Annotated in this window: 97 protein-coding genes, 1 tRNA gene, 2 pseudogenes and 1 other annotated feature (1 of these 101 running past the window's edge); of the genes and pseudogenes, 48 read left to right on the top strand and 52 right to left on the bottom strand. The window is 53.3% G+C overall.

Annotated elements, in window-relative coordinates; all coding sequences use genetic code 11:
• From ACMHLI_RS06485 to ACMHLI_RS06450, 8 genes are all read left to right on the top strand, one after another.
• Positions 1–1,023 carry the 3' portion of a DHA2 family efflux MFS transporter permease subunit gene (locus ACMHLI_RS06485; RefSeq protein WP_413528732.1) on the top strand. It extends 546 nt beyond the left edge of the window, so 1,023 of the gene's 1,569 nt are visible here — the last part of the coding sequence; the start codon falls outside the window, past its left edge; it ends in the stop codon at positions 1,021–1,023.
• A 190-nt stretch (positions 1,024–1,213) separates the two neighbouring features.
• Positions 1,214–2,782 (top strand): efflux transporter outer membrane subunit, encoded by a 1,569-nt coding sequence (locus ACMHLI_RS06480; RefSeq protein ID WP_413528731.1) that lies wholly within the window; start codon positions 1,214–1,216, stop codon positions 2,780–2,782.
• Positions 2,783–2,789: 7 nt separating this feature from the next.
• Positions 2,790–3,797, top strand: a complete 1,008-nt coding sequence (corA, locus tag ACMHLI_RS06475; RefSeq protein WP_413528730.1) for a magnesium/cobalt transporter CorA — start codon at positions 2,790–2,792, stop codon at positions 3,795–3,797.
• Between the two features lie 166 nt (positions 3,798–3,963).
• Positions 3,964–4,383 carry a hypothetical protein gene (locus tag ACMHLI_RS06470; protein WP_413528729.1) on the top strand — a complete coding sequence of 140 codons (420 nt, stop codon included), beginning with the start codon at positions 3,964–3,966 and terminating at the stop codon, positions 4,381–4,383.
• 98 nt (positions 4,384–4,481) lie between these two features.
• Positions 4,482–4,814, top strand: a complete 333-nt coding sequence (locus tag ACMHLI_RS06465; RefSeq protein ID WP_413528728.1) for a copper-binding protein — start codon at positions 4,482–4,484, stop codon at positions 4,812–4,814.
• A gap of 14 nt (positions 4,815–4,828) precedes the next feature.
• A complete protein-coding gene (locus ACMHLI_RS06460; RefSeq protein ID WP_413528727.1) occupies positions 4,829–6,082 on the top strand; it encodes a TolC family protein in 1,254 nt (417 codons plus the stop codon).
• On the top strand, positions 6,082–7,341 hold the full coding sequence (locus ACMHLI_RS06455; protein ID WP_413528726.1) for an efflux RND transporter periplasmic adaptor subunit: 1,260 nt from the start codon (positions 6,082–6,084) through the stop codon (positions 7,339–7,341). The genes ACMHLI_RS06460 and ACMHLI_RS06455 overlap by 1 nt, the downstream gene beginning before the upstream one ends.
• Positions 7,338–10,478 carry an efflux RND transporter permease subunit gene (locus ACMHLI_RS06450; RefSeq protein ID WP_413528725.1) on the top strand — a complete coding sequence of 1,047 codons (3,141 nt, stop codon included), beginning with the start codon at positions 7,338–7,340 and terminating at the stop codon, positions 10,476–10,478. The genes ACMHLI_RS06455 and ACMHLI_RS06450 overlap by 4 nt, the downstream gene beginning before the upstream one ends.
• A 640-nt stretch (positions 10,479–11,118) precedes the next feature.
• On the opposite strand, the gene ACMHLI_RS06445 is transcribed toward ACMHLI_RS06450, so the two are convergent.
• The 3 genes from ACMHLI_RS06445 to ACMHLI_RS06435 all read right to left on the bottom strand — a co-directional run bounded on the left by ACMHLI_RS06445 (position 11,119) and on the right by ACMHLI_RS06435 (position 16,206).
• Positions 11,119–13,548, bottom strand: a complete 2,430-nt coding sequence (locus ACMHLI_RS06445; protein WP_413528724.1) for a DUF3772 domain-containing protein — start codon at positions 13,546–13,548, stop codon at positions 11,119–11,121.
• Between the two features lie 150 nt (positions 13,549–13,698).
• Positions 13,699–14,517 (bottom strand): hypothetical protein, encoded by an 819-nt coding sequence (locus ACMHLI_RS06440; protein ID WP_413528723.1) that lies wholly within the window; start codon positions 14,515–14,517, stop codon positions 13,699–13,701.
• A gap of 30 nt (positions 14,518–14,547) precedes the next feature.
• The gene (locus ACMHLI_RS06435; protein ID WP_413528722.1) at positions 14,548–16,206 is read right to left on the bottom strand and encodes a multidrug ABC transporter permease/ATP-binding protein; all 1,659 of its coding nucleotides are present in this window, start codon (positions 16,204–16,206) and stop codon (positions 14,548–14,550) included.
• Positions 16,207–16,356: 150 nt separating this feature from the next.
• Here ACMHLI_RS06435 and ACMHLI_RS06430 point away from each other — a divergent pair, with 150 nt between their 5' ends.
• A complete protein-coding gene (locus ACMHLI_RS06430) occupies positions 16,357–17,643 on the top strand; it encodes a DUF445 domain-containing protein (protein ID WP_413528721.1) in 1,287 nt (428 codons plus the stop codon).
• A gap of 142 nt (positions 17,644–17,785) precedes the next feature.
• Here ACMHLI_RS06430 and ACMHLI_RS06425 read toward each other — a convergent pair whose 3' ends face one another.
• The gene (locus ACMHLI_RS06425) at positions 17,786–18,883 is read right to left on the bottom strand and encodes a glycerol dehydrogenase (RefSeq protein WP_413528720.1); all 1,098 of its coding nucleotides are present in this window, start codon (positions 18,881–18,883) and stop codon (positions 17,786–17,788) included.
• Between the two features lie 391 nt (positions 18,884–19,274).
• Between ACMHLI_RS06425 and ACMHLI_RS06420 the strand changes: the two genes are divergently transcribed.
• Positions 19,275–19,457, top strand: a complete 183-nt coding sequence (locus tag ACMHLI_RS06420; RefSeq protein WP_413528719.1) for a hypothetical protein — start codon at positions 19,275–19,277, stop codon at positions 19,455–19,457.
• A 118-nt stretch (positions 19,458–19,575) separates the two neighbouring features.
• On the opposite strand, the gene ACMHLI_RS06415 is transcribed toward ACMHLI_RS06420, so the two are convergent.
• Positions 19,576–21,231 (bottom strand): glucan biosynthesis protein D, encoded by a 1,656-nt coding sequence (locus ACMHLI_RS06415; protein ID WP_413528718.1) that lies wholly within the window; start codon positions 21,229–21,231, stop codon positions 19,576–19,578.
• Positions 21,232–21,647: 416 nt separating this feature from the next.
• On the opposite strand from ACMHLI_RS06415, the gene ACMHLI_RS06410 reads away from it, so the two are divergent.
• Positions 21,648–23,036 (top strand): CoA transferase, encoded by a 1,389-nt coding sequence (locus ACMHLI_RS06410; RefSeq protein ID WP_413528717.1) that lies wholly within the window; start codon positions 21,648–21,650, stop codon positions 23,034–23,036.
• Positions 23,037–23,041: 5 nt separating this feature from the next.
• Here ACMHLI_RS06410 and ACMHLI_RS06405 read toward each other — a convergent pair whose 3' ends face one another.
• Entirely contained in the window at positions 23,042–23,893 is an 852-nt protein-coding gene (locus ACMHLI_RS06405) for a helix-turn-helix domain-containing protein (protein WP_413528716.1), read from the bottom strand.
• A 252-nt stretch (positions 23,894–24,145) separates the two neighbouring features.
• On the opposite strand from ACMHLI_RS06405, the gene ACMHLI_RS06400 reads away from it, so the two are divergent.
• From ACMHLI_RS06400 to ACMHLI_RS06380, 5 genes are all read left to right on the top strand, one after another.
• The gene (locus tag ACMHLI_RS06400) at positions 24,146–25,984 is read left to right on the top strand and encodes a DUF2264 domain-containing protein (protein WP_413528715.1); all 1,839 of its coding nucleotides are present in this window, start codon (positions 24,146–24,148) and stop codon (positions 25,982–25,984) included.
• A 41-nt stretch (positions 25,985–26,025) separates the two neighbouring features.
• Entirely contained in the window at positions 26,026–27,312 is a 1,287-nt protein-coding gene (locus ACMHLI_RS06395) for an oligosaccharide MFS transporter (RefSeq protein ID WP_413528714.1), read from the top strand.
• A 39-nt stretch (positions 27,313–27,351) separates the two neighbouring features.
• Positions 27,352–28,542 carry a glycoside hydrolase family 88 protein gene (locus ACMHLI_RS06390; protein WP_413528713.1) on the top strand — a complete coding sequence of 397 codons (1,191 nt, stop codon included), beginning with the start codon at positions 27,352–27,354 and terminating at the stop codon, positions 28,540–28,542.
• A 389-nt stretch (positions 28,543–28,931) separates the two neighbouring features.
• Positions 28,932–29,546, top strand: a complete 615-nt coding sequence (rcsA, locus tag ACMHLI_RS06385) for a transcriptional regulator RcsA (protein ID WP_413528712.1) — start codon at positions 28,932–28,934, stop codon at positions 29,544–29,546.
• A 239-nt stretch (positions 29,547–29,785) separates the two neighbouring features.
• A complete protein-coding gene (locus ACMHLI_RS06380) occupies positions 29,786–31,483 on the top strand; it encodes a methyl-accepting chemotaxis protein (protein ID WP_413528711.1) in 1,698 nt (565 codons plus the stop codon).
• A gap of 94 nt (positions 31,484–31,577) precedes the next feature.
• Here the strand turns inward: ACMHLI_RS06380 and dsrB are convergent, their stop codons facing one another.
• The 6 genes from dsrB to ACMHLI_RS06350 all read right to left on the bottom strand — a co-directional run bounded on the left by dsrB (position 31,578) and on the right by ACMHLI_RS06350 (position 36,472).
• The gene (gene dsrB / locus ACMHLI_RS06375) at positions 31,578–31,775 is read right to left on the bottom strand and encodes a protein DsrB (protein ID WP_112165037.1); all 198 of its coding nucleotides are present in this window, start codon (positions 31,773–31,775) and stop codon (positions 31,578–31,580) included.
• Between the two features lie 337 nt (positions 31,776–32,112).
• Complete coding sequence (gene cspE / locus ACMHLI_RS06370; protein ID WP_013575246.1) at positions 32,113–32,322, bottom strand: transcription antiterminator/RNA stability regulator CspE; 210 nt, start codon at positions 32,320–32,322, stop codon at positions 32,113–32,115.
• 298 nt (positions 32,323–32,620) lie between these two features.
• Positions 32,621–33,496, bottom strand: coding sequence for an ion transporter (locus tag ACMHLI_RS06365; protein WP_413528710.1), 876 nt, complete (start codon positions 33,494–33,496; stop codon positions 32,621–32,623).
• A 181-nt stretch (positions 33,497–33,677) separates the two neighbouring features.
• Positions 33,678–34,022, bottom strand: a complete 345-nt coding sequence (locus ACMHLI_RS06360) for a hypothetical protein (RefSeq protein ID WP_112165041.1) — start codon at positions 34,020–34,022, stop codon at positions 33,678–33,680.
• Between the two features lie 166 nt (positions 34,023–34,188).
• On the bottom strand, positions 34,189–35,247 hold the full coding sequence (locus ACMHLI_RS06355; protein WP_413528709.1) for an NAD(P)-dependent alcohol dehydrogenase: 1,059 nt from the start codon (positions 35,245–35,247) through the stop codon (positions 34,189–34,191).
• Between the two features lie 214 nt (positions 35,248–35,461).
• Complete coding sequence (locus ACMHLI_RS06350) at positions 35,462–36,472, bottom strand: AI-2E family transporter (RefSeq protein ID WP_413528708.1); 1,011 nt, start codon at positions 36,470–36,472, stop codon at positions 35,462–35,464.
• Between the two features lie 308 nt (positions 36,473–36,780).
• Between ACMHLI_RS06350 and ACMHLI_RS06345 the strand changes: the two genes are divergently transcribed.
• The 3 genes from ACMHLI_RS06345 to ACMHLI_RS06335 are packed head-to-tail and all read left to right on the top strand — an operon-like array spanning position 36,781 to position 39,443.
• A complete protein-coding gene (locus ACMHLI_RS06345; RefSeq protein ID WP_413528707.1) occupies positions 36,781–37,470 on the top strand; it encodes a DUF969 domain-containing protein in 690 nt (229 codons plus the stop codon).
• On the top strand, positions 37,470–38,417 hold the full coding sequence (locus ACMHLI_RS06340) for a DUF979 domain-containing protein (protein ID WP_413529013.1): 948 nt from the start codon (positions 37,470–37,472) through the stop codon (positions 38,415–38,417). Before ACMHLI_RS06345 ends, ACMHLI_RS06340 begins: the two co-directional genes overlap by 1 nt.
• A gap of 12 nt (positions 38,418–38,429) precedes the next feature.
• Positions 38,430–39,443, top strand: coding sequence for a DUF2891 domain-containing protein (locus ACMHLI_RS06335; RefSeq protein ID WP_413528706.1), 1,014 nt, complete (start codon positions 38,430–38,432; stop codon positions 39,441–39,443).
• A gap of 26 nt (positions 39,444–39,469) precedes the next feature.
• Here ACMHLI_RS06335 and lpxA read toward each other — a convergent pair whose 3' ends face one another.
• Positions 39,470–40,261, bottom strand: a complete 792-nt coding sequence (gene lpxA / locus ACMHLI_RS06330; RefSeq protein ID WP_413528705.1) for an acyl-ACP--UDP-N-acetylglucosamine O-acyltransferase — start codon at positions 40,259–40,261, stop codon at positions 39,470–39,472.
• A 383-nt stretch (positions 40,262–40,644) separates the two neighbouring features.
• On the opposite strand from lpxA, the gene ACMHLI_RS06325 reads away from it, so the two are divergent.
• Complete coding sequence (locus ACMHLI_RS06325) at positions 40,645–42,273, top strand: phosphoethanolamine transferase (protein WP_413528704.1); 1,629 nt, start codon at positions 40,645–40,647, stop codon at positions 42,271–42,273.
• Positions 42,274–42,297: 24 nt separating this feature from the next.
• Here ACMHLI_RS06325 and ACMHLI_RS06320 read toward each other — a convergent pair whose 3' ends face one another.
• On the bottom strand, positions 42,298–43,194 hold the full coding sequence (locus ACMHLI_RS06320; protein WP_413528703.1) for a LysR family transcriptional regulator: 897 nt from the start codon (positions 43,192–43,194) through the stop codon (positions 42,298–42,300).
• A gap of 159 nt (positions 43,195–43,353) precedes the next feature.
• Here ACMHLI_RS06320 and ACMHLI_RS06315 point away from each other — a divergent pair, with 159 nt between their 5' ends.
• Positions 43,354–43,860 (top strand): phenolic acid decarboxylase, encoded by a 507-nt coding sequence (locus ACMHLI_RS06315; protein ID WP_413528702.1) that lies wholly within the window; start codon positions 43,354–43,356, stop codon positions 43,858–43,860.
• A gap of 76 nt (positions 43,861–43,936) precedes the next feature.
• Here the strand turns inward: ACMHLI_RS06315 and ACMHLI_RS06310 are convergent, their stop codons facing one another.
• Positions 43,937–44,950: an alpha/beta fold hydrolase gene (locus ACMHLI_RS06310; RefSeq protein WP_413528701.1), complete on the bottom strand. Its 1,014-nt coding sequence runs from the start codon at positions 44,948–44,950 to the stop codon at positions 43,937–43,939.
• Positions 44,951–45,173: 223 nt separating this feature from the next.
• Between ACMHLI_RS06310 and ACMHLI_RS06305 the strand changes: the two genes are divergently transcribed.
• From ACMHLI_RS06305 to nudI, 6 genes are all read left to right on the top strand, one after another.
• Complete coding sequence (locus ACMHLI_RS06305) at positions 45,174–46,709, top strand: EAL domain-containing protein (protein WP_413528700.1); 1,536 nt, start codon at positions 45,174–45,176, stop codon at positions 46,707–46,709.
• A gap of 171 nt (positions 46,710–46,880) precedes the next feature.
• Complete coding sequence (gene mtfA, locus ACMHLI_RS06300) at positions 46,881–47,657, top strand: DgsA anti-repressor MtfA (protein WP_413529012.1); 777 nt, start codon at positions 46,881–46,883, stop codon at positions 47,655–47,657.
• A gap of 143 nt (positions 47,658–47,800) precedes the next feature.
• Positions 47,801–47,876, top strand: a tRNA-Asn gene (locus tag ACMHLI_RS06295).
• 341 nt (positions 47,877–48,217) lie between these two features.
• A complete protein-coding gene (locus tag ACMHLI_RS06290) occupies positions 48,218–49,084 on the top strand; it encodes a radical SAM protein (RefSeq protein ID WP_413528699.1) in 867 nt (288 codons plus the stop codon).
• Positions 49,081–49,788 (top strand): deoxynucleoside kinase, encoded by a 708-nt coding sequence (locus ACMHLI_RS06285; RefSeq protein ID WP_413528698.1) that lies wholly within the window; start codon positions 49,081–49,083, stop codon positions 49,786–49,788. Before ACMHLI_RS06290 ends, ACMHLI_RS06285 begins: the two co-directional genes overlap by 4 nt.
• A gap of 1 nt (position 49,789) precedes the next feature.
• Complete coding sequence (gene nudI, locus ACMHLI_RS06280; RefSeq protein ID WP_413528697.1) at positions 49,790–50,215, top strand: nucleoside triphosphatase NudI; 426 nt, start codon at positions 49,790–49,792, stop codon at positions 50,213–50,215.
• Positions 50,216–50,736: 521 nt separating this feature from the next.
• Here nudI and ACMHLI_RS06275 read toward each other — a convergent pair.
• From ACMHLI_RS06275 to ACMHLI_RS06260, 4 genes are all read right to left on the bottom strand, one after another.
• Positions 50,737–54,105: a hypothetical protein gene (locus ACMHLI_RS06275; protein WP_413528696.1), complete on the bottom strand. Its 3,369-nt coding sequence runs from the start codon at positions 54,103–54,105 to the stop codon at positions 50,737–50,739.
• 3 nt (positions 54,106–54,108) lie between these two features.
• Positions 54,109–54,438, bottom strand: coding sequence for a hypothetical protein (locus ACMHLI_RS06270; RefSeq protein ID WP_413528695.1), 330 nt, complete (start codon positions 54,436–54,438; stop codon positions 54,109–54,111).
• Between the two features lie 494 nt (positions 54,439–54,932).
• Positions 54,933–55,571: a glutathione S-transferase family protein gene (locus ACMHLI_RS06265; RefSeq protein WP_413528694.1), complete on the bottom strand. Its 639-nt coding sequence runs from the start codon at positions 55,569–55,571 to the stop codon at positions 54,933–54,935.
• A gap of 240 nt (positions 55,572–55,811) precedes the next feature.
• Complete coding sequence (locus ACMHLI_RS06260) at positions 55,812–56,102, bottom strand: DUF1330 domain-containing protein (RefSeq protein ID WP_413528693.1); 291 nt, start codon at positions 56,100–56,102, stop codon at positions 55,812–55,814.
• Between the two features lie 212 nt (positions 56,103–56,314).
• Between ACMHLI_RS06260 and ACMHLI_RS06255 the strand changes: the two genes are divergently transcribed.
• Positions 56,315–57,220 carry a LysR family transcriptional regulator gene (locus tag ACMHLI_RS06255; protein ID WP_413528692.1) on the top strand — a complete coding sequence of 302 codons (906 nt, stop codon included), beginning with the start codon at positions 56,315–56,317 and terminating at the stop codon, positions 57,218–57,220.
• A 9-nt stretch (positions 57,221–57,229) separates the two neighbouring features.
• Here ACMHLI_RS06255 and ACMHLI_RS06250 read toward each other — a convergent pair whose 3' ends face one another.
• The 10 genes from ACMHLI_RS06250 to ACMHLI_RS06205 all read right to left on the bottom strand — a co-directional run bounded on the left by ACMHLI_RS06250 (position 57,230) and on the right by ACMHLI_RS06205 (position 68,675).
• On the bottom strand, positions 57,230–57,448 hold the full coding sequence (locus tag ACMHLI_RS06250; protein ID WP_413528691.1) for a hypothetical protein: 219 nt from the start codon (positions 57,446–57,448) through the stop codon (positions 57,230–57,232).
• 28 nt (positions 57,449–57,476) lie between these two features.
• Positions 57,477–57,959 (bottom strand): glutathione peroxidase, encoded by a 483-nt coding sequence (locus ACMHLI_RS06245; protein ID WP_413528690.1) that lies wholly within the window; start codon positions 57,957–57,959, stop codon positions 57,477–57,479.
• Between the two features lie 58 nt (positions 57,960–58,017).
• Positions 58,018–58,632 (bottom strand): dTMP kinase, encoded by a 615-nt coding sequence (locus tag ACMHLI_RS06240; RefSeq protein ID WP_413528689.1) that lies wholly within the window; start codon positions 58,630–58,632, stop codon positions 58,018–58,020.
• Between the two features lie 343 nt (positions 58,633–58,975).
• A complete protein-coding gene (katG, locus tag ACMHLI_RS06235; RefSeq protein ID WP_413528688.1) occupies positions 58,976–61,186 on the bottom strand; it encodes a catalase/peroxidase HPI in 2,211 nt (736 codons plus the stop codon).
• A gap of 261 nt (positions 61,187–61,447) precedes the next feature.
• On the bottom strand, positions 61,448–62,473 hold the full coding sequence (locus tag ACMHLI_RS06230; RefSeq protein ID WP_413528687.1) for an LLM class flavin-dependent oxidoreductase: 1,026 nt from the start codon (positions 62,471–62,473) through the stop codon (positions 61,448–61,450).
• 206 nt (positions 62,474–62,679) lie between these two features.
• Positions 62,680–63,729, bottom strand: a complete 1,050-nt coding sequence (locus ACMHLI_RS06225; RefSeq protein ID WP_413528686.1) for a GGDEF domain-containing protein — start codon at positions 63,727–63,729, stop codon at positions 62,680–62,682.
• Positions 63,730–64,051: 322 nt separating this feature from the next.
• Positions 64,052–65,026 carry a chemotaxis protein gene (locus tag ACMHLI_RS06220; RefSeq protein WP_413528685.1) on the bottom strand — a complete coding sequence of 325 codons (975 nt, stop codon included), beginning with the start codon at positions 65,024–65,026 and terminating at the stop codon, positions 64,052–64,054.
• Between the two features lie 189 nt (positions 65,027–65,215).
• A complete protein-coding gene (locus ACMHLI_RS06215) occupies positions 65,216–66,193 on the bottom strand; it encodes an MDR family oxidoreductase (protein ID WP_413528684.1) in 978 nt (325 codons plus the stop codon).
• 149 nt (positions 66,194–66,342) lie between these two features.
• Entirely contained in the window at positions 66,343–67,680 is a 1,338-nt protein-coding gene (locus ACMHLI_RS06210; protein WP_413528683.1) for an LLM class flavin-dependent oxidoreductase, read from the bottom strand.
• Entirely contained in the window at positions 67,677–68,675 is a 999-nt protein-coding gene (locus tag ACMHLI_RS06205) for an MsnO8 family LLM class oxidoreductase (RefSeq protein ID WP_413528682.1), read from the bottom strand. The genes ACMHLI_RS06210 and ACMHLI_RS06205 overlap by 4 nt, the downstream gene beginning before the upstream one ends.
• A gap of 238 nt (positions 68,676–68,913) precedes the next feature.
• Here ACMHLI_RS06205 and ACMHLI_RS06200 point away from each other — a divergent pair, with 238 nt between their 5' ends.
• From ACMHLI_RS06200 to ACMHLI_RS06180, 5 genes are all read left to right on the top strand, one after another.
• A complete protein-coding gene (locus tag ACMHLI_RS06200) occupies positions 68,914–70,098 on the top strand; it encodes a M20 peptidase aminoacylase family protein (protein WP_413528681.1) in 1,185 nt (394 codons plus the stop codon).
• Between the two features lie 200 nt (positions 70,099–70,298).
• Complete coding sequence (locus tag ACMHLI_RS06195) at positions 70,299–71,222, top strand: ABC transporter substrate-binding protein (RefSeq protein ID WP_413529011.1); 924 nt, start codon at positions 70,299–70,301, stop codon at positions 71,220–71,222.
• Positions 71,223–71,237: 15 nt separating this feature from the next.
• On the top strand, positions 71,238–71,741 hold the full coding sequence (locus tag ACMHLI_RS06190; protein ID WP_413529010.1) for a GNAT family N-acetyltransferase: 504 nt from the start codon (positions 71,238–71,240) through the stop codon (positions 71,739–71,741).
• Positions 71,742–71,772: 31 nt separating this feature from the next.
• Complete coding sequence (locus ACMHLI_RS06185; RefSeq protein WP_413528680.1) at positions 71,773–72,687, top strand: amino acid ABC transporter permease; 915 nt, start codon at positions 71,773–71,775, stop codon at positions 72,685–72,687.
• A 24-nt stretch (positions 72,688–72,711) separates the two neighbouring features.
• A complete protein-coding gene (locus ACMHLI_RS06180) occupies positions 72,712–73,557 on the top strand; it encodes an amino acid ABC transporter ATP-binding protein (RefSeq protein WP_413528679.1) in 846 nt (281 codons plus the stop codon).
• Positions 73,558–73,560: 3 nt separating this feature from the next.
• Here ACMHLI_RS06180 and ACMHLI_RS06175 read toward each other — a convergent pair whose 3' ends face one another.
• From ACMHLI_RS06175 to lsrA, 8 genes are all read right to left on the bottom strand, one after another.
• Entirely contained in the window at positions 73,561–74,154 is a 594-nt protein-coding gene (locus ACMHLI_RS06175) for a hypothetical protein (protein WP_413528678.1), read from the bottom strand.
• Between the two features lie 9 nt (positions 74,155–74,163).
• The gene (locus ACMHLI_RS06170; RefSeq protein WP_413528677.1) at positions 74,164–74,460 is read right to left on the bottom strand and encodes a hypothetical protein; all 297 of its coding nucleotides are present in this window, start codon (positions 74,458–74,460) and stop codon (positions 74,164–74,166) included.
• Positions 74,461–74,753: 293 nt separating this feature from the next.
• Entirely contained in the window at positions 74,754–75,044 is a 291-nt protein-coding gene (lsrG, locus tag ACMHLI_RS06165) for a (4S)-4-hydroxy-5-phosphonooxypentane-2,3-dione isomerase (RefSeq protein WP_413528676.1), read from the bottom strand.
• Positions 75,045–75,047: 3 nt separating this feature from the next.
• Positions 75,048–75,923, bottom strand: coding sequence for a 3-hydroxy-5-phosphonooxypentane-2,4-dione thiolase (gene lsrF, locus ACMHLI_RS06160; protein WP_413528675.1), 876 nt, complete (start codon positions 75,921–75,923; stop codon positions 75,048–75,050).
• Between the two features lie 31 nt (positions 75,924–75,954).
• Entirely contained in the window at positions 75,955–76,971 is a 1,017-nt protein-coding gene (lsrB, locus tag ACMHLI_RS06155) for an autoinducer 2 ABC transporter substrate-binding protein LsrB (protein WP_413528674.1), read from the bottom strand.
• A 13-nt stretch (positions 76,972–76,984) separates the two neighbouring features.
• Entirely contained in the window at positions 76,985–78,007 is a 1,023-nt protein-coding gene (gene lsrD, locus ACMHLI_RS06150) for an autoinducer 2 ABC transporter permease LsrD (RefSeq protein WP_413528673.1), read from the bottom strand.
• Positions 78,007–79,083 (bottom strand): autoinducer 2 ABC transporter permease LsrC, encoded by a 1,077-nt coding sequence (gene lsrC / locus ACMHLI_RS06145; RefSeq protein ID WP_413528672.1) that lies wholly within the window; start codon positions 79,081–79,083, stop codon positions 78,007–78,009. The genes lsrD and lsrC overlap by 1 nt, the downstream gene beginning before the upstream one ends.
• On the bottom strand, positions 79,077–80,630 hold the full coding sequence (lsrA, locus tag ACMHLI_RS06140) for an autoinducer 2 ABC transporter ATP-binding protein LsrA (RefSeq protein WP_413528671.1): 1,554 nt from the start codon (positions 80,628–80,630) through the stop codon (positions 79,077–79,079). The genes lsrC and lsrA overlap by 7 nt, the downstream gene beginning before the upstream one ends.
• A gap of 231 nt (positions 80,631–80,861) precedes the next feature.
• Between lsrA and lsrR the strand changes: the two genes are divergently transcribed.
• Positions 80,862–81,848, top strand: coding sequence for a transcriptional regulator LsrR (gene lsrR / locus ACMHLI_RS06135; RefSeq protein ID WP_413528670.1), 987 nt, complete (start codon positions 80,862–80,864; stop codon positions 81,846–81,848).
• Between the two features lie 70 nt (positions 81,849–81,918).
• A complete protein-coding gene (lsrK, locus tag ACMHLI_RS06130; RefSeq protein WP_413529009.1) occupies positions 81,919–83,511 on the top strand; it encodes an autoinducer-2 kinase in 1,593 nt (530 codons plus the stop codon).
• A gap of 45 nt (positions 83,512–83,556) precedes the next feature.
• Here lsrK and kdgT read toward each other — a convergent pair whose 3' ends face one another.
• On the bottom strand, positions 83,557–84,555 hold the full coding sequence (gene kdgT, locus ACMHLI_RS06125; RefSeq protein ID WP_413528669.1) for a 2-keto-3-deoxygluconate transporter: 999 nt from the start codon (positions 84,553–84,555) through the stop codon (positions 83,557–83,559).
• A 267-nt stretch (positions 84,556–84,822) separates the two neighbouring features.
• Positions 84,823–85,488: a fructose-6-phosphate aldolase gene (fsa, locus tag ACMHLI_RS06120; protein WP_413528668.1), complete on the bottom strand. Its 666-nt coding sequence runs from the start codon at positions 85,486–85,488 to the stop codon at positions 84,823–84,825.
• Positions 85,489–85,632: 144 nt separating this feature from the next.
• Between fsa and ACMHLI_RS06115 the strand changes: the two genes are divergently transcribed.
• The 3 genes from ACMHLI_RS06115 (at position 85,633) to ACMHLI_RS06105 (ending at position 89,775) form a co-directional block, all read left to right on the top strand.
• On the top strand, positions 85,633–86,532 hold the full coding sequence (locus ACMHLI_RS06115; protein ID WP_413528667.1) for a glycyl-radical enzyme activating protein: 900 nt from the start codon (positions 85,633–85,635) through the stop codon (positions 86,530–86,532).
• Between the two features lie 5 nt (positions 86,533–86,537).
• A complete protein-coding gene (locus ACMHLI_RS06110; protein WP_413528666.1) occupies positions 86,538–88,970 on the top strand; it encodes a formate C-acetyltransferase/glycerol dehydratase family glycyl radical enzyme in 2,433 nt (810 codons plus the stop codon).
• 61 nt (positions 88,971–89,031) lie between these two features.
• On the top strand, positions 89,032–89,775 hold the full coding sequence (locus ACMHLI_RS06105; RefSeq protein WP_413528665.1) for a DNA-binding transcriptional regulator YciT: 744 nt from the start codon (positions 89,032–89,034) through the stop codon (positions 89,773–89,775).
• Positions 89,776–89,799: 24 nt separating this feature from the next.
• Here the strand turns inward: ACMHLI_RS06105 and araD are convergent, their stop codons facing one another.
• Positions 89,800–90,495: an L-ribulose-5-phosphate 4-epimerase gene (araD, locus tag ACMHLI_RS06100; RefSeq protein ID WP_413528664.1), complete on the bottom strand. Its 696-nt coding sequence runs from the start codon at positions 90,493–90,495 to the stop codon at positions 89,800–89,802.
• A 403-nt stretch (positions 90,496–90,898) separates the two neighbouring features.
• Between araD and osmB the strand changes: the two genes are divergently transcribed.
• Complete coding sequence (osmB, locus tag ACMHLI_RS06095) at positions 90,899–91,117, top strand: osmotically-inducible lipoprotein OsmB (RefSeq protein WP_056780657.1); 219 nt, start codon at positions 90,899–90,901, stop codon at positions 91,115–91,117.
• 62 nt (positions 91,118–91,179) lie between these two features.
• Here osmB and yciH read toward each other — a convergent pair whose 3' ends face one another.
• Positions 91,180–91,509 (bottom strand): stress response translation initiation inhibitor YciH, encoded by a 330-nt coding sequence (gene yciH / locus ACMHLI_RS06090; protein ID WP_413528663.1) that lies wholly within the window; start codon positions 91,507–91,509, stop codon positions 91,180–91,182.
• A gap of 12 nt (positions 91,510–91,521) precedes the next feature.
• The gene (pyrF, locus tag ACMHLI_RS06085; RefSeq protein WP_413528662.1) at positions 91,522–92,250 is read right to left on the bottom strand and encodes an orotidine-5'-phosphate decarboxylase; all 729 of its coding nucleotides are present in this window, start codon (positions 92,248–92,250) and stop codon (positions 91,522–91,524) included.
• Between the two features lie 191 nt (positions 92,251–92,441).
• Between pyrF and ACMHLI_RS06080 the strand changes: the two genes are divergently transcribed.
• Complete coding sequence (locus ACMHLI_RS06080) at positions 92,442–92,729, top strand: hypothetical protein (protein WP_413528661.1); 288 nt, start codon at positions 92,442–92,444, stop codon at positions 92,727–92,729.
• A 43-nt stretch (positions 92,730–92,772) separates the two neighbouring features.
• Here ACMHLI_RS06080 and lapB read toward each other — a convergent pair whose 3' ends face one another.
• The 3 genes from lapB to pgpB all read right to left on the bottom strand — a co-directional run bounded on the left by lapB (position 92,773) and on the right by pgpB (position 95,283).
• Positions 92,773–93,942, bottom strand: a complete 1,170-nt coding sequence (gene lapB / locus ACMHLI_RS06075) for a lipopolysaccharide assembly protein LapB (RefSeq protein WP_413528660.1) — start codon at positions 93,940–93,942, stop codon at positions 92,773–92,775.
• A 6-nt stretch (positions 93,943–93,948) separates the two neighbouring features.
• Entirely contained in the window at positions 93,949–94,260 is a 312-nt protein-coding gene (locus ACMHLI_RS06070) for a LapA family protein (protein ID WP_056781019.1), read from the bottom strand.
• A 267-nt stretch (positions 94,261–94,527) separates the two neighbouring features.
• A complete protein-coding gene (gene pgpB, locus ACMHLI_RS06065; protein ID WP_413528659.1) occupies positions 94,528–95,283 on the bottom strand; it encodes a phosphatidylglycerophosphatase B in 756 nt (251 codons plus the stop codon).
• A gap of 299 nt (positions 95,284–95,582) precedes the next feature.
• Here pgpB and ribA point away from each other — a divergent pair, with 299 nt between their 5' ends.
• On the top strand, positions 95,583–96,188 hold the full coding sequence (gene ribA, locus ACMHLI_RS06060) for a GTP cyclohydrolase II (protein ID WP_056780679.1): 606 nt from the start codon (positions 95,583–95,585) through the stop codon (positions 96,186–96,188).
• 88 nt (positions 96,189–96,276) lie between these two features.
• On the opposite strand, the gene acnA is transcribed toward ribA, so the two are convergent.
• The 3 genes from acnA to topA all read right to left on the bottom strand — a co-directional run bounded on the left by acnA (position 96,277) and on the right by topA (position 103,072).
• Entirely contained in the window at positions 96,277–98,952 is a 2,676-nt protein-coding gene (gene acnA, locus ACMHLI_RS06055) for an aconitate hydratase AcnA (RefSeq protein ID WP_413528658.1), read from the bottom strand.
• Positions 98,953–99,147: 195 nt separating this feature from the next.
• Positions 99,148–100,122 (bottom strand): HTH-type transcriptional regulator CysB, encoded by a 975-nt coding sequence (cysB, locus tag ACMHLI_RS06050; RefSeq protein WP_056780687.1) that lies wholly within the window; start codon positions 100,120–100,122, stop codon positions 99,148–99,150.
• Positions 100,123–100,474: 352 nt separating this feature from the next.
• Entirely contained in the window at positions 100,475–103,072 is a 2,598-nt protein-coding gene (gene topA, locus ACMHLI_RS06045; protein WP_413528657.1) for a type I DNA topoisomerase, read from the bottom strand.
• Between the two features lie 461 nt (positions 103,073–103,533).
• On the opposite strand from topA, the gene ACMHLI_RS06040 reads away from it, so the two are divergent.
• Entirely contained in the window at positions 103,534–103,785 is a 252-nt protein-coding gene (locus tag ACMHLI_RS06040; protein WP_056780695.1) for a YciN family protein, read from the top strand.
• Between the two features lie 93 nt (positions 103,786–103,878).
• Here ACMHLI_RS06040 and sohB read toward each other — a convergent pair whose 3' ends face one another.
• Positions 103,879–104,922 (bottom strand): protease SohB, encoded by a 1,044-nt coding sequence (sohB, locus tag ACMHLI_RS06035; RefSeq protein WP_413528656.1) that lies wholly within the window; start codon positions 104,920–104,922, stop codon positions 103,879–103,881.
• Between the two features lie 345 nt (positions 104,923–105,267).
• On the opposite strand from sohB, the gene ACMHLI_RS06030 reads away from it, so the two are divergent.
• Both ACMHLI_RS06030 and cobO read left to right on the top strand, forming a co-directional pair.
• Positions 105,268–106,029, top strand: coding sequence for a YciK family oxidoreductase (locus tag ACMHLI_RS06030; RefSeq protein WP_413528655.1), 762 nt, complete (start codon positions 105,268–105,270; stop codon positions 106,027–106,029).
• Positions 106,030–106,067: 38 nt separating this feature from the next.
• A complete protein-coding gene (gene cobO / locus ACMHLI_RS06025) occupies positions 106,068–106,658 on the top strand; it encodes a cob(I)yrinic acid a,c-diamide adenosyltransferase (RefSeq protein WP_413528654.1) in 591 nt (196 codons plus the stop codon).
• A 113-nt stretch (positions 106,659–106,771) separates the two neighbouring features.
• Here the strand turns inward: cobO and rluB are convergent, their stop codons facing one another.
• The 3 genes from rluB to rnm all read right to left on the bottom strand — a co-directional run bounded on the left by rluB (position 106,772) and on the right by rnm (position 109,976).
• The gene (rluB, locus tag ACMHLI_RS06020) at positions 106,772–107,689 is read right to left on the bottom strand and encodes a 23S rRNA pseudouridine(2605) synthase RluB (RefSeq protein WP_413529008.1); all 918 of its coding nucleotides are present in this window, start codon (positions 107,687–107,689) and stop codon (positions 106,772–106,774) included.
• 694 nt (positions 107,690–108,383) lie between these two features.
• A complete protein-coding gene (locus tag ACMHLI_RS06015; RefSeq protein ID WP_112165675.1) occupies positions 108,384–109,004 on the bottom strand; it encodes an L-threonylcarbamoyladenylate synthase in 621 nt (206 codons plus the stop codon).
• A gap of 36 nt (positions 109,005–109,040) precedes the next feature.
• Positions 109,041–109,976 carry an RNase RNM gene (gene rnm / locus ACMHLI_RS06010; protein ID WP_413529007.1) on the bottom strand — a complete coding sequence of 312 codons (936 nt, stop codon included), beginning with the start codon at positions 109,974–109,976 and terminating at the stop codon, positions 109,041–109,043.
• 329 nt (positions 109,977–110,305) lie between these two features.
• Positions 110,306–110,408: a sequence feature (Trp leader region), on the top strand.
• Between the two features lie 52 nt (positions 110,409–110,460).
• On the opposite strand from rnm, the gene ACMHLI_RS06005 reads away from it, so the two are divergent.
• The 4 genes and pseudogenes from ACMHLI_RS06005 to ACMHLI_RS05990 form a co-directional block, all read left to right on the top strand.
• Complete coding sequence (locus ACMHLI_RS06005; RefSeq protein WP_413528653.1) at positions 110,461–112,023, top strand: anthranilate synthase component 1; 1,563 nt, start codon at positions 110,461–110,463, stop codon at positions 112,021–112,023.
• Position 112,024: 1 nt separating this feature from the next.
• Positions 112,025–113,628 (top strand): annotated as a pseudogene (gene trpD / locus ACMHLI_RS06000) (bifunctional anthranilate synthase glutamate amidotransferase component TrpG/anthranilate phosphoribosyltransferase TrpD).
• A 3-nt stretch (positions 113,629–113,631) separates the two neighbouring features.
• A complete protein-coding gene (trpCF, locus tag ACMHLI_RS05995) occupies positions 113,632–114,996 on the top strand; it encodes a bifunctional indole-3-glycerol-phosphate synthase TrpC/phosphoribosylanthranilate isomerase TrpF (protein ID WP_413528652.1) in 1,365 nt (454 codons plus the stop codon).
• A 44-nt stretch (positions 114,997–115,040) separates the two neighbouring features.
• Positions 115,041–115,343, top strand: a pseudogene (locus tag ACMHLI_RS05990) (tryptophan synthase subunit beta); the annotation flags it as partial.

Genomic DNA, 115,343 nt, shown 5'->3' with positions numbered 1-115,343 from the left:
GCCCTGCTGGCGATTTATCAACTGCTGGAAGACCCGCCGTGGGAGCGTAAAGCCAAAGGTAAACTGAGTATTGATTACATCGGTATCGGGCTGATTGCGCTGGGGCTGGGCTGTTTGCAGGTGATGATGGACCGCGGCGAGGACGATGACTGGTTTAAATCCGGCTTTATCGTCACTTTCGCGGTACTGGCGGCGACCGGGATCATCGGGGCAATTTACTGGCTGCTGTACGCCAAAAAGCCCGTGGTCGACCTGCGCTGTCTGAAGGATAAGAACTTTGCAGTAGCCGGATTGCTGATGGCCGGTATGGCGATGATTCTCTATGGCAGCTCGGTGGTGATCCCGCAGCTGGCGCAGCAACAGCTGGGTTATACCGCAACACTTTCGGGGCTGGTGATGTCGCCCGGCGCGATACTGATCGTGCTGTCGATCCCGCTGGTGCTGAAACTGATGCCGATTATTCAGACGCGTTATATCATCGCCTTCGGGTTCTTCCTGCTGGCTGCGTCGTTCATCTTTTCGGCGCGGCTGACGCCAAACGTTGATTTCGAAACGCTGGTGCTGTTTCGCAGCGCGCAGTCAATCGGCCTCGGGTTCCTGTTTGTGCCGCTGACCACCATCGCGTTTATCACTATTCCGCAGCGCATGAACGCCGATGCCGCCGCGCTGTTCACCATGTTCCGTAACGTCGCCGGATCGATTGGCATTTCGCTGGCGACCGCCGGAGTGACCGAGCGAACGCAGGCGCACAGCGCGCACATGGTGCACAACATGTCGCCGCTCAACGAACAGTTTAATCAGGCCGTGACCAAAAGCGCCGCCGCTATCCGCGATTTCGCCCATGTGCTGGGCGACCCGATGCAGCTTGCCACCGCGCGGATGTATCAGGAGATGGTGTCGCAGTCGCGCATTCTGGCCTACATCGATGTGTTCGGCTATTGCGCAATCGTCGCCGTTATTTTGATCCCATTTTGTTTCCTGCTTTCGCCAGTTAAGAGCGAAGGTAATGCCGGAGCACACTAAGTTGAATACGACCCGGAAGTTAGAGAAAAACACCTCATTGTTGCAAATTATAGTTTGGGGGAAATCGGCTATACCCCACCCCAACCCTCCCCTTCGCAGGGGAGGGAGCGCTCCGTCATTCTGCATTTCCCGCGAGAGCAGTTCGGCATTTCGCGCCTCCCCCTGTGAAGTTGGAGGCTGGGAGGGGGTATTGCATACCGGCTCCCGTTTACTGGCTTTTTCAGCCCTGACTCTTGCCCTCACCGCCTGCTCCGTTGGCCCGGACTATCAGAAACCTCAGACCGCGACGCCGGGAGCATTTAACGATCTTAGCAAGCCAAAAGACGCCGACGGCGCCTCAGTGGCACTGCCTTCCGAGCCAAATCCGCTGTGGTGGAAAGCCTTTAACGATCCGCAACTCGACAGTCTGGTGACCCGCGCTATTGCCGGGAATATCTCCCTGCAACAGGCGGTGTTACGCATCGCCGGCGCGCGCGAACAGGTGACACAGGCCAAAGGCGCGTGGCTGCCGTCGGTACAGGGCAACGCCAAAGTCACCCGGCAGCAGCTCGGCCTGAAAGGTATTCTGGATTCCAGCGGTGCTTCTTCGCAGCTTAACGATCTCAGCCCGGAAGCCTCGGGAGCTATCGACACCGCCACGCGGCCGGTGGATTTGTATCAGGGAAGTTTCGACGCCAGCTGGGAGCTGGATCTGTTCGGCGGCACCCGTCGTCAGGTGGAAGCCGCCAATGCGCAGACCCAGTCCTCTGTCGAGCAGCGTAACGATGCGCTGGTCTCGCTGGAGGCCGAAGTAGCCCGCGCTTATCTGCAACTGCGCGGTGCGCAAAGTATTACCGCGTCGATTCAAACACAGATCGACGTCGCGCAGCAGACGCTGGATCTGACGCAAAACCGTCAGCAAAACGGTCTTTCGCCACAGCTCGACGTAGAAAACGCCCGTGCCCAGTTAGGGTCACTGCGCGCCCAGTTGCCGCAGTATCAGGCGCAGGAGCGTCAGGCGATGAACGGGCTGGCAGTATTGCTTGGCCAGACGCCGGGTTCGCTCGATGGCGAACTTGCCGCGCCGAAACCGATGCCTACGCTGCCCGCCGCCGTGCCGGTTGGCGTGCCTTCGCAGCTGGCGCGCCGTCGTCCGGACGTACGCAAAGCCGAAGCAGATCTGCATGCCGCGACGGCCAATATCGGCGTCTCGGTTGCGCAATTGTTCCCGAGCATCTCGCTCACCGGCCAGTTTGGTATGCGTAACACCGACGCCAGCTACCTCGATAACTGGAGCAGCCATTTTTACTCCGTCGGCCCTTCCGTCACCGTACCGATCTTCCAGGGCGGACGGCTGGTGTCCAGCGTGCATCTCTCCCGCGCCCAGCAGGCCAACGCCGCACTGAACTATCGCCAGACGGTGCTGACCGCCTTGCAGGATGTGGATAATGCGCTGGTCAGCTACCGTACCGATCAGGATCAGGTCAGCGGACTGGATCAAACCACCGAAGCCTTGCAGACGGCATTTGATCTGGCGAGCGACAGCTATCGTCAGGGGCTCTCGACCTTTATCAACGTGCTTGATGCCCAGCGCCAGCTGGCGCAGGCGCATCAGCAATCCGCCGAAGCGAAAGTGAAAACCAGCACCGATCTGGTCTCGCTGTACAAAGCATTGGGCGGCGGCTGGGAACCGTATCAGAACGTGGATTTACCGACCTACACCGTGTTTGGCCCGGCGGCGACGCCGGGCGTAAAAATAAAAACCACAGCCGGGGAATAACCGCAGCATGAACGATATTGCAACAGAAGAGAAAAAGCCCAGCTGCGATTCAGTGATCAACAGCGTTGCCTATCGCGACGGCAAGCGGTTGCAGGATGTGACCGTTGAGGACATCAGCGAAGTGTTGAAAGAGCCGGACACTTTTGTCTGGCTTGGGCTGTGGCAGCCGGAAGACAGCTACATGCGCAGCGTTCAGGAGGAATTTGGCCTGCATGACCTGGCAATTGAAGATGCACTGACCGCCCACCAGCGGCCCAAAATCGAGCAGTACGGCGAGTCGTTGTTTATCGTCGCGCACACCGCGCAGAAGGTGAAGGAAACCATCGAGTACGGCGAAACGCACATGTTTCTCGGTAAAAACTTCCTGATAACCATCCGCCACGGCGCATCGTCGAGCTATTTGCAGGTGCGCAATCACGCCGAAGAACGCCCGGACATGCTGGTAAAAGGCCCGGCCTACGCGCTGTACTGCATTCTGGACTCCATCGTCGATAACTATCTGGAAATTCTGCACCAGTACACCGAAGAGTTTGATGCCATTGAAAAGCTGATGTTCCAGAACACCTTCAACCAGCAGGCGGTGCAGCAGGTGTACAAGCTGCGTCGCGATTTGCTGTCACTGCGTAACTCCGCTGTGCCAATGGAAGATATTTGTAACCAGCTCAGCCATCATTACGAAGAACTGGTGCCAAAAGGCCTGCGCGCCTATATCCGCGACGTGCAGGACCACGCTAATCAGGTGATCAAAACCACTGACGACATGCGCGAAATGCTCTCCAACGCCATGCATGTGAATCTGGCGCTGGTGTCGGTACATCAGAACGAAGTGGTGCAGCGGCTGGCGGGCTGGGGGGCAATTCTGGCGATCCCGACCGTGGTCTTCAGCCTGTACGGCATGAACTTTAAAAACATGCCGGAGCTGGATGACTGGTGGGGGTATCCGGTGACGCTCGGCGTGACCTTTGTCGGCTGCGTGTGGTTGTACTGGAAGTTGAAAAAGTCCGGCTGGTTATAAATAATCATCGAATAACGTTCACAAGCGAATAACATATTCATCTGTTATTCGCTGCCTTTAATTTTCCTGACAATGTAAACCCGTCTTTATTATATTTTCGCTTCCCTGCTCCCCTCCATTCCTTATATACTCATCCGCATCTTTCCCGACGGAAAATATTTCAGCCATGTCAGTCCGCTTCGCGATTTCACAGTTTATGCATTCACTGCGCTTGCCCGGCAAGCGGGTCAGTGCGTTGCTGTTCGCATTATGCTGGCTCATGCTGAATGCCCAACTGGCGCTCGCCAGCCATCAGTGTGACATGCGTCCGCCGGTGGAAAATACGCAGATGCAGCACAACGAATTCATGCAAATGCCTGATTCAACGGAGCATATGCAGAGTCAGTCGGTGCTGTGCGAGAAGCATTGCGTACCGGAAAGAACCCAGTCCGACGGCAGTTCCTTACCGCTGCTGGCGTTGCCCGTCGTGCAAGCACTCGCCCTGACCACCGTGGATGCGCGTACCGCCGTCACCACCGCCGACTGGATCGCCCCGCCTGTCACCGCCCCCCCTGCCGAAGTCCGGTTCTGTCGATTTAGAGAATAAGTCCCGCTGTCACGGATGTTTTTCTGCATCCGCATTAAATGAAATTTATTTATCAAAATAATGTCATTTTTCATCTAACGACAGTTGGAGTATTTCCCATGCGTATTTTATTTACATCATTATTGTTTAGTCTTTTCTTTATATCTTCTTATTCTCTTGCCGATGCCATGCCAATGGCACACGACCACATGGCGATGCAAAACCTGCAAACGTATGGTTCCGAAGGGGTGATTACCCAATGGCAGTCCGACCGCGTCGGTATTTCTCATCACGCCATCCCGGCACTGAAATGGCCGGCGATGACCATGAATTTCCGTCTGCCGCCCGAAATCAGCCCCAACGCCCTCCCCGCTGGCACGCCGGTGGCGTTCACCTTTGTCAAAACTGAGTCCGCTTATCAGTTACAGACGCTGACGCCGCTGACACGCTGACCGGGAGATTCACCATGTTTATTTTACCGCGTCACCCCCTGGTGACGTGGCAATGGCTGCTGGCTTTTATGCCCGTCAGCGCCATTGCCACACCGGTTTCTCTGCCGCAGGCGCTGGTCGCCGCGCAGGATTATTCCGCCGAGCTTTCCGCCAGCCGCCATCAGATTAATGCGCTGGATAACCGCGCCGATTCGGCCATGCAGTTGCCGGATCCGAAGCTGAAATTTGGTATCGAAAACCTGCCGGTCGGCGGCAACAACGACCGCCGTTTTACCCGCGAAGGCATGACCATGCAACGCATCGGCATCATGCAGGATTACGTCAGTAGCAGTAAGCGCGAGCGGAAAGCCGATACCTTGCGCGCTGAATCGCGGCAGGTGGCGGCTTCCACGCAAAGTATCCGTGCCCGTCTGCAAAGGGACGCCGCGCTGGCCTGGATGGCGCTGGCGATTGGCGAGCAGAACATTCTGCAAATCCGCAGGCTGGTGGATGAAAGCCAGCGGCAAATTGGCGTGCAGCGCGGCGGGGTCAGCAGCGGCAGCGCCCTGCCTGCCTCGGTGCTCGACGCGCGCCTGACGCTCATCGGCATGCAGGACAAACTCACCGAAGCGCAGCGCGACGTCCAGCTGGCGCGCACCCGCCTGAGCCAGCTGACAGGCATCGACAAGCCGGAAATCAACGGCGCTGTTCCGCCGGTCGGCGCGCTACCGGCGGAAGTTCAGCGGGCAGACAGCGTTGATCAGCATCCGGAAATCCTGCAGGCGCGGCGCGAGGCGGAAGTCGCACAATCGAAATCGTCGGAATCAGCGATTGCCGCACTGCCCGACGTCGGCGTTGAGGTGTATTACGCGCACCGTGCCGATGACTATGACGATATGGCGGGCGTGATGTTTACCGTCGATTTGCCGCTGTTTACCGCCTCCCGGCAGGACAAAGACCACGCCGCCGATCAATCGATGGCTATGGAAAGTAACGACCGGCTGGCGCAGCTGGTACGGGATCATCAGGCGCAGCTGACCACGCTTATCGCGCAGTATCAGGCGGCCAGCACCCTGTGGCAGCGGCAAAAAAATGACGTCGTGCCGTTGCAGCAACAGCGCATCAGCGTGATTCAGGCGCAGTACAGCGCCGGAAAAAGCAGCCTGAATGATGTTCTTGATGCCCGCCGTAGCCTGCTCGACAGCCAGCTGGCAGAGCGCAATGCCGAACTTGAGGTTGCCCGCTACTGGGTGGCCCTGCGCTATCTTGCGCCACAGGAGAATCACTGATGACCTCTGCTAAAACTTACAGCCTGCTGGCCGTGGCCATCGCGGCTGCCCTCGCCGCCGGTTATCTTCTCGGGCGTCACAGCCAGCCCGCTGCGGCACATAGCGCCGACGCGCCCGCCGGACGCAAAGTGCTGTACTGGTATGACCCGATGACGCCGGATCAGCGCTTTGACAAGCCCGGTAAATCCCCGTTTATGGACATGGATCTGATGCCGCGTTACGCCGATGAAGTAACCGACGACGCCGGCGTGACGGTCAGCGCGCGCCAGCAGCAAAACCTGGGAATGCGCAGCGAAGCCGTGCAACGCCGCGTAATCTCTGCGCCGCTGAACGTGTATGGCACGGTTACCGCCGACGAACGCAGCTTGCGCACCGTCGCCGCCCGCGCCAGCGGTCTGGTGGAAAAACTCTACGTCGCGGCCAGCCAGCAGCAGGTGAAGAAAGGTCAGAAACTGGCAACGCTGTGGATCCCCGACTGGACTGCCGCGCAGCAGGAATATCTGGCCGTACATCAGCTCGGCGATCACGCCCTGAGCGCCGCCGCCCGTCAGCGGCTGGCGTTACAGTTTATGCCGGAAGACGTACTTAAACGCCTGGACAGCACCGGCCAACCGCAAACCCGTATCGACATTACCGCGCCGGAAGACGGTTACCTGAGCCTGCTGAGCGTGCGTGAAGGCGCGCAGGTCAGCGCCACCCAGCCGCTGTTCGAACTGACCAGCCTGAAACAGGTGTGGATCGTAATGGATTATCCGCCGTCGGCCGCCAGTCAGGTTCATGCGGGAAGTACCGTTACCGCCGGAACAGAAAGCCAGCCGGGGGATCTCTTTCATGGCACGGTCAGTGAACTGCTGCCGGATGTCGATCCGGTCAGCCGCACGCTGAAAGCCCGCGTGGTGATGGATAATCCGCAGCAAAAACTGCGCCCTGGCATGTATCTCACTCTCACGCTGGCCGCCGGGCAACAAGCACCGGTGCTGGCTATTGCGCAGGAAGCGCTGATCCAAACCGGCAGCCGGAACACCGTGCTGCTCGACGACGGCAACGGGCATTTCACGCCGCAGGAGGTAAATATCGGCGCGACGCGCGATGGCTGGACGCAGATCCTTTCCGGCCTTGAAGAGGGCCAGAAAGTGGTGACCTCCGGACAGTTCCTGATCGACTCCGAAGCCAGCCTGCGCAGCGCGCTGCCTGCGGCTTCCGCTTCTGAGCCAGCCGCCTCCGGGCAAAACGTCCCTGCGCACGGAGGTCATTTATGATTGCTTTCGTGATCCGCTGGTCGCTGCGCAACCGGCTGCTGGTCTTACTGGCCGCGCTGATGATGGCCGTCTGGGGCATCTGGTCTTTGCAGAAAGCACCGCTCGATGCCCTGCCGGATTTGTCCGACGTGCAGGTGATCGTGCGCGTCAGTTATCCCGGTAAAGCACCGCAAATCATTGAAGATCAGGTGACTTATCCGCTCACCACCACGCTGCTCTCCGTTCCGGGCGCCAAAACCGTGCGCGGCTTTTCGATGTTTGGCGACGCTTATGTTTACGTGCTGTTCGACGACGGTACCGATCCTTACTGGGCGCGGTCGCGGGTGCTGGAATACCTCAGTCAGGTGCAATCCACGCTACCGGCCGGTGCCAAAGCGTCGCTCGGGCCGGATGCCACCGGCGTCGGCTGGATTTACGAATACGTGTTAGTCGATAAAACCGGTAAACACAGTCTGGAACAGCTGCGCGCGTTGCAGGACTGGACGCTGCGCTATGATCTGAAAACCGTACCCAATGTGTCGGAAGTCGCCAGCATTGGCGGTATGGTACGCCAGTATCAGGTGGTCGCCGATCCGCAGCGGATGCGCGCCCGTGGCGTCACCCATCAGCAGCTGGTGTCAGCCTTGCAAAGCGCCAATCAGGAAAGCAGCGGCTCGCTGCTGGAGATGGGTGAAGCCGAATACATGGTGCGCACCTCCGGTTATCTGAAAAATCTTGAGGATTTTAACAACGTGGTGGTGACGGCCAGCGGCGGCATTCCGGTGCTGCTGTCTGACGTCGCCACCGTTCGCACCGGCCCCGAACTGCGGCGCGGCGTGGCGGAGCTGAACGGTGAAGGCGAAGTTGCCGGCGGCGTGATTGTGATGCGCTCGGGTAAGAACGCGCTGGAAACGCTGAAAGCGGTGAAACGGCGGCTGAATGCCCTGGCGCGCACGCTTCCCGCCGGAGTGGAAATTGTGCCGGTCTACGACCGTCAGCCGCTGATCGAAAGCGCCATCGTGACGTTGTCACATAAACTGCTTGAAGAATTTGCGGTGGTAGCCGTGGTCTGCGCGCTGTTCCTGTTCCACTTCCGCTCGGCGCTGGTGGCGATCATCACCCTGCCGCTCGGCATTCTGGGCGCGTTCATCGTTATGCATTATCAGGGCGTCAGCGCCAACATTATGTCGCTGGGTGGTATTGCCATTGCCATCGGTGCGATGGTCGATGCGGCGATTGTGATGATCGAGAATATGCACAAAGTGCTCGAACAATGGCGGCACGACCATCCGGGGCAAAAGCCGACATCTGCCGATTACTGGCAGGTGTCGGAGCGCGCCGCTACGGAAGTCGGTCCGGCGCTGTTTTGCAGTTTGCTTATCATCACGCTGTCGTTTATTCCGGTGTTTTCACTGGAAGCGCAGGAAGGCCGGATGTTCTCACCGCTGGCGTTCACCAAGACCTACGCGATGGCGGTTTCCGCCGGGCTTGGGATCACGCTGGTGCCGGTGCTGATGGGCTATTTCATTCGCGGGAAAATTCCTGATGAAAACGCCAGCCCAATCAACCGCTGGCTCATTGCAGCCTATCAGCCGGTGCTTTCAGCGGTGCTGAAATACCCGAAAACTACGCTGCTCTTCAGCGGTCTGTTCCTGCTGGTCTCGCTGTATCCGCTGGCAAAGCTCGGCAGCGAATTTATGCCCGCGCTCGACGAAGGGGATTTGCTGTATATGCCGTCCACGCTGCCGGGTATTTCCGCCCGCGAAGCCGCGCGCCTGTTACAGCAAACCGATCGTCTGATCAAAACCGTGCCTGAAGTCGCCAGCGTATTTGGTAAAGCCGGCCGCGCTGACAGCGCCACCGATCCCGCGCCGCTCACCATGATTGAAACCACCATCCGCTTTAAACCGCGTGACCAGTGGCGGCCAGGTATGACACCGGACAAAATCATCACCGAGCTGGATAACGCGGTGAAGTTACCGGGTATTGCCAACGTCTGGGTGCCGCCGATCCGTAACCGGCTGGATATGCTGGCGACCGGTATCAAAAGCCCGGTCGGCATCAAGGTGAATGGCAATAACATTGCACAAATCCAGGCCGTGGCGCAGCAGATTGAGCACATCGTCAAAACCGTGCCGGGCGTCACCTCCGCGCTGGCGGAGCGACTTCAGGGCGGGCGCTATGTCGATATTGATATCAACCGGCGTGAGGCGGCACGTTACGGTGTCACGGTTGCCGAGTTGCAATCGTTAGTTTCCACTCTGGTGGGGGGTGAAAATATCGGAGAAACGCTGGAAGGCCGCGAGCGGTATCCCATTAATCTTCGATATCCGCGTGAGTTGCGCGACAACGTGCAGGCGCTGCGGGATTTACCGGTGCTGACCGCCTCTGGCGCACAGGTGCCGCTCTCGGTGCTGGCGACGGTAAACGTCACCGACGGCCCGCCGATGCTCAAAAGCGAAAACGCCCGTTTGTCAGACTGGATTTATGTCGATCTGCGCGGCCGGGATTTGAAATCCGCCGTCGAAGAGATGCAGCTGGCGGTAAATCAGCAGGTGAAACTGCCGGAGGGCGTGACGGTGAGCTGGTCTGGGCAATTCGAATATCTGGAGCGCGCGACGGCTAAGCTTAAAATCGTTCTGCCATTTACGCTGGCGATCATTTTCGTGCTGCTGTACGTCACTTTCGGTCGCGTGAGGGACGCGTTGCTGATCATGGCGACGCTGCCCTTCGCACTCACCGGTGGTGTCTGGCTGCTGTATCTGCTCAGTTACAATCTGTCGGTCGCTGCCGCCGTAGGTTTTATCGCGCTGGCTGGCGTAGCGGCAGAATTCGGGGTGATTATGGTGCTGTATCTGAATCAGGCGGTGCAGCGCCAGCTGAAAGGCAAAACCGAACTGACGGAAGCTGAATTGTGCGACGCCATTCACCACGGCGCGGTGCTGCGCGTCAGGCCAAAAGCCATGACGGTGGCAACCATTATGGCCGGTTTATTGCCGATCATGTGGGGCGGAGGTACCGGTTCGGAAGTGATGCAGCGTATCGCCGCGCCGATGATCGGCGGGATGCTGAGTGCACCGCTGCTGTCGATGCTGGTAGTACCGGCGGTGTATTTGTTGATGCATCGGCATCGGGGGGGTGCCGGCGGGCGGGGTTGAATCAACATCAAGACCTTGGGGTTGCCACCCAAACTGGCCTTAAGGTCAACACCGTGGGCGTCGGCCCACACCGACTTGGGGGGCGGCCTATCGCCGCCACCCCCCAAGACCCCCCAGGCTCTTTAAAACACGCGCTATCGCTGGGTCGATGGACATGTTCTGTAGCGCCCGCATGTGGCGCAAAACCCTGCCGCTGCGCGGTGCCTTCACTCGGTCTTCGAGCCATAGGTCTCGAAGCCGCTCCGTTCAGCAGGATTTTTTGATCGCGTCATCTCACCATTTTTGAAAACAAATATAGATTGAGCAAAGTGTTTGGTTTTTTGAAATGATCCGAGCGGGTGAAGTTGTGACCTACAAAGCCTGTGGCTGCTTTCAAAAATCACGCCGGAGGAAGAGGTGGAAAACCGCGCGGCTTTCTGCGCGGGTTGTAACCCGACCGGAGAGTACCGCGCAGCGGCGGGATTTTGCGGCAATAGGAGGAATTTCTGAAACAGAGCCGGGATGCATGGCACGTGTTTTAAAGAGCCGGAGATTCTTAAGAGGCGCGGCGATAGGCGCCTCTTAAGGCCGGTTTGGGCGGCAGCCCAAGGTGTTGACCTTAAGGCCGGTTTGGGCGGCAGCCCAAGGTTTTGAATTTAAACTACGATTCCTCCGCCGCCGCGGTAACCCGCGCTAGCGGCTGCTCCAGCACCATCGTCTGCGTCTGACTTAAACTGATCTCCGCAGCCCGCAACATTTTCAGAATTTCATACAACAAGTCACTGCGCGTTCCACCTACCATACGCGGGCTGTTTACGTAGCCGGTGACACTCAACACAATGCCGGTCGGGCCCAGCTCTTTAAAACTCACAGACGGTGGCGGATTTTCCAGAATAGATTCGTGCAGGTTGTAGGCTTCAAGTAACAGCGTGCGTACCTGTTCAGGATCGATGTCTAGCGGGAAGGTCAGCACGATGGTCGCCACGCCCTGCGCGTTACCCATGGTGGCGTTACGCACGTTCTGCGAAATCAGCTGCGAGTTCGGGACGATAACCGTGGATTTATCACTGAGCTGAATTTCCGTGGCGCGAACGTTGATCCGACGAATATCCCCTTCCACACCGCTGATGCTGATCAAATCCCCCACTTTCACCGGACGCTCGGTCAGCAGGATCAGGCCGGAGATGAAGTTCTTCACAATTTCCTGCAAGCCAAAACCGATACCGACCGATAAGGCGCTGACGATCCACGCCAGTTTATTCCACTCGATACCCAACGACGACAGCGTCAGCATGATGATCAGCACGTAACCCACGTTGGTGAACAGCGTCACCAGCGAGGCTCGCATGCCGCGATCCATCATGGTTTTTGGCAGGAAATCATTGTCCAGCCAGCGTTTGGCCGAACGCAGCACGTACCACCCAACCACCAGACAGAGCACGGCATTCACGGCGTGGGCCGGAATGATGTTCAGGCTTTCCAGGCCTTTACCGCCCCAAATGTCGACGATTTTACTCAACAATTCCAGCGGCGTGGTCGTCCCGAAAGTCCCGTTGAGCAGCGCGACCGCGGCCATCAGCAACAGTGCGGTTTTACCTATCGCCGAGAACAGCGTGGCAGCCAGCGACAGATGACGGTCGTTAACGCTCAGCGTGCCTTTAAGGATTTTGCCGCTGTGCGTGGTGTCGGAAAATACGCTTTCACACAAATCCACCCAGAAGTGGATCAGCAGATACAGGCTGCTGACCACCAGACCGATCCACAGCAGTTCGAAGGTCACGAAACGCGCCAGAGGAATGTAACCAATCAGCAGCGCGATAAGAATGACGAACGCCGTCAGGCTGATCAGCAGATGGATAAGCCCGGCGATCGTTGAACGTGCTTCCGTCTGCTCTCCTTCAGCACGCATTTTGCGGCGCATCCGGTTCACACGAACCGGCGCAATCAGACAGTTCAGTGCCACCAGCAACGCCGCTAAGCCATTGCCAAACAAAGTGGCAGCAATGCTCGCCCCGACCAGATTATTCAGCTGTTCAATAATGCCGAACAGGAAAATAAAGGACGCCAGCAGGACGGGGAATAACCCCAGCGTTTTCGCCAGCGGATCGGCAATGCCTGGCAAACGCCATGAAGGATGGCTGTTCGACAGCAGCGCGATCCCCAGACCGGCGATCACTGCGGAGAAATAGGTCAGCTCCACCAGTTGTTCGGCAAACTCATTCACCCATTGTGAGGTCTCTGGCAGACGCGTGAAGATGTAACAAAGCAGCTGCACGCTGATGCCCAGCGTAAAAGTGGTGCTCAGCGTGGTAAAACACGCGAGGAAACTGCGGCGAAAACGCCCGTGCGGCAACCAGCGCGGCAGGATCCAGTTCATCGGACGATCCAGCGTCTTGCGTCCGAACAGGCCAATCACCAGTGCCAGCAGCAGATAAATACCGGTGCCCACCCGCCAGTCTTCGCTCCATGCCTGCGTCCAGGCGTCATGCACCTGTGAACCGAAATCATCGAAACGCGCGGCATCGTCATCATTAGGCGTAATCAGCGGTGACCAGAAATTACCGCCAAGAATGCTGCCGGTATTAAGTGCGATTTGGGTTTTCAGCGCATCACGGCGCATGCCGGAAATCTGGGAAGACAGGTTCCGCGCACCGGTCGCGATGCCTTTGGTTTGTTCGATCTGCGTGGTCAGGAGCGTCTTGCTGTTATTGAGCTTGTTTCGCTGGCTGACCACCTGAGGCGTTTCAGTCAGTGTGCCTGCCGCCGGGGCCGGACCGAGAACGTCCAGCTGCGCCTGCACTTCTTCGAGCTGCGGGGTCAGCGCCACGGCCAGTTTGTCAGCATCTTCGGCGAGCTTTTGCGCGGCGTCGTTCAGGCCGGTGAATTTCTTGTCGGTTTTGGCTGCCGAGACCTGTTGTTTCAGCTGATCCAGGCGTTTTTGCAGCGCAGGCAACGCCGTACTGGCGTTCACTTTGACCGGTTGAGCCGCCGCCGGTTGCCCGGTCGCTTCATCAGCCTGACTCAGCGCGGGGGTCATCATCAGACATGACAACAATGCCAGTAACAGCGGCATTCTTAACAATTTTTGCATAGAAAAAGGGTTCCGGAAGTTCGGGGGATTATTGTTTTTGACTCTGCGGCTAAGAATACCTGTTCTTAGTGGGAAAAGTAGTAGGGATTGTCTGTTTGTCAGCGTTGATAATTAAGCGGACAGCACGCAGGCGCGCACTGTCCGTGCGGATCAGTTCGGTTTACCCAACATTTGTCTTAAGATCGCGGCAGAATCGGCAGGCTGTAACGCCAGAATACCGGAATAGAGGCTGATGGAAATCTCGCACACTTTCTCACGATCAACATCCGGCTTAGTCAGGTCGCTGAACATCTGCAACTGGTCGCCGTACATGTTTCCGAGCGCCTGACGCACCGGCGCCATCATCAGGATGACTTTTTCGGTACTGACGGCGGCAGGGAACTCTTTCTGATCCGGGCCGGTCGCCAGCAGTAAATCATTCATGGTGCTGAGATCTTTACGGAATAACGCCGGCGGCAGCACTTCTGCCGTGTTCACCCCGCCGCTGACCTGCGGATAAAGAAACTTGAAGCAGGTGCCGTCTTTGCGCGCCAGCAGGGTTTGCATCTCTTCAAGATTGACCTGCATGGCCGCATTCACAGCGGCATCCGGCGCATGAGCAATGCGTTTCGACAGCAGTTCGGACACCATCGGTTTCACCGTATCAATGGCTTCCTGCTGCGGTTTGCCGTCTTTTTTCATGGTCAGAATGTGGCTGCGGATCTGCGTATACAGCGCGGGTTCCTGCGCTTTGATGGTGCCGTACAGCGGCAGTTCAGCGAGCGCCTGATCGATTTTCTGCTCTTCGCTTTCCCCCATAACGCGCGGCTTGATCACTGCACCCCACAGAATATTGCCGCCGATGATGAGCACTAAAAACAGGATAATACCGGGCAGGCGACCTATTTTTCCTTTTTTGTGTAAAAGGCTGATCAACGAGCCCAATACCACACCGCTGATGCCCCACACCATCACTTCATTCCAGTTCATGACTTTTCCTTTATGTCGAAAAAACGGCGCTTAAAGGCCGATTTGTGCGACTGCATCAAGGCTGGCGTCAGCGCGATCCTGCCCGTGCAGCTCTTTAAGTTTGCCCTGTCGCATTTCCAGAAGACGATCGGCGTGTTCAAAATAGTGATCATCGTGGCTGATTGCCAGTACGGTTTTGCCCATATCGCGCAACTGAGGTAACAGTTCGCGGTAGAACGTACGGCGGAACTGCGGATCCTGATCGGCGGCCCATTCATCGAGCAACAGGAAATCACGCCCTTCTGCCGCTGCCAGCAACAGCGCGACACGTTTACGCTGCCCGGCGGAAAGTTGCAGATTGGTCACTTCGCTGCCGCTGAACTGGAGTTTTTCTTTCATTTTCAGGCGTTGCAACCAGTCTTCGACCAGCAGCGGATCCGGCGTCTGCCCCTGCGGGCCCATCAGCTGGCCGAACAGGTGGAAATCGGTGAACACTGCTGAGAAAATCTGGCGATATTGTTCGACGTTCTGCGCCGTGACCGGCACGCCGTCGAGCAGAATTTGCCCGGAACGCGGCTGATAGAGGCCAGTCAGCAGCATCGCCATGGTCGATTTGCCACTGCCGTTGCCGCCTATCAGGAATACCAATTCACCACGAGTAATGGTCAGATTGAGCGGGCCGACGCCAAAACCGGCGCTTTCTTCTTTGCCCTCATAGCTGAAGACCAGATCGCGCAGCTCCAGCGACTGCCAGCGCGCAGGCGCTAACGGCGGCGTAAACGCTTCGTCGTATTCCGCCAGCTTCAGGGCTTTCAGTTTACCGAATGCCACCTGAGCGCTGAGCAGCGTCGGCAGTGCGCCCACCGCCTGCAACATCGGCGTACGCAGGAACAGCAGCGTCAGGGAATAGGTTGCAGCGACGTCGGTATTCGACCAGCCGAGCGTATTGGCCATAAAGAATACCAGGCCTATCGCGCCCAACATCATGATATTCGACCAGTTTACGGCACTCAGGTGGAAGGTATCGGCGCGGATAATGTGATGGCGATACTCTTCGGCGTCTTTACGATAGACATCATCAAACAGGTGGCGGGCGCGCTCGCGGTTCAGCGCCAGCTCTTTGCGCCCTTCGATCACCTTCTGGTAATCGGTTTGCAGTTTGTCTTCCGCGTCGCGCACTTTCGCCAGATGGCTGTAAACGTGCGAGACCAGTTTGAAGCCGCCGACAATGGTGATGATCAGCCAGACGACTGTCACCAGCAGCATTTCCGGCGACAGCCACGCGAGATACGCCGCACAGCCGATGGTCAGGATAATCCCCTGCACCAGCTCCGGCAGACGCACAAATGCCAGTGTGATGTTACGGATATCGCTGCCGAGGCTGGCAAGCAGTTGCGCATTGCCGATCTGCTCAATGCGCTCAATATCGGTATCTAAAATACGTTTGATGAACTGCCCGCGCAGGCGGTAGATGAAGTGATGTCCGAGAATGGTCAGGGCAAGCTGGGAGCCGAGCGTCACCGCCATCAGCAACAAAAGTAATCCAAGAAACTCCGGTAAGACCATCAGTGAAGCGTTCGTGGTTTCAATCAGTTTAAGATTGATAAAAGCGATCAGGCCAATGCCCAGTACGGCGCTGAGCAGGCTCAGCAACATGACGCCTAAAAAAGGCCAGCGATACTGCTTAAAAACGACGCGTAACAACTCCATGAAATGCTCTCATTATAAATGCCGGAAAACGGATTGCAGGCAGTTTAATGAGACCTTGTGTCATATCAAGAATAATTCTCATTTTATCAACTTACTGCCACATCCGGAAAAAAAGCTGACAGCCCGCTTTTCGCTTCCTACACTGGGGCAATGGATAAAGAACAAGAACTTCGCCGAAGTAAACGTAACGCACTGGGGCTGCTGCTGATTGCTGCGGCCCTGTTTGTCATCACCCTCTTTTTGCCGCCGAACTTCTGGGTTTCCGGGCTGAAAGCCATTTCCGAAGCCGCAATGGTCGGCGCCATGGCCGACTGGTTCGCCGTTGTGGCGCTGTTTCGCCGTGTGCCGGTACCGTTTGTCTCAGCACATACGGCGATCATCCCCAGAAATAAAGACAAAATCGCCGACAATCTGGCGGTCTTCGTGCAGGATAAATTCCTCGCGCCCGCGACCCTGATTAACCTGATACGCCAGCATGACCCGGCACAGATGCTCACCGAGTGGCTGAATGCGCCAGACAACGCGCAGCGTTTCGCCAAATATGCGGTGAAGATGATCCGTGGCTTTCTGGATGTTACCGATGACCAGCGCATCGCACAGCTTATTCGCCGCGCGATATATCGTGTGATCGACAAAATCGACCTCTCGGCCTCCATTGCCACGCTGCTGGAAAGCCTGACCAAAAATGGCCGCCATCAGGAATTGCTGGATCAGGCAATGGATCAGCTGGAGATTCTGCTGGCCAAAGACAGTACACGGGCGTTTATTTCTGCGCAGATCGTAGGCTGGATGAAACGCGAACATCCGCTGACGGCCAAACTTCTGCCGACCGGCTGGCTGGGGCGCAACGGCGCGGATATGGTCTCTAATGCGGTGAATTCGGTGCTCGACGATATGGGTAACGATAAAACCCACGCCTTCCGCAAAGGGTTTGATCGCTCGGTTGAGAGCTTTATCTGGAAACTGCAAAACGATCCGGCGACCGCGCAGAAAGCCGAAGAAATTAAACAATATCTGAAAGATGACGAGAAGCTGAACGCCTACGTACTGCAACTGTGGGGCGATATGCGCAACTGGCTGAAAGAGGATTTAGAAAGTGAGGATTCGCGGGTATTGGCCAAAGTCACCGAGTCCGGCCAGTGGCTGGGTAACGCGCTGGCGCAGGATGAAAAACTGCGATCATCGCTGAATCTGCAAATGGAAACCATCGCCGGGAAAGTCGCGCCGGACTTCGCCGCATTCCTCACCCGCCACATCAGTGATACGGTCAAAGGCTGGGATCCGCGCGATATGTCACGCCAGATTGAGCTGAACATCGGCAAGGATTTACAGTTTATCCGCATTAACGGCACGCTGGTCGGTGCATTTATCGGGCTGGTGCTGTATCTGCTCTCGCAACTGCCGGTGGTATTGCCATGGGTGATGGCAAGATTTTAGACATTGAAGTCACACATAGCGTGTCCGTTGCGGTGAAAACAGGCAGACCGTAAAGACGCCGTGAAATCATCCCTGATGGCGCGGACGCTTTACTCTTCTGCCTGTCTTCACTTTCGGAGTGAGTTTTTAAAAGCCCGTAAATCTACTTCACAGACTTACTGAACGCATCCACGGCCAGAATCGCATTGGCGACGTCTTCCGGTGACAGGTTGTGATTGAGGTTGCCAAGCGTGTCGCCATCCCCGCCAGCCAGCGCCCCCACTTTCACCAGATTGGCGAAAGATTCGTTTTCCAGATGCATTTCTTTCAGCGTGGTCGGCATTTTGATCGCGCGGTAGAAACGCACGTACTTCGCGATTTCGTCATCCGGACGCTGTTCGAGCACCATCTGCGTCAGCGTGCCATAAGCGACTTTTTCGCCGTGCGTCAGGTGATGAATATCACCGGAAATCGCCGTAAATCCGTTGTGGATCGCATGCGCGCCAGCCAGACCGGCGTTTTCAAAGCCCAGACCCGACAGCAGCGTGTTGGCCTCGACGACCGCTTCCACCGCAGGCGTGACCAGCTTTTGCTCGACGGCGGTATAGGCGCTGTAGCCATAAGTCAGCAGCGTTTTTTCACAGGCTTCGGCAATCGCCATGCCGGCAATGGTCGGGTCACCGCCCACCATTGAGTGTGAATGGGAACGTAATACCGCCTGCGCCTCGACAAAGGTCGCCAGGCCGTCAGCGATACCGGAAGCGAACAGACGTACCGGAGCCTGCGCGCAGACGTGGGTATCGACCAGTACCAGATCCGGGTTTTTATTGTAGAAACGGTAGGAGTCGAATACACCTTCATCAGTGTAAATGACCGAGAGCGCACTGCATGGCGCATCGGTGGAGGCGACGGTCGGGACGATCACCACGTTTTGTTTGAGCTCATCGGCGATGGCTTTTACGGTATCAAGGGTTTTACCGCCCCCGAGACCGACCACCACCTGCGTACCGGCATCACGCGCAATGCCTGCAAGGCGGGTAATTTCGCTGGCAGAGGCTTCACCGTTAAAACGCTCGTAATGGAATTCGACCTGCTCTTTTTTCAGTGACGCCTTGACGCGCTCGCCGATAATGCCCCAGACCACGTCATCAGCAATCAGGAAAGATTTGCCGCCAAGCGCTGGCAGATATTCTCCCAACTCATCCAGCACACCACTTCCCTGAACGTATTTTCCTGGCGAAGAAAAGATAAATTTACTCATGATAAAAACCTCTTTTCGTAGACAATGTTGATGTGAATGACTTTTCCGAGAGTACCGCAGCCCGCGCGCCGCGCCCACCCTTTTAATTCACATTAACAGCATGACTCGCAAAGAAAATTTATCTGTTATCAGGATGATTTATGCCGCTGCGCAGAATAGCCAACTGATGAATTAATCACCAAAAAGGACTATTCGAATTTGCAACCAATATGACATGCTTTGTTAGGTTTTAACTATCAAATGCATAAACACCACCCACTTTCACTTATCAATCTTTCCCGTAGAATGCACTTCATTGGCAGCACGTCGTAAGCAAGGGTAAGTCGTTTCAAGTCAGCCAGCTTGCTGTTAGCCACACCTTTATTAACTTCTGAAATGAATGAGGAACAGCATGTATAACTTTCAGCGTTACAACGCCAAAGAACTGGCCCTGGCCTATATGAGCAGCAAACCACACGATTTCTCGCCACACGAATTCTTGCAACAACTGAAAGAAGTCGAAAAGTCTTTCGACGCGGCGCTGAGAAATCCTCAGCAACAACCGCAAACAGGCATGCTGGTTAAGGCGTTCTGATTGCCGTCTTCGCCTTAGTCAGTGCAGTGCTCTTGTTTTACCCAAAGACAAGAAGGTAGAAAGCAAAAAAGCCCCGAGCGAATCGGGGCTTTTTTGTTTTTGTCGAACTCAATACGCCTTAGCGCATTTGTCGGTCATCAATATACTTTCTGTTTTCCGGCGCTGGCGGGAAGTACTGATATAGCCAGGTTTCAGACAGCGCGGTCTGGCCGGAGCGCAGGAACATGCGCAGCTCAACGGGCGCGACAGAATCGCTGTCCGGATACCAGTCGAACAGGATCCGATAACCGTCAAACGGCTGCACGTATAAGATTTCGATATTCTGAATTTTACCGTGCGAAACGTTGATCACCGGCTCAATACCTTTGTCGGCAAAGGCTTTCAGCTCACCGCCCACAAAATCTATGGCAAAACGACGCGCCCAGACCGCCGGATAGTTTTCACCCGGTGCCCAGCCTTCGGGGAATCCGCCCATCCCGGTTCGGGTTGCCAGTACGTTCGCCAGCGGGCTGCGGTGCGGCGGCGTACCACTCCAGAACAGTTTATAGCTGAAACTGAACTCGGCTCCGGCTTTGACCGGTGTTTCCGGTTGCCAGAAGCACACGACGTTATCGAGCGTTTCGCCAGTGGTCGGGATTTCCATCAGGTTAACAGCGCCCTTCCCCCAGTCCCCCACAGGCTCAACCCACAGGCTTGGCCGCTTGTTGTACCAGCCAATCACGTCCTGATAATTGTTGAACTCGTGATCGAGTTGCAGCAGACCGAACCCTTTCGGGCTGTTATCGGCGAAGGCGTTAAATTGCAGACGCTTCGGGTTATTTAGCGGACGACAGATCCATTCACCGTTGCCGGTCCACATTTGCAGGCGGTCAGAGTCATGGATTTGCGGATGAATGGTGTCACAGCGACCGCGCTCGCTGGTGCCGCAGCTGAACATGCTGGTCATCGGCGAGATACCCAACTGTTTGATGTCTTCACGAGCATGAAGATGGTTTTCAATTTCCATCACCACGCGGGTCGGTTCACAGTGGATCACGAATTTATAGGCACCGGTGATACTCGGGCCATCCAGCAGTGCATACACGGTGAAGGTGGTGTCGCCCGGTTTCGGCGTATCGAACCAGAATGCAGTGAAATCCGGGAACTCTTCTGGCTGATCGGTAAAGGTATCCACCGCCACGCCGCGCGCCGAAAGACCGTACTGATAAGTATCGTCCACCGCACGGAAATAACTGGCCCCCAGGAAAGACACTACGTCGCGACGCGTCAGTTCAGGCGCTTTGTTCACCTTAAAACCGGCAAAGCCGAGGTTGGAAAAACCTTCAAGCTGTTGGGTATCTACGCCCGCATCGTGATAGTTGAAAAGTTCAGGGCGAAAGTGGATTTCGCGCGACAGATGCTTCACCGGATCGACAGAATACATGCGCACACGGCGTTTGAAACCCATACCCACGTGGAACAGCTCGACGTCCAGCTGCCGGTCCTGAAGACCGTTCCACAGCGAATGGGCGTGATCGTACTGAATGGCGTTGTACGCCTGCGGCGTCAGCTCGGCCAGCGTTTTAGGTAAAGGAAGCGGCGCACCGCCGTAAGGTTTGTCTGCTAAGTCCTTCGCCATTTTTTGCAGGGCGTTGAAATCAAACGGCAGTTCGCCACCGTCAGCCACATTCGCCTCTGCCGCCTCAGCGGAACGGGTGAACAGTGTGGACATAGCCGGCACACCGCACCAGGCGGCAAATGCCATTGATGCTTGAATAAATGCTCTTCGTTTCATGCCAGAATCGTTTCCTGTACTGGGCAAAAAATCTGGGGACATCGCCTCAGGGCGCCGCCCCCGCGGTGTTCAAAAATTTCGACCCTAAGGCTAACGTAAAATTCACACGCCGAGTATAAGAAATTGAATGCATTCAGCTAATATTTTGCTTGTAAAAGTAAGCACATCACACAGCGCTCAACCCCCGTGCGTCAGGGGCTGAGCGTATTTTCAGAAACGCTGGTTTAAAGCATCTCATGTGCGCTGTTTTGGTGCGGAGAGAGCGGGTGTTTTAGGAGCATTCTGTGGTGGGCACCGGGATATACCGCTTAATTCTTAACTACTCACTCCCTTATTTGGCGCACACTGCTCAAAATGTTATAAATTTGTAAATGCAAATCTCTCAAAACAGTTGCCCCGCACTCAGGAGTTCCAGCATGTCCAGTGAGATCATCCGGGAAAAGACCCGCGAACTTTACGCACAGCTGACCGGTGTGCAGTCCCTGCCCGCCGCACTGGCTGTCACCGGCGATGGAAGTCTGCCGTCTTACTATCCGGTGACGCCACTGGTCTCTGCTTCGGTCGCGGTGGCGGCACAGGCGTTATCGCATTTACTGTCCCTTCGCGACGGCAGCACAGATGCCGTAACCGTTGACCGGCGGCTGGCGTCGTTGTGGTGTAAGAGCAGCCTGAAACCTGATGGCTGGGCGCTTCCTCCTGCGTGGGACAGTCTGGCGGGGGACTACGCCACCGCCGACGGATGGATCCGTTTGCACACCAACGCGCCAGCGCATCGCAAAGTGGTGAAAACGGTGCTGGGTAAAGCGAACAACCGCGAGGAGCTGGAGCCGCGGGTGGCGAAGTGGAAGAAAGCGGAGCTGGAACAGGCTGTGGTACAGGCCGGAGGTTGTGCGGCGCAGATGTTTAGCACAGAGGAATGGCAACAGCATGTACAAGGAAAATCTGTGGGAATTGAGCCGTTGTTTCAGCGTTCACTTTCCCTGCCCGCCGCTTCGCCAAAGTGGGCATTAGATCGCGAGCGGCCGCTGGCGGGCGTTCGCATTCTGGATCTCACACGAATTATCGCCGGTCCGGTCGCCACACGTTTTCTGGCCGGGCTGGGCGCGGATGTGCTGCGCATCGATCCCTTTGGTTGGGACGAACCGGGTCAGGAGGCGGACGTCACGCTGGGTAAACACTGCGCACGGCTGAATCTGCATAATCCGCAGGACAGACATCGCTTTGAAGCGTTGCTGGGTGAGGCCGACGTGATTGTTCACGGTTACCGCGCCGGGGCGCTGCACAAACTCGGCTACGGCAGCGAGCAGCGGCGTACGCTGTCGCCTGGTCTGGTGGATGTTTGTCTGAATGCGTACGGCTGGAACGGCCCGTGGCGCGAACGTCGCGGGTTCGACAGTCTGGTGCAAATGAGCTGCGGAATTGCGGCTCACGGTATGCGGGAATCGGGCAGAGATAAACCGGTGCCACTGCCGGTTCAGGCACTGGACCACATTACAGGATACCTGATGGCGGCGGCGGTGATTCAGGGTCTGGCGCAGCGCGTTGAAACGCATCAGGGCAGTGAAACGCGGTTATCGCTGGCGCGGACAGCACGTGAACTGACGGCGTTCGATGTGGATGATGCTGCGCAGCAACCGCTGATTGACGCAGCACGTGCAGATGACTTTTCGCCGCAACCTGAGCACACCGTCTGGGGCGCAGGCTGGCGGTTGCTTTCCCCTGTTTCGCTCACCGGAACCTTATGGCGCTGGAGTCTGCCAGCGTCTCCGCTCGGCTCTTCCCCGGCCAGCTGGCAGAAAGTGTAGTTATCTCACTGCAACAACGAAAACGCCGCTTTGCGATATTGCAGCGGCGTTTTTCCTATCATCTTTTTGAAACGGGTGATGAAGTACGGCGCGTCGGCGAATCCGCATTGCAGGCCGATGCTTTCGACCGACTGGTCGGTTGTTCGCAGCAGTTCGCAGGCACGTTTCACCCGACGGGTGGCGAGATAATCCTGAATCGATCCTCCGGTTTCCTGGCTGAACACCCGCGAAATGTAACTTTCTGACAGCCCCACCGCCGCCGAAAGATTGACCATCGCAAACTTCTGCTGGTAATTTTCTTCGATCCACTGCATCACTTTTGACGCCGTGGTACGGCTGATGGTTTTCGGCGTGTCCTCCTGCGCAGGCATAAACGCCATCAGCTGTAATACCAGCATGGCGATCTCTTCCCACTGATGCGTCTGCTGCTCGGAAAGCTGATTGAACTGCTCGAGGATGATTTCAATGTGCGGAGCGAATTCACAGAGGTCAAAAATATGCGCGGTACGATCCGCATCCCATAACCGCGCGAAACGGGCGCGGCGCTGCGGGAAAGATTGCAGGCAGCCGTCGAGTAACTGATGGTCGAGATGAATAGTGGTACGCTCGTAGGCATTGTTGCCGCCCGCTTCGACAAATACTTTATGCAACTTAAACGGCGGAAAGACAAACAGCCTGCCCGGCCTCAGCGTGTATTGCTGATTATCGACGATCACGATGCCATAGCCCCGGCTGACAAACAGCAATTCCAGACACTGATGCCAGTGGAAATAATTCGCGCTGCCACGGCTCATGCGGTTAAAAGAAACCTGACGTTCATTAAGGGCAATACGTTCCAGATAATCTGATACCGGCATTCGTTCATTCCTTTCATCGATATTGCGGATGACAACAAAACACAATTTTCGGTCTGCTTTTTATAATTTAAGCCGTTTTGCCGCCAAATCCGTCATGGCAATTTAAAAATTCGCATGATTCTGTGAGCCCCGTAACAATCAGCATTTTCCATTTCTCTATATTTCAATCGCGACACAGAGAATTGAAATAATATTTCAAATAATAAAAAACCTTAATCACCGGTCCCTTACCTACTCACCGGGAGAGTTTTTATGACGCAAAATAAAGTGAATACCGATAATCCGCTGCGTACCCGCGATGACGTACAACATCTGTTGAATGACCTGCTCTCGGCGGTGTCGCCTTATACCAAAAAAGGTGAAAGCGGCATCGATCTTGGTAATTCCACCACTCACTACGGCAAAGAGATTGCCAAAATGGAAGCGCTGTCGCGCATGTTGTGGGGAATTTTCCCGCTGCTGGCCGGCGGCGGTGAATGCGCCGACCTGCCGTTCTATCTCGATGCTATCCGTTACGGTACTGATCCCAAACATCCGCAGTATTGGGGAAAGATCCGCGATTATGATCAGCGCTGCGTCGAAATGGCCGCATTTGGCGTCGGGCTGGCGCTACTGGATAAGCGTTTGTTGCAGCATTTTACGCCGCAGGAACAGCAAAATCTGGCGCAATGGCTGAATCAGGGGCGCGATGCAGTGATCCCTAATAACAACTGGAACTTCTTCCCGATTATGGTGCAGATGGGCTTTAAAAAGTCTGGTTTGCCGTGGGACAGCGAGGCTGTCGCCGCCCGTTTCGAGCTGATGGAAACCTATTATCTGGGCGATGGCTGGTACTCTGACGGTCCGGGTCGTCCGCGCGATTACTACATTTCGATGGCCTTCCACTATTACGGCTTGCTGTACGCACAAAATATGGCGGATGTGGATGCGCCACGCGCAGAACTGCTGCGCGGGCGTGCTCAGTTGTTTGCCCATGACTTCATCACCCTGTTCTCTGCAGGCGGTGCGGCAGTGCCGTTTGGCCGCAGCCTGACCTATCGCTTTGCCGAAGCGGCTTTCTGGAGTGCGGCGGCTTACAACCAGCTCGAGGTATTTACGCCGGGCGTCATCAAAGGGCTCATCCTGCGTCATCTGCGCCACTGGCTGAAACAGCCGATTTTCGACCGTGACGGTGTGCTCAGCATTGGCTATCACACGCCGAATCTGGTGATGGCTGAAGACTATAACGCGCCTGGCTCACCTTACTGGGCGTGCAAACTGTTCCTGATCCTCGCGCTGCCTCAGGAGAATGCTTTCTGGCAGGCGGAGGAATCGCCGCTGCCAGAACTTCCGCGTACGCACTGCATTCCTCACGCGAATCAGATCCTGATGCGCGACGACGAAAGTCAGCACGTGGTGATGCTTACCTCCGGGCAGCTGGAGCTGAATAACTTCGTCAACACCGAAGCCAAATACACCAAATTTGCCTATTCCAGCCAGTTCGGTTTCACGATCGATCGCGGCCGTTACGGACTGAATCACGCCGGGTGCGACTCGATGCTGATGCTGTCCGAAGGTGACGGGTATTTCCGCGGGCGTCGTGGTTGTGAGGAAACACGCATTGATGCATCAATGATTTATTCCCGCTGGCTGCCGTGGCATGACGTTTCAGTGCGCACCTGGCTGGTTCCGTGCGGCGACTGGCATCTGCGTATTCACCATCTGGAAAACCAGCGTCCTCTCGATACCGCCGAAGGTGGCTTTGCGGTGATCCAGGATCACACAACGAAAACTGAAATTTCTGCGGATCAGCAGGCGATTACAGTGACCGCGCACAACGGCATCAGCCGGATAGTCAGCGCAGATGACAGGACTACGCGCGAGGCCGCCACGGTCGTGACGCCACCAAACAGCAGCATGATGTTTGCTGAAACGGCCGTCATTCCGCTGCTCAAAGCGTCTTACCCTGCGGGTTCGCACTGGCTGGTCAGCGCGGTATGCGCCTCGGCAAGTCAGGACATCAGCACGCTTGCCGTGCCGGAAATCACCCGCGAGGGCGATCGGTTGCACTGGCAATATCAGGGGCAGAGCGGGCTGGTTTCTCTGGTCTGACATTCTTCAGTAAATAACGGCAGGTCGTTTCAGGAGTCACTATGAAAGCCATAAAAACAGCCAGTAAATCGGCTTACTATAAAATGAGTAGTTTTATATTCCTGTATTTCTTCACATGGTCCTCCAGCTTCGGGCTCTACGCCCTGTGGCTCGGGCAAAAGGCCGGGCTGGACAGCATCAGCATCGGTACCGTCTTTGCCATCAACGGCGTTTTCGCGGTGATCATGAAGCCGGTCTACGGCTACATTATGGACAAGATCGGTATGAGCAAATCCCTGCTCTATTTTGTCGTGCTTGTATCCGCGCTGATGGCGCCGTTCTTTATCTTTGTTTATCAGCCGCTGCTTGAAAGCCATCTGACGGTCGGCATTATCGTCGGCGCATTGTATCTCAGCCTCGGCTGGTACGCGGGTGTCGCCGCGTCGGAGTCCTACGCCGATCGCTTCAGCCGTCTGTATCACATGGAATTCGGGCAGGTCCGTATGTGGGGATCGCTCGGCTGGGCGCTGGCCGCGTCATTCTCCGGCGTGCTGTTTAACCTCTCTCCCGCGTGGAACTTCGGCCTGAGCAGCGCAACGTCGCTGGTCATGCTGGGCGTGCTTGTCTCGCTGAAAATAGGCAGTGAAGAGCTGAAAAATAACGATGTGATCGCACAACAGAAAATCGTGTTCAGTGATGTGATCCTGCTGCTAAAAAACCGCAAATTCTGGATGTTCTCGCTGTACGTTGCCGGCGTTGCCTGGATGATGTTTGTGGCCGAACAGCAATTCTCGCGCTACTTCGTCACCTTCTTTGAGACCAAAGAACAAGGCAATGCGTGGTACGGCTATCTGAGCACCGTGCAGTCTGGTTTTGAATTCCTGATGATGATGGCGATCCCGTTCCTGGTGAACTATTTTGGCGCCAAAAAAGGCCTGCTGATGGTCGGCGCGTTGGTGGGCATTCGCCTGATTGCTTCAGGGCTGACTAACGACCCGCTGCTTATCTCCATCATCAAACCTTTTTACGGGCTGGAGATCTCACTGCTGCTGATTTCGGTCTTCAAATATATCGCCGAGCATTTCAGCAAACGCGTCAATGCCACCATGTATCTGCTGGGCTATCAGGCGATGATTTATGTCGGTTCGATTGTAATAGCTCCGCCTGCCGGTTACCTGTATCAGCGCATCGGGTTTGAACACACCTATCTGATTATGGGCGGCATCGCGTTGTTCTTCACGCTGGTATCAGCCTTTACGTTATCCGCATGCCAGAGCCGCCGCGACGGTACCCCGGCCCCGGTAAAATCACCGGATGATCTGACCGAACTGACGCCAGCCAAACACTGAAGCATCGAATTTCTGAATGAAAAGAAAAAGGGAGAAAGTATGACGATGAACATCGCGAAAGAAAATTTATTACCGGTCGAACTGAATCAGTTAGACAGGATCGCCTTTGCAGAAAAAATGCAGCGGGCGCGCCAGACAGTACTGAGCAAAATTTCACGCAATCTGGAAAAATTTGGTGACAAGTTCCCGGCAGAAACCTGCGAAAACGGCCACTATAAATTGACCGACAACGTCGAGTGGACCACCAGCTTCTGGACCGGTCAGCTTTGGCTGGCGTGGGAGATGACTGGCGACGATCGCTATCGTCAGGCAGCGGAAAAACAGGTGACGTCATTTGGTAATCGGATCGCTAACCGCATTGATACCGCAACGCACGATCTGGGCTTCCTTTACAGTTTATCCTGCGTCAGTGCGTATAAACTGACCGGTAACCGTCAGGCACGCGGCTTCGCGCTGCTGGCCGCTGAAGCCCTGATGGAACGCTTCAACAGCAAAGCTAAAATCATTCAGGCATGGGGCGATTTGCAGGATCCGGAACAGGCCGGGCGAATGATCATTGACTGCAATATGAACCTCCCGCTGCTGTACTGGGCGAGTGAGCAGACCGGCGAACCACGCTTCGCCGAGGCCGCACGCGCACATGCTGAACAGGCAGCGAAATATATCGTTCGCCCGGACGCCTCGACGTACCACACGTATTACATGGATACAGTGACCGGCGAACCGCGTTTCGGCAATACGCATCAGGGTTACGCAGATGACTCCTGCTGGTCGCGCGGACAGGCGTGGGGAATTTACGGATTCCTGCTCAGCTATCGCTACACTGGCGATGACAGTCAGGTCGAGCTCTCGCGGCGGCTGGCACATTACTTCCTCAATCGTTTACCCGAAGACGACGTGTGCCACTGGGATTTAGCCCTGCTCGGCACCGATGCCGTGCGCGACAGTTCGGCCGCGGCGATTGCTGTCTGCGGACTGCTGGATCTGGCCACTACCCTGCCCGCCACCGATGATAAGCGTGCCTGTTATGAAGAAATGGCGCTGCGCATCATGGATTCACTGACCGACAATTATCTCGCCCGTGATGAAGAAGATTGTGACGGATTGCTTAAGCATTCGGTCTATCACATGGCGAGTGGTAAAGGCGTGGACGAATGCTGCAGCTGGGGCGACTATTTTTACGTCGAAGCCCTGGTACGCCTGACGCAGTGCTGGCAGTCGTACTGGTAAGTTTTGTGGACGCGGTGCCCAGCATCGCGTCCTGTTAACTTGCCGTTTACAATGCGTGAATTGTTTTGAAGCATTTTGCGGCTCTTCATATGATTGCTAAGTATTCCCAGACGTTATAATTACACCGCTGCTCATAAGTATTCCTGCTATGTCCTTACATCCTTTAGGATTAGTCTTAATTACCCCGCATCTTTGTTCAGTCACAAAGTAAATCCTGACATAAACCAAATTAATCTAATTCGCTAACTGTCTTTAAACGCTAAAAAAAACTTTGAAACGGCGGTTTTTTCATGAGAAAAAGAGTGCCAGCACATACTGTGTGCTTTTAAGATTTTTTACGTTCGAATCCAATCATTATGCCGAACAAGGACGTCCTGTGAGGACTCACTATGCAAACGATAATCTTGGATCCCTGCCGTTTTACCCGCATTGGATTGCAGCAATTTCTCGCCCACGACCAGGACATCAGTTACGTCAGCCACTTTGATCAGTTACATCAAAGTTGCAGTAAGCTGAATCCGTCAGTGGTGTTCATTAATGAAGATTGCATGCAACCCCATGCGGACAGTAAATCTCGCCTGCGAGCGCTGATTACTGAATATTCCGACACGCTTTTTTTTATATTTATGTCCAGCACACGTATTCATTTTGAAGAATACGTTTTCGTTCGCAAGAACGTGATTATCACCTCGAAATCCATTAAGGCTGAAACCCTCAAACAACTGCTGAATCATCCGCGACTACCGCAGGCGCAGAACCCCGCCAGCAGCGGCGTACTGGATATTCGCCCCGTGATGCTTAGCCGGTCTGAATCGGCGATGCTGAGAATGTGGATGTCGGGCGATGGCACCATTGAAATCTCGGATAAGTTGCAGATAAAAACCAAAACGGTGTCGTCATATAAAGGAAATATAAAGCGGAAAATCAAATCACCGAATAAACATATTATTTATCATGTCGTTCGTTTATGTGATCAACTTACCGACGGAATTTATGTCAGATAGTCTTCGCCCTTTTGCTGCTATTCCCACAGGCTGTGCATTTGCATAGCCTGTAGAAGGCTACACAAAGTTACGAAATGAGATCCGCGTCGCAAATATAAACTCAATCTCCGCGCTGATTTGCCGATGTCCTTATATGGCGTGTTTTCGTCACGACAGGACTTGCCCGCAGGCAGACCCTATATCGCTGTCACTCACCGACTCTCTACCGCCGGTGAACAGGATTAACAGAGCGGAAAAAAATGGATACTCCTTTAAATTTAAATACCAGAACCTCTTTTATCAGCAATATTCGCCTCATCACTCTGATCAGCCAGATTTTGGTGGGGATCCTGTTTCTGTTTGCCGTTTCCATCGGCACCTCCAGCTTCTTCCTCAAACAAAGTAATGCGGCATTATCCAATGCCACGCAGGAGCTGCAAATCCGTCTGGCGCTGTCGAACAGTTCCAACCACCTGCGCACGGCACGTTTGCTATTGATTCAGGCGGCTGCGGCTGCGCGCGTCGGCGACCAGGACGTCTTCAAAAAGAACCTGACCGACGCCGCCAGCCGTCTTAAACAATCGCAGGCGGCATTTGATACTTACATCAATCGTCCGGGCAAAAATGCCACCGATTTGGCGCTCGATGAACCGCTGAAAAAATCCTACCAGGCCTATATGACCTCAGGCATGGTGCCGATGATGGAATCTGCGCAGCAGGCACATTTTGAGGAAGTGATTTCTCAGGAAGCAGAAACCGTACGCGAACTGGATCTGGCCAACAATATTCCGCTGTTAGCAGCGATTGCTTACCGCACTGAAACTGCCAATAAAATCAATGATAAAGCACAGCGTAATGCCACGTTGGGTTATGCCCTGATGGGTGGGGCTTTCCTTATGGCACTGGTGCTGACTTTCATCACCTATCTGGTGATGCGTAAAGTGATCATCAATCCGCTGAACCGTCTGGTGGTACGTATCCAGAAGATAGCCGAAGGCGATTTGACACAACCCGCGCAGAACAACGGACGCAATGAAATAGGCGTGCTGAGCAGCAACGTCGATCACATGCAGCATTCGCTGGCCAGCACCGTGCTGACCGTGCGCGAAGGCGCGGTGTCTATTTATCAGGGGTCGACCGAAATAGCCTCCGGCAACACCGACCTTTCCTCCCGCACCGAGCAACAGGCTGCCGCGCTGGAAGAAACCGCCGCCAGCATGGAGCAACTCACCGCTACCGTGAAACAGAACTCAGAGAACGCACATCACGCCAGTAAACTGGCCGCAGCGGCATCGAATAAAGCACAGAAAGGCGGAGAAATTGTCGCCAACGTGGTCAGCACCATGGAAAATATTTCCCGCAGCTCAACCAAAATTGCCGAAATCACCAACGTGATCAACAGCATTGCCTTCCAGACCAACATTCTGGCGCTGAATGCTGCGGTAGAAGCGGCGCGCGCCGGTGAGCAAGGTCGCGGTTTTGCGGTGGTCGCCAGCGAAGTACGTAATCTGGCACAACGCAGCGCCCAGGCTGCGAAAGAGATCGAATCACTGATCGAAGAATCGGTGGATTTTGTTGGCGAAGGCAGCATTCTGGTTGGCGATGCGGGCATTACAATGTCTGAAATTGTGACGGCAGTCAGCCACGTCACCGACATCATGGGCGAAATCGCCTCGGCATCCGATGAGCAAAGCCGGGGGATCAGTCAGGTTAGCCTGGCGGTGTCAGAAATGGATGGCGTCACGCAGCAGAACGCCTCGCTGGTGCAGGAAGCCTCTGCCGCTGCGGCATCACTGGAAGAACAGGCTGCGCGCCTGACGCAGGCGGTGGCGGTGTTTAAGATTGATGCTGCACAGCGTCCGTCAGTGCATCACACTTCCACCGCACGTGCCCTGCAGGGAACGACACTGCGTTCAGGCAAAGGGGTCAGCGCAGAGGCGAACTGGGAAACCTTCTGATTTTTAACGGCGCTGTGCTTTACTGAACGTCAAAAAAAACACCGGCAGCAATGGCTCCGGTGTTTTTTTATGGAAGTGACGCAAACGGTGTGGTTCAGGCTTCGCTGTCTCGCGGTACGACGAAGGTACCGTCTTTGGTATCGCCCTCATTGAAGAACCAGATACCTGCCGGATAATCTTCCAGCGCGACCAGATACATCACACCTTCGTAAAACTCTTCTACGGCGAGTACTTTACCTTCGCGACGCGGCCCGCCGTCTGTTTTTACTGTGACAAGATCATTAACTTTCATCAGGTTATCCCATGGTTTTCAATTGTCTTTATTGTAGTACAGACTGCCGGAGAAAGGCACGGTGGGAGGTGAAAGCGGGTAAAAAACCCGAAGATAACGCAGGGAAACTCATTTTCAATTTCTTAACCATTTAGCGCCAGAATCCTGACGGTTATTTCTTTTATACTTCTAACGTGCTCACCCCCGAGGGAGTACGAAATGAATGTCATAAGAAATATTTTTGCCCGCCACGTTGCGGGCATTTTTTTGCCCGTTGCCCAAACGACAGACGTAAAAAAACCCGCATGAGCGGGTTTTTGTCATCTTGCTTTGTCACTGAAACAGTGAGGAAGCAAAATTAGATAGCGGTAACGTTAGCCGCAGACGGACCTTTAGCACCGTTCTCGATAGTGAACTGTACGTTCTGGCCTTCAGCCAGGGTCTTGAAACCTTGATCCTGGATAGCGGAGAAGTGTACGAACACATCTTTGCTGCCGTCAGCAGGAGTGATGAAGCCAAAGCCTTTAGACTCGTTAAACCACTTAACCTGACCTTTCATCATTGACATAAGAATTACCTTTTAAAAATAAATTTCGCCACCATGGGCATGTTATAGCCGGATTTCAGTCGTTACTTATGGAGGCACTAAGAAGGAAATTCGTCAGAGCAGGGTTATCATGGATAACGCTTTAAATTGGAACAACTTTACTCAGGATGTCGTGCATAAATAGGTCTGTACCACAGGCCGAGACGTATTTACTCATGACTGCCATTTAATAGCAACTCTTTTTAACGCAATGTCGAGGGAAAGCCGAAAAATAGTCTTTTTATGAACCAGTCAGTACAATCATTGAGCAATTATAGGTCTATTTATCAACAGGTTGAGATCTTTCTGCTTGAAGAGCTTCACCACAATGCGCGCAAAATTTTGCATCAGATTCGTGCCCGGAATGCAGACAATTCTGACAAGAACGGGCCGCACGCCCCTTTTCCAACTCCTGTGACATATAAGCCGTCAGAATTCCGGTCGGTACAGCAATGATGGAATAACCTAACAGAATGAGGACAGAAGCCAGCATTCTGCCCGTCGCCGTATGCGGGGTGATATCGCCGTAACCCACCGTGGTCAGCGTGACCACCGCCCAGTACACCGACGCGCCCAGCGACGTAAAGCCATCCTTGCCCTCTTCCACCGCAAACATCAGACCGCCGAACAGGCAAAGAATGATCGCCACAAAACCGAAGAAGATGCCCAGCTTGCGCCGCGCGCGCATCATGCTGCGCCAGAGGATGCCGGCATCGTTCATATAGCGCAGGAGTTTCAGGACGCGCAGGACGCGCAGAACCCTCAGCAACCGCACCAGAACCACCAGATCGGTAGCTCCGGCCAATGACGGCATCATCCATATGATGTACATCGGTAAAACAGTACAGAGATCGATAATGCCGAAGAAGCTCACCGGATAGTGGGTTTTGCGCGGCGAACACAGCACGCGCAGCACATACTCCACGCTAAACAGCGCCGTGAAACCAAGCTCGAGCAAACCGAAGCGCCAGAGAATGTCCGGCGTATTGGGAAAGAGATCGCTCGCGCTGGATTCGAAAAACAATACCACCACGCTCAGTAATGACGCGGCGATCCAGAATGCTTCCATCCGGCGGCCGCTGCGGGTGCGGTGTTCAAACAAAAGAGCAAAACATCGGCGGCGGGTTGCCGCGAAAAAGCGATAGTCCTGAGCCATAACAAACGCCAGCAATGAAGAATAAGCGAAGAATAAACGCTTTTCGTCCGCGCGCCTATCGCCTGCCCTCACCCTTTCCACCAAAAAAAACGCCGGTCACTCAAGGTGATCGGCGTTTATTGGCCTGTATTTGCAGAACATTGCAGACATTTTTCGTTCGCTGAGGCGGTGACCCGTGCCGTTAGTCCATTAATTCAGAAACGGCGTTGCGCACATAAGCAGTGATTTGCGCGACGTCTTCAGCATTGGCACTTCCCCCGCCAATAGATCGCACGGTGTTTTCCAGATGACCGATGTCCTGCTCAACTTTCTTCGCAATCTGTACTTTTACGATGGTATCGACGGACGAGATAAAGGCGCGCATCACGGCCTTCAGCGCAAAAATCTCGCCAAAGGAGTCGTATGCAGGTTTCTCAGCCGCCCTCGAACTTGGCTCTGCAGCCCGCGGAGGCAGGCTTTTCAGGCTGTCCACATGTTCAATCATCAGATCCATATCTCTGATGAGTTCATCAAAACTCTTAGCCACTGGTTTTCCTTCGCCATGCGAAAGGCAGCAGGATACCACTGCCGTTACAAGCCGAGAAGCCACAGAAAGAAGTTATGCTCAAATTTCGCCACAATGCGCCTGCCGGTGAGGATTGCTTCGCGGGCTGGCAGGCGCATCAGGTCGCTAATTAACCAAAATCAGGGGGTTAAGCGTTTTTCAGTGAAGCCATGTCAACAACAAAGCGGTATTTCACGTCGCTTTTCAGCATACGTTCGTAAGCGCCGTTGATATCCTGCATGTCGATCATTTCCACGTCACTGGTGATGCCATGTTCAGCACAAAAATCCAGCATTTCCTGAGTTTCAGCGATACCGCCAATCAGGGAGCCGGCAACGGTTTTGCGGCCCATGACCAGTTTGCCACTGTGCAGCGCAGGCTCGATTGGCTCGATCAGACCAACCAGAATGTGGGTACCATCGCGTTTCAGGGTATCCAGATACGGGTTCAGGTCATGTGCGTTTGGCACGGTGTCGAGAATGAAGTCGAAGTGGCTTTTCACGGCCGCCATTTGCTCTTCATCGGTAGACAACACAACGTGGTCAGCGCCAAGACGGTAAGCTTCCTGCTCTTTGCCCTTAGAGCGCGTGAACAATGTCACGTCTGCACCCAGCGCTTTAGCGAATTTCAGACCCATGTGCCCGAGACCGCCCAGACCGACAACTGCCACTTTATGGCCTTTACCGACTTTCCAATGCTTCAGCGGGGAGAAGGTGGTGATACCGGCACACAGCAGCGGTGCGGCGGATTTGATGTCCAGTTTTTCGGAAACGTGCAGAACGAATTTTTCTGCTACCACGATTTGTTCGGAATAACCGCCGTAGGTCATCATGTTGTCATGACGATCGTAGCTGTTATAGGTCATGGTTGCGCCTTCTTCACAGTACTGTTCCAGGCTTTCCGCGCAGGACTCACAGTGCTGACAAGAATCGACCATACAACCGACACCGACAAACTCGCCGACTTTAAAGTTGCTGACTTTTGCACCGACCTGCTTCACGCGGCCGATAATTTCGTGTCCCGGCACCATCGGATAGATACTTTGGTGCCATTCGTTGCGCGCCTGGTGGATATCTGAGTGGCACACGCCGCAGTACAGAATGTCGATCACAACGTCGGTATCACGCGGGTCACGGCGAACAAAATTATGAGGCGCAAGAGGCGCATCCGCTGAAAGTGCAGCGAAACCACGAACGTTAAGAGTCATTTGTTTCTCCTGAAGGGCTGACGGAATACTTGCGCACTGCAAAAGGCAGGCACCGCAGAAGTATGACGCGTTCAGGCGAAGAACAAATATAACGATCCTCGCCATTACTTGCCTGAATCTGTTTTTTTCAGGAGTTTTAAATCAGGACATTCCGATAGCCAGACGGTGGCGCCGCCGACTGGCAGCGCCATTTTGAGAAGAGAGGTGGAAAGGATTAAATCAAACCGGCGTCTTTCAGTTCACTTTTCAGATAAGCGTAATAGATAGGTGCCGCGACCACGCCCGGTATGCCAAACGCCGCCTCGAATACCACCATTGCCAGCAGTACTTCCCAGGATTTTGCCTTGATGCGGTTGCCCACGATGCGCGCATTGAGGAAGTATTCCACTTTATGAATGATTATCAGATAACCCAGCACCAGCGCCCCCACCCACAACGAGAGCGACAGCCCGACGATGAAAATCAGCGTATTGGAAATCAGATTACCCACCACCGGCAGCAGACCGCAAACAAAGGTCAGCGCGACCAGCGTTTTCGCCAGCGGCAGATGGATGCCAAACAGCGGCAGAATGCCAAACAGGAATACGCCCGACAACACCGTATTGATAAGCGAAATCTGGAACTGTGCGAACACCACGTTGCGAAACGCGGCACTCAGCAAGTTCACGCGATCCAGTAGCTCTTTTTTCAGCGGCGCATGGTGTTCGCCCTTAGTGTGGCGCTGAAGCGAAATAATCGCGCCCAGAATCATACCGATCAGCATGGTAACAAACACGTGTGCGGCATTTTTGCCGAACGTCTGAATCATCACGATGTGCTCACGCAGCCATTGCAGGAAAGTGCGCTGCAACTCCTCGATGTTGGCCGGAAGATAATGCAATAACACCGGCGATAACCGGCTCTGCGCATCGGTCAGCAGCCGTGACACCATGGCGTTAAACGCCACCGGGTTTTTCATGTCTTCCATCAGGAAATCCGCGATACCTGCGACAAAGATGATCAGACAGCTGACCACCACGGTGCTGATAAATGCCACAACGACCCAGCGCGCCCGTTCACCACTGATGATTTTCTGAAAGTGTGGCGTCAGCGCATTGACCAGTTCGTACACCACAAAACCGGCGATAAAACACGCCAGTAAATGAAGAGGAAGAATCAACAATAACCCGCCCATCACAATCAACAAACTGAGCCAGCGAATGTGATTCGATCTCATAATTTGCATTGCCTGCATCCTTTAACTGCGTGACCGGGATTCGCCCCGGATATTGTTAATATCATAGCATCGAACATCAGCCGTTTTTTTATTTTGTCCAATAACAAAGTTTCTGATTTGCAGAGCAATTTCCTATGATCTCCGCCGGTTTTGCATCTTGCGCTCCAGTAGAACGCTTGTTACTTTCCGCCTCTCGGTTTTATTTATGCGAAATCGCTATAAGAAATAACCCACCGTTATTTCCGGTGTATTTCGCATTGAACCGCACTTAAAACAAAAAAACACAACATCGTATTCATTCGTTCAGAGGTAGTCATATGTGGGTGTTAATTGGTATTCCGATCGTCGTGCTGGGATTTGCACTGCGGTTTAATCCGTTGCTGGTGGTGACCGTGGCCGGGATTTCGACCGGACTGGCCGGCGGTATGCAGACCATTGAAATCATCAGTGCGTTCGGCAAAGCCTTTACCGAAAACCGCTATATGGGGCTTATCTGGCTGACATTACCGGTTATCGCGTTACTCGAGCGCAACGGCCTGAAAGAACAGGCGAAACACCTCATCTCCAAAATTCACGTCGCGACCACTGGCCGTATTTTGATGCTCTATTTCTTCCTGCGCCAGATGACGGCCGCGCTGGGGTTGAACTCGCTGGGCGGACACGCGCAGATGGTGCGCCCGCTGATCGCCCCTATGGCTGAAGCCGCCGCAACCACCAAGTACGGTGATTTACCCAACGATGTGCGCCAGAAGATCCGCGCCCACTCGGCCGCTGCGGACAACGTGGCGGTGTTCTTCGGCGAAGATATCTTTATCGCCGTGCAGTCCATCCTGCTTATCAAAGGTTTCCTCGCGCAGTACGGTATCGACGTCGAGCCGCTGCACCTGTCGGTATGGGCGATCCCGACCGCCATCGCAGCGTTGATTATTCACTTTATCCGTTTATGGCTGCTTGACCGCTCGCTGGCTAAACGTTTTGACAGCCAACACGGGAGCGCAGCGAAATGATCAACCTTCAGTCAGTGTATATCCTCGCAGGCCTGATGTTCTGCGCCTATGCCTTCTTCAACTTGCGCGATAAAAGCAATTCCCGCCGTTATGTGAACGCGCTGTTCTGGGGCGTTTACGGCGTAACCTTCCTGTTTGGCGGCGAGCTGCCGCACTTTGTCACCGGCTGTCTGGCGATCCTGCTGGCAGTCATTGCCGGTACCGGCAAACTGGGTAAAGGCAAAACCGACAGCGAACAACCGGAAATGATTGAAAAACGCGAAGCGGGCGCCCGACGTTTTCGCAGCAAACTGTTCATCCCCGCCCTGCTGATCCCGATTGTGACGCTTATTGGCACGCTGACCCTGAAATACACGCCTTTCGTGGAAGCCAAAAACGTTACGCTGATTTCTCTGGTGATCGGAACACTGGTCGCCTTTTTTGCCGCGCTGATTATGCTGCGCGATTCGCCGGTGAAAGCCATTAAAGCCGGTGGACAGACAATGGACACCGTTGGCTGGGCGGCAATCCTGCCGCAAATGCTTGCTGCGCTGGGCGCGCTGTTTGCGATGGCCGGCGTCGGCAGCGTGGTGGCGGATCTGGTGAAAAACATTATTCCGCTTGGCTCCCCGCTGGCGATTGTGGTGGCGTACACCTTCGGTATGGCGCTCTTCACCATGATCATGGGTAACGGATTTGCCGCGTTCCCGGTGATGACGGCCGGTATCGGGCTGCCGCTTATCGTAAATCAACTGGGCGGTAACCCGGCAATCATGGGCGCTATCGGAATGTTGTGCGGTTTCTGCGGTACGCTGATGACGCCGATGGCGGCAAACTTCAATATCGTCCCCGCCGCTCTGCTCGAATTGCAGGATAAAAACGGCGTGATTAAGGCGCAGTGGAAAACCGGCGTGCTGCTGTTGCTGGTTAATACCGCGTTCATGTATTTCTTTGTGTTCCGCTTCTGATAAGGAAAGACGATGACGACAACGCAACTGACGCCAGAAATGGCGTCACGTTTTGCCTCGCTGGCGCTCAATCATTTAACGCGCGAGTTTCCAAATAAACTTATGCACGCTATGAGCAGCGCCGCTGACGCTCAAACCCCGCGGCAACTGCATCCGATTTTCTACGGCAGCTATGACTGGCACTCCTGCGTTCACGGCTACTGGCTGTTGCTGCACTTGCTGAATAAATTCCCGAATCTGCCGCAAGCAGAGAAGATCATTGCGGTGGTCGGTGAACATTTCACCGCAGAAAACGTTGCAGGTGAAATGGCGTATCTGCAACAGCCGCAACACGCAGGATTCGAGCGGCCTTACGGCTGGGCATGGTTTTTAGCACTGACGCAGCAACTCAATGAAATGGCGCTGCCGCAGGCCGCCGTTTGGGCAAAAAATCTCGCGCCGATGACCCGATTCTTCGAAGAAAGCTTTACCACTTTTCTGCCGAAGGCGACCTATCCGCTTCGCGTCGGCAGCCACTTCAACACCGCGTTTGCACTGGCGCTGACGCTCGATTACGCCCGCAGCGTGAAGCATGAGTCGTTGAGTGAATTGATTAAAGAAACGGCGCTGCGCTGGCATCTTGATGACAGGCATTGCCAGGCCTGGGAGCCGGGCGGTGATGAGTTTTTATCACCCTCACTGATGGAAGCGGAACTGATGCGTCGCGTGCTGCCGGGGGAAGAGTTTGTTACGTGGTTCGGGTATTTCCTGCCGGATCTGGCACAGAGCCAGCCCGCGACGCTGTTCACGCCTGCCACCGTCACGGACCGCAGCGATGGCAAAATTGGTCATCTGGACGGGCTGAACCTCAGCCGCGCCTGGTGCCAGCGCGCTCTGGCTTCAGCGTTACCAGAAAATGACCTGCGTGTAGCGCTCTTACGTCAGTCCGCTGAAGCTCATTTACACAGCGCGCTGGATCATCTTGACAGCGATTACATGGGTGAACATTGGCTGGCAACCTTCGCCCTGCTGGCGCTGGAAGCCTGACGTTTCGGCGCGGGGCGTGTTTCGAGTCAACCGCGAATAATGCCCCGCACCGAGCGGGTAAAGAAATCATTGAACTGGCGCAGCATCGGATATTCCGCACTGAGCCGTTCAATCTCCAGTTTCACCACTTCTACCGGCTCCTGCTGGTGATAAAGCAAATCATATAAATGGCGGATCACCCGCTGTTCTTCGGCATTTGCCCTGGCAAAGGCTTGCGCACGTTCATTAATCCCCAGCGGAACCGCGCGGTTGCCGTTCGCCAGCACATAAGGCGGAACGTCCTGCACGACGCAGGTGTTGTCCAGCAGGCGTGAACCGGTACCGACGATGCAAAACTGATGCACTGCGCACAGTGCGCCGAGCTGTGAATAATCTCCCAGCGTGACGTGACCTGCCAGCCCGCTGTGATCGCCCATGGTGGTGTGATCCCCTACCTGACAGTCATGCCCGATGTGCACCCCTGCCTGAAAGATATTCTGATGGCCAATACGCGTGACGCTGCCGCCCTGAGCCGTGCCGCGGTGCAGCGTTGAGTGACGGCCTATGTCATTTCCGTCTCCGATTTCGAGGCGTGCCGGTTCCCCGTCGTATTTCAAATCCTGACTGATCTCGCCTACCGACGATCCCATGCCAATTCGGTTCTCACGACCGATCGTGGTATCGCCATTAATGACGACGTGCGAGGCAATGATGGTGCCTTCTCCGATCTGCACGCCCGCAGAGATAAAGCAGAAAGGCCCGACAACAACGTGCGGGCCGATAATGACACCGGGTTCAACGATACTGCTGGCCGCAATTGTGGCCGAAGATGAAATCAACGAAAATCCTTCTGACAACCGCTCTGCGTGCAAAAGCCGAACGCCGTAAACGTCAGTAGTAAATTAAACCGAATCTGGATTAATCAGTGGGAGGATCAGAATGAGTCGAAAGGTGCACTCAGAAAGGTATAAACAGGTTGGCTGTTTTTCTCGCAACTCCCCTGCTATGCCGCCTAGCATAAGTGTTTGCGAAGGTAAACCCAGCTAACTATATTTTATTTATTTTCTGAACCTTTCTTAAAAATGAGAGCTGTGAATCATTTGTGACACTTCAATTAAGGCTTTCTTAAGCTAGCAATATTAAGATTCCCGGAAATTCATTTATGGGCGTGATGGTTTCAGACCGGTCGCGCCAGCAACCTTCAGTTTTTTGGGAGTTCTCATTGCGCTATTTATTTCCAAAGATCAGCTATTTTACGCTGACTTTGTTGCTCAGTTTGTATTTCACCTTTGTCGTCAACCTGCCAATTTTGCTACATTTTTATCGCATTCTGCATGCGCTGCCCGCCTATAACCTGGCGTTTGCGCTGACCATCCCCGTGGTGCTTTTCTTTGCCCTGAACTTTGTGTTCACCCCTTTCAGTTTCCGGCCGTTGCTTAAACCATTCTTCATGATTATTTTGCCGGTCAGCGCGCTCGCCAGCTTCGCGATGATGACCTATCAGGTGGTGTTCGATCGCGGGATGATCGAAAACATTCTGGAGACGCAGTCGGCTGAAGCGACCTCCTATCTCAACGTGCAGGTCGTGCTGTGGTTTGTCTTCACCGGCGTGCTACCGGCAATTTTGCTGTTCCTCACGCCGGTCAGCTATGAAAAAACACCGCTGCGCCGCCTGGGCGTGCGGCTGGTGTCAATGATCGTGTCACTGGCGATCGTCGCTTCCGTCGCGGGTGTGTTCTACAAAGATTACGCCTCAGTCGGGCGCAACAACCGTACCCTGAATCTGGAAATTGTGCCGACCAACTATCTTTACAGCGCGTTCCAGTACATGAACCATCGCTATTTCACCAAAAAGATGCCGTTCCAGAGCATCGGTAACGACGCCAAACTGGTGCAGAAACCGGGTGAGAAACCAAACCTGGTGTTTCTGGTGATCGGCGAAACCGCCCGCGCGCAGAACCAGTCGTCAAACGGTTACGCTAAGCCGACCAACGAATACACGCAGGCCACGCCGGACGTGGTGTTCTTCAATCACATGACCTCCTGCGGCACCGCCACGGCGATTTCGGTGCCCTGCATGTTCTCCAATATGAAGCGCACCAACTATGACGCCAACCGGGCGCGCAACAGCGAGGGCCTGCTGGATATCCTGCATAAAGCAGGCGTGTCGGTGTTCTGGAAAGACAATGACGAAGGTTGCAAAGGCGTCTGCGACCGAGTGCCAAACGTCATCATTGACACTAAAAAAGACGGTAAATATTGCGATGGCGATACCTGCTACGACATGGCGTTGCTGCAAAATATCGACGATGACATTAAGTCCGAAGGCAAAAATACGCTGATCGGCCTGCATTTAATCGGCAGCCACGGCCCGACTTATTCAAAACGCTATCCGCCTGAATTCCGTAAATTCACCCCGGACTGCCCGCGCAGTGATATCGAAAACTGCACGCAGGAACAACTGGTGAATACTTACGACAATACCCTGCGCTACACCGATTATGTGGTATCGCAGGTGATTGAAAAGGCGAAGCAGTATCAGGATAAGTACAATGTGGCGGTGATATATCTTTCCGACCACGGTGAATCGCTGGGCGAGAACGGTCTCTATCTGCACGGTACGCCGTACAGCGTCGCACCCGCGCAACAGACGCACGTACCCATGCTTTTCTGGCTGTCCGATGGTTATGTAAAGGCGCAGGGGATCGATATGCCTTGCCTGAAAGCCAATGCGGCGAAGAATGATGTGTCACAGGATAATCTGTTCCACACAGTGCTGAGCGCAATGAACGTGCAAACCAGCGAGCGCGACGCGCAGCTGGATATCCTTGCCGCCTGCAAAAAGCCGTAAGATGAAAAGTGCCTGCCCTGAAACTCAGGGCAGCACTTCACACTCCGCCAGAATACACTGCGAAAGTGCCCCGATCGTCTGATCAAAGTTTTGCGATTCTTTATCCATCACCATATACAGCGCCGTTTGCCGCACGGTTCTGGCCGCCAGCAGCAGGCGGCTGAGCACGCCACTTTCCAGCACCTTTTCGACACTGCCCAGCGGCAGCCAGCCGTATCCTACGCCAACCGAAATTGCCTCCATCGCCGCGGCCACCGTGGTGAATGTCCAGTTCGCGGCCTGCCCGCTGGCGCGATTCTCCGTGCGCTGCGAACGCCGGTCAGCCACCGAGATTAGCGGGAAGCGCGCCAGATCTTCGGCAGAAAGTGGTGCGGGCAGCTGAAACAGCGGGTGATCGCTTTTCGCCACCGGCACGAAATCGACGTCCAGAAGAAAACGCCCGTGAATGGCGTTTTCAGGGGCCAGCGTAGTGATGTACAAATCCGCTGATCGTTCATTTAATTGCTCAATGCTTTCGCCGCGCAGGATTTCCGTCAGGTGCACCTGCGTGTCAGGAAACTGCTGCTGAAATGCTTTCAGCGCACGGAATAAGCGGTCTTTCGGGAACACACTGTCGACCACCAGACTCAGCTCGGTGCGCACGCCCCCCCGCAGACCGGCGGCGCGATGTTCAAGTTGCAAAAACGCAGAGATCAGCGGCGACGCCTGTGCCAGCAACGCGCGCCCTTGCTCGGTCAGCAAGGCTTTGCGCCCGGTGATTTCCAGCAGCGGCAGCCCGAGGCGTTCCTGCAATCCGCTCAACGCATAGCTTACCGATGACTGACTGCGGTTCAGCGCCGTCGCGGCCTGTGCAAAACTTCCCTGCTCAATCACCGTTTGCAGCACAACCCATTGTTCCAGCGTGGTTCTTGGCAGCGCCATATTGTGTCCTTATCTGAAAGCCGTTAACTCAGCGCATAATACATCTATTTATCCGATTCTTTTTATCGGATATCAGCGTTTTTTTATCAACTTTTTACAGCGTATTATTTTCCCATCGAAACGAAACGTTTCATCCCGAACACATTAAGGAGAATCACCATGAGCAACTTTGATAAACATGACCTGAGCGGTTTCGTTGGCAAACATGTTGTGTATACCTACGACAACGGCTGGAACTATGAAATTTATGTGAAAAACGCTGAAACTCTGGATTACCGCATTCACAGCGGCCTGGTGGGCAACCGTTGGGTCAAAGATCAAAAAGCCTACATCGTTCGTGTGGCGTCGGATGTGTATAAAATTTCATGGACCGAGCCGACCGGCACCGACGTCAGCCTGATAGTGAATCTGGGCGATAACGTTTTCCACGGCACCATCTTCTTCCCGCGCTGGGTGATCAATAATCCGGAAAAAACCGTTTGCTTCCAGAACGACCATATTCCGCTGATGAATGCTTATCGCGACGCTGGCCCTGCGTATCCGACCGAAGTGATCGATGAATTCGCCACCATCACTTTCGTCCGTGACTGCGGCGCAGATAACGATACTGTGATTGCCTGTGCAGCCAGCGAGTTACCGGCTAATTTCCCGGATAACCTGCGTTAATCCCTGATAACGATAAAATGCAGATGAAAAAAAACCGCAGCCTTCAGACGCTGCGGTTTTTCATTGGGTGGCAAAATCAGTTCGCCAATGTTTTCAGCAATGCGGCGTTAAATTTCTGCGGTTCTTCCATCTGCGGCGCATGACCCAGACCTTTAAATTCAATCAGCTTCGCATGCGGAATCAGCTTCGCGGCCTGTTTTCCCAGCACGTTGTAGTGACCGATTTTGGCTTTCACGGCCGCTGACGCAATGTCGCTGCCGATCGCCGTGGTATCGGCCGTGCCGATCATCAACGTGGTTGGCACCTTCAGGTTTTTGAATTCGTAAAAGACCGGCTGGGTGAAGATCATGTCGTAAATTAGCGCCGAGTTCCACGCGACCAGTTTATGCCCCGGCCCGTTGTTCAGCCCCGCCAGCATATCCACCCAGCGGTCATATTCCGGTTTCCATTTGTTCACGTAGTAGGTTTTCAGCTCGTACTGTCTGATACTTTCTGCCGAGGTTTTCAGCTCACGGTCATACCATTGATCGACAGTGCGATACGGCACGCCCTTGGCTTTCCAGTCCTCCAGCCCTATCGGATTCACCATCACCAGCTTCGACACGTCGGCCGGGAACATCAGGCTGTAGCGCGTCGCTAACATTCCGCCGGTCGAATGGCCGACAATGACCGCTTTGGTGATCTTCAGGCTTTTGAGCAGTTCATGAGTGTTGATAGCCAGTTGCTGGAAACTGTACTGATAATGGCTGGGTTTGGTCGATGAGCAAAAACCGACCTGATCGGGAGCAATTACGCGATAGCCTTTCCCGGCCAGCGCCGAAATGGTGTCGCCCCAGGTGGCGGCACAGAAATTTTTACCGTGCATCAGCACCACCGTCTGGCCGTTCTTACGGCCCACCGGCGAGACATCCAGATATCCCATCTGCAGCGGCGCTCCCTGCGAGGTAAAGGAGAACTGTTTTAGCGGAAATGGATAATCAAAACCCTGCAGCTGCGGACCGTACGACGGCGCATCGGCAGCCAGCGCAGAGCCGGTCGCGCAAAGGGATAAAGCAGCGGCACACAAAAGCAGTTTAAGGCGGGGAAGCATGAGATCGTCCTGATGTTGTGGTCTGACAGGCATAAAGGCTTATGCTACAAACTTTAGCCGACCCTGCAAACTGAAACCGCACAAACTGATTTTCGGTTTGGGCTTCAGGCACATAACGAAAAAATTTCCTGCGTCATCCTTTCACCTTTCCAGCAGACTCTCCCCGTTATGCGTTATATTAAAGAAAGTCAGCCTTCACAAATTCTTACTGGTGGATACTCCTTTGGCTCTCTCCGTACCCTGGCAATACCGCCCGCGATTCAGACTTTGTCTGTCGATACTGGCTTTTCTGGTGGTCGCCGCGTTGGGCACGTTGGCCATTTCATGGCAGACTTCACAGGGCCTGCGTAAGGATACCGCCGCCAGCCTGGCGCAATCCGTGCGTCTGGTGGACATGACGCTCAGTAATGCCACTCTCGCAGCTGATGCCGTCCGCTCACTCGTCGGGTCGCCCTGCACCGAGGACACGATTCAGGCATTACGATGGCAGGTCGCCAGAGTGCCAAACGTGCGCACCGTTAATCTGTATCGTGGCGACACCATTTACTGTACCTCCCTGTTTGGCCACAACATTGATTACGTCTCAACAGGCAACTACGCTGGCGGGCAACTTCTGCTGATGAGCGGCAACGCCGTCACGCCGGATCACCCGCTGATCGCCTATCGTCGCGACATTGATGGCAATGGCGTTCTGATTGGCGTCGATGGCTATTACCTGCATAACATCCTCAACCTGCTGAGCACTCATACTTATCTGGTGCTGAAAGTCGGCGATCAGTGGATGGATAATCAGGGCAAAATTCATCGTGATAAAGGCTGGCCGGAAGGCGAGCGGATGATTCTGGCGTCGAAACACTATCCTTATGAGATGCGGCTGGTGATCCGTAAAAGCGATCACTGGCGCTATATCTTCGATTACGCCACCGCCAGTCTGGTGCTGTTCCCGCTGGTCGGACTGTTTGTCGCCTTTATGATCTACCAGTTGCTTGGCCGGTTTGCGACGCCGGTGACGGCGCTGAAAGCGGCGATGGAGAAGCAGCAGTTTGTTCCGTACCTGCAACCGGTGGTGGACGGCACCCACCATCAGATTACCGGCTGCGAAGTGCTGATGCGCTGGCAGCATCCGCAGTCCGGGTTGATCCCACCCTATAAGTTTATCCCCCTGGCTGAGGAAAGCGGCCTGATTGTGCCGATGACCCGCGCAATGATGGAACAGGTGCGTGAACAGTTTGGCCCGCTGGCCGCTGAGTTGCCTAAAGGTTTCCATTTCGGCATCAACATCTGCGCCAGTCATTTTAAAGATCTGACGCTGGTGGAAGATTGCCAAGCCTTTATCGATGCCTTCAAGGCCAATCCGATTAAACTGGTACTCGAGCTCACCGAACGCGAGCTTATCGAACAAACTGAGACCACCCAGAGCCTGTTCAACGGGCTGCGCCGGATGGGCGTACTGATTGCGCTGGATGACTTCGGCACCGGCCATTCCAGCCTGACGTATTTGCAAAAATTCCACATTGATATCTTAAAAATTGACCAAAGTTTCATTCATCGCATCGGCACCGATGCGCTGGCCGGGCACATTGTTGACAACGTAATCGACCTGGCGAAGCGCCTGCAAATGGTGATCGTCGCCGAAGGCGTCGAGACACAGGCGCAGGTCGATTACCTGACGCCCTACCAGATCGAATACCTGCAAGGATACTTTTTCGGCAAGCCGGTCGCGGCAAATGATTTTGTCGAAAAGTGGTTAAAGGAATAACGTGAGCTATGTCTTATTAGATGACTGCACATTTTGCTTAAAATCAGCGGATGTGTAACATCCACTCAGAATCCGTGCAGCACGACGCTAACTTATTGAAGTTACTTGTTTTGGAGTAACATTTTAGCCTCATGCACTGACAGTTTACGTAATCACTTTGCGAGCAAAATGATGATTAAGTGGCCGTGGAAAGCAAATGAGCTGAAAATCGAGAAATCAGATGCGTGGAATGACGCGCTGAATATCCCGCTGTTGTCCTCGCTGAACGAAGAAGAGCAGCAACGTCTGATACAAATCGCCAGCCAGCTGCTGCAACAAAAAAGACTGGTGCCGTTGCAGGGCGTCGTGCTGACTGAAAAAATGCAGGCGCGCATCGCACTGTTGTTCGCCCTGCCGGTAATGGAACTGGGCGCGGCGTGGCTCGACGGTTTCCATGAAATCCTGCTCTATCCTTCCCCTTTCGTGGTTGATACACCGTGGCAGGACGAGAACGGGCTGATCCACGCCGGTATGCAAATCCACGCCGGCCAGAGCTGGGATCAGGGCCCTATCGTGCTGAACTGGCAGGATATCGAAGATTCGTTTGATAACTCCGGCTTTAATCTCATCATTCACGAAGCTGCGCACAAGCTCGATATGCGCAACGGCGGCGAAGTGACCGGTATTCCGCCGATCCCGCTACGGGACGTGGTTGCCTGGGAGCATGACTTGCAGGCCGCGATGCAGAACCTGCAAGATGAGATAGACACCGTCGGTGAAGAAGCCGCCAGCATGGATGCCTACGCCGCTACCGATGCCGCCGAGTGTTTTGCGGTGCTTTCCGAATACTTCTTTAGTGCGCCAGAATTACTGTCCGATCGGTTTCCGCTGGTATACGGCCATTTCACACGTTTTTATCAGCAAGACCCGCTGGCACGGCAACGTCGTGGACAGCGCTGCGATTGTTAATCCTGCCTGAGAAGCCATGTTTTCAGGCTCAGAATGGTGATTTTCAGCCGTATTGATTAGATGCTGAGCAGTCAGAGTATTTTATCGAATTTAGCGTTGACACCCAGGCGCCCTCTGGATATTATGCGCCCCGTTCACACGATTCCTCTGTAGTTCAGTCGGTAGAACGGCGGACTGTTAATCCGTATGTCACTGGTTCGAGTCCAGTCAGAGGAGCCAAATTAGAAAAGCCCGCTTAAGGAAACTTAAGCGGGCTTTTTGCTTTGGTGGAAAAAAACCTTCAACGATCCCTTTATCTCTGAAATTTAACATGTCTGCTTCTGGCACAAGCAGCCCTGTGGAGGGTTCGTTAGGTCCGCTATGAGCGATCAGCAGACGTTCGTAATTGAGTCTCCATGGAATTTGCTAACGATGCCGTGTGTCAATCAACTGGGAACAGGTCAAACCGTTCGAAGAGTATCGCTTTGCTTTAAAATTGTTCAATAGAAGAGTAACCTTTATTGATAACCATTATTTTTGTGTGGTTATGGGATTTCTAATCAACATTTAGAGGGCTCGTAATGGACATCAGCAACCTGCTTCTAGATTTTAGAATAACCTCACACTGCAATCTAGGATGTGACCTGTGTTTCCGTAATCCCGGCATCAAGGACTCTTCTCTCTCCAGTGCCCTTAATGTCATTAAACGCATGTATAAAATGGGTTTCCGTCGTATCGGCTTTACTGGTGGTGAACCTACATCCAGAGACGATTTCATTAACATGATTGAGTATGCCAAGCAGATGGGTTTTATGACCTATCTGTCCACAGTCGGACATCGTTTCACAATGGATCATGAACGGTTAAATTCGATTCTGGACTGGGTGGGAATGCCAATTGACGGGATTGATAGGCACGTCAATTCGGAGATTCGCAGTGACAAAATGAGTAACCAGCACAGAGTTATCAAAAATATATTAACGTGGCTTCCAGATAATAATAACCGCATTAACATCAAACTCACTACAGTGGTCTCACAGTCAAATATAAATATGTTGAGTGATATTGTCAGTTGGGTTGAAGCTCTTCCCTATAAAATCCAAGCATGGCGTTTTTATCAGTTCTGCCCATTAGGCGTAGGGAAAGAGAAAAGAGATAAACTAGAAATTAATACTGATTTATTTACATATAAAATGAAAATCCTGAAAGAACAACATCCACGTATGCCCATCAGTTGGGCCACCTTCGAAGAGAGAGATAAAGCGAATGTTGTTATGGAGCCGAATTTTGATATTATTATTCCCGATGGTGAAAACTATACCATGCTGGGCAACATGCTAACAAACTCACCAGAAGAGATTATCAATGCAATTTTCGGGAATAATGAAATCATGCAGAAATGTGAAAATAATCGTTTCTGGCTGGATGAAAGGGAGTTCATTGTATGAGATATAACTATCTTTATATGGATCCTTGGTCAGCAGATAAAAAAGAGAGCAACGTCCAGAGAAAACCGTTATATGTATGTCTGTCTGGAAATTCAGGAGTAGGGAAAAGCACCCTTCTCAGACGACTGTCAACATCTTTATTTGAGGACGACCCGTATACTATCGCTATAGACGAAAAAAGCGTCCACCATTCTCTCCTTCCTTATCTGTTTGATGACACAAGCAACTATGGATATCTTATCCAGCTCAACTTTATGATACAACGCGCGTTGATCATTAAATCCTGGCTGGACAAGGGGTTTAATCTGGTGATGGAACGGTCTCATCTTGAGGATGTCATATTTATCAATTTTATGTTGAGCTCTGAATATATTAGTAAGGCGCAACATGACTCTTACATAAATCTATGGAATAGTGTTAACGAATTGCTACCGGAGCCTGATATTATTGTTTTTATTGATTATAGTGTAGAGCATTCACTCACCCATATCGATGATGATGAAGAACATGGTGTCCGACCAAAGGAATTTCCAAATGAGGACATGAAGATTAAATGGATAAAAGGATGGTATGCGGAATATCAGCATTTTACAGATAATCTTCCGAAACATCTTCGTCAGCGAGTTATGATTTGTAATCATCCGGGTGAAATTGACACCTTTTCTGATAGGGTAATTCAGAAAGCAATAATGTTAAGGAGATAAAATGCGCCAGAGAGTAATCGTGTGTCCTGTGATACAAAATGACGGTGAGTATCTGCTTTGTAAAATGGCTTCCGATCGTGGGGTTTTTCCAGGGCAGTGGGCTCTGCCTGGCGGGGGAATGGAACCCGGTGAAATGATGGAAACGGCTCTAAGGCGCGAAATCATGGAAGAACTAGGTGAGGAGCTTCGTATCACTGATGTTAAGCCGTGGGCATTTCGTGATGATATCCGGACTAAAATGTATCCAGATGGAAACACCGAAGAAATTTACATGATTTATCTTATATTTGACTGCATTGCCGCTAACCGGAATATTACCTTTAACGAGGAATTTCAGGAAATTATCTGGGTGTCACCTGAAGCAATGAAAAGTATGGATTTGAATGAAGCGACACGGGTTACTTTTTTGCAGAAAGGACTCATTTAGCGAGCACCCCCTGCCTTTATGGCAGGGGTTGAGTCATTGACGATTAAGTCTGTCAAAGTAGCTGGAGTTGCCATTACCTACTCTATCTGCACCTACTTCGTCTCTTCACGTGGTTTTTTAAAAATATGATCTGAGTGGTGAGAAATGTTAGTTAGTTTCATGCTGTTCATGTCAGTTCCTCTGAAGGATTGATTTGTCTGTTATGAGCGATGAGCGGACGTTAAATTGCCGGAATTTTTCTGGAAGAGAATGGTTCGTTTTGACGGGATACTCACAATACGATTCGGATTATATCAGAGGTGGTAAAGCCCTGGACGAGTTTAGGATCAATCTTTACCCGCTCGTCCAGCGGTGGGGTAAACTACTGATTTTAAAAGGAAAAGCTGCGTCGCGGGGTGGGCGAGGGGAAAGTTAGGCACTCTACGCGTAAACCCTAATCTACGTAAGATAACGAAAATGGCCAGGGATGATACAAACCAGCCCATACTATGCGTCGTTTAGTTTCTACTGGGTTTATGACTTTATTTATCATTGTTATTATTGATGGATAATAGAGAGTTTTCAAGATCGGCAGTTATAATAGGCAAGAGTGTATTGATTTTTCTTATATCCATAAAATGTCCAAATGCAAAATTACTGGCCAACTGAGAAATGAATTTATGCATTATGGATGAACGGAGGTTATATGTTAGACATATTATAAAAACAGATAGCTTTTCCTCACTGGAAGCTTTTTCCTTTGTGCGCACAATGGCATTACAGCATGCATTAAAAACCTTATCAATATTATACCCATAAGGATTAACCTCATAAGTGTTACTTTTTGGAAGGACAACATTCCCCATCAAATCCGTTGCTAATGCCTTGTTAAGATAACTATAAAAAACAGAGCGCATAAATGTATTCATTTCAATCTCATCATTATAATTACCTGAATACTTATTTATTAACGAAGAAATATATAAGCCATGTGAGTCCGTTTTTGACGATGAAAGGTTCATAAAATCAAATTGTGGAAGGGAGTAGGGAAATTCAGAAACACAATGAAGTTGAACTCCCTCTTCACGAGAAGAGAACGTTACTTCTCTGGCTGCATCCAAAAATATCGAATTTGTATTAGAAAGATCGATACCAAAACGTGCGTGAACATATGAGGCTAGTTGAGTATCAATTGTAAGAAATTTCAAACTCGTATTTTTTAAAGCATAAAAAAACTTAAGGTAATTAGTAGTGGCTACTTTTGCAAGGATAGAAAACTCTTTCGGCGAGTTTGTTATTTGTAAATCAAGGGGAACAAGTGAAGGCAAAATGGCCTTTATGTTTTTTATAAATCCTTTGAAAGCAATGTTTATTTGCTCTGGAGTGGTTATTAATACTTGACCATCACCACCAATATTCATAGACATATAATTAGCATCGCTGATGTTATTTAGCCATGCATGAATACTTTCAATATCCTCTTTAATGAGGTGTATTTCGACCCCTTGATTTACAAGGTGTTGACTCAATGATGATAGGCAAAGATAAACAACAGTGATGAAATCAGTGCAGATAATTTTTCCAAGCGGTGAGCCATCATTTATAAATTCAATGTATTTAGATTTCTTTTGCGTAAGAAGACGTAAAGAAGACTTTATCGGATCGCTCTTATCCAAAAGACTTGTTTGAAGACCGAGGAATAATCTATCATTAAAATCGATCACTTGTTTATCTGTGTTTTGTGGCAGAAGAGATATTAAGCTCTCTAACATTTTCTCAGGTTCGTCTGGTAGTTTAATTATCTGAAAACCGTCAGAACCATCATTTGACTCATGCCTTATGGTATTTGCTAATCTGTATACGGCAACATACGGGGGAATCTTTTCGTGTAAGGTAATTAACTTATTTCCAACACGTGTTTTTATTCCAGGTGTAGCACTTAAAAGACTCATTGCTATGAGGGATGAGTCACCCAGGAAATACTGACTTTGTTTTTGAATGTTCTTGATTATTAATTTAGTGAGTATAGAACCGGAATCATCGTATTGGAATCCGCATATACAATTTTCCAAATTATAAGAGGGAGTATGTTCACCACGCTGAGCACCAATTATAAGATTATTTCCAACATCTGAAACAAATTTGGAATGATTTTCTGGTTTAATAATAAAAAGGTTTATCGATACAATTTCGATGATATCAAACCGCCTAAGTTTTGATAAAACACTTAAGAATATGTATAGGCTTGGTGATGGTGAATAAACTGTAGAACAGTCAAATGTGTCAACTTCCTTTTCTACCTCAGCCTCTTTACCCAATAAATGAAGTGTTCTCAACTTAAGACCAATGAATTCTAGATCCTTAGAATTGTTAACACGAGGAAAGACGGCTTCCGCTGATTTTGGAAGATAATGGTAAAGATAAGATTCAATTAACTGATAATAAATAAAATCGGGTTTATCAGCATCGGATATGTCTTTTTCAAGGTCGTGAAAATTAAGATAACGAGCGCATGAATATAGATTGATAAGATACTGAATAACAAAAGGTGAACACCAAAGTTTTTTTCTGTCACCCACGTACTTAGCCATAATCTCACATGCATCATAGTGAAACTCTATTTCGCATAGCATATCGGAAATGAGAAGTATGGTTATAGAGGAAACAGTCTCATACAAATCCTCTTCAGACTCTAAGATTTTTGATATAACGTCCGAAATTTTTTCATTTTCTTTGATAACTAATAGAACCAAAAGACGATAAAGATTACTCTCCAGATCGCTATGACTATCTTTAATCTCCAATCCTTTTAGAGCCCAAATGTAGAGTTCATTAGAGGTCATGACCTCTTTGGCTAAGAGAAAATAAGATATATCAACCTCAGACATATTAGAAACATTACGAACGAACTCTACACGATATGCACTATTATTTTTGCACCTTTTAGCTACTGATATTTTATTAGACTCATCAAATGAAGTTTCTAAAAAAATAGATTTAAATTCTTTAGCGAAATCCTTATGTACTTTTTCAATAAAATCTAAGTTATCCAAGCATAGGTTACGCAGCACAACATTACGTTCCTTCGTAAAGATGTATAACGGGACTATGATATTAAATAGTCTGATATCCCTGCCGTGATAGTCACTCATAAACGTAACTATATTATTGGTTAATTCGTCTACTTTATTCTTCATCGTTTGAGAAAGAACCCAGTAATCGCAATTTTTTAAATAAGGATTTAAAGCAACAGCCTGTGCATAGAAATAAATAACTTCTGAGTTATGGCTTACATAATTTATTTTCAAATATTTTGCAAGTTTACTAGCCTCATCGGAAGCCTCTACACGCATCAATCCGGCAATAAGACCAATCAATTCCTCTTCTGTCAAATCGTATTTTTTTTCAACAAGCGCCAATAACTCTTGTTTATTTGAGAAAAGTTCGAGAACAACAGCTTTGCTGTAGTTACCTGAAATGCTATAAGCCATAAGCCTATTTCTGGCTTCCACTTCCCCTTCTTGAATAAGTGATGCTCTCAATGCCAAAGAAATAGCAAAGTCTTTTATCATTAAGTCATTGGATGAGGAGATTATTCTTTGCAAGATACCTAAATCAACTTGGCTATTTGCATCATCAATGAGATCGCACCTTACATCAATTAAATTTAACAACCAGTGTACTTCATCACTCAGGTTAGTTATGCTTGATATGAAGTTCAATTTATCTCGAGCATCATCCGTATTTCTATTTGAAACAAGTTTGAGAATTTCTTGAATAGGTGACTTCAAGTCGCCAGGAATTACAGTGCTCTTTCCAATATAGAAATTTGCGTTTTCTATATTGTAGTCAATTTTACCTCCTAACACATTATCACCGTCACCATAATGTGTTTGAGTAGTATTTTCCATGTCCTACTTACCTGGATTAATGATTTTATTACCACCTACATTATCACCTGAACCAAAATGAGTTTGGTTTATCGTTGATTTGGAAGTTTCAGGTATATTTTTAAGGATTTCGACAATGTCGGGTTGGTTGTTCAACTCTTTCTCAATGGCCTTCTCGCTCATATCTTCATTTAAATGAAGCTTTTCTAGCTTCTGAGCCAATATCTCAGCATGTTCGTCATTGGTGATAAATTCAGTTAACTTATTTTTAATACCATCTTTAGTAAATGACAATCCTTTAACGAAGAGATCATATATTGCTCTGGCAAGAAGTGCTGTGGTAAGTGCGGTCATTTCTATATCCTTTTTCACAAATATCTAAGTAGGTGATTCTAGGAAAATAATTTTAACTTGATTTACAATTTAAGCAATTTTTTACTATCAGAAAAATGACTCATGACAACCTACAGAAGCATTAATTTCACATAGGATGCATAGAGTGGTAGTGAAACTATCAGATAGTAGCAACTGTCTAGACGTCTAGTCTTGTAGATAGGCTTCATGCCTTCGTCCTACCAGGAGATTCATGCTAGGAATTAAGTTGTGATGGGTAATAGTAGGGGGAGTATGGTACCTCCAACCCACGGCAGAGCAAACGAGTTTTCGAGGGGATTACTTCACTAAGTCACCTGAATGGGGTGAAACGTCCGCTCCTGGCACACAGCAGACATGCTGATGTGAATGGTACGCTATGAGCGAAAATCGGACCTGAATCTCAGCGATTAACACATCATGATGCAATGAATTTCTGCCTCTGGCACGCAATTGCCTGCATCAGACCGGGGCGACTAAGCGCGCAGATCGTCATAGGATACGATGACATGCTCTTGGAAAGCAGGTCTCAGGGCTATATTTTTATAATACGAACGTAGTCTGGGCAAAGGTTTTCTGACTACGTCTATGTCGTAATAGCGGTATAACACATGACCAAACTGGATGTCGGCCAGAGAGAAATTATCGCCAGCCAGAAAGCGGTGCTTTTCGAGCTGCGCTTCTGCGATTAACAGGTTTTTCTCTAAATTCACCATCGCTTCTCTGATTGCATTTTCGTCTCGATTTTCCTCCGGTGTCCGGACAACACGCCAGAACACGGGAGCGGTAAAAGCCGTCGCGACATTAATTTTTGACCATTCAGCCCATCTATCAACGTTAGCCTTTTTCATGTCATCAGAAGGCCAGAAGCTTTCTGTACCGTAGCGATTAGCTAAATAACGGAGAATTGCTCCCGTTTCCCACAGAGGCGCAGCAGCACCATCCTGCAGAACCGGAATAGTCCTGTTAGGGTTAAGTGAATAGAAAAAATCAGTCTCAGTTCCTTTATATTTATGCCCTATGTCGTGCCTGAAATACGGCAATTCCATTTCTCCAATGCACCACATCAAAGCCTGAACATTTGAAGACGTTTTTCGACCCCATACAGTTAGCATTGGAATTCCTTTAGTTGCGATATTTAGTGCAAATTACCACAGGCTCCGCCGAATTTATTGCCTATTTATTATCATACCGTGGCAGGGGGGAATATCTGCCTCTGACACGAAGCAGATCTGTATTCTTTAATAAAATTCCTATGATGCCCAATGAACATCATATCTGGTATGAAGATCTGTCATCAGACAGACCTCCGTACCAAAACAGCATTAGCTTTTTATCATGCATTACGCCGAAAATTAAGCGCCTCCTTCAACCAGCACAAAAGTTCCGGTCGCAGCACCGGCACGTATTGCTCTGGCTGCCTGATATTGAGGACTCTCATAAAAACGCTTGGCTTCGGCAAAAGATGCAAACTCAAAAACGACGTGCCGTTCATGAGATTCACCCTCAAGGTTTTCATACTGCCCGGACCAGGCAATAACCTTAGGACTGAACGCCTGCATTGCTTCTCCGGCAGCCTTGGCATATTCGGCGTAGGCAACAGCGTCCGATACGGTGACATGCGCGATCAAATAACCTTTATTCATTTCTTTATCTCTTTTGTCAGACGTGGTTTATTCCAGCGCAATTCAGTTCTACAGGCAAACATGTTTCCTTCGTAGTCGATAGCCACGAACGTGGCGCTGGCACCTTCAGCAAATGTCTGCGCTGGATAACGCGGTGTGAAGACAGTCTATTAAGTATTACAGTAGCCATAAATAACCTAAAATTTAACGCACTGTTATCTTAAAGAGGAACAATGAAAAATCTTGAGGCACTGATCATTTTCGCGCGAGTGGCAGAAATGAAAAGCTTTACCCAGGCAGCAGAAAGCCTTGGCATTCAGAAAGGCCGTGCTTCAATGGTGGTGCGCGAGCTCGAACAAGACGTAGGCGCCACGCTTTTGCACCGCACCACGCGGACAGTGCAGTTGACCGAAGATGGCCGCATTTTTTATTCGCGTGCACGAGACCTGCTGGCGGAAGCAGACGAACTACAGTCAATGTTTTCACCTGGTAGAATGTCACTGCGAGGGCGTTTACGTGTGGATATGCCAGCTATTCTGGCAGAAAGCGTCATTATTCCCGCACTACCACAACTACTGGATGCTCACCCGGAATTCGAACTTGAGCTTTCAAGTACTGACCGACGTGTTGATCTGGTTCTGGAAGGATTTGATTGTGTAATTCGTCTGGGACCCATTGTTGATGAGACCCTGATTGCCCGGCCGCTGGGAAAATTACGGATGATCAATGCGGCGAGTCCAGGCTATCTGAAACGCTTCGGTGTGCCGCAGACGATTGATGATCTTCGTCATCAAGGGCATAGAATGGTTCATTACATGCGCAATTTTGGCGCGAAGCCTGATGGATGGGAATATCCATCAGGTGATGGCTACAATTCACTGATGTTACCCGGCACGATGACGGTCAACAGCGTACCGGCCTACCACGAAGCAGGACTGGCGGGTTTGGGTTTAATTCAGGGAGGTTATTCAGCGCTCGTACCCCATATAAAATCGGGCACATTGGTTGAAGTCCTTCCCAATCTGCGGCCCAGGCCGCTAAATGCATCTTTTGTCGTCGCGCACCGGCGCAATCTGTCGCAACGAGTGAGGGCTTTTATGAATTGGACTGAGGAAGTGTTGAAACCTTATTTTGACTAATCAGATCCCCTAAAAGGTGGCCCACATTGCGACACGTCGGGTCGGATTGAAACCCATCGCCGTCTCTTCAGCGATCAGGCTTACCAGATGTGGCGGACGAGCGTGACCTTCCACAATATTGAAACCTAATGTGGCGTAAAATATGGCATTAAAGGCGGCCATGTTGTCTGTTGTCAGTGTGGCGCCAGCCAGGCCGCGTTGTTGCCCGGCATCGAGAAGGGTCTGCAAATGTGGACGACCAGAATTACACGAACGCTTAAATTTCAAGTGCAGCAAGAATGACGGTTTCCATTTTCTCCGGGGTGGTAAAGGGTGCAAAACGCCTGAGCGGTTTTCCGTCACGTCCGATCAGGAACTTAGTGAAGTTCCACTTGATCCGCCCCCCCAGCACACCGGGCAATTCGTCTTTCAGGTAACGAAATACCGGGTGCGTTGCAGCTCCGTTGACCTCCACTTTCTCGAATATCGGAAAGCTCACACCATAGTTGATGTGGCAGGTCTGCGCGATTTCGTCGGCACAGCCGGGTTCCTGATTACCGAACTGGTTACAGGGGAAACCAAGCACCACCAGCCCCTGGGCGGCGAAGTTCTTGTAGAGCGATTCGAGGCCTGCGTATTGTGGCGTGAAGCCACAATGGCTGGCGGTATTAACCACCAGAACCAGCTTACCCGCGTAGTCGGCCATAGAGATGAGCTGGCCACCCAGACGGGTGGCGGTGAGTTGATGAAACGTGGCCATGTCGGCTCCTCAGAGAAGATGTGTGGTAAACCATACCAGGACCGTTGCCTGCGGGGCATCAAAGCACTTTGTAGATCTCAGAAATAACCTGCATCGTTGCATCTTCGACCGTTCCTTCATTACGGCATAAAAACCAGCCGTGATCTGCAATTTCTCGCTCAAACTCCCTGGTACAAGCGACATGTTCTTCAAGCTTATGAATCACCGTACTGCTTAGCCCACGCGTTCGGGCCGCTGCCCTCGCCCATGAAATATCAGGCGCAGTAACAACCCCGATATGCAGGTCTGGCATTCGCACGTTACGTTCAATGTTAAGCTGTAAAATCTTTGCAAAAGGAACCATCCGACGAAACGCGGCGTCCGACGGGTACCAGCGATCCATCAAGATAATGCTGTCAGCAGGTTGTTTAGTCAGCACATGCCGGGAAATCCAGGCGCGGCTATCGGCAAAGCGCTCACAAACCTCCAGCTCCAGCTCCAGATCCTGGGCGGGATTTCTGGCGAGCCGGTTAACGAGAGCCATTGTTTCTCCCCTGAAGGGATCACTTTTTTTCTCGCATAGGCGGATCACCTTCTTGTTGTCGGCCCTTAGTACTTTCGTAATGGCCTCCAACAGTGTGGTTTTGCCGACGCCCTTGGGACCGTCCAGAGAAATAAACAGGGGGCGACTCATTCTCGAAATGGCGATTGATATACGGTTTTTGTAAAGCTCAAATCTGGCAAAAGCATCTTACTTCCTTCGTGTGAACAGCTGACCACCCTCTTCGCTCGCCTTAACCGCCTGCGCATCAGCGCGAAACGAATGGAAGGCTTATATCTTGCGACCTGCATGCTGTAGTTTAAGGGATCCGCTGAGGAAACGGAAAACATCCCCCGTCACGTCTGTTTTTTAAGCAGGTAGGAATTTACGTAAAGCGATGAGCGGGAAGCGGACATCAGATCAAAAAAGCCCGCTTAAGTCTCCTCAGGCGGGCTTTCACGTTACAGTGTCAACATTTTAGAGTGAGCGACAATTCTCAGAGTTCAAATCTGTCCAGATTCATCACCCTGGTCCATGCCGCAACAAAGTCTTTCACAAACTTCTCTTTGGCGTCTCCGCTGGCGTAGACCTCAGCGCTGGCGCGCAGAACTGCGTTTGAACCGAAGACCAGATCGGCACGCGTGGCGGTGAATTTTACTTCGCCGCTGACACGGTCGCGCCCTTCAAACCGTTCGCCAGACGCGTCGGTGGCTTTCCATTCGGTGCGCATATCCAGCAGATTCACGAAGAAGTCAGTGTTCAGTTCACCCGCTTTATCTGTGAAAACGCCGTGCTTACCGCCGTCGAAGTTTGCCCCCAGTGAGCGCAACCCGCCCACCAGCACCGTTAGTTCCGGTACGGTAAGCGTCAGTTGCTGTGCTTTGTCGATCAGAAGATTTTCGGTCGACGTGCTGCCGGTATCGCCTCGGTAGTTTCGCAAGCCATCCGCGCGCGGTTTTAGCAGTTCGAAGGATTTGATATCGGTCTGATCCTGGCGGGCATCCACGCGCCCTGCCGTGAACGGCACGTCAATCTCAACGTTGACGGCTTTCGCAGCCTTTTCAACACCGACTACGCCAGCCAACACAATCACATCTGCCAGCGAGGCTTTTGCGAATGACTGCTGAATGGCTTCCAGCGTCGGCAGCACACGGGCAGCGACGGCGTTAACCTCCCAGCCTCTTTGTGGTTGCAGCGCCAGACGGGCACCGTTGGCGCCTCCGCGTTTGTCACCACCGCGGAAAGTGGATGCCGAAGCCCATGCCACCGACGTCAGCTCACTGACCGAAAGACCGGACGCGGCAATTTTTTCTTTCAGCTGGGCGATATCAGCAACCGTCGGGTGATAGACCGGAACCGGCAGCGGATCCTGCCAGATTAAGTCTTCTTTTGGTACTTCAGGTCCGATGTAACGCGCTTTCGGCCCCATATCCCTGTGCGTCAGTTTGTACCAGGCGCGGGCGAAGGCTTCGTTAAAGGCCTGCGGATCGCTGTGGAAACGACGGGAAATTTTTTCAAATTCAGGATCGAAACGCAGGGTCAGGTCGGTGACCAGCATGGTCGGTTTGCGTTTTTTATTCGGATCAAAAGGATCAGGAATGATGTCCGGTGCGTTGGTTGCTTCGAACTGAATCGCACCTGCCGGGCTGCGCGTCTGAACCCAATCGTATTTGAACAGGTTTTCGAAGAAGTAATTACTCCACTGTGTTGGCGTCTGCGACCAGATCACTTCCAGACCGGAGGTAATGGCATCAGCCCCGACGCCCGTGCCGTGGCTGCTGGCCCAGCCCAAACCTTGAGATTCAATGGGTGCAGTTTCCGGGTCAACGCCAACATGGCTGGCATCGCCTGCGCCGTGGGTTTTACCCAGCGTATGTCCACCCGCGATGAGCGCGACAATTTCTTCATCGTTCATGCCCATATTGCCGAAGGTCGCACGGATAGCAGGCGCGGCGGAAGCCGGATCGCCACTGTGGTTCGGGCCTTCCGGGTTGACGTAAATCAGCCCCATCTCCGTTGCGCCGAGCGGTGATTTTGCCAGTTCTTCAGGGTGACGGTGTTCCAGCCATTCGGTTTCGTCGCCCCAGTTGATGTCCAGATCCGGTTCCCAGACGTCTTCGCGTCCGGCACCAAATCCAAAAGTACGGAAGCCGGAATTTTCCAGCGCGACGTTACCCGCAAGGATATAAAGATCGGCCCACGAAATTTTTTGACCGTATTTTTGCTTCACCGGCCATAACAGACGGCGTGCTTTATCGAGGCTGACGTTGTCTGGCCAGGCATTGAGAGGCGCGAAACGTTGCTGACCACGCCCCGAGCCACCGCGACCGTCAACCGAACGGTAGGTGCCGGCGCTGTGCCATGCCATGCGGATGAAAAGACCGATGTAGCTGCCCCAGTCGGCGGGCCACCAGGGTTGGGATTCGGTCAGCAGACCTTTGAGGTCAGCTTTGAGTGCGGAGTAATCTAATTTGGCGAATTCTTTACGATAATCGAAAGTGTCGCCCAACGGATTTGAGCGGGATGAGTGCTGGTTTAACAGGTCGACTCTGAGCTGATTAGGCCACCAGTCGCGGTTACTGGTACCGCCACCGGAGGCTTTATTCGAGTTTCCCGTATGAAAAGGACATTTGCTGACATCGGCTTCTCTGTCTGCTTCTACAATCGGCTTGGCGTCTTTCGCTTCTTCATCAATAGAACTGCTCATGCTCACACTCCTTTTTTATAGTTTCATTGCTACTCTATACGCGGATCAACGAGAGTCACATCTGAATCACCCTATGTATTTGATAGACCTTCCCTTCGGATTTTTACGTAATTTTTGCGGGTTTTATCATCAGGAAAAATTTTCTAACTGATTATAGAATAACCACTTCGCCTCAGCAGGTTTTCTGTCAGCGTCGCAAAATAAGAAAAGCCCGCTTACGTTGCCATAAGCGGGCTTCAGGTTCCGATGACGCTCAGCGCACTAATCGCGCCAGCCCATGGCCGGTGCCACGTGCCTGAGAATCGATTCAATGACGTGCACGTTGTAATCAACACCCAGCTGGTTGGGTACAGTCAGCAACAGAGTGTCGGCCTCGGCAATGGCTTCATCCTGTTGGAGTTGTTTGATCAACGTCTGCGGATCGGCGGCATAGCTACGTCCAAAAATGGCGCGTGTTTTCTCATCAATGAAACCGACCTTATCGCTGTCGTTACTGCTGGCGCCAAAATACGCGCGGTCACGGTCATCCATCAACGCAAAAATACTGCGGCTGACAGAAACCCGTGGCGTACGCTCATGGCCAGCCTCAGCCCACGCCGCCCGGTAAGCGCGGATCTGTTGCGCCTGCTGAATATGAAACGGTTCGCCGGTTTCATCATCTTTCAGCGTCGAGCTTTGCAGATTCATTCCGAGTTTAGCTGCCCAGACTGCGGTAGCGTTCGAGCTGGCGCCCCACCAGATACGCTCACGCAAACCTTCTGAATACGGCTCAGGGCGCAGAAGTCCCGGCGGATTTGGAAACATCGGCTGTGGATTGAGTTTAGCAAATCCTTCACCACGGAGTACATCCAGCAGTACTTCGGTATGACGCCGCGCCATATCGGCTTCGGTTTCCCCTTCTGCCGGCTGATATCCAAAATACCGCCAGCCATCAATCACTTGTTCCGGCGATCCGCGACTGATACCAAGCTGTAAGCGACCACCGGAAATCAGATCCGCCGCGCTGGCATTTTCAGCCATGTACAGTGGGTTTTCATAACGCATGTCGATAACGCCGGTACCAATCTCAATATTGCGCGTTTTCGCACCAATGGCCGCGAGCAAGGCAAATGGAGAACTCAGCTGACGGGCAAAGTGATGGACCCTGAAATACGCAGCGTCTGCGCCCAGTTCTTCTGCCGCCACAGCAAGATCAATGGATTGCAGCAGGGCATCGGATGCCGACCGCGTACCCGACTGGGGAGACGGCGTCCAGTGACCAAATGATAAGAATCCAATTTTTTTCATAGCAAAATCATCCTCAAACCTCGTGTGACCATGAGCGGATTAACCAGACAGCTTGTGCAGAAAATCACGCATTTATGCGACCACTCTACGTCGTGCCGGGATGAGAATAAATATCAATTGTTTAACATAAGGATTCAGTTTATTTGATGAACTGTCTCTCTTTTGGCTTCTGACTCTTGTCAGAGTTCATTTCAGCTTACCGCCACCTAATACACTTCAACCCTGTTTTTACCCCCGGTCTTGGCTTTATAAAGTGCGCTATCAGCGTTAGCGACGGCAATATTGACCGGTGAGCCGGGAGAATGTTCAGCGACACCCACGGACACGGTGACGTAAACACTTTCCTGAGGATCAATTTCATTGACGTGTTCCTCAATAATGACCCGCATTTTCTCCGCCACCGGCAGCGCATTATCCAGACTGGAATTTAAGATAATAATAAATTCTTCGCCGCCGTATCTGCCAACAAAATCATTGCTACGGATATTCTTTTTAATTAGCTTTGCCACAGTGCTGATTATCGTGTCACCGAAAGGATGGCCGAAGTTATCATTAATTGATTTGAAATTATCGATATCCAGCATAAATACGCAAAATTGCGTATTCATAGACTCTTCGACCTTTTTTAAATAGAGATCAATACTCCGGCGGTTACTGACCCCGGTCAGGGGATCGGTTTCAGAGGCTTTCTTGAAATAATTCTTACTGGCTGAAAGGTCAATCAGTTTGCCAAAAGCGAAATACAGCAGCAACAGAAAGGCTAAACTCAGGCCGGTTTTGGCGATCGCCAGTTGCCAGTATCCACTGTCGTTGAGGGCCGAAACGTGCGAGATAAGATTGAGGCTTTGCGCGATGGAGTAGGAATAAATGACAAACACCATCCCTCTGCGCTTCGTCAGGTCGAATCCGATCAGGCAGAGAAAAAAGACCATAGAAAACACATCGTAATAACTGGTGTTCCCAAATATAAATAGCGTACTTGTAATAACCCCAAGAATTAATACCGGATAACCAAAGAAGATAAACCCAAAGGTAATGGGTGAGATGATCGCGCTGTACAGGCTGGCGTGGTTGATAATACCTTCATGAAAAATATAGGCACTGGCCAGTCCGACCAACACACCCAGGCCACACTTCACCAGCAGGCTGTTTCTCTCAGTAAATCTGATGAATAAATAGGGAAAAGAAATACACGTGTACGTAATGCACAGGCTGACGAGCGTATTTATTAGCGTTTCTTCCAGGAAAAACATCATCACGATTTCCGATATTGTGCGAGCTTTATTACTGAAATATTAGCATTTATCGAAAAACAAACAAAGTGCCGTCAGGAAAACATTAATTACAATTGGTTTTCTTTATCTCTTGGTAATACGACGCATTTAAATTCACTCCAAAACATTACGCCTGGCATATGATGCCAGAGGAAAAATAATAATATATTGCAGTGGCTTCACCATCATTATTTAACTTATCGCCCTATAATATATAATCTATTGCGATATCTGCCGGGCAACTCTGTTTTCAGCGTTCGCCGGGCAGATGTCGTTTTATCAGCGGGCTTTCCGGAAAGCGTGGTTATGCCACCGCCGCCGTCTTCGCATCCAGCGCTTTATGAATAGCCGCTTCCAGTTCATTAATTTCGAACTTGGCAACGTAACCATCGGCACCGACTTTACGCACGTGGTCTTCGTTAGCACTGCCTGAAAGCGAGGAGTGAATGATCACCGGAATATTCTTCAGGAACTCGTCACGCTTAATATTCAACGTCAGGGTGAAACCGTCCATTTCCGGCATTTCCAGATCGGTAAGCACGAAGGAAATTTTATCGGAAATTGGCCGCCCTTCGGCTTTGCACTCTTCTGCGATTTTGCGAATTTTATTCCAGGCTTCCAGACCGGTGACGTGCATCTGCGCCGGGATTTCCATCATCGCCAACCCTTTCTCCAGCATCTGACGCGCCACTTTCGAATCTTCTGCCACAATCGCTACGGCGCCCGGTTTCAGCTGGAACGCTCGGGTTTTTTGCTTATCGATTGCCACGTTGCCGGTAGAAGGCACGATGTCGTAAAGGATCTGTTCGACGTCCAGCACCAGTGCCAGACGGTTGCTGGATTTATCGTTGTCCAGACGCGCGATACTGGTGATATTTCGGCTCTTGACGCCGGATTCAGCAGCCAGCACCTGGCTCCACTCGAGACGCACAATATCGTCAACCGATTCCACCGCAAACGCCTGTGTACTGCGCGCGTATTCGGTGACCAGCAAAATGTTCAGGCCGGTTTTTGGCACACAACCGACGACCGCCGGAAGGTCAATTACCGGAATGATTTCACCACGAATATTCGCCATGCCCATCATCGGCGATTTCATGCCTGCCGCTTTGGTCAGCGCGGGCATAGGAACGATTTCACGCAGTTTGAACACGTTGATGCCGAACAGCTCGGACTGGTCTTCATCAGGCGCTGAGCCCAGACGGAACAGCAATAACTCAAACCGGTTAGATGACGTGAGATTGGTTCTCTCATCGATGTCTTTCTGAAAATTGTCCATACTTTCCCCATGCGTTTAATTATTTGTTGTGCGACAGCAAAGCGATATGAGCCATTCGGAAAATAAGGGATCAGATTCTCTTTTATCTCGTCCTGTATTTATCGGTCAGTCGCGGGGAATTCTTTAGTGCTGAAGGAAAATTGAACGAAGGAGAAATCCCGGCATCGCAGGGGTGCCGGGAAAAGCAGGTTAACCGGTGATTTTCACCAGCGTTCTGCCCTGAATTTTATTGTTGAGGAAATCTGCCGCTACCGCTGGGGTTTGCTCAAGGCTAATTTCGGTGGCGGCCTGCTGGTAGAAGCTTTCCGGCAAGGTATTCATCAGGCGTTCCCACACCGCCGCACGGCGCTCAGCGGGCACAGAAACGGAATCCACCCCCTGTAAACGCACGTTGCGCAGGATGAACGGCATAACGGTGGTCGGCAGGTTAAAGCCACCGGCCAGACCGCAGGCTGCAACGCAGCCGCCGTAATTGGTTTGCGCCAGCAACTTCGCCAGCACTTTATCGCCAACGGTATCTACCGCACCCGCCCAGACCTGTTTTTCCAGCGGACGCGTTTCGGCAAAATCATCACGCGACAGAATTTCGCTGGCACCAAGTTTACGCAGATAATCATGGGTAGATTCACGCCCGGTCACCGCCGCCACGTTATAACCGAGCGTATGCAGCAGCGCCACCGCTGTGCTGCCCACGCCGCCGCTCGCGCCGGTCACCACGACGGTGCCACTGTCCGGCGTTACGCCCGCCTCTTCCAGCGCCATCACACACAGCATCGCGGTGAAACCAGCCGTACCGATGATCATCGCATTACGCGCCGCCATGCCTTCCGGCAACGGCACCAGCCAGTCGCCTTTCACGCACGCCTGCTCAGCCAGACCGCCCCAGTGCGTTTCGCCCACGCCCCAGCCGGTGAGGATCACCGACTGCCCGACGGAAAAGCGCGGGTCATTACTGCGGCTGACGTGGCCGACAAAATCAATGCCGGGCACCATCGGGAACTGGCGGATGATTTTGCCTTTGCCGGTGATTGCCAGCGCATCTTTATAATTCAGACCCGACCAGCTGATATCCACCAACACATCGCCTTGCGCCATGTCAGGCAGTGCAATCTCTTTCACCTCAGCCAGCGTGGCTTTGTCAAGCTGTTCCAGAACCAGAGCTTTCATGTGTTTTCCTTAAGCGTTCTAAGATTTAAAGGGTTTTGCGAAACCTACGCCCAATCTTTTAACGAGGCAAGCCCGGAAGTTCTTCCCTGCAAAGCAAAAAGCCCGCCAGATGTCACCTGAGCGGGCAATTAAGGTCTAGTATGTTGTAACTATTTCTCGTTCACTGCTTCCCGCTGTTTTTCCTGCACGCTGTAGCGATTCACTTTAAACGGAATATCCAGCCGTTCGCGTAAGGTTTGCGCCTCTGAAGGATGCCAGTAACCGCGCGCCTCCAGCACCGGCAGCACCAGACGTGTAATATCGTCGAGCGCCTCGACCAGCACCGGTCCGCTGATAATAAAGCCGCTTGCGCCGCTCTCTTCCACCCAGCGGATCAGCCTGTCGGCAACCTGCTCCGGCGTGCCGAAGAACTCACCGCGCGGCAGCGTGGCCTGATATGCGACGTCACGCAGCGTGAGATTTTCCTCTCTGGCCTGCTTTTTAATGCTGTCGGTGGTTGAACGGAAAGTGTTCTGGCCTAAATCACCCAGCTCAGGGAACGGGCCATCCGGCGGATACTGGCTGAAATCGTGATGGTCGAAGAAGCGGCCGAGATACGCCAGCGCATCGTCGAGAGACAGCAGCGAGAGCAAATGCTGATATTTGGCTTCGGCTTCCGCTTCGGTTTTGCCAACAATCGGGCTGATGCCGGGGAAAATCCCCACCGGATGACGCCCGTTTTTCGCCACCTGCGCCTGCAATTTTGCCGAGTATTCTTTGGCCTCTTCCAGCGTACGGGCGTTGGTGAACACTGCATCGGCAGATTTACCTGCCAGCGCGATCCCCGCATCCGACGCGCCTGCCTGGAAAATCACCGGCTGTCCCTGCGGCGAGCGCTGAATATTCAGCGGTCCTTCCACCGAGAAGAACTGTCCCTGATGATTGAGTTTATGCAGCCTGGCCGCATCGAAGAACACGCCACTTTCGCGGTCGCGTACAAAAGCGTCGTCTTCCCACGAATCCCACAACCCCTGGACCACGCTGATATATTCCTCAGCAATCTGGTAGCGCAGTGCATGTTCAGGATGATCTTTACCGAAATTTTTCGCCGAACCGGCCAGCGGCGAGGTCACCACATTCCAGCCAGCGCGCCCCTGGCTGATGTTATCGACCGTCGCCAGTTGCCGCGCGACGGTGAACGGATCGCTGTAGGAGGTCGAAATCGTTCCGGCCAGCCCGATGCTGTGCGTCGCCGACGCCAGCGCCGACAGCAAAGCAATCGGTTCGAAACGGTTAAGAAAATGCGGCAGCGATTTTTCGTTGATGTGCAGACCGTCGGCGACAAACAGGAAATCAAAACCGGCAGCTTCTGCGCGCAGCGCTAAATCACGAAAATAGGGAAAATTAACGCTCGCATCGGCCGGCGCTTTTTCATGTCGCCATGAATTCATATGGCCACCTGCACCGTGCAACATCAGACCCAGCTTGATACTTTTCGAATGGCTCATGAGATCTCCTTAAGCTGGCCAGCCAGCAATTCAATGGATTTCAGACGCACGGCGGCCTCTGTCAGTGGGGTGTGAAGGACAAATTCGTTGACGCACAGACGACGCTGAATATCGCGCAGCTGCTCGTGGATGTCGCCGGGCGTACCGTGCAGCACGCTGAGCTGTTGTTGTTCGATGGTGAACTGCCTGGCGCCCGCCTGCTGCACAAAGGCTTCCGCCTGTTCGCGGGTGCCGACCGTAACGTGTTTATCGCCGATCGTGACGCGGAAATTATGCTGTTCGGCCACCCGCTCTGCGGCCTCTTCACGGGTTTGAGCGGCGAGCACCGCCAGGCTGACCAGTGCCTGCCCTTTTCCGGCGGAATATTCATGGAACGCCAGCACTGATTCTGTCATGACTTCCGCTGAAGTATTGATGAAACCGGCGAACACAAAATTCCAGCCGAGCGAGGCTGCCAGACGGGCGCTCTCTTTACTGGCACCGAGCAGAAAACGCTGGGGCGCAACCGGCGGATGCGGCAACGCGCGTGCTTCCACACCGGCCAGATGGTCGTCGAGATGGGTAAGATAATGGGTCAGCTGTTGCAACTGCGCGGGAAAACCGGGCGCATTATCGGCTGACTGATGTCCGCGCAGCGCTTTGGTGGAAAGCGGTAAACCGCCGGGCGCTTTACCTATGCCTATATCGACACGATCCGGCGCCAGTGCTGAAAGCAAATGGAAATTCTCCGCAACTTTGTACGGGCTGTAATGTTGCAGCATCACACCGCCGGAGCCGATACGCAGGCGGGATGTCTGCGCCAGCAACCAGGCGATCAATACTTCCGGCGAACTGCCCGCCAGCTTTTCGGTATCATGATGTTCGGACACCCACAAACGGTGATAGCCCAGTTTCTCGGCTGTCTGCGCAAATGTCAGCGTCGCCGCCAGTGCCTCTGCGGCGCTCTGCCCGTCATTTATCGGGCTTTGATCTAATAAGCTCAGTCGGTAATTCACGGCGGGCATTCCTTTTTATCTGCTTATGTCTGTTAACAATCATTAATCTTGATAAAAAGAGTTCCACGAAGTCAGCGCAAAGCTAAATAATAAAATCACGTTTCTATAGTGATTATTTAGCTATGGAATTTAAGCCTGCACGCCGGATATAAATTATAGCCACAGGGTATTTAGTCAGACAGCAATTCATGACTAGGATGAAATGACTGCAATCTCTACCCATAAAAGGCTATTTATAATGAGCATTTCACTTGCCGATGAAATCCGCACCGGGGCTAACTCCGCTCCCACTGCGCTAGAAAATCAACTCATCGCCCATCGCCGCGAATTACATCAACATCCTGAATTATCTAATCAGGAATTCGTGACCACGCAAAAGATCACTAACTGGCTGAATGCCGCCGGGATCCGCATTTTGGATCTTGGCTTGAAAACCGGCGTAGTGGCTGAAATTGGCCCGGCGCACGGCCCGGTGGTGGCGCTGCGCGGCGACATCGACGCCCTGCCGATCGAAGAAACCTCCGGCGTACCGTTCAGTTCGCAGCAACCGGGCGTGATGCATGCCTGCGGCCATGATTTCCATACCTCTGTTATTCTTGGCGCAGCGTACTTACTCAAAGCGCGCGAGGATCAGTTGCAAGGCCGCGTCCGTCTGTTCTTCCAGCCTGCCGAAGAGCGTTTTGGCGGGGCATCGCAGCTGATCAAGGCCGGTGCGCTGGAAAACGTCGATGCGATTTTTGGCCTGCACAATGCGCCTGAACTGCCGGTCGGCACCTTTTCCACTAAAGGCGGCGCGTTTTACGCCAATGTCGATCGCTTCCAGATAACTATCACCGGCAAAGGCGCGCACGCCGCACATCCGGAAGAAGGCGTCGACAGTATCGTCACCGCCAGCCACATCGTGACGGCGCTCCAAACATTGGTCAGCCGTAACGTCGCCGCGCAGGAGTCCGCAGTGGTCAGCGTGACCCGAATCGAGGGCGGCAATACCTGGAACGTGCTGCCCCAGAGCGTTGAACTGGAAGGCACGGTGCGCACGCACAATGATGATATTCGTGAGCAAATTCCGGGGCGGATCCGCCAGCTGATTTCTGGCGTTGCAGGCGCGCTGGGCGCTAAAGCCGAGCTGCACTGGTTTGGCGGGCCGCCGGCGGTGGTGAATACGCCACGCTGGGCGGAATTCAGCCTGCAGGCCGCTGCCGAATTTGGCTATAAAGCGGAAGTGGCCACCGCGCAGATGGGCGGCGAAGACTTTGCGTTTTACCTGCATCACGTCCCTGGCGCGTTTGTCAGCATCGGCTCGGCCAGCGAATTTGGCCTGCATCATCCGCAATTTAATCCGGACGAATCGGCTATTTTCCCGGCTGCGAATTATTTCCAGCAATTAGCTGAAAAAGCGCTGCATGAATTAATCGCAAAATAATCCACCTTGCTCTTTCAGCTTGTAATTTATGCCCGGAGATACCGGGCATTTTCCGTGGGGAATATTCTTTTTCTCGTATTTGCTTTTTCTCAATTTGATTATTGAATTTTGTTATTTTACATCCCAGTAACACTCGGGAATAGTGAAAACGTCACCTCAATGTCATAAACACATAATAAGAATGCAGGGTAAATATAATGATGAAACGTAGCTTTAGTCTGACTGCCATTGCCACTTTGTTAACTCTTTCTACACTGGCTCATGCTGCACCGGGTATCGACCTTGTTGCCAATGAAACCCCGATCAATACGCCGAAAAGCCCCGAAGCCGTTGCGAAAATTCCGGCCAACTTTAAGTTTGTCGAACCGGGCACGCTGACGGTGGCACTGGCCGTACTCGGCAGCGCCCCGCCATTCGGGTTGTTTGCCCGTGATAACAAAACGGTGATTGGCAGCGAAGCGGACATTGCCCGTCTGGTGGCCGATGGTCTGGGGCTGAAGCTGAAAGTGGTACCCGCCTCATGGGAAGACTGGCCGCTGGGCGTGACCTCAGGGAAATACGACGCAGCTATCTACAACATCACCGTGACTAAAGACCGCAAAACCAAATTTGATTTCGCCACCTATCGCGAAGACACGCTGGGCTTCTACGTGAAAACCGGCAGCAAAATCACCTCGATCAAATCCGCACCGGACATCGCCGGTAAGCGCATTATCGTCGGTTCCGGCACTAATCAGGAAGCCGTGCTGCTGGCATGGGACAAAGAGAACCAGGCTAAGGGCCTGCCCGCGTTTAAACCGCAATACGTCACCGACGATGCCGCCGCCACGTTGGCTATTCAGTCCGGTCGTGCCGACGCCACCTTCGGGCCAAACGTCACCGGTGCCTATAAAGCCCTGCTGACCGGCAAAACACAGCTGGTCGGCACGGTGCCGGGCGGCTGGCCTAAAACCGCCAATATTGCCGTGACGCTGAAAAAAGGCAACGGCTTGGTGGATGCGGTACAGGCATCGCTGAACAGTGCCATTGCCAGCGGCGCGTATTTGCAGGTGCTGGATCGCTGGGGTGAGAGCGTTGAGAAAATCGACCATTCAGAAATTAACCCGCCGGGACTGGGCGACTGATCAGGAGATTCAATGATGAGCGACGACGTTTTTATTCAAACCGTGCCGGAAGACCCGCTGATTGCGCCGGTCATCGAAGGGTTATTTGGTGAATACCGTGAACGCTACGGCGACTTCTTCTCCAGCCTGCCGCCAGAAGACGACAGCGTGTTTTCCGCACCCGACGGCACGTTTATTGTTCTGCTGAGAAACGGAGCGCCCATTGCGATGGGCGCGTACAAACGCTACGACGAAGACACCGCAGAATTCAAACGTATCTGGACAGATCGCCGGCTGCGCCGTCAGGGGCTGGCGCAGAAAATCCTGCACGAACTGGAGCGTCGCGCCGCTGCTTACGGTTACCGTCAGGTGTTTCTGACCACCGGATTCCGCCAGCCGGAAGCGGTCGGCTTGTATTTATCGCACGGTTATCAGCCGCAGTTCGATACCAGGCTCGACCCGGAAGTGTATTCCAGAGAACCGTACGACGGGCGTCTGCCCTTCAAAAAAGCGCTGACCGCTGACGTTCCCGTCAGCTAGCTACGAAGCACAACCGATAACAGGCAAAACTATGAGCGAAAACACCTCTCCGACCGTTAATCATCCCCCGCTGAAAGTGGTGCCGGCACGCTATCCGTGGCGGCTGGCCGGTGCGGTATTTTCGGTGTTCATCCTGCTGGCGATAGTGCAATCCATCGCCACCAATCCCCGCTGGGAATGGGGCGTGTTTCGCCAGTGGTTTTTGGATCCGGTCATTTTGTCGGGGCTTGGCAAAACCCTGCTGCTTACCCTGCTCGGCACCCTGTTTGGTATTATCTTTGGCACCGCGCTGGCGCTCGCCCGCCTGTCGAAATCCTACTTATTGAATTCCCTGGCGTGGGGCTACATCTGGCTATTCCGCTCGCTGCCGTTGCTGCTGGTATTGATCATCCTCTACAACTTTTCTTATCTGTACGACAATCTTTCGATCGGTATTCCGTTTACTTCACTGTCGTTTTTCAGCACGCCAACGGTGGATTTGTTGGATCAATTTTCCGTCGCGGTGCTCGGCCTTTCTCTGGTGCAATCGGCGTATACCGCTGAAATCATTCGCGGCGGGATTTTAGGCGTCGAGCACGGCCAGCATGAAGCTGCCGCCGCACTGGGCTTACCGGCGTATCGCCGCACTTTCCGCATCATTTTGCCGCAGGCGCTGCGCTCGATTCTTCCGACGGGTTTTAATGAAGTGATCAGCCTCGCCAAAGGCACGTCGATTGTTTATGTGCTGTCGATGCCAGAGCTGTTTTACACCGTGCAGGTGATTTACAACCGTACCCAGCAGGTTATTCCGCTGCTGATGGTCGCGACTGTCTGGTATCTGCTGATCACCACCGTGCTGTCAGTACTGCAATATTACGTCGAACGTTATTTCTCACGCGGCACCGTGCGTCAGGTTGCGCCGACGCCGTTGCAACGCCTGCGTCAGTGGCGTCTGGCCCGCTCATAACGGCTTACTTTCTGGAGAATCATCATGTCCGAAGCCTTTGATCTGTTCGTTAACCGCCCGGCGGAAACTCCTGTTAAGCAGCTGTTCCCCCATAAATCTCATACCACCACCGTCGGGCGCATCGAGATCAATAATCTCAGCAAATATTACGGCGCGCACAAAGCGCTGGATAACGTCAGCCTGAACATTGAGCCTGGCACAGTGACGGTGATCCTCGGCCCGTCCGGCTCCGGTAAATCGACCCTGCTGCGCACCATTAATCATCTTGAACGTGTGGATGAAGGGTTTATCCAGATCGACGGCGATTACATCGGTTACCGGCGTAAAGGCGACACGCTGTATGAGCTGAAAGAAAGGGCCATCCTCAAACAGCGCACGCACGTCGGCTACGTGTTCCAGAATTTCAATCTGTTCCCGCACATGACCGTGCTGGACAACATCATCGAAGCGCCGGTGGTTCACGGTTATCTTAGCCGCAAACAGGCCATCGTCCGTGCCTATGAACTGCTCGATACCGTTGGCCTGCGCGAAAAAGCGCATGCCTGGCCGCGCCATCTTTCCGGCGGTCAGCAGCAACGCATCGCTATCGCCCGCGCGCTGGCGCTCAACCCGAAAGTGATGCTGTTTGATGAGCCGACCTCGGCGCTGGATCCTGAACTGGTTGGTGAGGTGCTGGACGTTATCAAAAAACTGGCAGAGTCCGGCGTGACGCTGGTAGTGGTCACGCATGAGATAGGCTTCGCACGGCAGGTGGCGGATCAGGTGGTCTTTATGGTTGACGGGCGCGTCGTTGAAAGCGGCAACGCTGCACAGGTTCTCGACCGGCCAGTACATGCGAGGACGAAGGCGTTTTTAGAGAAAGTGTTGTAAGCCTTACGCCACCGTCGCAACGAGGCTTTTCAGGTGCGCGATACGCTGTTTGTCGGGGTTGATGAGGACATCGTTGTTGATGGCCAGCACCACGCCCTTGAGCAGTTCCGTGGTGCTGGAAATCTGAGAAAGGGATTTCAGCTCGTTAATATCATGGTGGATTTCGCGCCCTTTCAGCGAGAGACGTTTATTCGCCAGACCGGTTGCCAGCTCAGAAGTGAGAAGCTGTACCAGTTGCACTGCGGCCACCGGATGGGTCGCCAGCATATGGATATAATATTTCATCAGCAGCGGGATGAACTCCGGCGTCGCACCCAGTTTGGCGCTTGCCAGATTGAGGATATCGATCATATGCGCAGGCACGCGGCTTTCCACGGCCTTACGCTGTGTTTCCAGCTGCTTCTTCACCGCAGGAACCGACTGGTACGGCAGCAACGCCACGCTGTCGCAGGTCTTACAAACCCCCACTACCACGTTCTTCACCAGCCCGCTGCCGTCGCTGAAAGGCACATCGCGCAGCTGGAAGCTAACCGTCTGAAAAGACTGACACACCTCGCAAGCCGCCCGTTTCTCATCACCCACTTTGTAGATTTTCATAATTTCCCTTTAATGATGAACGCTGATAAATACGCTGGCCGGTTCATCGAAATACCATTTGATATACCAATGTAAGCCTGCGCAGGTCACTGTAATAATGTGTACATCAACACTGCTGTCATAATGATGAGGGCTCATCCGGTGATCGGCCCCACCTGCGCGCATAATCACATTGATGACCTCTGGCACAGACACATCACCGGTACTTAATAAATTCTTAAGGTCCACATCGTGCCGGACAGCAATCTCAATATTCCCCGCCCGTAAACACTCAATGACCCTGCGCTTAATATCTTTAAACCCCACACGCCCTCCAATGTACGCCAGTTGTCGTACGTTATCAACTGATCATTTTGGCCTCACATCTGAAAAGACTGAGGATGAAAATATGCGCACAGAATACGAGCACTCGTGTAGAAATGAATGATAAATAATATATTTATCAATTAACTGGAAGATGGCACGGAAATAAGAATGTAACGGAAGAAGGACGTTGCATGAGGTTGAACAGGCACCCGGTCTGTCAGCCGGGCACCTTGCATTACGATGGCGTTAATGGTGCTTGGGTTATCGCAGAGTACCGAAGGTTTACTCCCTGCTTACGGATATATCCCTTTAAACACCGTTTTCTTCCTCCCCTGAGACATAATCCCTTCTAACGCCGCAACGCATGCCAGATAGTGCGGCGTTTTTTTATGCGCCAGCACCGCGGCTTCATCCACATAGGCCTCGTAGATGAAGAAACGCGTCGCCATCTCTGAGTCCTGCAATACATCGAACCGCAGATTTCCCGGTTCCTTTACCGCGCCCAGATGATTGGCATGAAACACTTGCAGAAAATCGGCGATTTTGTCCGGCTGGACATTAATTTCAACCAGCGTCACTTCCATGGTTTACCCCTTCTCGCTCAGGAACAGTTCATAGGCATGCGCCACGCTGGCGTTTTCATGCACCACGGCTTTAACCGCATGGAGCATCGCCACCGGCGACTCTGACTGGAAGATGTTGCGTCCCATATCGACGCCCGATGCGCCCTGATCGAGCGCTTTAAAGCACATCTCCAGCGCCTCGCGCTCCGGCAGCTTTTTGCCTCCGGCGATCACAATCGGTACCGGACAACCGGCGGCGATACGTTCGAAACCTTCATCCACAAAATACGTTTTGATGATGTTTGCGCCCATTTCGGCGGCGATGCGTGTAGCCAGCGAGAAATATCGCTGATCGCGTGCCATATCTTTGCCGACGCCGGTCACCGCCATGGTCGGCATGCCGTAGCGCATCCCCTGATCGACCAGCTGGATGATATTTTTGATCGACTGATGTTCGTATTCACTGCCGATATACACCTGCGCCGCCATCGCCGCGACGTTCAGGCGCAGCGCGTCTTCAATGGCGACCGCCACGGTTTCATTGGAGAGCTCAGTCAGGATCGAATTTCCCCCCGACGCACGCATCACTACGGGTTTATTCACCGCAGCAGGCACCACGCTGCGCAGCACGCCACGGGTACACATCAGCACGTCGGTGTGTGCAAACAGCGGCGCAATATTGATGTCGATGCGCTCAAGACCGGTGGTCGGTCCCTGAAAATAACCGTGATCGAAGGCCAGCATTACCGTGCGGCCGGAGTCAGGATTGAAAATCCGCGCCAGACGCGATTGCATCCCCCAGTCCAGCTGGCCGCTGCCCTTGAGGAAAAATGCCCGGTTCTCCTGCGGCGTGCCGATGCCGAAGTTTTTGCCATCTCTGATATCGTCCAAATCTGCCATGCTGTGTCTCCTTTATCGAAAACCGTTATCGTCAGAAATCGTATTTACCGATGTTGTCTTTGGTGAAGACCACGCGTTCCGGCAGCAGAACGATGCCGTTGCCTTTGGCCTCATACTGGTAGCCCTGCACGCTGTTGGGCACCACTTCTACCGTCCCGACGTCCGGCACATCCAGTTTGTCCCCCACGTTCAGGTCACCTTTCTTCAGCAGCTTATCGGCGACGTACACCGAAATTTTGCCCTGACTAACCACGTCCCACAGGCCGAACTGTTTGACCGTGCCGCGCTCGACGTAAGGTCGCATGACGTTTGGCGTGCTGAAGCCGACGATGGTCACGTCTTTACGTTTGAGGTTTTCCGCCGCCTGCGCCGCAGCCGGTAAGGCGTTGGCGTCCGGCGCGATAATCGCATCCAGATCGCCATAGGATTTCAGGATCCCTTCGGCGGTTTGCAGGGATTTGGTGGCGTCGTTATAGCCGTACTGCGTGGTGACAACTTCCCAGCCCGGATGCTCTTTGGCGATTTTAGCTTTCGCCTCTTTCACCCACTGGTTCTGATCGGTCACCGTCGGGCTCGAATAGAAGAACGCCACTTTGGCTTTCTCTTTTTTCACCTGACTGGAGGTCATGTCTACCAGCATTGAGCCCAACTGCTGCGGCGTGCCCTGATTGATGTAAATCGAGCGGCACTCGGGCTTGGTGTCGGAATCCCAGGTCAGCACTTTCACGCCGCGCTGCATGGCGCGTTTCAGCGCCGGACACAGCCCGTCAGGTGAAACGGCAGCAACGACAATCGCGTTGTACCCCTGATTGACGAAGTTATTGATCATCTGCACCTGACCGGACACGCTCGGTTCGGTCGGGCCGTCATAGGTGACATCCACGCCCAGCGCTTTCCCCGCCGCCGTCGCCCCGTTGCCGCCGCTGGTGAAGTACCCGACGCCGACCAGTTTTGGAATAAATGCGATGCGTTCAGCTGCCTGCGCACTCAGGCAGGCGAGGCTGACGGCACTGGCGATCAGCATGGTTTTCAGCATTTTGGTTTTCATCTTGCACCCCGGTTCATTTGGATAATAAAGAAGGAGAAGACGCAGACCAGCGCTGGCGGTAACGCTGGAAAACACTGCGGATAAGACCCCGGTTGAGGCTGGCGGAACGGCCAATCACCACCACGATCAGCAACGCACCGGACAGCGCGCTGGAGACCTGACTTGAGACGCCGACCATCTGCAACCCCTGTTGCAAATAGCCGATCAGCAGCGTCGCCAGCGCCGTCCCGAGAATAGAACCCGAACCGCCGTAAATGTTTGCGCCACCGAGCACCACGGCGGTGATGGCCGGCATCAGCAGCGCATTGCCGAGATCGGAACGCGCCGAGCCGAAATAAGATGTCATCAGAATGGCGGCTACCGCCGATGCCAGCCCGGTCATGCCGTACAGCGCAAACACCGTCCGGCTGACCGGCAGCGCACCGTAGCGTGCCACGCGGGCATTCTGGCCGATGAGAAACACGTTGCGCCCGGTGCGACTGCGGTGCATCAGCAGCCAGAAAAACAGCGTGGCGGCGAGGAAAATCAGCAGAGGCATCGGCAGGCCGAGCACCACCTGATTGGCAAAATTGGTGAAGACATCCGGGAAATTACCGATGCCTTCAAAGCCGGTCGCGCCCGCCAGCCCGGAGAGCAACAAGGCGCTGCCGCCGAACAGGTACAGTGTGCCGAGCGTTATCACCAGCGGATTGACGCCGGTATAGAGGATCAGCGCCGCGTTGAGTAAACCGCAGGCTGCGCCGAGCATCAGAGTGAGAACGAGCGCCAGCGCCAACGGCACACCGGCCTGACACAAGACACCGAGCGCGATGGCGCACAGGCCGATGGTTGAGCCGAAGGAAATGTCGATCCCGCCGCTGACAATCACCAGCGTCAGCGGCAGCGCCACAATGCCGATGGTGATGAAGTCACTGGTGCTGAAAAGTAGCGTATTGGCATCAAGCATTCGCGGATTCGCGAAGCCGAACAGCAGAATTTCCAGTATCAGCAGCGCCAGCAGCGCCGCTTCCCAGCCATACTGTTGAAGGATTTTCATCACGCTACCCCGCCTTTTTTGCCGGTGCTTAAACGGCGTGTGAGATGTTTTTGCTGACCAGGTTTACGCTCAGCAGGCTTTTTCTGTTCGGGCTGGCTGGCAGAGAGGAAGCGGGCGTATTTCTGGCGGCGCAGATTTTTTTGTAACGCCTGGCGCAGTCTGCCGTCGAACACCAGCACCGCCAGCAACACCAGTCCGGCAATAAAATCATTCCACCAGGCAGGCAGCCGGAGCAGCACCAGCACGCTGTCGATCTGGGTGAGGAAATACGCACCGAGCACCGCACCGAGAATCGAACCGGTGCCGCCGAGCAGACTGATCCCGCCCAGTACGCAGGCGGCGATGGCTTTCATTTCCAGCCCGCTGCCGGTCTGATTGGGGACAAAACCAATTTGCGAGGCAAAGACGATACCGGCGATCGCCGCCATCATGCCGTTGATACCGAACGCCAGAATACGCACGCGGTTAACCGCCACGCCGAGCTGCCGCGCGCCCTGTAAGTTATCGCCGACCGCGTAAAAACTGCGGCCAAACGCAGTGCGGCTGAGCATCCAGAACATCGCGCCCAGCAGTACGATAATTCCCCAGCCGAGCGCCGATACGCTGAGAAATACCGGTTCGGACAGCGATTTCAGCCCCGCCGGTAAGCCCTCAATCCATTTGCCGCCGGTCATCAGCAGCATCAGCCCGCGATACAGCCCGAGCGTGCCGAGCGTCGCGACTATCGCCGGAATGCGCAGCCATGCGACCAGTACGCCGTTGAACAATCCTGCCAGCAGCCCGGTTCCCAACGTGATGACGCAGGCCAGCGCCAGATTCATACCGTCGTTGAGCAACACGCCCAGCGTGACAGCGCACAAACCCGTGATCGACCCGACCGATACGTCAATATTGCGGGTCAGCATCACCAGCGTCGCGCCCATTGCCAGCAGCATCAGGATCTGCGCGCTGCCAAAAATCATGCTCAGCGTCTGGAAGCTGAACGACTGCCGGTCCATGATGCCGAGCAACGCAAACAGCGCGATAATCGCCATCAGCGCGGTCAGTTCACGGTTGTTTTGTATCCGCTTCAGCATGAGGATCCTCCGGTGGCAGCGGTCTGGGGATGGTTACCAAACGCGATGTGCATGATGTTGTTGACGTTTATTTCGCTGCCTTGCAATTCGCCACTCATTTCGCCCTGATGCATGACGAATACGCGATCGGCCAGCGCCTCGATTTCATCCAGATCCGAAGAAATCAGGATCACCGCGACATTCTGTTCAACAACGTTGCGCAGCAGCTGATAGATGTCGGCGCGGGCGGAGACGTCCACGCCGCGCGTCGGCTCATCGACGATCAGCACCACAGGCTGCGCTTCCAGACATTTCGCGATCAGCAGCTTTTGCTGATTGCCGCCGGACAGCGTGCGGGCGGTTTGTGAACCGTCGCGGTACTTGATCCCCAGTGCGCGGTGATAACGTTCGAGTACCGCCGCTTCGCGTTTGATGTTCAGCCACCAACTCTGACGGTTAAAGGTCAGCGAGGTGGTGTTCCAGCTCAGCGGCGCATCGAGATACAGGCCGGACGCCTGACGGTCCTCCGGCAGATACACCAACCCCTTTTGCAGCCGCTGCAACGTGTTCAGCCCGCTGATGTCGTGCTGCATCAGCCGCACCTGACCGCTTTTTGCTTCGCGCAGGCCGTACAGGGTTTCTGCCAGCTCGGTTCGCCCTGCCCCGACCACGCCTGCCAGCCCGACGATTTCCCCGGCGCCGGCGCTAAATGAAATATCGATAAAGCCTTCGCCGGTAAGATTTTCTACCTGCAAGACCGGTTCCCGGCCTTTGGCATTGCGCCGCGTGCCGGGTAAATCCAGCCACAGCTTTTGTTCAGCGGGCAACGCCACGTCCTGCGTTTGCGGCGTGATAGCGCGGATTAGCGCGTCATTATCAAGTTCAGCCAGCGTGCCGGTGAGGGCAATTTTGCCGTCGCGCATCACGCTGACCCGGTCGGCAATCGCGCGGATTTCAGGTAGTTTGTGGGAGATAAACACCACGCCGACGCCTTTTGCGGTGAGATGGCGAACCTGCGTGAACAGGCGGGCGGATTCGGCGGGCGTGAGCGAGGCGGTCGGTTCATCGAGGATCAGCAAACGTGCGTCGCGCATCAGCCCGCGCAGGATTTCCACCAGCTGCTGATCCGCCACTTCCAGCGTTCCGGCCAGTGCGCCGAGTGGCAGATTGCAGCCCAACCCGCTCAACGTTTCGAGTAATTTTTTCTCGCTGGCCTGACGGGCGGGTAAGCGGAACAAAATGTTTTCTCGCACCGTCAGGCTCGGAAACAGCATCGGTTCCTGCGGCACCAGATAGATGCCTGCCTGATGCGCTTTGGCCGGGGTCAGCGCCAGCAGCGGCGCGCCGCCAAGCTGCATTTCGCCGCAGTCAGCGGTTTCGACTCCGGCAATGATTTTCATCAGCGTCGATTTCCCCGCCCCGTTCCCACCCAGCAGCGCGTGAACTTCACCGGCGCGCAGACTGAAACCGATATCTTTCAGCACCGCCACGCCGGAAAAGCTTTTGCTAACGCCGCTGACCTGCAGCAGCACCGTGGATGAGGCAAGGACGTGTTCTGGCTGCTGCATACATCACCCTCAGAGCGGATACATTAAATGAACAAATGTATTTGTTGTTTAACAATGTTCATAAACCTAGTCTGCGTTGAGCAGGAAAACTTTTGCATCGATCACAGTTTGTTCAACTCATATACTCTGCGATATGATTCATGCGGCAATCATTCAGGATTTGCCATACACATCACAGTTAACAACATTTTGTTAACGAACAATTGATCTACATTTTGATAAGTGTTCACTATGGCTTCTGAAAACGGCAAGAAAACGAACCTGTCCGATTTGACTAACCATCTGGAATTCAGCATGGGTGAAGAGGAACTGCTGGCGCGCACCGCGTGGTTCTATTACCACGACGGCCTGACCCAGAATGAGATTGGTGAACGGCTCGGGCTGACGCGGCTGAAAGTGTCGCGCCTGCTGGAGAAGGGCCGACAGTCGGGCGTGATCCGTGTGCAAATCAACTCGCGCTTCGAGGGTTGTTTGTCGCTGGAAAACACTCTGCTGGAGCGCTTTAGTTTGCAGCAGATCCGCGTGTTGCCGCAGCTGGCCGACGGTTCGCTGAGTGCACGTCTGGGCGTCGGCGCGGCGCATATGCTGATGACGTTGCTCAAACCTGAACAGCTGCTGGCGGTAGGTTTTGGTGAAACGGCGATGAGTACGCTGCAACATCTGAGCGGTTTCATCTCATCGCAGCAGATCCGTATGGTCACGCTATCCGGCGGCGTCGGACCTTACATGACCGGCATCGGCCAGCTCGACGCGGCCTGTGGTGTGAGCATTATTCCGGCACCGTTGCGTGCTTCTTCGGCCAGCGTCGCGGCGATTTTTCGACAAGAGCGTAATGTCCACGACGTGATGCTCGCGGCCTGCGCCGCCGATATCGCCGTGGTCGGCATCGGCTCGCTGAATCAGAAACAGGAAGCGACGATTTTACGTTCCGGTTACATCAGCGAAGGTGAACAACTGTTATTTGGCCGTAAAGGCGCAGTCGGCGACATTCTCGGATTCTTCATGCAGCGCAATGGCGAGCTGGCGGAAAACATGGCGATCCACGATGAGCTGATCGCCGTCGCCCCCGACGAACTGGCCAGTATCCCGACCGTACTTGGCGTCGCGGGCGGCGTCGAAAAAGCCGAGGCGATTGTCGCGGCGCTCAAAGGTAAACGCATTAACGCACTGGTTACTGAAGAGAGCACAGCAAGAGCCATGCTGGCGCTGCTCGGCTGACCCGCAGGGTTTATGGGGTGTGGCGGTCAGGTAACAGGTGCCCGATAAACCGGCACGAGAGAAACTGGCGATGACCTCAACCCTGAACTCTGACGACGATCGTAGCTATTTAATGGCGCTGGACGCCGGCACCGGCAGCGTCCGCGCGGTGATTTTCAATCTCGAAGGTGAGCAAATCGCCGCCGGGCAGGCCGAGTGGATCCATCTGGCCGTGCCGGATGTGCCCGGCTCGATGGAATTCGATCTGCAAAAGAACTGGCAGCTGGCCTGTCAGTGCATTCGCCAGGCGCTGCACGAAGCGCATCTCCCCGCCTCCGCCATCCGCGCCGTAGCCGCCTGTTCCATGCGCGAAGGCATCGTGTTGTATGACAAATCTGGTGAACCGATCTGGGCCTGCGCTAACGTCGATGCGCGCGCCAGCCGCGAAGTCTCGGAGCTGAAAGAAATCCACGATTTTCAGTTTGAGCGCGAAGTGTATGAATGCTCCGGGCAGACGCTGGCGCTGAGCGCTATGCCGCGCCTGCTGTGGCTGGCGCACCATCGCCCGGACATTTACCGCCAGGCGGCGACGGTTACGATGATCAGTGATTGGCTGGCCTATAAGCTCAGCGGCGAGCTGGCGGTGGATCCTTCCAACGCGGGTACCACCGGCATGCTGGATCTCGCCACGCGCAACTGGCGGCCGGAGCTGCTGGACATGGCCGGTCTGCGCGCCGACATGCTTTCTCCGGTAGCAGAAACCGGTACACGCCTGGGATACGTGACCGCCAGCGCGGCGGAAGGCTGCGGGCTGAAAGCCGGAACGCCGGTCGGCATGGGCGGCGGCGACGCTCAGCTTGGCACGCTTGGACTCGGGCTGGTGCGTCCCGGTCAGACGGCAGTGCTTGGCGGTACGTTCTGGCAACAAATCGTCAATCTGCCTGCGCCGATCACTGACCCTGAAATGAATATCCGCGTCAATCCTCACGTCATCCCCGGTATAGCGCAGGCGGAATCCATCAGTTTCTTCACCGGCCTGACCATGCGCTGGTTCCGCGATGCGTTCTGCACCGAAGAGAAAACCCTCGCCCAGCGTCTTGGCGTCGATACTTACAGCCTGCTGGAAGACATGGCCGCGCGCGTACCGGTCGGTTCCTGGGGCGTGACGCCGGTGTTCTCCGACGCAATGCATTTCAAAAACTGGTATCACGCTGCCCCGTCGTTCATCAATCTCTCCATCGACCCTGAAAAATGCAACAAACCGACGCTGTTTCGCGCGCTGGAAGAAAACGCCGCCATCGTCTCGGCTTGCAATCTGGACATGATCGCCAGCTTCTCCGGCGTTCGCGCCAAATCGCTGGTGTTCTCCGGCGGGGGTTCGAAAGGCAAGTTGTGGTGTCAGATTTTAAGTGACGTCACCGGCGTGCCGGTCAACGTACCGGTCGTGAAAGAGGCCACGGCGTTAGGCTGCGCGATTGCGGCGGGAGTGGCGGCGGGCGTGTATTCGTCCCTCGCCGAAACGGGTGAAGCACTGGTGCGCTGGGAACGGGAGTATCAGCCGGTGGCGGCAAACCATGAACTTTATCTTGCGCAGAAGGCGAACTGGCAGGCGGTGTACGCTGACCAGCTGGGATTAGTAGACAGGCATCTGACGACGTCGATGTGGAAAGCACCGGGGTTGTGACAGCTCCTCCCCTGCGGAGGGGAGAAGCCAAAACCCTATCTGGCGTTATTTGACACTCGCCATCGGCGGGTCCATCGCGACCTTCCCTTTAATCGCCTTGTTTTTCACTCTCCGTGACCACATCGCAGTCAGTATCGGGACCAATATCGAGGTGACGATAACCGAGGTGGCGACCAGTGCCGTCGCTGCCGGAGCCACCGCTTTAAACTGTGGCACCATCTCGGCGATCAGTACCGGAGTGGCGACCGCTGCGCCGGCAGAGCTTGAAGCCGCAATACCCGCCGTACCGTCACCGCCGCCGATAAATTTATCGGCCAGAATTAACGGAATACCGGTCAGGATAATCACGGAAACGCCCAGCAGTACACCCAGCAGGCCGGTTTGTGCGATAACCGTCAGATTGATGGTGTTACCGAGTGCAAAAGCGAAGAACGGGATCAGCGTTTGTACCGCTTTGCTGAAGAATTCACGCAGTTCAGGATCCAGATTACCTAAGCCAAAGCCGATCAGAAATGGCAGCACCGCGCCGACGAAAACGTGCGGTTCGAAAGAGGCAATACCGGCGGTGCCGAGGATGATCATGGTCATCAGCGGGCCGGATTCCAGAGACATCAGCACGAAAGCACCCGCCTCTTCTTTGGTGCCGTATTGCTGCATCACCGAGGCGTACAAGCCGCCGTTGGTCATGTCCATCGACGCGACCAGCGCCAGAACGGAGAGCCCGGCGAAGAAGCCGAACTCGACGCCGTTTTCCGGCATGAAGCGCGATGCCACCGCCGCCACAATCCACGCCACGGCAATTTTGGTCACCACCAGCGTGCCGGACTTACGCAGCACCGTCCCGGTGGCGCTCAGTTTTATCGACGCACCCATGCAGAAAAACCATACCGCCAGAATCGGCACGGTGCCGGTGATCAGGCCGTTAGTGAAGGAGCCGAAATATTTACCGGAGTCAGGTGCAAAGGTATGGCACAGCGCACCAATGAAGAGAGGAACTAACATCATTCCGCCGGGGATTTTTTCTATCGCTCGTTTAATGTGCATATTTTCCACCTGATGTAAAAGTAACGTATTACTGAATGCCGTTACGTTATCTATTCTCCAGGCTTATAAAAGTGACGCCAATCATAAAATGAAACGATGTTTCTATTTTTTAGATCGTGGGTTTTATTAATTTATCTCGTCAATAATTAATTTCAGCGCGAAATCACATTTTAGGATTATTAGTACGAAAATCCTTAACCCACAGAAACAAAAAAACCCGCAACAGTCGCCTGTGCGGGGGGTATTTGAAGGAAACACGAAGAAAGATCAGCTGAGCGTGGTCGTGCCGAATGCCTGACGCCAGTCGGCGTCGAACTTTTCTACCGCAGACTGCACGGCGGGCGTATTTAGCAGCTGTTCGGCAACATCCACCGGCAAGGTGATCGACTGACAGCCCGCCAGCAGACAATCCATCGCCTGACGTGGCGTTCTGAAACTCGCTGCCAGCACTTTTGACTGCGGGGCGTGCAGGCTGAGCAGCGTCTGTAATTCTTTCACCATTGCGATGCCGTCGCCGCCCTGCGCATCCAGACGGTTCACATAAGGCGCAACATATTCCGCACCGGCCAGCGCCGACAGCAAGCCCTGACCTGCCCCGTAAACGGCAGTACCGAGCGTCGGAATATTCATGCCTTTCAGCTTTTTAATCGCCGCCAGACCTTCGCTGGTGACCGGAATTTTTACCACCAGACCAGAAACTCGCTGCGACAACAGCAGCGCTTCGGCAACCATCTGTTCGGCGTCTGATGCCATCACCTGAGCAAATAATTTTCCGGTGCCGCCCAGCGCATCACGCAGCGCAGGCAACACATCCCACAGCGATTTCCCCTCTTTCGCCACGATGCTCGGATTGGTGGTCACACCCTGCAACGGCAAAATGCGTGAAAGACGTTTTACCGCAATGACATCGGCAGTATCGAGATACAACTCCATAACTCTCTCCCTGAAACCTGTGAGCGAATGCAAAGTTCGGAGATTGTACGCCAGCAAGCACAGGGTTTGTTGATCGTTGTCAAATGACTTTCGAATGAAAGTGCATAGATTGTGAATGAAGAAATCATCAACGGGAGTGTCGGTATGATTTTCAACGTGCAGCGTTATTCCACCCATGATGGTCCGGGGATCCGCACGGTGGTGTTTCTCAAAGGCTGTTCGCTAAGCTGTTCGTGGTGCCAGAACCCCGAAAGCCGCTCGGCCGCACCCGATGTGCTGTTCGATTCCCGCCTTTGCAGCACCGGTTGCCAGCACTGTGCGCAGGCGTTTCCCCACGCTGTCACGGTGGCAGACGGTGGCATTGATATCCATCGTGAAAACTTTTCAGTCAGTGATTTATGCCAGCTGGAACAGATTTGCCCGGCCGGTGCGCTGAGCGCGTGCGGTGTTGAAACCGATATCGATGCCCTGATGCAGCAAATCCTGCGCGACAAGCCGTTTTATCAGCGCACCGGCGGTGGTGTAACGCTTTCCGGCGGTGAGCCCTTTATGCAACCGCAAACGGCACTGACGCTGCTGCAGCGCTGTCGTCAGGAAGGTTTGCACACGGCGGTGGAAAGCTGCCTGCATGTGCCGTGGAACTACATAGAGCCTTCACTCGGTGCGCTGGATTTGCTGCTGGCGGATTTGAAACACGTCGCCGACGAGCCGTTTAAACGCCTGACCGGGGGGTCGGCAAAACGGGTGCTGGATAACTTCCGCCGCCTGGCTGCTGCCGGGCAGAAGCTGATTGTCCGGGTTCCGCTGATCCCTGATTTCAATGCCGACCGGGCGTCCATCCGCCAGATTGTCGATTTCGCCGCTGACCAAACCGGCTGCGATGCGATTCACTTTTTGCCTTATCACACCTTTGGCATCAACAAATATGTCCTGCTCGGACAACCCTATCTGGCCCCGCGCCAGCCGTTAAATGACCCCGACCTGCTGACGTTCGCCGAAGAATACGCCGCCGGAAAAGGGCTTTGTGTACAGTTAAGAGGATAAAAATAATGACCCAGCTGAATCTGAACACCCTTGCCAACCGCATCCGCGCGCACAAAGAGGCGCTGATCCACATCGTCAAACCGCCGGTGTGTACCGAACGCGCACAGCATTACACGCAGATTTATCAACAACATGCCGATAAACCACTGGCGGTACGCCGCGCCCTGGCGCTGGCTGAACATCTGCGACAACGCACTATCTGGATCAAACACGACGAGCTGATTGTCGGTAATCAGGCCAGCGAAGTGCGCGCTGCGCCGATTTTTCCTGAATACACCGTGGGCTGGATCGAGAGTGAAATCGATGCGCTGGCCGATCGTCCGGGCGCGGGTTTTGCGGTCAGCGAAACCAATAAAAAAATTCTGCATGATATTTGTCCTTGGTGGCGTGGCCAGACCGTTCAGGACCGCTGCTACGGCATGTTTACCGACGAACAGAAAGCGCTCCTCGAGAGCGGCATCATCAAAGCGGAAGGCAATATGACCTCCGGCGATGCCCATTTGGCAGTGAATTTCCCGCTGTTGCTGGATCTGGGGCTGGACGGTTTGCGCCACAAAGTCGATGAACGTCGCAGCCGTATCAACCTGACTGACTGGGAGGATTTGCACAAAGAACAACTGCTGAAAGCCATCGATATCACGCTGGCGGCGGTAAGCGAACACGTTACACGCTTTGCCGCGCTGGCGCGGGAGATGGCGGAGGCAGAAACGCGAGAAAGCCGTCGTTCCGAACTGCTGACTATCGCCGCCAACTGCGACATCATCGCTCACCAGCCGCCGAAGAATTTCTGGCAGGCGTTACAACTGTGCTACTTCATCCAGCTGATGTTGCAGATCGAGTCCAACGGCCACTCCGTTTCCTTCGGGCGTATGGACCAATATTTGTATCCGTTCTACCGCCGCGACGTGGAGCTTGAGCAAACGCTGGAGCGCAGTCAGGCGATCGAACTGCTGCAAAGCTGTTGGCTAAAATTACTGGAGGTGAACAAGATCCGCTCCGGGACGCACTCGAAAGCCTCGGCGGGCAGCCCGCTGTATCAGAACGTTACCCTCGGCGGTCAGATGCTACATCACGGCGTGGCTGCGGATGCGGTGAATCCGCTCTCCTATGCGGTGCTGGAATCCTGCGGGCAGTTGCGTTCTACCCAACCAAATCTGAGCGTGCGTTATCACGCAGGAATGAGCGCCGATTTCCTCGACGCCTGCGTACAGGTGATCCGCTGTGGTTTCGGGATGCCGGCCTTCAACAACGATGAAATCGTCATTCCTGAGTTCATCAAACTGGGCGTCGAAAAAGAAGATGCGTACGATTACGCCGCCATCGGTTGTATCGAAACCGCCGTTGGCGGCAAATGGGGTTACCGCTGCACCGGCATGAGTTTCATCAACTTCGCCCGCGTGATGCTGGCGGCGCTGGAACAGGGTCAGGATGCGAAAAGCCAAACCTGTTTCCTGCCGCAGCAGCGTGGTTTATCGCAGAATAATTTCGAGAATTTCGAACAGGTCTTCGCGCAGTGGGATGAACAAATCCGCTATTACACGCGAAAATCTATCGAAATTGAGTGCGTGGTCGATACGGTGCTTGAGGAAAACGCGCAGGATATTCTGTGTTCAGCGCTGGTGGATGATTGTATCGAGCGCGGCAAAACCATCAAGCAAGGCGGCGCAAAGTACGACTGGGTGTCAGGTTTGCAGGTCGGGATCGCTAATCTGGGCAACAGTCTGGCGGCGGTCAAAAAACTGGTGTTCGACCAGGGTGCAATGGGTCAGAAGGAACTGGCGGATGCGCTGGCGTCTGATTACGCGGGGCTGGACGGAGAACGTCTGCGCCAGCGTCTGATTAACGGCGCGGAGAAATACGGCAACGATCATGACGATGTCGATCAACTGCTGGTGCGTGCCTATCAGTGTTATATCGATGAGCTGGCCAATTATCACAATACCCGTTTCGGACGCGGCCCGATTGGCGGCACCTATTATGCGGGCACGTCGTCGATTTCTGCCAACGTGCCTTTTGGGGCAGGCACAACGGCGACGCCGGATGGCAGAAAGGCCTACACTCCGCTGGCGGAAGGCGCCAGCCCGGCATCCGGTACCGACCATCTGGGGCCGACGGCGGTCTTTAACTCGCTGGGAAAATTGCCGACCGAAGCGATCCTCGGGGGCGTATTGCTGAACCAAAAACTGAACCCGGCGTCGCTGGAAAACGAAACTGACCGTCAGACGCTGATGCTGATGCTGCGGACATTCTTCGAGGAGCATCGCGGATGGCACGTTCAGTACAATATCGTTTCCCGCGAGACGTTGCTCAAAGCGCGGAAAGAGCCGCAAAACTACCGTGATCTGGTGGTGCGCGTAGCCGGTTACTCCGCGTTCTTTACGGCTTTATCGCCTGAGGCTCAGGATGATATTATCGCGCGCACTGAACATACACTTTGATGTTCGCATCAGAATTTAATTTTACCGGGGCGGCTGCGGCCGCCCGTATTTTCGGGCGATTATGAACGACAGACAGCAACTTATCCTCCAATGGGTAAACGATAAACATCGGATCAGCGTCAGTGAGCTGTCGGAAATTTGTCAGGTATCGGAAGTGACGATCCGTCACGATCTCACTCAACTGGAACAGCGTCATTATCTGCGCCGTGCGCACGGTTTTGCCGTTGCCATTCAGACCGACGATGTGGATACGCGCATGATGTCGAACTTCGCGCAGAAACAAAAACTGGCGAAATTCGCAGCCTCGCTTATCCATGACGGCGAAACGGTATTTTTCGAAAGCGGCAGCAGCATTGCCCTGCTGGCACAATATCTTTCTGATAAGAAGAACCTGACGGTGATCACCGTCAGCAGCTACGTGGCGTCATTACTGAAAAGTATGCCCTGCGATGTGGTCTTACTCGGCGGGATGTACCAGAAGACCAGCCAGACGGTGGTCGGGCCACTGACCAAAATGTGTCTGCAACAAATGAACTTCAGCAAAGCCTTTATGGGCATCGACGGGTTTACCGGTTCTACCGGATTCACTGGCCGGGATATGCTGCGGGCAGATATCGTCAATGCGGTGGTCGCGAAAGGTGCAGAGAATATCGTGCTGACGGACTCCTCGAAATTCGGCCAAATCAACCTTAATCCCCTCGGGCCGGTGAGTGCATTCAGTCGTGTGATTACGGATGAGTTGTTAGCAGAAGAGTATCAGCAGGCGCTTTCAGACTCAGGCATTAAAGTCAGCCTGGTCGGCTGACTCTTTCTCTGTTCCTGCGGGGGTTTACTGTCCGTAGTAGGCGTTCTTCCCATGCTTGCGCAGATAGTGTTTATCCAGCAACTGCGGCTGCATATCCGGTAACTGCGGCGTTAACTGACGGGAGAAAATGCCCATATAGGCGATTTCTTCCAGCACCACGGCGTTATGAACCGCGTTATCTGCATCTTTTCCCCACGTAAACGGCCCATGAGAATGCACCAGCACCGCCGGAATATCGGCCGGTGACAGGTGACGTTCAGCAAAAGTGTTAACAATTACTTCGCCGGTTTCCCATTCGTAACGCCCGGCAATTTCTGCTTCAGTCATCAGTCGCGTACAGGGAATATTGCCGTAGAAATAATCCGCATGCGTCGTGCCCCACGCCGGAATATCAATGCCTGCCTGCGCCCAGATGGTCGCGTGGCGAGAATGCGTATGCACGATGCCGCCCGCTTCGGGGAAATTCAGATAAAGCACGCGGTGAGTATCGGTATCGGAAGACGGTTTTTTACTGCCCTCAACGACTTTGCCGGTTTCCAGCTCCACCACCACCATATCTTCCACGCCCATGTGCTCGTATTCCACACCGGATGGCTTGATAACAATCAGCCCCTGCTGGCGGTCTACAGCACTGACGTTTCCCCAGGTAAAGGTCACCAGATTATGGCGAGGCAGTGCCAGATTGGCCTCCAGTACCTGCTCTTTCAGTTGTTTTAGCATGATGGTTCCCTCGTCTGTCGATGACCTATTGTCTGGGCGACAGGAGATCGCAGGTATGGGGGAATTGGCTAAAGAGTGCGTAAAGATCTGCTGCAAACGCAAAAGTGCCCGTGCGCACAGAAGTGTGGTGTGAACGAGGCCGGTTTTTAGTCTTTTGTGCTCCTCAGGCGCAGCCTGCTGGTGAATTAAGATTATTCACCTAGTGAATGAATAGTAAATTCACTATTTTTATTCAACGGATGCAAAAGTGCGTCCGGATGATACAAATTATGAATAAAGGTTCGGAGCAGCTGAGAAATTCGTGAGTCGCGTGAAGGATCACAAGGTGAAATCCGGTGAAAACGCCGCAGGTTACCTATACTTATGAATGATGCTGAACGTTAATCCTTTGAGGAAGATAACTATGATGCTCGTAAATAAACGTGTTGCCAGTATTGCACTGGTTCTGACTTTAGCAATGTCTGTTACCGCTTGTGGTAACTGGTCCAAACGTGACCGTAACACGGCCATTGGCGCCGGTGCCGGTGCACTTGGTGGTGCGGTTCTGACTGACGGCAGTACATTGGGCACGTTAGGTGGCGCAGCAGTTGGTGGTATTGTGGGTCATCAGGTTAGTAAATAAGTATTAAAAAAACTCAACAGAAAAGACGCTGCGCTTTTGAATAGCGCAGCATCTTGTTTTGATCAGCCGCCAGCCAGTTTCACTTTCATGCCTTTCGCTTCCAGAAGTTGTTTGAGCAGGTCGCGCTTGTCGCCCTGGATCTCAATCACACCCTCTTTCACCGCACCGCCACAGCCGCATTTCTTTTTCAGCTCCGCCGCCAGCTTTTCCAGCGCCGCATCATCCAGATCCACACCGGTAATCAGACAGACGCCTTTGCCTTTACGGCCACTGGTCTGACGCTGAATGCGCACAATGCCGTCGCCTTTCGGGCGAACGACGGCGGCCTTTGGCTCATCAATTCTGCCGCTGTCCGTCGAATAGACTAAGCGACTATTGTTATCGTTGCTCATATCAGCCTCTTCTTAACGCAGTGAATCGCGGATTTCACGCAGGGTCTGCGCCGGATCGGCAGACTGCGTGATCGGGCGACCAATCACCATGTAATCCACACCGGCGGCCAGCGCTTCCTGCGGCGTCATCACGCGGCGCTGATCGTCAGCCTTGCTGCCTGCGGGGCGGATGCCCGGCGTCACCAGCTGGAACGCACTGCCGAGCGCGGATTTGAATCGCGTGGCTTCCTGCGCAGAACAGACAACGCCATCCAGACCGCAGTCGCGGGTCAGACGCGCCAGACGCTCGGCGTAATCTGCCGGTGACAATGTAATGCCTAGATCGGCCAGATCGCTGCCTTCCATACTGGTCAGCACGGTGACGGCGATCAGCAGCGGAGCATCTTTACCGAAGGGCATCAGCGCCTCTTTCGCCGCCGTCATCATGCGCGCGCCACCGCTGGCGTGCACGTTCACCATCCACACGCCGAGGTCGGCAGCGGCCGCTACAGCGCGCGCCGTGGTGTTAGGAATATCGTGGAATTTCAGATCCAGAAAGACGTCGAAGCCGCGCGACTGCAAATCTTTGACCATCTGCGGACCGAAGTGGGTAAACATCTCTTTGCCAATTTTCAGACGGCAATCACGCGGATCGATTTTATCGGCGAATGCCAGTGCGGAGGATTTATCAGCGTAATCAAGTGCGACAACAATAGGTGATGAATTTAAGTCGTTGTTGTTAATGTTATTTTCTGACTTCATGTCTTCAGCCTCTTGTTAATTTTCAAATCAGGAAGGAAAAGCATAATTTCTGCCGCCCGCATTTTACATGGCAAGACGCCGAATTCACAGCTACACCTAATGTGACAGTTTTATTAAATTTTTGTTATGCACTAGACGATGTCACAAGGCTGGCTTAGCTTGTTACTTTTACACGAAGGAAAGGCAGAAAAATGAGTGAGATAACGACCCTGACCGTAAAAATTTCGGTGGAACTGAAAGAGCTGATCAAAAATGCTGCCGCCGAAGCCGAGCATTCATTAAGCGCAGAAGTCGCTGAACGCCTGGAAGCGAGTTTTAATCCGGCCGCCCACAAAGGAAAAAAGGCCGCCAGGGCGACCGAACACGATATTGACAATCAACATCTGGCGGAAGAGTCAGAACCCGCTCTGACCGCCAAAGAAATCAAGAAGCTGCGTACGCTGATTAACGCGCGTAAAGCGAGCAGCAAGAAGAAATAATTAAAGCCCTTTCCCCCGGTAGGTAAAAATACAGGGGGAAATATTACTGCCCATCCAATCCTCTGATAGGTTTGATCGTCGCCCAGCCTCGACAGGACGGGCAATGCCAGTACAGCGAATGCGCGGTGAAGCCGCATTTGTGGCACCGGTAACGCGGTTTGGTACGGATCTGTTCGCCGACCATATCCCGCAGCAGCCCCAGACTTTCTTTCGCACGCCCCTCTTCTGCATCAGCCAGATGGTAATCCATCAGGTGATGGAACACGCGCATGGTCGGATGGCGTTGAAGCTGACGGTTAATATAGTTCTGCGCAACTTCACGGCCTTCTTCCTGATGGATAATCTCCGCCAGCATCAGCTCAGCGGTTGCACCGGTATTTTCATCCACGCAGCGTTTGAGAAACTCCGCCCAGGCCAGCGTATCTTTCAGATTGAGATAGCACTCCTGCAACATTGGCAGCGCTTCGCTGACAATCTCTTTATCCTGCTCCAGCACCCGCTGTAACGCATCGGCGGCTTTACGGTATTCGCCCTGCGCCATCAGAATGCGACCCTGCATGATAGAAACACGGGCACAGAGTTTGTCTGCCGCGGCGGCTTTCTTCAGCAATCCTGTCGCTTTATCGAAATCATCCGATACCATCGCCTGCAAAGCCAGTTCGCACCAGAAATGGGCGATTTCTTTGCGACGGTTCTCTTTTCCCAGTTTGACCAGACGTTCGGCCACGTCGATGGCATTCTGCCAGTCGCTGGTTGCCTGATGAATGATCAACAACTGTTCCAGGGCGAAAAGCTGGAAATCCTGCTCTTTCACCAGCTGGTTAAACATGTCTTCGGCGCGGTCATAAAAACCGGCGGTCATATAATCGCGTCCCAACTGCTGTACGGCCAGCAGGCGTTGTTCGAAGGTCAGCGAGGCGCTTTCCATCAATGACTGATGGATACGGATCGCGCGATCGACCTCGCCACGGGAGCGGAACAGGTTACCAAGCGTCAGGTGCGCTTCGACCGTACTGCTGTCCTCTTTCAACATTTCGAGGAACAGGTCGACCGCTTTGTCCTGCTGATTGGAAAGCAGGAAGTTAACCCCCGCCACGTATTCACGCGACAGGCGGTTAGCATTTTCCTGTTTGTCCTGCTGAGAACTTCTGCGCCCCATGTACCAGCCATAGGCGGCCGCAACGGGCAACAACAGAAACAGCAGCTCTAACATAAAGGGTTATTCCTTGCTGACATCATAAGATGCTGCAGGCGGCGTCACGACAGCCACGGGCTCGATTTGCAGTTCCAGACGTTTGATTTTTCGCTGAGCGCGGCCAAGAGACAGGCGTACGCGAAGATAGAACAAACCGCAGATGACCCAGCCCAGAATGAAACCGGTCGCAAACAGCACGGCAAGCAGCGTTGAGACGCGATAGTCACCCTGCGCCAGCAAATAGTTGAAGGTCACAGTCTGATCATTATGGGCGCCTAACGTGATTGAAATCACCACGATGACCAGTAAAAATAAAAAAATCAGCAGATATTTCACATTCATTCCTGTAATGCCGGGTATACCGGATGAATTATGCCAAAAACTCTCGTCCCGACCTAATAAGTTAGCATTTCTGCACAAAGCTGGGAAACATTGCCGAGGGTTAAAAGAGTAACTGTCTGAAGATCGCGCAACTTTTGCGATCGGCGACGTGAACCGGTGAAAACGACATGTAAGAGATATGGGGACGTTGCGCGTAAAATCAAAGGGGAACCGAAAGATTCCCCTTTGATTTGCGGAAGTATCAGAAATCGGATGAGGCGATTATTCGCGTTCAGCGATTTCTTTATTTTCTTCCGGCGGCGGCGTTAACGGCCCGATGTAACGCTCTGTCAGCCAGCAGGCAAGCGTCACCAGGATCCAGCTGATCCAAACTGAGGCTATCAGGTCACGCGGCCAGTGCATGCCCAACATCAGACGGCTGCCCATCACGACTATCGACCAAACCATCAGCGCGGTCACGGTCTTGTAGTGTTTACGACGCCACAGCAGCCCGATGCCCAGCAATGCCCAGCTTGCAGCAAACATCGTATGTCCCGAAGGGAACGCGTATCCGGTATCGTTCTGCCAGCTTTTATTCAGCCAGTGAGGGATCTGAACATTCTCACCGAGAATTTCTTTGACCTGCTTGCCACGCGCCTTGCTCTTCATCGCATAGAATTCCTGGACATTCATCTGATGATCGCTACCGAGCCACGCCACATAGGGCCGTGGCTCACGCACTTCCCCTTTGATGTAATCCTTAGCGAATTGTCCGATGAGCAGCGCCGCAGAGATGATCATTACCAACCCAATCGCGGCTTTGATACGAAAACGCAGACACCATAAAAACCAGGCGCACAGGATAACCGTGGTGATAATCCCCCAGGGCTGGCTGACTGTTTCGGTCACCCAGTAAAGCGGGCGTAAAATCGCCGGATTGCCGCCGGGCGTCCATAACCAGCCACTTACCCACACCGCGGCAGGCATGATAAGCAGAAGAAGTGCCCCGAGGGCGGTGCGTTTGGCGATATCAAACATAGTCGTCCTTTCTGTTTTTTGTAAAATGCATATAAAGCAATGGAGTGTAACAATGTTGTAATTCCTTAACATTCCTTAAATCAGGGTTGTTGAGGTTACTGTTATAGTTCATAACTTATGAAGTAATCGTTCAAATATTCCCGCTAATATGTGAGCCAAACTGTGGCAAAATGGTGCCATGTTGTGATGGAAAGGCACCGATTCCCTATCCAGAGACCGCATCCGCACGTAGGATGCGCATCAATAAGTAAAATACTCACCGTAAATGAAGACTATTTGTGTTTTTTTTGGAGCGTAAAATGCAGCTGAAACGGGTGGCAGAAGCCAATCTGCCAACACCTTGGGGCGATTTCCTGATGGTGGGTTTTGAAGAATTGGCCACCGGGCACGACCACCTGGCGTTAGTTTTTGGCGATATCAGCGGTGAAACGCCCGTTCTGGCACGTGTTCACTCAGAATGCCTGACCGGCGATGCCCTCTTCAGCCTGCGCTGCGACTGCGGTTTCCAGCTCGAAGCAGCACTTAATGACATCGCTGAGGAAGGCCGCGGCATTCTGATGTATCACCGTCAGGAAGGCCGCAACATCGGTTTGCTGAATAAGATCCGCGCGTACGCCTTGCAGGATAAAGGTTATGACACCGTCGAAGCGAATCATCAGCTCGGTTTCGCCGCCGATGAACGCGACTTCACGCTTTGTGCCGACATGTTCAAACTGCTCGGCGTCGATTCCGTTCGCCTGCTGACCAATAATCCCAAAAAAGTCGAAATTCTGACTGAAGCCGGGATCAACATCGTCGAACGCGTCCCGCTGGTGGTTGGCCGTAATCCGGAAAACGAACGTTATCTTTCGACCAAGGCCGCCAAAATGGGTCACCTGCTCGATAACGATCTGCGCCACAAGTAATTCTGCTGCCGGGTATTCTGACCGGCAAATATTAAGGGCACCTTATGAAGGTGCCCTTTTTTATGGCTAAAACGGATTAATTAGACGATCACAACATTTTGCGGATGACGTAATGCAAAATGCCGCCGTTCTGGAAGTAGGTCAGCTCGTTGCCGGTGTCGATACGACAGCGCGCATTAACCGTTTCTGCATGGCCGTCGGCGAACACAATTTGCACCGGTACGTCCTGCCCCGGTTTCAGCGTTTGCAGCCCGCTGACACTAATCAGCTCGTCGCCGGTCAGTTTCAGCGTTTTACGGGTGACGCCCTGCGGGAATTCCAGTGGCAAAATCCCCATACCGATCAGGTTCGAACGGTGGATACGTTCGAACGACTCGGCAATCACCACGCGAACGCCCAGCAGACGTGGGCCCTTCGCCGCCCAGTCACGGCTGGAGCCGGAACCGTACTCTTTCCCGGCGATCACCGCCGTCGGCACGCTTTCATGCTGATAGCGCATCGCAGCGTCGTATATCGCCAGCTGATCCTGCGACGGGATGTGACGCGTATAACCGCCCTCCACGCCCGGCACCATTTCGTTACGAATACGGATGTTGGCGAAGGTTCCGCGCATCATCACTTCATGGTTACCACGTCGCGACCCGTAGGAGTTGAAGGCTTTCGGTTCCACACCGTGATTTTTCAGGTACAGCCCTGCCGGACTTTCAATTTTGATGTTACCGGCCGGTGAGATGTGGTCGGTGGTCACCGAGTCCGCCAGAATCGCCAGAATGCGGGCGTCTTTGATGTCTTCCACCGCATCCGGTTCTGCCTTCATGTCACTGAAGAAAGGCGGATGGCGGATGTAGGTCGAGTCTTCCTGCCAGGTATACGTCGGCGTGCCGTCGACCTGAATCGCCTGCCAGCTGGCATCACCGTTAAACACTTCGGCGTACTCTTTGTGGAACATCTCGGTAGTCACTTGCCCGACCGCATTGGCAATTTCTGCCGCCGTCGGCCAGATATCTTTCAGATATACCGGTTTACCATCAGGATCTTCACCCAGCGGATCGGTGGTCAGATTGACGTTCATATTCCCGGCCAGCGCGTAAGCCACCACCAGCGGCGGCGAGGCCAGCCAGTTGGTTTTGATCAGAGGATGGATGCGCCCTTCAAAGTTACGGTTGCCCGACAGTACCGCACCGACGGTTAAATCACCGGATTTGATCGCCGATTCAATAGGTTCCGGCAACGGTCCTGAGTTTCCGATACAGGTCGTACAACCGTAACCAACCAGATTGAAACGCAGTTTTTCCAGATATGGCATCAGCCCGGCAGCATTCAGATAATCGGTCACCACTTTCGAACCCGGTGCCAGTGACGTTTTCACCCAGGGTTTGCTGGTCAGCCCTTTCTCAGCGGCATTCTTCGCCAGCAGCCCGGCGGCCATCAGCACGCTGGGGTTGGACGTGTTAGTACAAGACGTAATGGCGGCAATGACCACTGCTCCGGTTTCCAGCGCGTAATGCTGACCGTCGAGGGTAAAGCTCTCTTTGTCCGTGTGGCCGGGTTTGTTATTGCCAAGCTCCAGCTCCGTCGCGGCTTTGAACGCTTTCGGCACATCCGGCAGCGCCACCCTGTCCTGCGGGCGTTTCGGCCCGGCAAGGCTTGGCACGACATCGCCCATGTCCAGCGCCAGCGTACTGGTGAAGACCGGTTCGTCACCGGCATTACGCCACAGACCCTGCACTTGCGAATAGGCTTTTACCAGTTCAATCTGGTCGTCGCTGCGGCCACTGAGTTTCAAGTAGCTCAGCGTCACGTCGTCCACCGGGAAGAAGCCGCAGGTCGCGCCAAATTCCGGTGACATATTGGCGATAGTCGCACGGTCTGCCAGCGGAAGATCCGCCAGACCGTCGCCGTAAAATTCGACGAACTTTCCGACCACGCCGTGTTTACGCAGCATCTGGGTGACGGTTAACACCAGATCGGTGGCGGTGATGCCTTCGCGCAGTTTGCCGGTCAGGCGGAACCCGACTACGTCCGGGATCAGCATCGACACTGGCTGACCGAGCATCGCCGCTTCGGCTTCGATACCGCCGCAGCCCCAGCCCAGAATGCCCAGGCCGTTAATCATGGTGGTGTGGGAATCGGTACCGACCAGCGTATCGGGGTACGCCACAGTTTTTCCGTTCTGCTCTTCATGCCAGACGGTCTGACCGAGATATTCAAGATTAACCTGATGACAAATACCGGTGCCCGGCGGCACAACGCGGAAACGGTTAAAGGCTTTCTGACCCCAGCGCAGGAACTGATAGCGCTCGTTGTTACGCTCCATTTCCAGACGGACGTTTTCATCAAACGCATCTTCATCGCCGAACTCATCAACGGTCACCGAGTGGTCGATCACCAGATCGACAGGCGACAGCGGGTTCACCTGCTCGACATTGCCGCCGAGACGTTTGACCGCCTGACGCATCGCTGCGAGATCCACCACGGCGGGTACCCCGGTGAAATCCTGCATCAACACGCGCGCCGGACGATAGGCAATTTCGCGATCGGCATGGCCGGTTTTTTGCCAGTCAACCAGCTCATGCAAATCGCTTTCAGTGACAGTGTCACCGTCTACGTGACGCAGCAGGTTTTCGAGTAAGACTTTAAGGGATTTTGGCAGACGCTGAATATCACCCAGCGTGTTGGCGGCAAGAGGCAGACTGTAGTAGTGAAACTCCTTACCCTGGACTGCCAGCTTATCCAGACTTCTGTTACGAATATCGGACGACATAGCTTCTCCTTATGCTTCACAGCACCAGCTGGGCAAAAAAACCAATAACCCGCTGGCTTATAAGTGCATATATAAAGATAACACATATTTTTATTAACATTTTCATAACAGCTCAAACGGATCATCGGGCAAAAAAAATCCCGCGGCATCAGGCGATGTCACGGGACTTTTCAGTATCTGAAACTGACCGGAAATTTATTTGGTCGGCAGTTTAATATCTTTGAACATCTCTTCAATATCTTCGTTCGACCGCAGCGCAATCGCGGTATCCACCACGTCACGTGTCAGGTGCGGTGCGAAACGCTGGATGAAATCGTACATGTAGCTGCGCAGGAATGTGCTGCGGCGAAAACCGATTTTGGTAGTGCTGTAGGTAAAGATATCGCGCGCATCCACGGTCACCAGATCTGGATCCTGAACCGGATCAACCGCCATGCTGGCAATAACGCCCACACCCAGACCGAGGCGGACATAAGTTTTGATCACGTCGGCGTCGGTGGCGGTGAAGACAATTTTTGGCGTCAGACCGGCACGGTTAAACGCAGTATCTAGCTCGGAACGGCCGGTGAAACCGAAGGTGTAAGTGACAATCGGGTATGCAGCCAGCTCTTCGATGGTGACTTTCTCTTTGCCCGCCAGCGGATGATCCGGCTGAACCACCACGGCGCGGTTCCAGTGGTAACAAGGCAGCATAATCAGATCGTCGTAAAGATGCAGCGCTTCGGTGGCGATCGCGAAATCGGCATTACCCTTCGACACGGCTTCGGCGATTTGGGTCGGCGAGCCCTGATGCATATGCAGCGAAACGCGCGGGTAACGCTCAATAAAGCCTTTAATCACGTTCGGTAAGGCGTAACGTGCCTGAGTGTGCGTCGTCGCCACGTACAGCGATCCCTTGTCCGGGTAGGTATGCTCACCGGCCACGGCCTTAATGGCATCCACTTTTGACAGCACTTCACGGGCAATACGAATGATTTCCTGCCCGGCCGGTGTCACCTGAGTCAGATGTTTGCCGCTGCGGGAGAAAATCTGGATCCCCAGCTCATCTTCCAGCATTCGAACTTGTTTACTGATCCCTGGCTGCGACGTGTACAGGCCCTCTGCCGTCGAACTGACGTTCAGATTGTGATTAACAACCTCTACGATGTAGCGCAGTTGCTGCAATTTCATATCTCATACCACCCTGGTTTCAAACCCTGTCACCATCCCTGTTCGCACGCTGGCTGAACAGACTGGAAATGATTTTTATTGAATGCCGAAGTCTGTGAACGCGCCGTGTTATGCCGCAGACGCATTAGCTTATTACTATTGTGAATAAAAATAAATTTTATATAACAATTATATCAAGAATTAACACGTTGTATAGCCAGATAACATAAGGATTACAGCAGGAAGCGTTGCCCTGAGAACAAATACGCCAGGAACCTGCCGATGATAGATCTTAATGCAATAAAAAAACCAGCCCGGAGGACTGGTTTTTTACAATCAAATAACAAAATGATTTCGGTTAAGTGATGAGACTTTATTTCTTGCCTTCAACCCATTTGCCGTCAACAAAGAAGGCGGTCCAGCCGGTGGCTTTACCGTCTTTTTCGGAGGAAACGTACTGCTGCTTGGTTTTGCGGCTGAAACGTACCATCGATTTATTGCCTTCCGGGTCAGCGACTGGCGCATCAGCCAGATAGCTCAGTTTTTCCGGCAGACGATCTTTGAAACGCTTCAGTTCTTCCACCAGCGGCGCACGGGTTTCGCGCGATTTAGGGAAAGTATTGGCCGCCAGGAACACACCGGCAGCGCCGTCACGCAGAACAAAGTAAGCGTCTGATTTCTCACACGGCAGCTCAGGCAGCGGAACCGGATCTTCTTTCGGCGGTGCAACGTCACCGTTACGCAGAATTTTACGGGTATTTTTGCACTCGTCGTTGGTACAGCCCATGTACTTACCGAAACGTCCCATTTTCAGGTGCATTTCAGAACCACACTTCTCACACTCAACAATCGGGCCGTCGTAGCCTTTAATGCGGAACTCGCCCTGCTCGATTTCGTAGCCGTCACATTCCGGGTTATTACCGCAGACATGCAACTTGCGCTGGTTATCGATCAGATAGCTGTCCATCGCTGTGCCACATTTGCCACAGCGACGTTTGGCACGCAACGCGTTAGCCTCTGCTTCATCACCTTCCAGAACGTTGAGCACTTCGGCATCAGCGATCAGGTTAATGGTGGTCTTGCAGCGCTCTTTAGGTGGCAATGCATAGCCGGAACAGCCAAGGAAAACGCCGGTGCTGGCGGTGCGGATGCCCATCGGGCGGCCACAGGTCGGGCACTCAATGCTGGTCAGGATCATCTGGTTCGGGCGCATACCGCCTTCTTCCGGATCCTTCTCTGCGGTTTCCAGCTGTTTGCTGAATTCGGTGAAGAATTCGTCCAGCACGGCTTTCCACTCAGCTTTGTTATTGGCGACCTGATCCAGACCGTCTTCCATGCGCGCGGTGAAGTCATAGTTCATCAGTTCGCGGAAGTTTTGCTCCAGGCGATCTGTAACGATTTCACCCATTTTCTCGGCGTAGAAACGACGGTTCTCAACGTGAACATAACCGCGATCCTGAATGGTCGAAATGATCGACGCATAAGTGGACGGACGGCCAATACCACGTTTTTCCAGCTCTTTGACCAGTGACGCTTCGCTAAATCGCGCAGGCGGTTTGGTGAAATGCTGTGTCGGCAACAGTTGTTGCAGTTCGAGGTCGGTGCCGACTTCGATAGCAGGCAGAATGCGATCTTCGTCGCCTTTGCGCAGCGCTGGCATGACTTTCGTCCAACCATCGAAACGCAGAGTGCGGCCTTTGGCGCGCAGCGAGTAATCGCCCGCTTTCACCGTCAGGGTGGAAGAATCGTACTGCGCCGGTGTCATCTGGCAGGCCACAAACTGACGCCAGATCAGCTGGTACAAACGCTGGGCATCGGCTTCCATGTCTTTGAGTTGCTCAGACACGACGGCCACATCAGAAGGACGAATCGCTTCGTGCGCTTCCTGTGAATTTTCTTTGTTGCTGTATTGCAGCGGCGCTTTCGGCAGGTATTTCTCACCGAAATTTTCACCGATGTAGCCGCGCACCATTTCCACAGCGTCCTGACTCAGGTTAGTGGAGTCGGTACGCATGTAGGTGATGTGACCGGCTTCGTACAAGCGCTGCGCCATCATCATGGTTTTCTTCACGCCGAAGCTCAGACGCGTGCTGGCCGCCTGTTGCAACGTGGAGGTAATAAAAGGCGCGCCCGGCTTGCTGCTGGTCGGTTTGTCTTCGCGATCCACCACCGTGTAACGCGCTTTTTCAAGCAGTGACACCGCAGCGTGGGTTTGTTCTTTATTAACCGGTTTGAACGGTTTATCGAGGTGATGCGTAACTTCCATTTGCAGGGCAGTATCCATCTTTGCCAGCAAATCTGCATGCAGCTCCCAGTACTCTTCCGGTACGAATGCTTTGATTTCTTTTTCGCGCTCAACAACCAGACGCACCGCCACGGACTGAACACGACCGGCGGAAAGACCGCGGGCAATTTTCTTCCACAACAGCGGAGACACCATGTAACCCACCACGCGGTCCATAAAGCGACGCGCCTGCTGAGCATTCACACGATCAATATTCAGCTCGCCCGGTTCTTTAAAGGCGTTCTGGATAGCGTTCTTGGTAATTTCGTTAAACACGACGCGGCTGAAACGTTTGTCATCACCGCCAATCACTTCCCGCAAATGCCAGGCAATCGCCTCTCCTTCGCGGTCAAGGTCGGTTGCGAGATAGATGTGGTCAGCTTTTTCCGCTAACGCTTTTAACTCGGCAACCACTTTTTCTTTGCCCGGAAGTATTTCGTATTGCGCTTCCCAGCCATGGTAAGGATCGACGCCCATGCGATTAACCAGCGCGGTTTTCTCATCCTTTTTTACTTTTTTCTTTGGCTTTTCTTCGGTTGAGACGACGGTTTTTTTTGCGGCGGACCCACTGGTCGGTAAATCACGGATATGACCGACGCTGGACTTAACCACGTAGTCATTTCCTAAATATTTATTAATCGTTTTGGCTTTTGCCGGGGACTCAACTATTACGAGAGCTTTGCCCATAATTACCTTTACCTGAATGATTCTTCATCAGCTGAAGAAGTTTTTGTCTAGTTATGCCGCGGCACAATATCATGTCTTTTTTTATATTGCGGCAGTGAGTCAGAACGTCAACTTATTTCTTTCAAATGACGAGCGAACTGACTTCCAGAGGTTCAAAACACTGATTCTGCAAGGGATTAACCAGACAGGGTTCGGCGGAATGTGCCTGTTTTTACGTCAAATAATGACCAAGCGTAAACAAAACATTCCACCTGAAGCCACAAAATCCCACACTCTACCTGATAAAAATCGCCACGCAACCTAATTAACACTGAATCCCCCATTTCGACAAAGGGCTCAACGTTTTCACGCGCTTGTTCAAAATACGACCACTTACTTAAACCATTAACCCCAGCGGATTTGCGGTTTTATCACTGGCAGGATTACAATATCGTCAGAAATTATAGTGGGGAGTAAATATCATGCACGAAAATACATCGGCAATTAGTCGCGAAGCTTTACTGATCGAAGCGAATAAGGTTATCCGTGAGCATGAGGATTACATGCAAGGGATGATCGCCACAGAGGTTGAACAGAAAGGGAATGTGCTGGTTTTCCGTGGGGAATTCTTCATGGATGACGACGGTTTACCGACCCGAAAAACGACGGCCGTATTTAATATGTTTAAACATCTGGCACATCTGTTTTCAGAAAAATACCATCTCGAAAATTGAGATAAATACATCGCTACGACTATTCCGTATTACGGATAAATTAGCAGCATCAAAAAAGGGACTTTCGTCCCTTTTTCTTTCTTCCTTTACCGGTTACAACAACGGCTTCTGGCTGCGCTGCAACCAGCGCAGGAACAGGCGGTCGACGCTTTCTGCCGCGCTGCCGGTGAACCTGTCCATCATGCGTTTGCGACGCGCATAACGCACCGCAATCACCTCATGATTTTTCATTTCGGCGATGAGCAAATCATCGCTGGTGCCGACAGCGTCGATCAGACCATTTTCACGCGCCTGCGTCCCGAACCAGTGTTCGCCGGTGGCCACCGCGTCGATATCCAGAGACGGACGGTTCTGATGCACGAACGCTTTAAACAGCACATGCGTTTCGTTCAGGTCTTCACGGAATTTTTCACGGCCTTCGTCGGTGTTTTCACCAAGCAAGGTCAGCGTGCGTTTAAACTCGCCCGCCGTGTGCAATTCAATGTCGATATCGTTCTTTTTCAGCAACCGGTTAAAGTTTGGGATCTGCGCCACCACACCGATGGAACCGATGATAGCAAACGGTGCCGCGACGATACGGTCAGCCACGCAGGCCATCATATAACCCCCGCTGGCGGCCACTTTATCCACCGCCACCGTCAGGCGAATACCGCTCTGACGAAGGCGAACCAGCTGCGATGCCGCCAGGCCATATCCATGCACCACGCCGCCCGGACTTTCCAGACGCAACAGCACTTCGTCTTCCGGCGTGGCAACGGCCATTACCGCAGAAATTTCTTCTCGCAGCGATGTCACTTCATGGGCATCCATACTGCCTTTAAAATCGAGCACATACAGGCATGGCTTGCTTTTGCTTGCACCTGTTTTGGCCTGCATTTTCTTCTGTTTGGCTTCAGCTTTGTCCTTTTTCTTTAACTCTTTGCTGCGCAGTTTCTGCTCCGCCGGGTTGAGCCGCGCTGTGCGCATTTCACGCTGCATCTCACGATATTGCTCGCCAAGATCAATCAGCTGTAATTCGCCTTTGCTGTGAGCTTTACGCTGACGAAGCCCAATCACTAACACCACCAGTGCGCCGATGGCGATCACCACGGTAACAACTTTGGCTAGAAACAGCCCATAAAGAGAAAGTAAATCCACAAAAACCTGCCTATTCACTGTGGTAAGAAAGAGGTGAACATTCTAGACAATCCCCGCATCCGCGTCTTGTGTGAATATGTCATTGTCAGTCAGAGGTAAATACGGGTGCGCATCTGTTCCAATTTTGTTACAAAAGAGCTGTCTGTTTTTGGGTTAATTATTGAAACTCATGTTCATTTCAGGCATATAACCGGTGATCACACCAGAAACACCCCACATTTGCGCCGAAATGCCGGGCGATGGTTGAGTGCAACACCTCCCATTTCCGGCGTTTTGTTTTATCGAACCCGTGATGTGACGACGGCCATTTGCCGCCGCATCCCGATCCGTTTACGAGGACTGAACGTGCACTATCATCCCAAATCTGACTTACTGAATAACCGCATTATTCTGATCACCGGCGCAGGCGATGGCATAGGTCGCGAAGCCGCCCTCACCTACGCGCGATTTGGCGCTCAGGTGATTTTACTGGGCCGCACCGAGAGCAAACTGGCGAGCGTACAGCAGGAAATCGCGGCACGAAATCTCCGCCCCGCTTTCATTTATTCACTGGATTTGCTGACCGCCAGTCAGCAGGATTGCCAGCGCGTCGCCGATCAGATTGCACAATGGGTGCCGCACCTTGACGGCGTTTTGCACAACGCCGGGCTGCTCACCGAGATCACCCCGATGGCTGAAATCAAATTGCAGGACTGGATGGACGTGATGCAGGTGAATGTTAATGCCACCTTCATGCTGACGCAGGCGTTATTGCCGCTGCTGCTGAAATCCGCCAGCTCCTCGCTGGTGTTCACCACCTCAAGCGTCGGACGTGAAGGCCGCAGCGGCTGGGGCGCTTACGCAGTCTCGAAATTTGCCACCGAAGGCATGATGCAGGTGCTGGCCGAAGAGCATAAACATACCGGGTTGCGCGTTAACTGTATTAATCCCGGTGGTACGCGTACCGGAATGCGTGCTTCGGCGTTTCCTGATGAAAACAAAGACAAACTCAAGACGCCGGCCGATATCATGCCGCTGTATTTGTATCTGATGGGTGATGACAGTCGCCGTAAAACTGGGATCAGTTTTGATGCCCAGCCGGGCCGCAAAGCAGGCCCTGCCGAATAATTTAGCCGATTGCCCTGAATCCAAAGACGGAGCCGTTCATGACCGAAGATCGCCACAAGCAGCGCCAGCAAAAGCTGAAAGAACAGGTTGATGCGCGCATTGACGCCGCCAAAGAACAGCGCGGAATTTTGATTGTCTTCACCGGCAACGGTAAAGGCAAAACTACGGCGGCCTTTGGCACCGTGACCCGTGCGGTCGGCCACGGCATGCGCGCGGCGGTGATTCAGTTCATCAAAGGCGAATGGCCGAACGGTGAAAAAAATTTGCTTGAACCGCACGGCGTCGAGTTTCAGGTGATGTCGACCGGTTTTACCTGGGAAACCCAGAATAAAGAGACCGATACGCAGGCCTGTCAGGCCGTATGGCAGCATGGAAAGCGCATGCTGGCCGATGCGTCGTTAGATCTCGTTGTGCTCGATGAGCTGACGTACATGGTCAGTTTCGGCTATCTGGAATTGCAGGATGTGGTGGATGCGCTAAAAGCGCGTCCGGCGCATCAGACAGTTATCATTACTGGTCGCGGCTGTCATCGCGATTTACTGGAAATGGCGGACACCGTCAGCGAGCTGCGTCCGGTGAAGCATGCCTTTGACGCGGGGATCATGGCGCAGCAGGGAATTGACTGGTAAGCGCCATTTTCAGCGCGTGTTTACTGAATAACCGTCTGAATTGAGAGCAAAAAAAACCGCAGTCAGTGACTGCGGTTCATCGGCTCATTCGAAGCAGTCTCGCTAATTAGCGATTAGCCTCTTTTCGCCGGAGCGCTACGACGAGCGGGAGCCACCTGAGTGTGGCGCTTAACGGCGCGACGGATCTGGTTGGCTTTCACGCGGCGACGATCGCGTTCCACCGGCATTTTGCTGACGGTTTCTTCGTTCATTTCGACCAGCGTACGCAGGTAGTTGATGTCCGGCAGATCCAGCTCTTTATAACCGCCACGAGGCAGGCCTTTTGGCAGATTCAGATCACCGTAACGGACGCGGATCAGACGGCTGACCTGAACGCCCACCGCTTCCCACAGACGACGAACCTCACGGTTACGGCCTTCGGTCAGGGTCACGTTGTACCACTGGTTCAGACCTTCGCCGCCCTGGAATTTGATCGAGCGGAACGCCGCAGGACCGTCTTCCAGCTGCACGCCACGGCTCAGCTGTTTGATTTTTTCATCATCAATCTGGCCGAATACACGTACGGCATATTCACGCTCAACTTCACGGCTCGGGTGCATCAGGCGGTTTGCCAATTCACCGTCGGTGGTGAACAGAAGCAGGCCGGAGGTGTTTACGTCCAGACGACCCACAGCAATCCAGCGTGAACCCCGCATTTTTGGCAAGCGGTCAAACACGGTCGGACGGCCTTCCGGATCGCTGCGGGTACACAACTCGCCTTCCGGCTTGTAGTACGCCAGCACACGACAGACGGTGTCCTGAGATTCCATCACCGACAGCACATGGCCATCGAGGCGAATTTTGGTGCCGCCGGTGACTTCAACGCGGTCGCCCAGCGTGGAGATCTTACCGTCGACGCTGACGCGGCCAGCCTGGATCATCGCTTCTACTTCGCGACGTGAACCGTGGCCTGCACGTGCCAGGACTTTTTGCAGTTTTTCGCTTTGCCCTTCGGTGCTGTCCAGCGCGTTCTTCGGCTTCTGGTACTTCACTTCTTCGTCGTCACCGGTTTCATCAAACAGGGTGTCGGCTTTAGGCTTGGTTGCGCGTGGTTTTGCGGCACGAGGTTTTTCACCGCGAGGATTTTCAGGACGCGTTTTACCACGGCCTGGTTTTTCGATGCGGGAATCAGTACGTGAATCGCCGCGACCAGCATCAGAACGAGGTTTGTCTGAACGCGGTTTATCACTGCGTGGCTTGTCGCTATTGGGTTTATCAGTACGTGGCTTGTCTGAACGCGGCTTTTCGCCGCGTTTCTCTGCACGTGACAGTTCAGGACGGGCCTTCGCTGCACCGGAATTTCTGCCGCTTTTTGGCTTATCACCTGGTGAACGTGCCGGTTTGGATCTGTCACTGGAATGTTTCTGGGAATTATACTTCTCGCTCATTGAGCAGCCTCATTTGTCGCCTTCACAGGCGTCGGGGGGAGCGGCCAGCACGATGTTAGCCATCGCCTGCCCGTCAAAATTCAGTTTGGGAGATAAACGTACTGTCGCGGAAACTTTATTTCTGCACAGGGATTACGCCACACATGCATACATAAAACACATCGCCAGACAGCATTACTTATCAATACAACGACTTACAAAAAGTCAGCCCGCCATTATACACAATTATCTGCAATTTGTCTGCTGTAAGCAGTTTGCGGGCTGATTATATTTCACACAATACAAGACGGCCGCAGGCTTAGCGAAACGGTGCCGGATCGCCTGCGCCTTCACGCACCACTTCCGGCGCGGCTTCGGTCAGGTCGATGACCGTGGTGGGCTGCTGCCCGATAGACCCCCCGTCAATCACCAGGTCTACCAGTTTGCCCAGATGGTCTTTGATGTCTTCGGGATCGGATTCCGCAAAGTCATTGCCCGGCAGCATCAGCGTGGTGGACATCAGCGGTTCACCCAGCGCTTCCAGCAGTGCAATCGCAATCGGGTTGGACGGCACACGCAGGCCGATCGTTTTGCGTTTTTCACTCATCAGGCGGCGCGGCACTTCTTTGGTCGCTTTCAGGATGAATGTGTAGTTGCCCGGCGTATTGTTTTTCATCAGGCGGAATGCGCCGTTATCCACATAGGCGTAGGTCGACAGCTCGGACAAATCGCGGCACACCAGCGTGAAATTGTGGTTGCTGTCTAACTGACGGATGCGGCAAATGCGCTCCATCGCGTTTTTCTCTTCAAGACGACAGCCCAGCGCGTAACCGGAATCGGTCGGATAAACAATGACCTGACCTTTACGCAGCAGCTCAACCGCCTGACTTATCAGACGCGGCTGCGGATTTTCGGGGTGAATGTAAAAGTATTGACTCATGGTTCCCTCTCGCTCTTTATTCTTTCCGGTCAGGCATCAGACCGGTTCAATTTCAGGCTGTGTCATCGCAAGCGGCCAGTGTTGCCACACCGGTTCAACGCCTGCGGGAAGCCAAAGTTTGCGGCCAAGCTCAATCCACGAACAGGGCTGATGGAAATCAGACCCCTGCGAGGCCAGCAGCTGATAATCGCGGGCATAGGCCGCCAGTTGCGCACGCTCATTGGGCGCCTGCTGGCACTGCGCGACTTCCATCGCATCACCGCCCTGCTCTGTGAAATACGCCAGTAAGCGTTTCAGCCACTTGGTGGAGAGATCGTATCGCCCCGGATGGGCGACCACGGCTTGTCCGCCTGACTGATGAATAGCATCAATCGCTTGTTCTATTGTACACCACTGTGGCGGAACGTAGCCGGTCTTGCCCTTGGCGAGGAATTTCTTAAAGACCTGCGCGATGTTGTCCGCTGCACCCACTTCTACCAGATAGCGGGCGAAATGCGCACGCGTCACCGCCCCGCCCTGCGCCAGACGTAGCGCACCTTCCCAGGCACCTTCGATGCGGGCTTTCGCCAGACGATGCCCCATTTCCTGCGCGCGTTGCTGACGCAAATCCGCCTGCGTGCTAAGCAGCCTCACCATCGCCGGATGGTGTGGGTCAATGCCCAGACCGACGATGTGGATCTCGTGATTTTCCCACAGCGTGGAAATCTCAACGCCGTTGATGAGCACCAGCGGTAACTGCTTTTCGGCAATCGCCTGCGCCGCACGGGCCAGCCCTTCGGTGCTGTCGTGATCGGTGATCGCCAGCACGCCGACACGCATCTCCACCGCGCGGGACACCAGCGCTTCAGGCGTCAGATAGCCGTCCGATGCCGTGGTGTGGCTGTGGAGATCGTAAATCGTGAAGGCCGGGCTGAGGTTCTGGTCGTCTGCTGAGGGTGCCGCTGTTGTTAGAACTGTCGTTGGTGAAGTCATCGTCACGTCGGGGATTTAACCTTTTCTGAATGCAGTTCATATCATAACGCGTTAGGACGGCTCACGTTAGAGCTATCTTCCCGCTCTTTTCACCTCGCGTTTACGCACTGAAACGGTGCGATAACATCTGTGCGCACTAAAGTTGTGAAATCAGGGTAAAAAGAGGGTTGACTTTACATTCATGAACTAGTTTACTAGTACGCAAGTTCACGGAACAGTTCGTTAAAGAACGACGTGACAAACTGATTTAGAAAGTTTAGGTTTTTAAAACGATAGCTTTCCCAAACTAATAAGAGTGTCTGATGATGAAAATTCAAATGATGGCGGTTCTCAGCTGGTGGCGTACTTCCCCTTGTCGGGCGGAGTAATCACGCATAGCTGTCATCAGACGCTGCAAGATTTCCGAAGCCCGCATAATGCGGGCTTTTTTATGGCCGTCTGTTTGAAAAACCTTTTAAAAACGTCGAGAAATTTAGGAAGCAAAATGACTCAACCAAAACCACGTTTAGAATTGCTGACCGCGCAGGGAAGTTATCGCGGTGACCCGACGGCCATTTTTCATCAGCTGTGTGGTGCACGCCCGGCCACGCTGCTGCTCGAATCCTCTGAAGTGACCAGCAAAGAAAACCTGAAGAGCCTGTTGATTGTCGACAGCGCCCTGCGCATCACCGCGCTGGGTTCCCGGGTTTCGCTGCAGGCGCTGACGCCAAACGGCGCGTCTTTACTGCCGCTGATTGACGCCGCGCTGCCAGCAGAAATTCAAAATGATGTCCGCCCGAACGGTCGCGAGCTGACCTTCCCGGCCATTGACCAGATGCAGGATGAAGATGCGCGCCTGCGTTCCCGTTCCGTGTTCGACGCCCTGCGCAGCATTCTGACCTCGGTGGAATCACCAGCGGAAGAGCGCGAGGCGATGTTCCTCGGCGGGCTGTTTGCTTATGACCTGGTCGCCGGTTTCGAAGATTTACCGAAGCTGGACGCCGACCAGCGTTGCCCGGATTTCTGCTTCTATCTGGCGGAAACGCTGCTGGTGCTCGATCACCAAAACCGCACCTGCCGCTTACAGGCCAGCCTGTTTACCCCATCAAATGATGAGAAACAGCGTCTGCATGCCCGTCTTGAACAGCTGCAGCATCAGCTGCAACTGCCGCCGCACGCGATTCCGCATCAGAGCGTGCCGGAAATGCAACTGAGCGTGAACCAGAGTGATGAAGTGTTTGGCGCTGTGGTGGAAAAAATGAAAGTGGCGATCCGCGCCGGCGAAATTTTCCAGGTTGTGCCTTCGCGCCGCTTCTCGCTGCCGTGCCCTTCTCCACTGGCCGCCTACGAAACACTGAAAAATAATAACCCAAGCCCGTACATGTTCTTCATGCAGGACAACGATTTCACGCTGTTCGGCGCTTCCCCGGAAAGCGCACTGAAATATGATGCGACCAACCGCCAGATCGAAATCTACCCGATTGCCGGTACCCGCCCGCGTGGCCGCCGCGCTGACGGCTCACTGGATTTGGATCTCGACAGCCGCATAGAGCTTGAAATGCGCACCGACCATAAAGAGCTGGCCGAGCATCTGATGCTGGTGGATTTAGCGCGTAACGATCTGGCGCGTATCTGCGAGCCGGGCAGTCGTTACGTCGCTGACCTGACCAAAGTTGACCGTTACTCTTTCGTCATGCATCTGGTTTCCCGCGTAGTCGGTACGCTGCGCGGCGACCTGGACGTTCTCCACGCCTATCAGGCAGTGATGAATATGGGCACGCTGACGGGTGCACCGAAAGTGCGCGCGATGCAGCTGATTTCCGCCTCTGAGCAAACCCGTCGCGGTAGCTACGGCGGCGCGGTCGGGTACTTCACCGCTCACGGTGATTTGGATACCTGCATTGTTATCCGCTCTGCGTACGTCGAAGACGGGATTGCCACCGTGCAGGCAGGTGGCGGCGTGGTGCTCGATTCCGTCCCGCAGGCCGAAGCCGATGAAACCCGAAATAAAGCCCGTGCCGTGCTGCGCGCCATCGCCACTGCCCACAATGCAAAAGAGGTATTTTAAGATGGCCGACATTTTACTCATCGACAACGTCGACTCCTTTACCTACAACCTCGTCGATCAGCTGCGCGCCAGCGGTCACAACGTGGTGATTTACCGCAATCAGATCCCGGCTGACGTCATTATCGAAAAACTCAGCCAGCTGGAAAAACCCGTGCTGTTGCTCTCACCGGGGCCGGGTACGCCGTCAGAAGCAGGCTGCATGCCGGAACTGCTGAAACGTCTGCGCGGCCAGTTACCGATTATAGGTATCTGTCTGGGTCATCAGGCGATTGTTGAAACCTACGGCGGATTTGTCGGCCAGGCCGGGGAAATTCTGCACGGTAAAGCCTCTTCGATTACTCATGACAACGAAGGCATGTTTGCCGGAATGAACAATCCACTGCCGGTGGCGCGTTACCACTCGCTGGTCGGCAGCCAGATCCCCGACGGGTTGACGGTCAACGCCCGCTACGGCGACATGGTGATGGCAGTGCGCCATGACGAAGATCGCGTCTGCGGTTTCCAGTTCCATCCGGAATCCATTTTAACCTCACAGGGTGCGCGTCTGCTTGAACAGACCCTGGCCTGGGCTTTGGCGTAAGGAGAAAGGACATGAACACGCAAACTATTCCCGGCATTCTTGAGAATCTGTATCGCGCACAAACGATGACCCAGGAAGAGAGCCAGCAGTTATTTACCGCCATTGTGAATGGCGAACTGGAGCCCGCGCAGTTAGCGGCAGCCTTAATCAGCATGAAAGTACGCGGCGAGCAGCCGCAGGAAATTGCCGGTGCGGCTAAAGCGTTACTCGCCCACGCCGAACCGTTCCCGCGTCCGGATTATCAGTTCGCGGACATCGTCGGTACCGGCGGCGACGGCACCAACAGCATCAATATTTCTACCGCCAGCGCCTTTGTAGCGGCGGCCTGCGGATCCCGCGTAGCGAAACACGGCAACCGCAGCGTCTCCAGCCGGTCGGGCTCCTCCGATTTGCTGGCGGCGTTTGGCATTCGTCTGGATATGCCTGCGGAACAATCCCGCGCGGCGCTTGACGATCTGAACGTGTGTTTCCTGTTCGCGCCGCAGTACCACACCGGTTTTCGCCATGCGATGCCAGTACGTAAGGCACTTAAAACCCGCACGCTGTTTAACGTACTTGGCCCACTGATTAATCCGGCACGTCCGCCACTGGCGTTGATTGGTGTGTACAGCCCGGAACTGGTGTTGCCGATTGCGGAAACCTTACGGGCGCTGGGCTATGAGCGTGCGGCAGTGGTTCACGGCGGCGGAATGGACGAAGTGGCGATCCACGCGCCAACGCAGGTGGCCGAGCTGAAAGACGGCAAAATCACCACCTATGAAGTGACGCCGCAGGACTTCGGACTGGACAATTATCCTATTGAATCGCTGCTGGGCGGCGAACCGGAAGAAAACCGTGACATTCTGGCACGCTTATTACAAGGTAAAGGTGATCCGGCCCATGAAGCCGCGGTAGCCGTCAATGTGGCGATGTTACTGCGCCTTTTCGGTCAGGAAGATTTAAAACAAAACGCACAACAGGCATTGGCCGTCATGCGCAGCGGTGAACCTTACCAGCGCGTGCTGGCATTGGCAGCAAGAGGATAAGTGATGCAGCAGGAAACCGTGCTCCACAAGATTGTCCGCGACAAAGAAATTTGGGTCGCGGCACGTAAAGAACAACAACCGCTGGCCAGCTTTCAAAACGAAATTACTCAGAGCCAGCGCAGTTTCTACCATGCCCTACAAGGCGCCAGAACCGCCTTCATTCTGGAGTGCAAAAAAGCGTCTCCGTCGAAAGGCACGATCCGCGACAACTTTGATCCGGTAGAAATCGCCAGCGTTTACAAAGACTATGCATCAGCCATCTCCGTTTTAACCGACGAGAAATATTTCCAGGGCAGTTTTGATTTTCTGCCGCTGGTCAGCAAGACGGTCACACAACCGGTACTGTGCAAAGACTTCATCATCGATCCCTATCAGATCCATCTGGCCCGTTTTTATCAGGCCGATGCCATTCTGCTGATGCTGTCAGTGCTCAACGACGAACAGTACGTTCAGCTGGCCGCCGTGGCGCACAGCCTGAATATGGGCGTCCTGACCGAAGCCAGTAATGAAGAAGAACTGGATCGTGCGGTGCAGCTGAAAGCCAAAGTGGTCGGCATCAATAACCGCGACCTGCGCGATTTGTCCATCGACTTAGACCGCACCCGTCAGCTCGCCCCGCGCGTGCCGCACGGTGTTACGGTGATCAGCGAATCCGGCATAAATACGTACGGTCAGATCCGTGAACTCAGCCGCTTCGCCAATGGTTTCCTGATCGGCAGCGCGCTGATGTCAGAAGACGATCTCAGCAGTGCGGTTCGCCGTGTTCTGCTTGGCGATAATAAAGTCTGCGGTCTGACCCGCGCCGAAGATTCTAAAGCTGCACATGAAGCCGGTGCGATTTACGGCGGACTGATTTTTGTGGAAACGTCCCCGCGTTTTATAACGCAGGTTCAGGCTAAGGAAGTTCAGAATGGTGCACCGCTTAAGTACGTTGGCGTGTTCCGTGACCAGCCGGTTGCAGAAATTGCACACACCGCGCAGACCCTGAATCTGACTGCCGTACAGCTACATGGTGATGAAGATCAGGCGTATATCGACACACTGCGCGAAGCCCTGCCATCGGGCGTGCAGATCTGGAAGGCGCTGAGCGTGAAAGACAGTATTCCGGCGCGTGACCTCAATCTTGTAGATCGCTACGTCCTCGACAACGGCAAAGGCGGCACCGGTCATCGTTTCGACTGGAGCACGTTGGAAGGTCAGGATCTTAGTAACGTCCTGCTCGCCGGAGGCCTCAGTGCAGATAACTGCGTACAGGCGGCGCAGCTCGGTTGCGCCGGGCTGGATTTCAATTCCGGCGTTGAGAGCGAGCCGGGTATCAAAGATGCCGGTAAAATTACCGCCGTATTCCAGACATTGCGGGCGTATTAACGCTGTCGCGATGACGCAAAAATTGACAGACAGGACGGAATAACATGACTTTACTTAATCCCTACTTCGGCGAATTTGGCGGCCAGTATGTCCCGCAAATTCTGATGCCTGCGCTGGCGCAGCTGGAAGAAGCTTTTGTCAGCGCTCAGCGCGACCCGGAGTTTCAGGCTGAATTTATCGATCTGCTGAAAAACTACGCAGGTCGCCCGACGGCGCTGACGCTGTGCAAAAACCTGACCGCAGGCACCAAAACTAAGCTCTATCTGAAACGTGAAGATCTGCTGCACGGTGGTGCACATAAAACCAATCAGGTGCTGGGTCAGGCTTTACTGGCAAAACGCATGGGC

Source organism: Rahnella inusitata (assembly GCF_965118895.1).
Taxonomy (GTDB): Bacteria; Pseudomonadota; Gammaproteobacteria; order Enterobacterales; family Enterobacteriaceae; genus Rahnella; species Rahnella inusitata_A.
This window is presented reverse-complemented; position numbering and strand designations above follow the sequence as displayed.

Excerpts from the sequence above, each read along its gene's own strand:
- ACMHLI_RS06445 (WP_413528724.1), bottom strand. The coding sequence starts at position 13,548 with ATGCAAAAATTGTTAAGAATGCCGCTGTTACTGGCATTGTTGTCATGT.
- katG (WP_413528688.1), bottom strand. The coding sequence starts at position 61,186 with ATGAGCAGTTCTATTGATGAAGAAGCGAAAGACGCCAAGCCGATTGTA.
- lsrK (WP_413529009.1), top strand. The coding sequence starts at position 81,919 with ATGACCTCAACCCTGAACTCTGACGACGATCGTAGCTATTTAATGGCG.
- ACMHLI_RS06320 (WP_413528703.1), bottom strand. The coding sequence starts at position 43,194 with ATGGCGCTGCCAAGAACCACGCTGGAACAATGGGTTGTGCTGCAAACG.
- lsrD (WP_413528673.1), bottom strand. The coding sequence starts at position 78,007 with ATGAAAATCCTTCAACAGTATGGCTGGGAAGCGGCGCTGCTGGCGCTG.
- lsrC (WP_413528672.1), bottom strand. The coding sequence starts at position 79,083 with ATGCTGAAGCGGATACAAAACAACCGTGAACTGACCGCGCTGATGGCG.
- ACMHLI_RS06345 (WP_413528707.1), top strand. The coding sequence starts at position 36,781 with ATGTGGGTGTTAATTGGTATTCCGATCGTCGTGCTGGGATTTGCACTG.
- ACMHLI_RS06415 (WP_413528718.1), bottom strand. The coding sequence starts at position 21,231 with ATGAAACGAAGAGCATTTATTCAAGCATCAATGGCATTTGCCGCCTGG.
- lsrG (WP_413528676.1), bottom strand. The coding sequence starts at position 75,044 with ATGGAAGTGACGCTGGTTGAAATTAATGTCCAGCCGGACAAAATCGCC.
- ACMHLI_RS06430 (WP_413528721.1), top strand. The coding sequence starts at position 16,357 with ATGGATAAAGAACAAGAACTTCGCCGAAGTAAACGTAACGCACTGGGG.
- ACMHLI_RS06220 (WP_413528685.1), bottom strand. The coding sequence starts at position 65,026 with ATGGACAATTTTCAGAAAGACATCGATGAGAGAACCAATCTCACGTCA.
- ribA (WP_056780679.1), top strand. The coding sequence starts at position 95,583 with ATGCAGCTGAAACGGGTGGCAGAAGCCAATCTGCCAACACCTTGGGGC.
- ACMHLI_RS06465 (WP_413528728.1), top strand. The coding sequence starts at position 4,482 with ATGCGTATTTTATTTACATCATTATTGTTTAGTCTTTTCTTTATATCT.
- ACMHLI_RS06365 (WP_413528710.1), bottom strand. The coding sequence starts at position 33,496 with ATGGCTCAGGACTATCGCTTTTTCGCGGCAACCCGCCGCCGATGTTTT.
- ACMHLI_RS06210 (WP_413528683.1), bottom strand. The coding sequence starts at position 67,680 with ATGAGCCATTCGAAAAGTATCAAGCTGGGTCTGATGTTGCACGGTGCA.
- lapB (WP_413528660.1), bottom strand. The coding sequence starts at position 93,942 with ATGTTAGAGCTGCTGTTTCTGTTGTTGCCCGTTGCGGCCGCCTATGGC.
- nudI (WP_413528697.1), top strand. The coding sequence starts at position 49,790 with ATGCGCCAGAGAGTAATCGTGTGTCCTGTGATACAAAATGACGGTGAG.
- araD (WP_413528664.1), bottom strand. The coding sequence starts at position 90,495 with ATGCTAAAACAACTGAAAGAGCAGGTACTGGAGGCCAATCTGGCACTG.
- ACMHLI_RS06270 (WP_413528695.1), bottom strand. The coding sequence starts at position 54,438 with ATGACCGCACTTACCACAGCACTTCTTGCCAGAGCAATATATGATCTC.
- lsrR (WP_413528670.1), top strand. The coding sequence starts at position 80,862 with ATGGCTTCTGAAAACGGCAAGAAAACGAACCTGTCCGATTTGACTAAC.
- ACMHLI_RS06410 (WP_413528717.1), top strand. The coding sequence starts at position 21,648 with ATGTCCAGTGAGATCATCCGGGAAAAGACCCGCGAACTTTACGCACAG.
- ACMHLI_RS06190 (WP_413529010.1), top strand. The coding sequence starts at position 71,238 with ATGAGCGACGACGTTTTTATTCAAACCGTGCCGGAAGACCCGCTGATT.
- fsa (WP_413528668.1), bottom strand. The coding sequence starts at position 85,488 with ATGGAGTTGTATCTCGATACTGCCGATGTCATTGCGGTAAAACGTCTT.
- ACMHLI_RS06175 (WP_413528678.1), bottom strand. The coding sequence starts at position 74,154 with ATGAAAATCTACAAAGTGGGTGATGAGAAACGGGCGGCTTGCGAGGTG.
- ACMHLI_RS06105 (WP_413528665.1), top strand. The coding sequence starts at position 89,032 with ATGAACGACAGACAGCAACTTATCCTCCAATGGGTAAACGATAAACAT.
- lsrB (WP_413528674.1), bottom strand. The coding sequence starts at position 76,971 with ATGAAAACCAAAATGCTGAAAACCATGCTGATCGCCAGTGCCGTCAGC.
- trpCF (WP_413528652.1), top strand. The coding sequence starts at position 113,632 with ATGCAGCAGGAAACCGTGCTCCACAAGATTGTCCGCGACAAAGAAATT.
- ACMHLI_RS06265 (WP_413528694.1), bottom strand. The coding sequence starts at position 55,571 with ATGCTAACTGTATGGGGTCGAAAAACGTCTTCAAATGTTCAGGCTTTG.
- corA (WP_413528730.1), top strand. The coding sequence starts at position 2,790 with ATGAACGATATTGCAACAGAAGAGAAAAAGCCCAGCTGCGATTCAGTG.
- kdgT (WP_413528669.1), bottom strand. The coding sequence starts at position 84,555 with ATGCACATTAAACGAGCGATAGAAAAAATCCCCGGCGGAATGATGTTA.
- osmB (WP_056780657.1), top strand. The coding sequence starts at position 90,899 with ATGATGCTCGTAAATAAACGTGTTGCCAGTATTGCACTGGTTCTGACT.
- ACMHLI_RS06395 (WP_413528714.1), top strand. The coding sequence starts at position 26,026 with ATGAAAGCCATAAAAACAGCCAGTAAATCGGCTTACTATAAAATGAGT.
- ACMHLI_RS06285 (WP_413528698.1), top strand. The coding sequence starts at position 49,081 with ATGAGATATAACTATCTTTATATGGATCCTTGGTCAGCAGATAAAAAA.
- ACMHLI_RS06230 (WP_413528687.1), bottom strand. The coding sequence starts at position 62,473 with ATGAAAAAAATTGGATTCTTATCATTTGGTCACTGGACGCCGTCTCCC.
- ACMHLI_RS06440 (WP_413528723.1), bottom strand. The coding sequence starts at position 14,517 with ATGAACTGGAATGAAGTGATGGTGTGGGGCATCAGCGGTGTGGTATTG.
- ACMHLI_RS06425 (WP_413528720.1), bottom strand. The coding sequence starts at position 18,883 with ATGAGTAAATTTATCTTTTCTTCGCCAGGAAAATACGTTCAGGGAAGT.
- ACMHLI_RS06460 (WP_413528727.1), top strand. The coding sequence starts at position 4,829 with ATGTTTATTTTACCGCGTCACCCCCTGGTGACGTGGCAATGGCTGCTG.
- topA (WP_413528657.1), bottom strand. The coding sequence starts at position 103,072 with ATGGGCAAAGCTCTCGTAATAGTTGAGTCCCCGGCAAAAGCCAAAACG.
- ACMHLI_RS06245 (WP_413528690.1), bottom strand. The coding sequence starts at position 57,959 with ATGGCCACGTTTCATCAACTCACCGCCACCCGTCTGGGTGGCCAGCTC.
- ACMHLI_RS06355 (WP_413528709.1), bottom strand. The coding sequence starts at position 35,247 with ATGACTCTTAACGTTCGTGGTTTCGCTGCACTTTCAGCGGATGCGCCT.
- ACMHLI_RS06255 (WP_413528692.1), top strand. The coding sequence starts at position 56,315 with ATGAAAAATCTTGAGGCACTGATCATTTTCGCGCGAGTGGCAGAAATG.
- rnm (WP_413529007.1), bottom strand. The coding sequence starts at position 109,976 with ATGACTTCACCAACGACAGTTCTAACAACAGCGGCACCCTCAGCAGAC.
- rcsA (WP_413528712.1), top strand. The coding sequence starts at position 28,932 with ATGCAAACGATAATCTTGGATCCCTGCCGTTTTACCCGCATTGGATTG.
- ACMHLI_RS06310 (WP_413528701.1), bottom strand. The coding sequence starts at position 44,950 with ATGCTTCCCCGCCTTAAACTGCTTTTGTGTGCCGCTGCTTTATCCCTT.
- ACMHLI_RS06180 (WP_413528679.1), top strand. The coding sequence starts at position 72,712 with ATGTCCGAAGCCTTTGATCTGTTCGTTAACCGCCCGGCGGAAACTCCT.
- ACMHLI_RS06225 (WP_413528686.1), bottom strand. The coding sequence starts at position 63,729 with ATGATGTTTTTCCTGGAAGAAACGCTAATAAATACGCTCGTCAGCCTG.
- dsrB (WP_112165037.1), bottom strand. The coding sequence starts at position 31,775 with ATGAAAGTTAATGATCTTGTCACAGTAAAAACAGACGGCGGGCCGCGT.
- pgpB (WP_413528659.1), bottom strand. The coding sequence starts at position 95,283 with ATGTTTGATATCGCCAAACGCACCGCCCTCGGGGCACTTCTTCTGCTT.
- ACMHLI_RS06450 (WP_413528725.1), top strand. The coding sequence starts at position 7,338 with ATGATTGCTTTCGTGATCCGCTGGTCGCTGCGCAACCGGCTGCTGGTC.
- ACMHLI_RS06380 (WP_413528711.1), top strand. The coding sequence starts at position 29,786 with ATGGATACTCCTTTAAATTTAAATACCAGAACCTCTTTTATCAGCAAT.
- lsrA (WP_413528671.1), bottom strand. The coding sequence starts at position 80,630 with ATGCAGCAGCCAGAACACGTCCTTGCCTCATCCACGGTGCTGCTGCAG.
- ACMHLI_RS06200 (WP_413528681.1), top strand. The coding sequence starts at position 68,914 with ATGAGCATTTCACTTGCCGATGAAATCCGCACCGGGGCTAACTCCGCT.
- lsrF (WP_413528675.1), bottom strand. The coding sequence starts at position 75,923 with ATGGCAGATTTGGACGATATCAGAGATGGCAAAAACTTCGGCATCGGC.
- cspE (WP_013575246.1), bottom strand. The coding sequence starts at position 32,322 with ATGTCAATGATGAAAGGTCAGGTTAAGTGGTTTAACGAGTCTAAAGGC.
- ACMHLI_RS06260 (WP_413528693.1), bottom strand. The coding sequence starts at position 56,102 with ATGAATAAAGGTTATTTGATCGCGCATGTCACCGTATCGGACGCTGTT.
- ACMHLI_RS06315 (WP_413528702.1), top strand. The coding sequence starts at position 43,354 with ATGAGCAACTTTGATAAACATGACCTGAGCGGTTTCGTTGGCAAACAT.
- mtfA (WP_413529012.1), top strand. The coding sequence starts at position 46,881 with ATGATTAAGTGGCCGTGGAAAGCAAATGAGCTGAAAATCGAGAAATCA.
- cysB (WP_056780687.1), bottom strand. The coding sequence starts at position 100,122 with ATGAAATTGCAGCAACTGCGCTACATCGTAGAGGTTGTTAATCACAAT.
- ACMHLI_RS06110 (WP_413528666.1), top strand. The coding sequence starts at position 86,538 with ATGACCCAGCTGAATCTGAACACCCTTGCCAACCGCATCCGCGCGCAC.
- ACMHLI_RS06215 (WP_413528684.1), bottom strand. The coding sequence starts at position 66,193 with ATGAAAGCTCTGGTTCTGGAACAGCTTGACAAAGCCACGCTGGCTGAG.
- cobO (WP_413528654.1), top strand. The coding sequence starts at position 106,068 with ATGACCGAAGATCGCCACAAGCAGCGCCAGCAAAAGCTGAAAGAACAG.
- yciH (WP_413528663.1), bottom strand. The coding sequence starts at position 91,509 with ATGAGCAACGATAACAATAGTCGCTTAGTCTATTCGACGGACAGCGGC.
- ACMHLI_RS06275 (WP_413528696.1), bottom strand. The coding sequence starts at position 54,105 with ATGGAAAATACTACTCAAACACATTATGGTGACGGTGATAATGTGTTA.
- ACMHLI_RS06435 (WP_413528722.1), bottom strand. The coding sequence starts at position 16,206 with ATGGAGTTGTTACGCGTCGTTTTTAAGCAGTATCGCTGGCCTTTTTTA.
- ACMHLI_RS06350 (WP_413528708.1), bottom strand. The coding sequence starts at position 36,472 with ATGCAAATTATGAGATCGAATCACATTCGCTGGCTCAGTTTGTTGATT.
- pyrF (WP_413528662.1), bottom strand. The coding sequence starts at position 92,250 with ATGAAGTCAGAAAATAACATTAACAACAACGACTTAAATTCATCACCT.
- ACMHLI_RS06400 (WP_413528715.1), top strand. The coding sequence starts at position 24,146 with ATGACGCAAAATAAAGTGAATACCGATAATCCGCTGCGTACCCGCGAT.
- acnA (WP_413528658.1), bottom strand. The coding sequence starts at position 98,952 with ATGTCGTCCGATATTCGTAACAGAAGTCTGGATAAGCTGGCAGTCCAG.
- ACMHLI_RS06335 (WP_413528706.1), top strand. The coding sequence starts at position 38,430 with ATGACGACAACGCAACTGACGCCAGAAATGGCGTCACGTTTTGCCTCG.
- ACMHLI_RS06040 (WP_056780695.1), top strand. The coding sequence starts at position 103,534 with ATGCACGAAAATACATCGGCAATTAGTCGCGAAGCTTTACTGATCGAA.
- ACMHLI_RS06115 (WP_413528667.1), top strand. The coding sequence starts at position 85,633 with ATGATTTTCAACGTGCAGCGTTATTCCACCCATGATGGTCCGGGGATC.
- ACMHLI_RS06405 (WP_413528716.1), bottom strand. The coding sequence starts at position 23,893 with ATGCCGGTATCAGATTATCTGGAACGTATTGCCCTTAATGAACGTCAG.
- ACMHLI_RS06290 (WP_413528699.1), top strand. The coding sequence starts at position 48,218 with ATGGACATCAGCAACCTGCTTCTAGATTTTAGAATAACCTCACACTGC.
- ACMHLI_RS06015 (WP_112165675.1), bottom strand. The coding sequence starts at position 109,004 with ATGAGTCAATACTTTTACATTCACCCCGAAAATCCGCAGCCGCGTCTG.
- ACMHLI_RS06005 (WP_413528653.1), top strand. The coding sequence starts at position 110,461 with ATGACTCAACCAAAACCACGTTTAGAATTGCTGACCGCGCAGGGAAGT.
- ACMHLI_RS06080 (WP_413528661.1), top strand. The coding sequence starts at position 92,442 with ATGAGTGAGATAACGACCCTGACCGTAAAAATTTCGGTGGAACTGAAA.
- ACMHLI_RS06455 (WP_413528726.1), top strand. The coding sequence starts at position 6,082 with ATGACCTCTGCTAAAACTTACAGCCTGCTGGCCGTGGCCATCGCGGCT.
- ACMHLI_RS06195 (WP_413529011.1), top strand. The coding sequence starts at position 70,299 with ATGAAACGTAGCTTTAGTCTGACTGCCATTGCCACTTTGTTAACTCTT.
- ACMHLI_RS06185 (WP_413528680.1), top strand. The coding sequence starts at position 71,773 with ATGAGCGAAAACACCTCTCCGACCGTTAATCATCCCCCGCTGAAAGTG.
- ACMHLI_RS06240 (WP_413528689.1), bottom strand. The coding sequence starts at position 58,632 with ATGAGTCGCCCCCTGTTTATTTCTCTGGACGGTCCCAAGGGCGTCGGC.
- ACMHLI_RS06420 (WP_413528719.1), top strand. The coding sequence starts at position 19,275 with ATGTATAACTTTCAGCGTTACAACGCCAAAGAACTGGCCCTGGCCTAT.
- ACMHLI_RS06390 (WP_413528713.1), top strand. The coding sequence starts at position 27,352 with ATGACGATGAACATCGCGAAAGAAAATTTATTACCGGTCGAACTGAAT.
- ACMHLI_RS06470 (WP_413528729.1), top strand. The coding sequence starts at position 3,964 with ATGTCAGTCCGCTTCGCGATTTCACAGTTTATGCATTCACTGCGCTTG.